Genomic DNA, 115,343 nt, shown 5'->3' on the forward strand with positions numbered 1-115,343 from the left:
TCAATTGTAGACAACAATGAGTTCCTTGAGATTCAAAGGTATTTCGCTCCTAACATTGTAATTGGGTTTGCGCGTTTTAATGGGATGCCAGTTGGTATCGTTGCCAACCAGCCGAATTATCTGGCAGGAGTTCTTGACATAAACGCTTCCAGAAAAGCCGGTCGCTTCGTCCGCTTCTGCGATGCTTTTAATATACCAATAGTAACTCTCGTAGACGTACCTGGATTTCTACCGGGAACTGCGCAGGAATACGGCGGAATTATTTTACATGGGGCAAAACTCTTATTTGCTTACGGCGAAGCAACAGTTCCAAAAATTACTATAATTCTCAGAAAAGCATACGGCGGTGCATACGATGTAATGGGTTCGAAACACCTTAGAGGCGACATTAACTACGCATGGCCTATTGCAGAAATTGCCGTAATGGGACCACGAGGCGCAATCGAGGTTTTACATAATAAAGAAATTTCCAGCATTGCCGACGACTCAGAACGGGCACAATTTATCCTTCAAAAAGAAAAAGAATATAAAGAAAAATTTGCAAATCCATACGTAGCCGCTAAATACGGTTACATAGACGATGTCATTGAGCCCCGAAATACGCGGTTCAGAATAATTAGGGCGCTTCAGTCTTTATCGACAAAAAAAGACACGAATCCGCCCAAAAAACATTCGAATATTCCCTTATAGGTGAAACATGTTCTTGCTTGCTTTTCAGAATTCGGCAATAGATACTTTGACACGCAGTAGAATCGAACAAAATGCGGAAAAATTCAGTCAACTCGACGCATTCGGAATCGGACTTACGTTTATCGGAATGTCCGTCGTCTTTGCCTCACTCTTATTGCTCTATATTGTGTTTTATAATCTGACTAAATTAATTAACAACAGGATCAAGAAAAAACAAACTCCGAGCACAGTTAAAACGGAGAGCTATGAATTGTCAGGTGAAGTAAACGCTGCAATTTCGACAGCAATTTTTCTGTACCTGAATGAACTTCACGACAAAGAAAACATGGTTTTGACGATTAATCGCGTTGCACGGATTTATTCGCCGTGGAGCTCCAAAATTTACGGCTTGCGCCATTATCCACGTTCAAGAGGTTAACATGAGAAAATTTAAGTTTACCATAAACGGTAACAACTACGACGTCGAAATCCTAAGTTTTGAAGATAATATAGCAGAACTGGAAGTTAATGGTACCCGTTACCACGTAGAACTCGAAAAGAAGTTACAGACACCCAAGACGCCGAAACTTGTACGGAGTACCGCTGCCCCGAGCACCGATATTGACGTCTCAACTAAAAAGACAAGTAAACCAACCGAAAAAAAAGGTACCGGATTTGTTAAATCGCCTTTACCGGGGGTAATTTTGTCTGTTCACGTAAAAGAAGGCGATTCTGTTAAGATAGGAGATAAACTTATAATACTCGAAGCCATGAAAATGGAGAATAATATCAACTCAGACAAAGAAGGTAAAGTTATTTCTATCAAAGTTAAACCGGGCGATTCTGTGCTTGAAGGGGATATTTTAGTAGAAATCGGGAGCTAAATATGATAGAGTTTTTCAAATTTATTGGTCATGGTTTTGATATTTTCATGCAATATACAGCATTTGCAAATGTTACTGTTGGTCATTTAATTATGATTACCGTTGGATTGATATTTCTTTACCTTGCTATCGCAAAAGAATATGAACCGCTGCTTCTCGTGCCCATTGGATTTGGAATTTTAATTGGGAACATACCATTTGCCGAAGCGGCAAATTTAAAAGTTGGAATTTATGAAGAAGGGAGTGTACTGAATTATTTGTATTACGGAGTTACTCAGGGGATTTATCCTCCATTAATTTTTTTGGGCATCGGTGCCATGACCGACTTTTCAACTCTCTTGTCTAATCCCAAACTAATTATACTTGGAGCTGCTGCACAGATTGGGATTTTTGGCGCATACACAATTGCACTTGCTTTAGGATATCTTCCTCAGCAGGCAGCTGCAATTGGTATTATAGGTGGAGCCGACGGCCCAACAGCTATATTTCTCTCTTCAAAACTTGCACCCGAACTTACCGGTGCAATCGCCATTTCTGCATATTCTTATATGGCGCTTGTGCCTGTGATACAACCGCCAATAATGAAGCTTTTAACCACACCGAAAGAAAGAATAATCCGTATGAAACCGCCGCGGCAGGTATCAAAACTGGAGAAAGTACTCTTTCCAATTGTTGGTTTATTGCTTACATGCTCAATAACACCATCAGCTATTCCGTTGCTGGGCATGTTATTCTTTGGCAATTTGTTGAAAGAAAGCGGCGTTACAAAAAGATTGGCTGAAACGGCACGCAATGCTTTGATCGACATTGTAACAATTTTAATAGGACTTACTGTAGGAGCTTCCACTCAAGCAACAACTTTTCTTACGGCTAAATCGATCGGAATTTTTGTACTCGGTGCGGCCTCTTTTGTTATTGCTACTATGGGTGGAGTATTGTTCGTAAAATTTATGAATCTTTTCTTGAGCGAAAATAACAAAATTAATCCACTTATCGGAAATGCAGGAGTATCTGCAGTGCCGGATAGCGCACGCGTTTCTCAAATTATCGGACTTCAATACGATCCCACAAATCATCTTTTGATGCATGCAATGGCACCAAATGTGGCTGGAGTAATTGGCTCGGCCGTGGCCGCAGGTATTTTGCTCTCGTTTTTCGTAGGCTAATTATCTATTTCTTTTTCTCACCTCCGATTTATATCTTTGCTGACATGATAATCAGAGTGCATTACTCTGTTTTATTTAATATTACAATAAAAAAATGATTTATTATCAATAAACTAATTGAGTTCAAGAATTCGATTTATTATTCGATAATTATACACGACACGTTATAATATTGTCTTGAAAGGAATTTTTAATGTTTGTAACAGAAAACAAGTCAATAGTAAAAGAAAGAAAGCTTTCAGAATTTCAAAAAAGATATCAGGAATTAGACCGTTACTTTTCTGAAAAAGAACTGGGCTCTATTGTTAAGGACAACAATACGATATTCAGACTGTTTGCACCATCAGCTATTCAGGTAAGGCTTTGTGTGTTTGATAAATTAGAATCTTCAATTTGCAGTGAATATTTCATGGAAAGGGACGACGATGGTGTATGGGAAATTTTGATCGACGAAGATTTGACAGGCAAATTTTACGGCCACAAAGTTTATCACACTGGCGAAGATATCTCCAATCCAAATAAACCAATCTGTGTTGATCCTTATTCAAAAGCAGTTGCCACGTTTACAACTTATCAAAACCCGAGACGTTCAATTGTAATTAAAAGAAAAGAGTTTGATTGGGAAGGGACGGAATATGTACGCCACGACTGGAGAGATTTGATTATTTATGAATGCCACGTACGCGACATGACCATCGACAAAAGTTCCGGTGCAAAAAGTGCAGGCACTTATAAAGGACTGATCGAATCAGATATAAAAGGTGGTCTGAATTATATTAAATCATTAGGCGTCAATGCAGTTGAACTTCTGCCTGTACACGAATATGGTTACTGCGAACTTCCTTACGGTGCACTAAAAAACAATTCTATCAACAACATCAATCCTTATGAAAGAAATTACTGGGGATATATGACTGCTGCTTATTTTGCCCCGGCAGCATACTATTCCGAAAAGATGCCCACTTTCCGCTGGAATAGATGGATTGGGAAAGATGGAAAACAGATTGAAGATTTCAAAGAAATGGTCAAAGCGTTTCATAAGGAAAATATTGCTGTAATACTCGACGTTGTTTATAATCATTTTTCAGAATATGAACTCGGTAATCTCAAACAAATCGATAAGGAATACTATTTCAGATTAGATGAAAACGGGAATTTTGAATCGAAAAGCTGGTGTGGCAACGACTTGAAAACCGAACGTCCAATGGTCCGTCGTTTAATAATAGAAAGTTTGATTTACTGGATGAAAGAATATCACATTGACGGTTTCAGATTCGATATTGCGACGTTAATCGACTGGGAAACAATTGAAAAATTTACTGCCGAGGCAAAAAAAATAAATCCGAACGTAATTTTAATAGCCGAGCCATGGGGCGGCGGTGGTTATAATCCAGGAGGATTTTCAGACAGAGACTGGGCTGCGTGGAATGACCAAATTAGAAATGGAATCAAAGGCGAAAATCCATTTAACGGGAAAGGATGGATATTCGGTAAATGGTTCGGTAACAATTCACCCAGAAGAATTAAAAGTTATGTCAACGGCACTTTAAGACGCGATGAATATGGAATATATCTCAAAAAAGAACACTCCGTAAATTACCTCGAATCGCACGACAATTATACTCTGGGAGATTTTATCAGAATTGCCAGCGGTGAAATAGACGCACATAAAATAATCAGAAATGTAGACGAGTTTGTAAAACTTTCACCTCGTCAATTAAAGCTGAATAAATTAGCCGCCCTCTTCCTTTTCACTTCACAAGGAATGGTAATGATTCACGAAGGACAGGAATTCGCACGCTCGAAAGTAATTCCTTACAATATCAAAACACCCGACCCAAGAAAAGGTACAATGGATACCGACTCATACAACAAGGATAATAAAACAAATTACATTAATTATGCTCACGCAGAAATAAATAAAGAACTGTTTGATTATTATAAAGGATTAATAGCCTTACGCAATAAATATGAAGCCTTCAGAAGAGCAAATTATAACGACATCGCTTTTTTCGACCATGTCAAAAGCGAATTTGGACTGGCATATTTACTAAAGTACCAAGGAGAGCATTTTACCGTATTGTTTAATGCCGAGCAGGAAAACGATCTTGAATTCCCACTCCCCCCCGGCAATTGGGAGATATTGGTCAATGATAAACAGGCTGGGATCGAAAAATTGGGCGAAGTATCCGGAAACATTGTAATACCAGCCATTTCTGGAAGTGTATTAAAAATGATTAAAGACCGAAATTGAATCCCGACATGACCATGTAATTCGTTAACGATTCTCCGTTTATTTTGAAAGCGTTTAGTTTGAATTCGACAACTAAAGATAGATTTTCATTCAAGTGATGAACGATACCAGCACCAAATCCCGCCAGGAACGAATATTCATTAACTTCTCCGGCTTTAATTGCAGCAAGATAAATCGGTTTTCCGTCGACTTCCTGTAAATAATTGTTGTACACATAATACGAGATATAAGAAACTCCGATCTCCATTTCTAAAAAAAACGAGAGGGTTTTTACTGTGTCCATAACTCTACGAAGTCCAAATCCGAGAAGATACATTCTATGGTCGCTTTCGTTATAGGAACTAAAAATTTTATTTTCAGCGAGGGCATTGACCACATTTCTGTCCCACCAGTAATTAGCTGCAACGGCATATAAATGATACCGCTGGCTCAGGTTGTGTTTAAGCTGGAGAGTTAAATTGTAGCCTTGAGTGCTGGCGCCTTTTGTATCGTGCAAACCACCTTTAAATTCAACTGAATTGATAAATTGCGCATGACAATTCAGCGTAAAGAAAAAGAAAGCAACTGCGATTAAGTATTTCATAGCTTGTCTTCTTTTTTGAACGGGGATATAGTAGCTATGACTACATTTAACTCCGGAATTAATTTAAGGCGGTAAAATTAGATTAAAATTCCCTCAAAAAATTTTATTCTTAAAATAGCGCTTGTAATTTATTAGATCAACCAAAAAATGCTTTTCGGAGGGATTTTTCGATAGCGTTTTTGAATGTAGTAAGATTGACCGGTTTACGAAAAACAAATTCGACTCCTAACTTTTTGTATTCCTCTTCGATGGCGGGATTAATATCGCTACTAAGAATAATAACCGGTGGCTTGAATTTCAAATCTGCCAACGTCAATTGTTTAACGAAATCGTAGCCATTCATAATCGGCATAAAATGATCGCTAATTATCAAAGCAGGCGATGTACTTTTAACTGCATCGAGAGCTTCTTTTCCGTTTTCGGCTTCGGCTATTGTATAGCCATCGATTAAGTTTTTAATCAATTTAGAATAGAGTATTCTGTCAGACTTAATATCATCCACAAGTAAAATTGTGGTGGAAGAGATAGGAATAGTAAAAATAAATTCAGAGCCTTTGCCGAACTGGCTCTTGACCTTTATATCTCCGCCGTGTTTAAGAATAATTTCCCGTACGAGAGATAAACCCAAACCGCTTCCTTTTTCACCGGCAGTTCCAGGTGTCGTAAATTTTGTATCAACTTTGAAAAGTTTTGGAATATCTTCCTCTTTAATTCCAGTACCAGTATCTTTAACTGAAAATGTCACGTTCTTGTTTTTTACATCGGGCACTGCACTGATTGTAATGGTACCTCCTGTGGGTGTAAATTTAATGGAGTTTGAAACGAGATTGTTAATTGCTTGAAGTAATAGATTTTCGTCTGCGTGAATAAGCAAATTATCGTCAACTTCAGATTTCAATTCGATTCCTTTTCTAAGAGCGGCGCCAGATAAAATTTGAATCGATTTATCGACCGCCTGCTTAGCTTTGATTTTCTTCGGTTCGAATTTGATTCTACCCGTTTGAAGACGTGTCCAATCAAGCAGTGAATTAACCAGCTCCAGCATATTCCTGGCTGATTCTTCGATAAAACGTATGTACTGAGTTCGTTTTTCTTCCGTGAGATCTTTTTCGTTCAGAAGGAAATCGGTAAAGCCCAAAATTGAACTGAAGGGTGTACGCAAGTCGTGAGAAATAATTGAAATAAAGCGGTCTTTGGTTTCGTTTAATTCTTTCAATTCACTTGCAGACCTCTTCAATTCGTCTTGAGCTCGTTTGGAAAGTGTAATATCGTTAACAATGCCGAAAATTTTAGTGATTTTTCCGCTACTGTCCCTCTGAACAGATATTTTATTCTCAATCCAGATTATATTACCAAGACTGTCGATTATACGGTATTCGAGTTTTTCAAAATTTTTGTCGGATAATTTATAAAGCCGTTTCAGGTTTTTAATAACATCAGAGAGGTCGTCGGGATGAATAATTTTTTTCCATAAAAAACGGTCGTTCAAAAATTGCTGGGGTTTATATCCAGTTATTTTTTCGATTGCCGGCGTATAAAATACCTGCACTAATTTCCCTCTTATTCTTTCTGCAGTCCAGAAACTCTCGTCAATATTTTCTGTAATGCTCCGATATCTTTCCTCCGAAAGTCGTAAAGCTTCGAGAGCTTTCTTTTGAGGCGTAATATCGCGTAATGACCAGACTATAAACTTTTCACCCTCAGCGTCGTAAGAAGAAACCGAACTTTCAAGTTCGATTGTCGATCCGTCTCCCTTCACCCCCTTGAATTCAAAACGTGAGGGCGACTCTTTTCCTTCTTCCAGACTCTGAATGTTTCTTCCCACCTTCATAATATCGTCAACGTCAACAAAATCGAGCGGGTCCTTACCGATAATTTCACTTGCGCTTTTATATCCGAACATTTTAACGAAAGCTTCGTTGACAAGGAACAGTTTTCTTCTATTGATAAGAGCAATGCCGTCGTGCGAAGCCTCGAAAATCGACCGTATAAGCATTAAATCTTTTTCAGCTTCTTTCAACATCGAAATGTCCGTTAAAAATACATTATAATAAATCGGCATTCCCCTATCGTCGTAAACAGTCGATATACTGGCATGAACGTAAATTTTCTGGTCGTGTTTCGTTATGAGAGGAAGTTCGATAGTTTCCTTTTTTATTTCCTCCAGTTCATGGAGATTAAATCCATTTGTCATTAAATAATATGGTTCAATTAAATCCACAAAGTAAAGCGAAGTAATTTCCTGTTCGGTATAACTGAACGATTGCAACATTGCAGGATTTGCATATTGAATTTTCCCATTCAGATCAAGAATGCAAATGAACTCCTGTGTGTGAGTCACTATTTTTCTGAATTGCTCTTCTGAATTTTTAAGTTCCAGTTCTTTACGAATCCTCAATGTGGAGTCGGTGCAGATAAACACGAAATATTCTTTTATTCCTTCTTTTAATTTTGCAATACGAATTGTATAATACTCGGCAGATTGATTATCGTCGCCCAGTTTTACAAGATCATCGACATACTTGTTATCGATCAATTTTTGAGATACAGTATGCAGATAATTCCTGTCGATTTTAGGAAATAATCTGGAAGCTTCATTGCCGTAGACTTCGCTCCTTTTTAAACCGAAGAGCCGCGCAGCCGATTCGTTCCAGTAAACGATACGGTTCATATCGTCGGTCAAAAAAACCGCATCGACCATATTGGAAATAATATACTCGTACTTTCTAAGTTCTTTTATTTCTTCCTGAAGTAATTCTTTTTCTTTCCTATCGATTTCTTTATTTCGAATAAGCAACAATAAATTGCCGTCTAATGGAATCAATGCCACAACAGCAATCTGTTGTCGGTCATCTTTAACATACGGAATTTCCATCCATATCGTTGAATTCGACTTTTCGATTTGTTCAAGAAGCTTTTTAAATAAAATGCCAGATAGACGTTTCGGCTTTTCTTCTTTTGATGTTGCTGCCTCGAAAAGAAAATTATACCGCCAGCACTCTTCAGAGGAATAATTGATCTTACCGTCCACGTCGCAAATCAAATAGCAATCGCAAATCGATTCGAAAATCTTTTTATAATTCAGTCCGCCGCTTTCGCCATAAGAATACTTATATTTAATGTCCTCAAGTACAACTACACCGCCTTCAAACTGGCGCTCTAAAATGACTGGCACATATTTAATAAGAACAGCCATCCTTTCGCCAGCAGCAGTTACTGACGAATAAATTTCCTTTTCGAAGGGCTGATTTTCTTTGAGAATAGAATAGATCTCTTTATCTTCAAATAGACCGATCTTTTCAATATTCTCGCCAGTTATATCAGCCGACTCAACGTGCTTAATACCTTTAAAACCAAAGAATGTCTGATTGACAAAACGTACTTTGAATTCATTTGAAAAGATCAAAATACCTACAGGTGCGGCTTCAAACATCGCTCTTAGTTTCAGCATCTTACCGCCAGAAGTATATTTATCTTCGCTGTATTCTGTCATAAAAGTGGTTCATTTGCTTACATCAATTTATAAATTTAAGCGGATATAATCATAGAGATTTTACTTAAGAATGAGCAGTTTGCGAATTTCGCTTCCGCTCTCTGTAATTAAAGCGTAGTAATAAATGCCACTTGCGAGCTTACCCTCAGGAGCAAAGTTAGTCTGGTATAAGCCTTTTGCGTGATATCTATCGACCAGACTTGCCACTTCCCTGCCGGTAAGATCATAAATTTTTAATTTCGCATTCCCATCATTTGCAAGGAAATAACTAATTACAGTAGAGCTGTTAAACGGATTTGGATAATTTTGATAAAGAATGTTTACGAGTGGAATTTGTCCCTCTTTAGATAAAATTTCAGCTCTTGAAGAAACCGATGCCAGTGCAAGCTGTGTCATTTTTTTATAAAAGTCGTAATTGATGCGCCACATCTGATCCATAGGTGAATGATAATAAGGGTTGAAATCGTTCGGTGTATCTTTGGGTGAATAAAAATCTTCAATAAGTAAAACCGCAGGATAGTTTTGCAACCAGAAAGAATAATGGTCGCTACGTGAAGTGCCAGGATAGATTAATTCAATATCGAGATTAATTAGATAATTTTTGTTAATCGATATAATTTCCTCTGCAAGCAGCGAAGTAAGCGGTTTGCCATCTGAATGGAGGTCGGCTTTAAAGTCGTTGTTGCCGTCCCATCCAATCATATCAAGATTAATAACGGCAATAATCGAGTCGCCTCTGAGTGCAGCATTTGTAGCATAAAAATTACTGCCGTGCAATCCCTGTTCTTCGTTGTCCCAGAACGCATAGACCACAGAATATTTAGTATCGTAACTCGAAATTATGCGCGCTGTCTCGATAACTGCAGCGGTGCCAGAACCATTGTCGTCGGCTCCAGGTGCGTCTCCTTTCGACGGCATGCTGTCATAATGCGCACAAATAATCACATAACGATTTGATGCAGCTCTCCCTTTTTGGACTACTATAATATTTTCAATATTTTCGCCGTCCTCTTCAAATTTTTCGACCTCGACTTTCAAACCGTAAGAACTTAATTTTGCGATCAAATATTCGCGTGCATAAACATTTCCCGGGCTTTCTTTGTGTCTGGATGTAATCTTTTTATATCCACCGTTGATATAAAACGAGTCGACTCCAGTCAGAATTCTCAGATTTGCTTTCAGACTGTCGACGTTTACCTTATTGATGGCATTGAATATCAGGTAATCCGTCTGACCATTAATGGAGACGGCGTAGTTTAAGAACAGGAGAAGTGTTCTAATATATTTTTTCAGCATACGATATTGTCTAAAATCGGTTTATAATTTACAAATAATCTATTAATTATTTCCATTATATTGCTTATTTAATATGTCTTTATGAATTTAAACGTAGCGAGTGGCAATGATAATTCAAAATAACATAACGAAATTATTCGGCATTCGATATCCGATAATTCAAGCTGGGATGGTATGGGTAAGTGGGTGGAAACTGGCATCTGCAGTATCGGAAGCGGGTTGTCTCGGCTTAATTGGCGCTGGCTCGATGAAACCCGAAATTTTAAGAGAACATATTGACAAATGCAGAAGTGCCACCGATAAACCGTTCGGGGTTAACATTCCTCTGTTGCGCGAGGACGCAGCCGATTTAATTGAAACGGTAATTGAGAACGACGTAAAGATTGTATTCACGTCAGCTGGCCATCCTGGTAAGTTTATTGACAAATTAAAAGCGAAAGAAATTACAGTGGTTCATGTTGTCCCTTCACTGAAATATGCTCTAAAAGCTCAATCCGCTGGGTGCGATGCCGTTGTGGGCGAAGGAATTGAAGCAGGCGGTCACAATGGGATTGACGAAATAACCACTTTCAGTCTTATTCCACAATTAAAAGATTCTATCGGCATACCAATTATAGCGGCGGGTGGAATTTCAAACGGCAGATCGATCGCCGCTGCTATGGCGCTCGGTGCCGAAGGAGTACAAATCGGGACACGCTTTGCCGCTACAATTGAATCCTCGGCACATATTGATTATAAAAAGAAATTGGTCGAATCCGAAAACGAAGATTCAGTATTGATCCTCAGAAAAATTGCACCTGTTAGAGTAATCAAAAACCGTTTTGCTCTGGAATTAAAAGAACTCGAAGAATCAGGCGCAGACAAAACCCTGCTTTTAAATAAATTAGGTCGTAAACGGGAACGACTCGGAATTTTTGAAGGCGATCTTGAAAACGGACTTTTAGAAGCAGGACAATCCCTCAATTCAATCAAAGAAATTCTTCCTGCAAAAATTGTAATTGAGAATCTATTGAAAGAAACAGTCGATGCAATAAAAAATCTAAGGGATATTTGCAATGAATAACGAACCGCAGACATTAGAATATATCTATACTTTTAAATTCGAAGACGGATCGGAAAAAGTTTTTACTATTCAGCTTGATGCCGAGACGCTCAATATTATTACCCGCGAGACGGAGGAAATTCCCGAATGGGCATACAATTCCGACTTTCCCTGTAATTCTGAAAAGTGCAATAACTCAAACACTCAATACTGCCCCATTGCGCTGCACCTCGATAAGATAATAAGATTCTTCAGCGACAGAGTTTCCTACGAAAAGGTCTTTATAACCGCCGATATAAACGGAAGACATTATTCAAAAGAGACTACTATCCAAAACGCAGTAAGCAGTTTAATCGGAATTATAATGCCTAGCAGCGGATGTCCCATACTCGGTAAATTAAAACCTCTGGTTAAATATCATTTACCTTTTTCATCAATTGAAGAAACCGAATATCGCGTTTATTCGATGTATTTGTTTGCTCAATATCTCAGACATTTAAAAGGATTGGATGCCGATTGGGAAATGAAGCACCTGCACGATTTATATGCACAAATTCTCGATATCAATCGCATAATATCACAAAAAATTGCACAACTCGAAAACCAGGATGCCAGTTGCAATGCAATTATAGCACTCGACAATTTTGCACAGTTCATCAGCTTTAACCTTGAGGAGAGCGACTTTTCCAGCTACGATAAAATATTCAGAGTCTGGTTCGATTAATACCAGAAGTGAAATTGAAGCACAAAGGCATTGTTCTTAATTCCCGCCGATTCGAGATTTATTCTGTACTGTGGCCTGACTTCAATAAAACTGTACGGAAAAAATTCAAATCCAAGAATTATATGCTCGAATTCATTGTCCGGCGTAGAATCGTCATAATCGAAGTAATCATATCGAACTATAGCATCGATGCCCACGTAAACTTTATAAGCGGCTTCCAGCATTACAGCTCTGCTGTAGATTCCTTCAGCCACATAATTCCGAGCAATATCGTATTCTCCCATAAGCGAGAAGTATTTTAATCCGAACCCAGCAAAACCACCATACATTTTAGATTGAAGTGATGAAGACAAAACTTTCCTTTCGAAGGCTACGTAAGAAGCGCCTACAAGTATGTTAGCATCTCCCATTTGTCGGGTAGTTTCGAATCGCAATGTAAAAGTCGGGTCGCTCGAAAATAATGAACTTGATTTTGGTTTCCCCATACTTGCTGTAATTAATGTATTGTCAGTTAAATACGCTCCCAATTCAATGCCAGTTTCAATATAAAATGGATTATAGAACATCCCCTGAATTCTTCCGAGTGAAAAAAGCAGACCGAAATCCCCGCCTTTTGAATACGCCGTATGATCGTCGATACGTATTCCGTAATAGGGAACGAAGGAACCCACTTTTATGTAGCTCTCGTTCGGTAAAATGCGCCCCACGGCATAGGCTTCCCAGATAGATTGTACAAAATCGTATCGTGTAATAACGTCGATCTTTTCGGATATTGAAGCGTTCATATAGAGACTCCCACTCATGTCCTGGAAGTCGGAACGATTCTTTTCCTGTGAATAAAGTATTTGTGTTCTGTAGTCGAATCCGATAATTAAATTATCCGTAATAGCTGGCGACAGGGGAAGATCTTTTTGATGCGGAGAAATCAAACTCAGCGTGTTCTTTCCAAAATAAAATCCGTCCTCGTTCCTTATAATGCCACCTGTTGGATTAACGTGACAATCGACACAACGGTCACCCTGTTTAATTGCAAAACGAGGTAAGGCTATTATTTCGGAAATCATAAAAAGTCCGAATAAAAGAGAAAAGATTTTCATATTTCTTCGCATAATTATTTAAGCAAAATCATTCGAGCTGATTTGTTAAAATGACCCGCTTGAATCGAATAAATATAAACTCCAGCTGCCACACTTATGTTATTGTTATCTTTACCGTTCCATTCAAATTGATATGTACCTGCAGGATAATTACCATTTACGAGCGTTCTGATTTCCTGCCCTTTTATATCATAAATTTTCAGCGTTACAAATTCACTGCGCGGAATGGTAAATGAAATATTAGTCGAAGGATTAAATGGATTTGGGAAATTGTTATGAAGTTCATACTTTGCCGACAAAATAATATCGTCGAGTGATGTAGGAGCTGGTTTACTATTTGGATCGCCAGGATTTGTAACAAGGTTTATGTCCCCTGGATTTGGCTGACCCGTACGCCACAATCCGGCAGGATCTTGCAATTCCTGACCGTTAGTAAAACCATCGCCATCTGAATCGATATTTGCCAGATTTTCATTCCAGAAATCCTCAAAACCGCCAGGTGAAACAAGCGCTTCGACTGCTTTTCCAAATGAATTTCTTACTCCGCCTCCAGAAGGATTTACATGACAATTTGCACAATCAAATTTATTTCCGTTCGGAATCTTCGAAGTACGAAACCCTCTTGAAATTAATATTGTTGTAGATACGAAAAACGACAGGACTATAGCCACTCTGATTAACTTAGACATAAAGCCTCCGTTTGATAAATTCAAAACAGAGGAGTGCTCATACAAGTTCATTGCCGATGGGCAAAGTTAAAATTCTTTTTATATATTAGATATTAACAATTAGTTTGAAAGGAAAAAAATGGAGTATTATCCGACATTATTAACATTCCATATAATATTTGCAGGCGGCTGGATTTTCAGCGCATTGATAGATCAACCTTTTAAGAATTATATTAATGAAGCAAACACGAAAGATAAACTGGTAGAGCTATATCTCGTGTTGACTAATAAACTGGGGATGGTAGCTTCAATAGGCATATTACTCACCGGTATTTTGATGGTCATCTTCAATCCGGTCTATGGCTTTTTTGAATTTACATCTAATCACTGGCTCTTATCAAAACAAATACTAATGGTTGTCATTCTTTTGATAATTTTTATATACGTTATACCCACCTCAAAGGTCCTCAGAAAGAGTATAAAAGAAAAGAGTGATGAACTGAATACTAATTTGAAAAAAATCTATAAATTAAATACGATTGTAAACGTTCTGGTATTAATTAATTTTCTTTTTGCAATAACGCATCGATTTTTCGGATAATCGGAAATAATGAAAAACATATTAGTATTAGGTTCAACTGGCTCCATCGGTAAAAACGCCCTGAGGCTGGTCAAGGAGTTTAGGGACGAGTTTAAAATTGCGGGATTAACAGCCCACAGTAACATCGATTTGCTGGAAAAGCAGATAGAAGAATTTAACCCTCCGGCAGTGGTGGTCGGTGACGAACAAAATGCAAAAATCTTAAAAGAAAGGATTAATGGGCGCTGTGAAATTCTTTACGGTGAAGATGGTCTTATAGAAATTGCCCAAAGAAACAATTACGACATTCTACTTTCTGCCATCGTTGGCTTTGCAGGTCTGAAACCAACTATTGAATCGATTAAACTCGGTAAGAGGATTGCACTTGCCAACAAAGAGACTCTGGTAGTAGCTGGCGAATTAATAATGGAACTTGCAAGGCAATTTAATTCAGAAATTATTCCGGTCGATTCCGAACATAGCGCAATTTTTCAATGCTTGCAGGGTGAATCGAAAAAAGAGATAGATAAAATCATTTTAACAGCTTCTGGGGGACCTTTCTTAAACAGAAACAAAGCTGATTTCGAAAGCGTTACAATTCAAGAAGCTCTCAGCCATCCTAATTGGAATATGGGTAATAAAATTACGATTGACTCCGCTACGATGATGAACAAAGGACTTGAAGTAATAGAAGCTTATTGGTTGTTCGGATTAAAAAAAGAACAAATCGAAGTTTTAATTCATCCGCAATCTGTCATTCATTCGATGGTTGCATTTCAAGACGGCTCAATCAAAGCGCAATTGAGTACGCCCGATATGAAACTGCCAATTCTCTATGCACTAACATATCCCAGCAGACTCAATTATGGCGGCGTTAAGACAGACTTCAAAAAAATTGCGCAACTGACGTTTTTTGAGCCAGATTTTGATAAATTTGTATGTCTTAAATTGGCATACAATGCTATCGAAAGTGGAGGCATTGCACCCTGCATATTAAATGCAGCAAACGAACTTGCGGTTGATAAATTTTTGTCGGGTAAAATCAAGTTTTCCCAAATTCCCGAATTAATTGAAGATGCGCTCGTCAATCTTTATGAAGATGTAGAATTGTCGTTAGAAATTATTGAAAAATACGACCAGAGAACGCGCAATTACATAAACAATAGATATAAATAAAAAAAGAATGTTATGGACTATATAATATACTTCGCAATAACCATTGGAATCCTTGTCTTTGTACACGAATTCGGTCATTTTGCGGCAGCTAAACTTTCAAAAATGAGAGTGGATATTTTTGCAATCGGATTTGGTAAACGGTTATTTGGCTGGAATAAAGTCACTGGTTTTACTTTCGGCAATTTACCCGAAGACTGGGACGGAAATGGACACACTGATTATCGTCTGTGTCTTTTTCCACTGGGCGGCTACGTTAAAATAGCTGGTATGGTAGACGAGAGTTTTGACACCAAATTTACCGAGAGCGAACCGCAGCCGTATGAATTCCGTTCAAAATCGACTTTGCAAAAATTGTTCGTCATTAGCGCCGGAGTAATTATGAATCTGGCGTTAACTTTGATGATTTTCTGGGGCATTAATTATTTCCAGGGCAAGCAGGTAATAAAATCTACCACTGTTGACAAAGTACTACCAGGAAGTGTAGCCGAAAAGGCAGGTTTTAAATCCTACGATAAAATTTTAAAAGTCAATGATACTCCGGTTAACAACTGGGAAGACGTAATTTCCCATATGCTCATTCAAAGTAAAAAGAATATCAACGTCACAATTTTAAGAGACAACAAGGAATATACACTTACCATTCCTCACAATGTTATTGCCGAAAGTTCACAGGAAGGATTTTTTATCTATCCATATCCGACAAGACCTTATATTCAGGATGTATTAGAAAATTCTCCCGCCCAAAAAGCTGGCATTAAACCTGGCGATATTTTCCTGACAATTAATAAAATCGAATTGACCGACAGGGAACGAGCAGTTGACTTAATTTCATCAAATCCTAACAATAAACTCGAAATTAAAATACTCAGGAATCAAGATACACTTTTAACTGAGGTAACGCCCACAGATGAAGGAAAAATCGGAATTGTCATATCCGACATTTACTCGGGAGATTATGATATAATTAAATATGGCGCATGGGAATCAATTACACACAGTATATCGAACATCGGTAATTATACTGTACTTACTTTTTCACTATTGAAAAAAGTAATTACAGGAAATATTGCTTTCAATCAAGCATTCGGAGGCCCTGTAAAAATAGCTCAGTATGCAGCTAAGTCTGCCGACAGTGGAATTATGTCATTCTTACTCTTTCTTGCAATGTTAAGTTTGAGTTTGGCTATCATCAATATCCTCCCATTCCCTGCTCTCGACGGAGGACACTTGCTTATAATTCTTATCGAAGGAATTTTAAGAAGAGAGTTACCGGTCAAAGTCAAAATTGCTATCCAGAATGCCGGCTTTATTATTCTTTTGATGTTGATGGCATTTATAATTTACAACGACCTTATAAGTTTATAATCGTTCTTTGAGTATTATTCAGTTCATCTAAATTAACGGGAACAATGCAAGCCCCAATTTGAGTTTGTATTGTTTCCGTTACATATTCCACACCTTTTTAATTTTCACATAAAGCAAGACATTATAAGCGGAGAGACGCCGATGAAATACTATATTAATTTCTTCTTCATACTTTTTGCAATATCGCTTGTAGCACAGGAAAAAGAATATAAGTTAGATGAAATATACGTAACTGCTGGTAGAGCGCCAATTACATTTAAGGAAATCGCCCGCAGTATCGTTGTAATTACTTCCGAAGAAATCAAGAACCTTCCAGCAGCGAGTCTGGAAGATTTAATTGGTGCGGTAAATTCCGTCGATATCCGCACCAGAGGTGCAAACGGCGTTCAGAGTGATGCCGGTATTCGTGGTGGCACCTTTGAACAGACATTAATCCTCATCGACGGAATAAAAGTTAACGACCCCCAAACGGGACATCATAATATGAACTTACCCGTTTCGGTTTCCAACATAGAACGTATCGAAATTCTAAAAGGACACGGCTCCAGAATTTTCGGCGCTAATGCCTTTAGTGGGGTAATAAATATAATTACAAAGAAGAAAAACGACCCGAGTGCTGATGCAACGGCTGAAACTGGAAGTTTCAATTCATATTCATATTCATTCTCCGCCTCGCTTCCCACTTCATTCATAAATAATACAGTTACATTCGGTAAGAAAAAATCGGACGGTTATATTGCAAATACGGATTATGACATAACCGATTTTTCAATTAGTCAAAATGCAGGTATTGCTTCCCGACCGATTAACTGGTATTACGGTTATACGAATAAAAAATTCGGAGCATATAATTTTTACAGCGACCGTTTTCCGAATCAAAGGGAAGAAACCACTACGCAATTATTTTATGTTTCATCCGAATTAAATCTGTCAGAAGTTTTTTATTTATCTCCCAAAGTTTATCTACGCAAAAATCACGACGATTATCTGCTCGACTATACAAGACCTGACTGGTATCACAATATTCATAAGTCAACTTCTTATGGATTTGAGTTACAATCGACGCTGGTCTCGGATTTCGGTAAACTCTCATTCGGAGGAGAATATAGCGGGGACGAAATTGAAAGTAATAATCTGGGCAATCACAGGAGAGAAAAAAAGGGATTTTATATCGAGCAAATGTTTTCTCCCACCGATAAAATAAATTCATCTTTCGGATTTTTTGTCTATAAATACGATCGAGCCGGATGGAAAATATGGCCTGGATTCGACTTTGCATACAATCTCAATCACACAACGAAAATCTACACAACGCTCGGTAAGTCGTTCAGAATTCCTACATTCACAGAATTATATTACGACAGCCCTGCCAATAAAGGCAATCCAGATTTAGCATACGAGGAAGTGACTAATTATGAAATCGGACTAAGCAGCCGCGCTATTAATTATACTTACGACCTGAATTTATTTTTAAGATCTGGTTACAATTTAATCGATTGGGTAAGAAAATCGGATTCCGATCCATGGCGCGTGGAGAATGTAACGGAATTGAATACAACGGGATTCGAGTTTAGCTTTGGAATTAATCCATCTTTTTATATTTCCGATTTTTTCATTAAAAACATTAATCTGAGTTACACATATTTATCGTACGATCGTAAAGCGGAAGGTTATCAATCGAAATACTTGATCGACAATTTGAAGCATCAGCTCGTATGCTCGCTTGCGTACGAACTACCGTTCAACGTAAATCAAACCTGGATTGTTAAATACGAAGATCGCTTAAACTACGGCACAAATTTTTTAACGGACACACAATTTAATTACAGCAATTCTTCCTACCAATTTTACATTCGAATAACAAATTTATTCAACGTAAAATACGAAGAGATACCGGGCGTACTTCTACCTGGCAGATGGCTGACGGCGGGATTCAGAATAAAATATGAACATCTCGATAAGCAATAAATATTTTTGAGCTTCTTTTCTTATATTTGCAGCTAAAAAAACAGTGAGGTGTGCCATCGAAAATAGTCGTAACGAAACAGTGGAAAAAATCGTATCGCTTGCAAAGCGACGCGGATTCGTATTTCAATCAAGTGAAATTTATGGCGGTTTGAACGGATGCTGGGATTATGGTCCGCTCGGAGTAGAACTACTCAGAAACATCAAGGATGAATGGTGGAAGGCAATGACCTATCGTGACGACATCGAAGGATTGGATGCTGCAATCCTTATGCATCCCCGTGTTTGGGAAGCCAGCGGACACGTCGAAAATTTTACTGACCCGATGATCGATTGCAAACAATGCAAGGCGCGTTTCCGTCTCGATACACTCGCCGAACTTATATCCGACAAAAACAAAGAAAAAGCTCTCAAAGAATTTAATGAGGTGGAAGGCGAAACACTCGACGATAAATTTACATCATTACTCGAAAAGCCTGAAACAGCGCCGCAGCTTTTGAACTTAATAAGTTGTCCCCAGTGCGGCAACAAAGGCACTTTTACACAACCCAGAAAATTTAACCTGATGTTCAAAACTTTTTTAGGCCCTGTCGAAGATACGAATAACGTAATATATCTTCGACCTGAGACAGCTCAGGGAATTTATGTCAACTTTTTGAACGTTGCTAATTCAAGCAGGCAAAAGTTGCCCTTTGGAATTGCTCAAATCGGAAAAGCATTTCGAAATGAAATTAACACGAAGAATTTTCTCTTTAGAACACGTGAATTCGAGCAGATGGAAATGCAATATTTCGTAAAGCCTGGAACCGACAAAGAATACTACGACTACTGGAAAGAAATACGCATACAGTGGTTCAAATCCCTCGGGATGACGCCATCCAAACTCCGCTTTCACGATCACCCTGCAAACAAGCTTGCTCATTATGCTAAAGAAGCAACCGATATCGAGTACGAATTTCCTTTTGGCTGGGGCGAAATCGAAGGCATTCACAACAGAACAGATTACGACCTTAGCCGCCATCAGGAATATTCGGGTAAATCACAACAATATTATGACGACGTTTTAAAAGAAAAATATATTCCTTATATCATCGAAACTTCAGCCGGTGCCAGCAGGTCATTTATGGCATTTTTAATCGATGCTTATTATGAAGAAGAAGTTAATGGCGAAATCAGAAGTGTTCTCCGTTTTCATCCGAAGCTGGCGCCAATTAAGGCAGCTATTTTGCCCCTCGTTAACAAGGACGGAATGCCGGAAATCGCACGTAAAATTGAATCGGAGCTGCGCCCGCATTTCAAAATATTTTATGACGACAAAGGTGCTATCGGTAGAAGATATAGAAGAATGGACGAAGCCGGCACTCCCTATTGCATTACAGTCGACACTCAAACACTCCAGGACAATACCGTAACAATACGAGAGCGCGACTCAATGGAACAGGTAAGAGTCTCGATCGATAAACTTATTGCCTACCTTAAAGAAAAATTAATGTAACCGATGCGGCTCGAATAGAGCCGCATTTTCATTTCTATAGAATTCCAGACCTTATTTTTTTATCTTGTGTTAATAACTCGGGAATATTTGTTATGAAACGTTATTTACCCATTCTACTATCGCTCATTTTTCTCTATTGCACTGATAGTCTGCAGGAAAAAGGATCGCCGGAATATATCAAACAAATTAAAGATTGGCACAAGAAAAGAATTGAGAATCTAAAAAAGGAAAATGGATGGTTGAATTTAGCTGGACTTTACTGGCTCAAAGAGGGAAAAAACAGTTTTGGTAGCGATCCTTCGAACGATATTATTTTCCCTCCCGAAGCACCTGCTCATATCGGTTATTTTATTTTAAAAGATTCAACGGTCACGGTTAAAATTGACGATAATATTGAAGTTTATGAAAACAACACACCAGTAAAAGAAAAAGTAATGCACAACGACATGGAAGATAGCACAACAGTTTTACAGTTAGAACGATTTAAATGGTTTGTGATTAAACGCGGCAATCTCTTTGGTATTCGACTCAGAGACCTCGAAAGTCCTCTCTTAAAAAACTTCGAAGGAATAGAAACGTTTCCTGTCAATAGCGATTGGAGAATTGAAGCCAGATTCGAACCCTATAATCCTCCAAAAAAAATTAACATCCCTACAATTATCGGGACAATCGAAGAAGAAATGTCCCCAGGAGCATTGATATTTGAAAAGGATGGAATAACTTATCGATTAGATGCAATTGACTCAGGCGATAAATTATTTATTGTTTTTGCAGACAAAACAAGCGGAACTGAAACATACGGAGCAGGCAGATTCCTCTATACCGATAAACCTGATTCAACTGGTACAGTAATCATCGATTTTAATATGGCATATAATCCGCCATGCGCTTTTTCCAGATATGCTACATGTCCATTGCCGCCAAAACAAAATTATTTGAATCTAAGAATTACAGCAGGTGAAAAAAATTACGGGAAGCTGCATCATTAAATGAAAAAGAGGGATTCTAAAAATAATTATATCGAGCTGATTACACATCAATTGAGAACTCCACTTTCTACAGTTCAAAGCTCGGTCGACCTGCTCGAGTTGTATATTCGAAAGGGAAACAAAGCTCGTCAATTGCAAATACTCAACAAAGTTAAAAAAGGTTTGAATGAACTTAGAAAGATTATCGATCAATCCACGTTAATTTATAAAGCAGAGACAAACAAACTCAGCCTTACAAAAAAGGAGTTTAATTTACGCGAATTAATTAATGATATAATCGAAATCGTAATTACAGATACATCCGATAAACATTTTATCAACGTTGACATAGAAAATTCAGCAGAGACAATTTTCTCCGATGAACTGATATTAAAAGAAATTTTATTGAATCTGGTTACAAACGCCATAAAATACTCGCCCGAAGGAGGACAGATAAAAATAACTGCTGCCAGAAGAGGTAACAGAACCATTCTATCGGTCAAAGATGAAGGGATGGGAATACCGGCATCAGACATCAACAAAGTATTCGAACCGTTTTTTAGAGGCTCAAATACCTCAGAAATAGAAGGAGCAGGTCTCGGACTTTCAATTGTTAAAAAATTATCCGCTCTGCTTCAAGCTGAGATCGAAGTTGAAAGCACAATCAGTAAAGGCACTGAATTTAAACTTGTTTTATAAATGAAGAGAGTTCTAATAATAGAAGACAACAAAGACCTGGCCGAAAACATTGTATTGTTACTGAAAGAATTCGGTTATGAAACCTATTGCGCATATAATGGTTCCGAGGGATTGAAAACTTTATTTAAGATTCATCCCGACATTGTTTTATGCGACATAATGTTGCCCGATTTAAGTGGATATAAAATCCTGTCGAGCATTAAAAAAATAGATGATATAGAACCGCCCATATTTATTTTTCTTACGGCTAAAGGTGAACGTATCGACATAAGAAAAGGGATGGAACTCGGAGCAGACGATTATATTCCCAAACCATTTACTTATGCAGAACTTCTAAATTCAATTAAAGCTCAACTGGAAAAGCGAAATAAATTTATTAAGACGCACGGAAGAATAATCGACAATAATGAAGGCGCAAAAGAATTATTGACAATGAATGATTACATCTTTATTAACGATAAAAAGCATCCTGGCTTTTATAAAGTTCAGGATATAACCTGCATAATAAGCATGAAGGATTACTCAAAAGTCAATATACGCGACGGCAGGATGTTCCTGTTGCGCAAATCGATGAAAGATTGGGAGAAGCAATTACCCGCAAATAAGTTTATAAGAATTCATCGTCAGACAATAATCAATATCGAATTTGTAGAATCGTTCAAAAAAAGCAGCAGCAATCGATACTTGATTAAATTAAAAGGATACGAGAAAGAATTCGATGTTAGCCAGCGATCGGTAAAAAAAATCAAGCAATTTGTCCTATAAAATTATCGCTTGTCTATTTATTTAATCGCTCGTCTAAAAACTATTATTTTCTCCCCTCATAAAATTTATTTTTGTTGTGCACCCTCTGAGAAGTGGAATCGAAAATGATTTAAGAAATATCAAATGTTTCGATTCCACTTAATTTTTTAGTCAGATGAATCCCAGCCGGAAGTTATAAATATGAAAGGATGTAAATTTTGGGATCAATTAAAAAAACTATTTATGACGAATCGGTTTTCCCTCACGACCATATTGAGCTCGAAAATCTTTACAGAATTATCACCGAATTTTCTATCGATTGGATCTACTGGTTAGACCCTCACAATAAATTAATTTATAACTCACCTTCCTGTCGTTACATTACAGGTTATTCGAAAGAGGACTTTTTTTCCGATCAGTCATTATTAATTAAAATTATTGCACCGGAAGATAGAAAGCGTTTTATTTCTCATACACGCGATGTTATTAGAGGAAAAGTTTTTTGCTCAGAAGAATTTAGAATAATTACTAAAGACGGACAAACTAAATGGATTGCTCATAACTGTCAGGCAGTATACGACGACAATAATAAATATATCGGTAGATACATTAACAACCGCGACATAACCGAAATAAAAAAGGCACAGGAAGAAGTACGTTCCAGGGACAATCAGCTGAGTAACATTTGCAATGAAATAAAGATCGGTTGCTGCAGAATATCTCCATCTGGGAAATTGATTTCGATAAACAAAACTCTGCGAAAGATGCTGGGTTACAAATCCGAAGAGGATATCGACAAAGAAAATTTCGAACAGAATACATTTTTGAATCTTGAAGAACATAACAAATACAAGCAAGAAGCCGCCGCCGGTAAAATCGTTAAAAATATTACTACAGCCTGCATCAGCAACAAAGGCAGGATATTGTATTTCAAAGAGACACTCATACCTGTTAAGGATGCGAAAGGGAATATCGTCTACTTCGATATTAGCTTCATTGATATTACAAAACAACAAGAAGCAGAGTTAAGCCTTTTAGAAACCGAGGCACAAAAAAAGAATCTTGAAAAATTGAAAACTGAATTCCTTGCTACAATTTCTCATGAAATACGCACGCCTATTAATGTTATTCTGAATCTTGTTCAAATTCTTAAATCAGATTTAGCCAGCATGGATGTTGACAGAGAGATAATTGAAAGTACAGCTATTATTGATACTGAAACGCGCAGGATACAGCGCACAATCGGATTAATTCTCGAAATGTCCCAACTTGCAGCCAACAATTTCGATATTAACCCTGAACCCGTTGATTTATACAAATTGATTAAGGAGGTAGAAGCAAAATATATCGACGAAGCCCGTAAAAAAAATATTAAATTATTGGTAGTTAACGAAACCGACTCACCCGTAATAAAAGCTGACAAATACAGCTGCCTTCAAATATTCACACAGTTAATAGACAATGCCATTAAATACACTCCCGAAGGCGAAGTTCTTATTTTGATTGCAGAGCATTCAGGAAAAATTAGTGTTGAAGTGAGAGATACTGGAGTTGGGATTAAAAAAGAATATATACCGTATCTTTTTTCGACCTTTTCGCAGGAGGATAACAGTTATTCACGAATGTTTGATGGCACTGGTTTGGGACTAGCAGTTGTAAAAAAACATTGTGATTTGAATGATGCCGTAATTGAGGTTGAAAGTCAAAAGAATGAAGGGAGCGTTTTCAGAGTAATCTTTGATAAAGTTTAGTTATTATCAGAATATGAATGAATTCAAACCGATAACAAAGTTGTTTCCGTCCAGTTGATTTAATTTCCATGTAAATTCCAGAACAAAAGGACTTATCAGGTGACCGATTCCGAAACCCGCTTCAATAAAAGGATGGATAAATAATTTTGGTTCATTGTTCATAATTTGCCTGCTTTTTTCCGATAGGTTAATTAATGCTGCATTCAAATGAAGAGTAAAGATTAACCTGGAATTTTTCATAAAAGGGATCAGGCTAAATAATTCATCTTTAAAATCATGTTCGGTAAAAATTGCCAGACATCTATCGCCATACACTTCGCCCGGTCTGATCGTTCTGAAAGAAAATGATTTACCGGCTGAGTTGATATTGCCTGAAAGAGAATGTAACATTTGTATAGGGACAGCTCCTTTTGAGTAAAAAAATTCTGCAATAAACTGAAATTCAGCTGCACCGAAAGTTCTAGTGCCTCCTTTCATGTCAACTTTGTAAGTACTGAATTCAATTGAACTGTTGAGCAAATCCTTATTGCTGCTAAATATTTCCCCGTTCAACAGGAGATATCCTTTGTCGTTGTTGATTCTTCTTCTGGTATATCCGTCCTCAATATATTTTCTGAAATCGAGATTAATTCCAAACTTAAAGCCGTTTATATTTCCGTCGAAGATTTGTTTGTTAGCACTGAATTTTCTATCCCGATAAAAAAATGAAAAATCAGAATTATTCACCGAACTTTTGTCGGTACGCAATACAATACCACCGCTAAGGTTCATAAACGGTAGTAAGTCGCCACCGAAATAAAGTTCGATTCCTTTTGAATAATAGTAATCCATAAAATCATATTTATAGAAGAGACTTGAAATAGTTGAAGTAAACTTATTATAAGAAATGGCATCGCCAAAGAGTTCGTATAATTTATCATAGGCTTTGAACCCAACAAAACCCGTTCTGTAAGTTCCGAATTGATATTCGGCAGAGAGTCCAACGTTTGTTTTTCTATCGTTAAAGCCGTATGAAATTTCAAATTCGGAATTAAGTCTTCTGTTCAAGGCTTTTTCCAGCATTACATTTAAACTTACCAGATGACCCGACACTTTATTAAAGCTATATAAAGTCAGAGGTCCGTTAACACTCAGGTTACGCCATATATTCAGGCGCGGCGAAAGTAAGGAAAAATTATCCCAGAATGTTTTTTCGATTCCACTTAAACTATCAATTCTTCTGTAAGCTTCGAGTTCCGTAATTGAATAGGGGATTGTCTGTACTGAAAACCAGTAGAGAGAATCCCTGCTATCAGCTTCGGGTAATACTTTAATTGTTGCATAATCAAAATTCAGATCGATTTTGTCGTTGATGCAATAATCGAAGAAAATGGTATTAACATCGAAAGCAAATTTTATAGCATTAAAAATGTTGCCCCCTACCGACAGTCGATAATCGATTGGCATATAGACATCTTCATAAGGATAGAATTGCTGCGATACCGATATACTGTCGAGGAATCCACCCGGAAACCCGTACTTGTTCACATGAACTTTAAGTCCTGCCAGTGCAAATGTTTTATCAGCAATTAACAATATTCCTTTAAAACCTTTGTCGGTAGTGTCCCTCGGCTCGAAAGTTACTTCGAATATTGCGGTGTTATCCCGTGTTAATGTATCGGATATGATGAAGTAATAATAATCGAGGGCATCGTCGGCTAAAGGACTTTTAAGCGGTCTATTAAAAAAATCAATCTCTTCCCTGTAAAAATCCTTTAGCAATCTCGCACCTGTGATAATATTAATTTCAGATGGAGTATTCGCAGTTTGTTTTCTGGCCAAAATTATTTCTTTAAAGTTATCGGGTTTACGGAAATATCCTTTGCTTTCGTTTTCAATAATTCCAGTAATCTTTAAGTCTTCGGAATTCTCGCTCGTGCTAATTCCCAAACTTTTATCAGTTGCTTCTAAATCTTGGTTTGTTTTAATCAGAATTTTAGTGAAAGCATGATATTCATAAGAATCAAGTATCTGTTTACGGATTTTCTTGTATTCGATGGCTTTTGTCATCAAAGCTAAGGCGGGATTTTCCACCGGCAAAACAGTTACCTGTTCTAAAACAATGGCAGAGCGTGTTAACCTGAAATTGACTGTCGTATCTCTGTTCAAATCTATCAAAGCTGTATCCGATTTATAACCAATAAAAGAAACAATAAATTTATATCTACCTTTATCGAGCTTTAAAAAATAGTTTCCATCTTCATTGGCCGAGGTTCCTCTCAAAGTACCTTCAATTCTCAAATTGGAATATGGCAGTGCATTGTTTTCTTCGTCTGTTATTTTACCGGTGATATTGTACTGCTGAGAAAATATAAGGAGTGGAAATATTAGCAGAGTAATAAAAAATAATTTTATCATACGTTTGCGTTTTTTATCTTAAGTAATAAAATAGTGTAGTTATTAAAATATACAAAGGGATGAACTTATGAAAGGTAAGATAGTCATTGCAGGTGGTACCGGATTAATTGGACAGGCCTTAACTTTGTTTCTAAGAAATAAAGGATATAAAGTAATCGTTTTAACAAGGAACATTCCAAAAGATATTCTTGAAGATATTGAGTACGTGACGTGGAATTATTATGAACAAAGCGAATGGATAAAATCGATCGAAGGCTCAGAAGTTATAATAAATCTGGCTGGAAAGAATCTGGCTTCGGGCAGATGGAATTCCGAGATCAAAAAGTCAATCCGAGAAAGTCGTGTGAAACTTACGCAAAATTTGGTAAAGTCATTTGCTTTAATGACGCACAAACCATCATATTTTATATCGGCTTCTGCTGTAGGATATTACGGCAATACTACAAATCCTGTTGACGAGAATTCGCCTCAGGGAAATGGATTTTTGTCTGAATTAACAGCTGAATGGGAAAAGTCCGCTTTAGAAGCTGAACAATTGGAAGTACGGACTGCATGTTTGAGATTCGGAGCAGTATTAAGTGCTAAAGGCGGAGCCTTGCCCAAAATAATCAAGCCAATTAAATATTTTGCAGGCGCCGTACCTGGTTCGGGTAAGCAATTTTTCCCCTGGATTCATATTGAAGACGCGGTGAGAATGATTGATTTTCTTATGGGAAAAAAATCAAGTGGCATTTATAATGCAGTAAATCCTGATACAATCACAATGGAAGAACTAATTAAAACCGCTGGAGAATTATTAAACAGACCCGTTCTTTTTAGAATTCCTGAATCATTAATTCGATTGGTGATGGGAGAAGCTTCCGAAATTTTATTAAGCGGCGCTCCAGTAAGACCGAAAAGAATTACTTCTGAAGGATTTAGTTTTACATTTCAGAATATAAGAGAGGCTTTGGAAAATTTGATTTCTTGATTATTCAAACCAGGAAACAATTTCGAAACCGCCCGTCCCAGGGAAAGCAGGGGGACTGAGCAGCATTAATCTATCATCATATCTATATCTTTTATTATATCCATGAATGATATATGTATTACCCCACCAGTCAGTAGTAAACTGTCCTACTGGCCCTCTGGTATATTGAGTAATGCCACCATAAAGTTTAATAGTGCCTCTTGGAGAACCGTGCTGATAATCTTGTACAGTGAACGAACCTCTTTCTGCATAGATTGCAGCCTGTATTATGATATCGTTACTGTTGGGAGTATTGTTTACAATGACTACATCACGTTTTGCAACCAATCCAATTACATCAGTCGAGTTTGGATTGGTTTCAGGATTATTATAACAAACTATATTGTCTTCAAGAAAGATTTTACCCCGATTGCTCCCAGTTCCTGAAACTCCAACCGTATATTGTCCTTTGACTGTACCGCTAACATGAAGTTCTGCGTTTTCCACATAGATAACGCCATTTGGTGCAAACGTAGAAGCGAGTTCATAATTCCATGGTGAGCCTGTGCTATAACGGTATCTCACACTGTCTCCTCTGAATTCGAGATAAACTTTGTTTTGTCCGCTTATAATTCTGCCGCCTGCAGCAGCCGCCGTTCCAACTCTTTCAACGCCGTCTTCAGGAATATCTTTATGTACACCTGTTTCAAGACCACCGTAGAAATGTGGATTTGCAGTGTTCGAATATTTTACTACTTTGCCATCAATTGTTACTTTTCCGTAAAATACCGGTTCGTCGGCTACTCTCAATTGTCCGTTCGTATGAAATGGGCCCCAAACCGTATCTCTTGTAGTCCACCAGATATTTGCTCCCTCTGTGTCAGAAAAATAGGCGTATTTTGAAAAGCTACTTGGCTTTAATAAAATTTTGACGGTTGAAGAAATTCCTTTATAATTAGCAATTGATGTAATCTCTCTTAAATCCTGCGAAGGATTAATTGTAACCAGACTTATACTAATAGTACCACCGTCAAAATTATAATTATAATTGCCGTCTGGTAGATCATTATTTAAGAAAACTTTATTTGCTATTAAGTTTACTCCTGCAGTAGCAATATGATGAGCTTTTGTTTCGTAGAAATAAGTAGCCATATTATCGACTGTCTCGGTCGACATACGATTGAAATTCATGCCGGCGACCATAAAAACAAGGCTGAATCCGAGCACTAACAATATTGCAGCTTTACCACCCATTAATATACCTTACTATCTATTACCCAAATTTCTTGCGGCCAGTCTGATTTGACGCCATATAACTCTTTTGTCAAACGAATAATCATTGCCGTATGCGTACGGATTTTCAACTGCGATATCAATTTGTATAGTCGAAATACCCAAAGGTGGAGCCTCAGGAAAATTCGTAATTTCATTTCCAAGTGCATCATAGTATGTAAGCTTGAATTTTGTAATTCCGAGGTTAGCTCCTTTGGGTGTTTCATTATTAACCACTCTGTAAAGTATTACATCATTCGGATTGGGAGTCTGAGATGTCAGGGTATCATTCGGGTCAATATAATAATAAATTTCGTCGGGAACTCCGTCCCCAAGAGGATCAGTAGTTGTGACTATATCTGTTAAAAATCTAATTCCATTTGAATCGGCATATAGAATTGCCTTTGTAGGATCGGGAATTTTTGACCAATCTTTACAATAACCGATTTTACGAAAATCGTATTCGAGCAGTCTAACCACTTCAGTTAAATTTTGCTGAACAATTTTTTCACCGCTGAAATTATAATTATTTTCAACGGCCGCGTCGTTCATCCTGAATAGGATCAAAAGGAGCATTCCACCGACTATTGTTGAACCCAATATGTCTAATAATGTACTGAATCCCATTTTTCACCTGAAATACCAATAGCTAAAAACAGTAGACATCGACACTGTATCGGACATGCTATCGCTGAATACTTTTACCACTATTCTCTTATGCCATGTTCTATTGGACGATACTTGTTCCGGATTGTCAGGGTCCACATAGTCGACCTGGCAGAGGGTATTGTAAACTAAAAGGCTGTCAGTTCCTTCCAATCTTATTGTGTCGGCTTTCGGTACGTAGCGGTAACAATTATAATCATCAAAATCATTGAAGGCCTCTGGATTGCTCGACGATTCCCCACTTTCAATGCCGAGATTCTCTGGTAAAGTCAGTTGCGATAGCGAGGTTAGATCCGTCGTATCGCTCTCGTTATCAAAAGCCAGTCCTGTCGCTCTTTCAATTGTTGATGTGGCTAATGAAATGCCCATAATATGATAACGACTGTCGTACATTGTAGTTGTCGTGGTCATCAAACCCCTATTGACATTCAATATTACCGTCGTCAGCAGAAAGATAGCCCCGATTGTTATTAACATCTGTCCTGTATTCATCTTCAACCCTTCTGAAGAGCTGATATTCTATTTACTAGCTTCAAAATGCGTGCTATTTATTAAATTATCGAAAACAGACAACATTTTATTTAATGGCTTTGCTCGAATGTAAATTTAACATGTAAAATTTGCAGAGGCAACTAATATTAGAGATTTATATCACAAAGTTATTATATTATCAACAAACTATTATCTGGATTACACAATGGATGCAATATCGATACTGGTACTAATTAATTTAATAGTATCAAGCAGTGCAAACTGGAGTGGCGCGCGCAAAGGACTAAAAACATCGATTACAAAAGTAGTAGAGCGACCGGCTACTTATCTTCAAAAAATTCCACCAAATATATCTGCTTTGATAATAGTATTGATTATTCTCTCATTCTTCGGTGTCGGCACTTTGAATAACCTTAGCGATGAAAAATTTCTCTACGTCAGGACAATCGGCTTATTACTTTACATTGTTTTTTCATGGTTGCAAATTAAGTCTTATAAAACGCTCGGGGATTATTATACACAGGACGTAGCTATATTGAAAAACCACAAATTAATTACGAATGGACCTTATCGATTCATTCGTCATCCACAATATCTGAGTCAGGTACTGAGCGATCTGGGTGCTGGCTTGGCTTTTGCGAGTTACTTAATCATACCAATTGTTCTGTTGGTTGAATTGCCCCTATTCGTACTTAGGGCAGTCCTGGAAGATAAATTGCTCGAAAAACACTTGGGCGAAGAGTACAGAAACTATAAAAAATCAACTTCTTTTATGATACCTTTTATTGGGTGACCTGTAATGAAATTTATTCATCTCCTTTTATTAATACTATCATTCACAATTACGGTTTCGGCTCAGCGTTTATACCAACTTTCGGTTGAATTACCTGATACTTCAGCTCATCTTTCTTTTGTAACAAAAAAAGGAAACATTTACATATCGGCAACCGAATTTGCATCGATTACTTCTGCCGGGGTTTATTATACCGACAAAACTCAAAAAGTCGAATTAAAATACGAATTATATAATATCAAGCTTACAGCCAAGAGCCAATTTATAGTTTTAACCGACAAAAATTCGGGCAAACAGGAAGTTTATCAATTACCCTTATCCACACTATTTATTAAAAACGACGTCTTTTTTCCCTTGTCGTATATGATCGGCTATCTCGAGAAAACTTCGGGCTACAACATTAAATTCATCCCATCCAGAAAACATTTAATTTTATCGAAGAAGCCTTTATCAGAAGAAAGTCTGCCTGCAGATAGAAATTTTTATGACGTTCAAAATATTAGCGTAGAAGAGAAAGCGAATGGCTCATTAATAAGATTAAAAATTTCCGAGCGCGTGATTACTCCGCGAATTTCGATAAAAGACAACAAACTATTTCTTTTTTTCTCTTCTGAAAAAATCAATCCAGAATTAGTAACTCAATTTAGTCCCAAAGGATTTATCAAATCAATTAGACTTATAAATATCTCACCGAATAGCAAACAGATAGAATTCGGATTATCAGGCGATTATTCCGACGCCGAAATAATACGCAATCCATCAAACGGAGAATTAATTGTAACCGTTCACAGCAAATTGTTTACTGCTGATAATAATCCCCCTCTGGAGAAATGGATTTTTGATACAATTGTAATTGATGCCGGGCACGGCGGCAAGGACCCTGGCGCCATCGGGACAACGGGCGTAAAAGAAAAAGATATCAATCTCAAAATTGCTCTCGAACTCGGAAAATTGATTGAGAAGTCAGTACCAGAAGTCAAAGTGGTTTATACACGCACCGACGACAGCTTTATTGAACTTTATAAAAGAGGTAAAATTGCTAACGAAGCAAACGGTAAATTGTTCATATCGATCCACTGCAATTCTATGCCAAAGAAAAAAAGCACTCAGAGAGGTTTCGAAGTTTATCTTTTGAGACCCGGCAGAACTCAAGAAGCCATAGCTATTGCAGAATTTGAAAATAGTGTAATTGCATACGAAGATAATCCAGATAGATACAAGGAACTGACGGATGAAAATTTTATACTCGTGAGCATGGCTCACTCACAATATATGCGCTATTCTGAAAAGTTTGCTGAAATTCTTAACGATGAATGGAAGAGAAAAGTTAATATCCCGACTAACGGCGTTAAACAGGCTGGATTTTATGTGCTGGTTGGCGCATCTATGCCGTCTGTATTAATTGAAACAGGGTATATTTCCAATCGACACGACGAGGAGTATCTTAAAAGTAGCAAAGGCCAAAAAGAAATAGCCGAATCGATTTTCAACGCAATTATTAAATACAGAGAATATTATCACAAAGAAATAATCTCAAATTAATTTGTTTTATAATCGTGGTAATAATAACTTTACATTCAAAATTCAGGAAAGGAATTTAAAAATGACAAATGCACAGAAATGGCTTACTGCATTTTTTGGTATTTTTTTGTTGCTCTTCATTCTGGGCAGAATTCTTCAAAAAGAAGAGACGTTGTCGCTGCCCGAAAATTATTCCGAAAAAACGATGCAGTCGAATCAGGAGTTGGACGCAATGACATTAATTCGACAGAATGGATGTGTATCGTGTCATGGTCAAAACCTCGAAGGCAGCACGATTGCTCCTGCACTGGTAAATATAAAGGAACACTGGACACGGGATAGATTAATTAACTACTTGCGTAATCCATCGTCTTACAGCAGCGACGAACGTTTTAAGGAATATAAATTAAAATATAAAAACATAGTAATGCCAGCCTACAACAATCTGGATGTAAAAGACCTCGGGAAAATTGCAGACTTCTTACTAGAAAAATAATTTTGAAGGGACTTTAATGTAAGTTTAGGAGGCTGTCAATTGACAGCCTCTTTTTTTTGTAATTAATTAAGCTTTGTCGTTACTGCCAAGCACGTTTACAATTTTGTGTTTGTAGAGTTCTTTCAACGCCTCGCGAGCAGGACCGAGATATTTACGCGGGTCGAATTCTTCCGGATGTTCGTTCAAGTATTTTCTGATTGCGGCAGTCATTGCAAGTCTTCCGTCGGAATCGATATTGATTTTGCAAACAGCCGAGCGGGCAGCTCTTCTAAGTTGTTCTTCTGGAATTCCTACTGCATCTTTCAGACGTCCACCATTATTGTTGATGATTTTTACCAGCTCTGGTGGCACTGAAGAAGCGCCGTGAAGCACAATCGGGAAGCCGGGTATTCTCTTTTCGATTTCTTCAAGAATGTCGAATCTCAACGGCGGAGGAATTAAAATTCCGTCTTCAGTACGTGTACACTGCTCTGGTTTGAATTTATTCGCTCCGTGCGACGTACCAATTGATATTGCAAGTGAATCAACACCTGTCTTTTTAACGAAGTCTTCAACTTCTTCGGGTTTTGTATAATGAGTAACTTCACTTTGCACTTCATCTTCAATACCGGCCAAAACACCGAGTTCACCTTCAACTGTAACATCGTATTTATGAGCGTATTTAACCACCTGAGCGGTCAATTCCACATTTTTTTCGTAAGGATGATGTGAACCATCAATCATTACAGAAGAAAAGCCCATTTCGATGCACGATTTGCATAATTCAAAAGTATCGCCATGATCCAGATGCAATACAATCGGAATTTTATATCCAAGTTCTTCAGCGTATTCTACGGCACCCTTTGCAAGATTTTTCAGTAAAGTTTGATTTGCATATTTACGTGCCCCGCTGGAAACCTGAAGAATGACGGGCGATTTAGTTTCAACACATGCACTTATAATTGCCTGCAACTGTTCGAGATTATTAAAATTGAATGCAGGTATTGCATAACCGCCATCGACTGCTTTTTTGAATAATTCCCTGGAATTAACCAGACCCAATTCCTTGTAGGATATCATAATTCCACCTTTTTATATTAGTTTGTAAATATTAACTAAACAATTATATAAAAATCTAAGTACTAAATAAAGAAACGACTAAAAATTTACGACAACACCGATTCCGAATGTCAGCAAGTCAGTTCGTGAGCGTCTTATATTGTAACGCACTTGCGTTGCAGAAATAATTTCAATGTCTTCTTCGGTGAGATATTCGGCTTCGGTGCCGTATAAGTATCTGATTTTAACATCAAGATGGAGCGACTTTATTCCTGGTATGTTGTCGGTAAGCAAAAACAGGCTTCCAAATCCGCCACCATAACTCCAGTTGAAATCGTCAAAATTAGTATCTTCTGCGAAAGGTTCATCTGAATGTCGACTTTTGACTTTTGATGTCGTGAAAAGATACGACCCACCAAACAAGCCTTCAAGATATGGCTTAAATACACCTTCGAATGGCGATAGATAAAAAAGGAGATGCGCATTGGCCATATTATTCATTCTTTCTACATCCAGAAAGACCTCTGGAAAGCCGGGAAATGGCCTTGATTCTGAAACCTCGCCATAGACCATATAACTAAAACTAAGTCCAAAAGTATATGGCATATCATGCGTTGTTTCCCACAATTGCCCCTGAAACTGGATACCATAGCCAAGACGGTCTACATTATTTTTAAATTCACCCTGCGGAATCCCAAGCATAAAAGCGCCTCCTACACTCTGACCGTAAACAATAAAAGCCATAAACAGAATTAGAATAATTATTCTTTTAACCATTGTAGTCTTGTTTTTGATGTTCAATATAAACAATTAGAATACAACATTCTTCTTGTAGGCGCGAATAAGAAGATTGTGATACTCTTCATAGTTAATTTGGACTGTACCAAACATTTTGAGATGCTCGTTTTCGTATTGAACATCGAGCAACACAAAGCCGCGGTCATTCAGTCGTTCGATTAACTTTATCAAAGCGCATTTTGAAGCCTGGGACACGGCGGAAAACATCGACTCGCCAAAGAAAGCGCCTTTGTAAGTTACACCGTAAAGTCCACCTACTAATTTATTTTTCTGCCATACTTCGACTGAATGCAGATGGCCCAAATCATAGAGTCCTTTGTAGGCTTCGATTAATCTTTCTGATATCCAAGTGGAAGGTCGATTAGCACACTGACGTACGACTTCCATGACGGCTGTATCGTAACGATATTCGAAATCGACCGATTCCATAAATTTTCTGAGGGATCGCGGTACATTATAGCCATCCAGTGGAATGATAGTGCGGATTTCAGGTAGGTACCAATTGATTTCACCTGTAGATTCAGCCATCGGGAAGGCGCCCCTTGCATAAAGTTGAATCATGTTGGTGGGAAGTAGCAGATCGTCAGGAAAATTATGATTATCAGTCATCTACATCGACTTCGAATTTAATAATATCGTATCCTTTCTTTGATTCAAAGCCGGCAAAACACGCTCCTGTAAGCACCAGAATCATTCCTATCAAAAAAGCAATGACGATCGGAATATTCAGGTAATCCAGTGAAAAGAGATAGCCGATTCCAAGGAGCATCGACGTGAAAACAAATAGAGCTACAGCGGCAACATAACTGAGCACAGAATTTCTGATCAAACGCACGCGATAAACGAGCAGTTCAATTTGTCTGGCTATACTTACAAGACGTAGATTTTCCGTTGTAGAAAGAGGCTTGTCGCCTACTTTGACAAAAAGTTTTCTTTTTTCTTCGTTGAGTAGACGAATACGATTAACTACAAGCGAATATCTATTGTTAATTCCCAATAGAAGCAAGCCGCAGGCGCTTATCATCACAGCAGGCGCCAGCATAAATTGAATCAGATTCTGTGCATTAATGTCGAACATAAAATTATTTTGCATAAATATAATTGTGTAATACTTCTATAGTTTCCTTTTGAACAGTAAGGTCGAATTCAAGCAGGTCCCGCATAGCCAGTATTCCCGCTAATTTTCCTTCTTCAATTACGAGGATATGACGTGTCCCTTTGTCCTTCATTTTTTTAAGACATTCCTGATGAGATTCATTTATGTCGGCAAGAATTAGTTCTCTGGTCATTACATCGTCAATTTTTGTTGTTTTGATATCAAGCCCTTTTGCAATTACTCTTTTCACAAGGTCTCTTTCAGAAAATACACCCACGAGCTTACCTTCGTCATCCAGAACCGGTACAAGTCCTATGTTATGCTCTGCCATAAATTTCACCGTATCTACAACGGAAGTTCCCGTTTTTACTGTAAATATATTTCTATTTTGAAGCAACTCTTTAATTGTCTTCATAATCCCTCCTATTAAGCCTTAACGTCCTATTTAAAGTACGTAATGAAACTCAATAAATGCAAGAGAAAAAATTTAAGCCGACGCCAGGGCTTCCAATTCTTCGACAGATTTGGGAATTTTTTTGCCTAGAACGCGTGCACCATTATCTGTTACTAATATATCGTCTTCTATTCTAATGCCTCCAAAGTCTTTATATTTTTCTAGCCTTTCATAATTAATAAATTCAGTGAACTTATTTTCCGCTTTCCACTTGTCTATCAATTGAGGAATGAAATAAATTCCGGGTTCAACTGTAATTACAATTCCCGGTGCAAGCGCTCTGGCATATCGGAGCGACTTCAGACCGAACTGAGAACTTCTTTTAATTCTATCGTCGTAACCGAAGTTGCCCTCCCCGAAATTTTCAAGGTCATGAACGTCGAGCCCGAGTAGATGCCCCAAACCGTGTGGGAAAAAGAGCGCGTGTGCTCCCTTCACAACTGCCTCTTTTATATCTCCCTGCATCAACCCGATTGTTTTTAGTCCCTCAGCAATTACAGATGCAGCTTTCAAATGGACCTGTTTATAACTTCTTCCTGGTTTAATAAAATTAATTGCTGCAAGCTGGGCCGATAGTACGATATTATAAATCTCTTTTTGCCGTTCCGAAAATTTTCCGCCGACGGGGAATGTTCTTGTGATATCGCTGGCGTAATGTTCCAGACTTTCGGCACCGCTATCGTGAACCACCAGGTCGCCTTTCTTTAAAATATTATTATGTGAATGGTTGTGGAGAGTTTCGCCGTGTTTCGACAGAATCACAGGGAAGGACAATCCTCGTCCCATTGAATAAGCAAGTCCCTCTACATAGCCTGCAATTTCTTTTTCGATAATGCCGGGTTTAGCCATTTTAATTGCACCGATATGCATTTCGTACGAAATATCGAGAGCTTTTTCAATTTGTTCGATTTCTTCTTTAGATTTAACCGCACGTTGTTCTGCAACTGCACGTATAAGGCTTTGCGATGCATATTCATTAATTCGAAGAGCATCGATGCCGAGCAGGATCTGGAGTTTAAGCATATTTTCGTGGCGGTATTGAGGAATAAAATGGATTCTTCTTCCTTTCTTAATATTGTCGGTTAAATATTGTTGCAAATTTGAAAGCGGCTCTGATTTTCCAACTCCGACGAGGTGTGCTTTTTGTTCGACAGATTTTTGCGGCCCCATCCATACAATGTCATCGATATCAAAATCATTACCAAAAAGAATTTCTTTATTTTCGTCGATATCTATCACTCCTGCAAAATTTGGTTCGTCAATGCCGAAATAGTAAAGGAATGTGCTATCCTGCCTGAAGCGGTATGTGTTATCTGTATAGTTCATCGGTGCTTCGCCGTTTCCAAGAAATAATATTATTCCCTCTTTAATCTTCTTTTTTATCAAATTTCTTCTTTTGATATAAATTTCTTTTTTAAACATACATTCACCTTTATGTTTTCGATCACTACTTTAAGATAATCGACATTTTTTTCATAACAAACTAAAAAAAATAAAATAAGTTTTTCTATTTTCAGAACCATAAAATAAAATAGATTGAAAAATGAGTAAGAGCGGATTAAAATACGCATTGAGTGCTGTATTTTTATGGTCTACGGTTGCAACTGCATTCAAGTTAACCCTTACAGGAATGAATTATGCTCAACTTTTATTTTACTCTTCGTTAACAAGTACATTGATTTTTGCATTTTTCATAATCCAGAGAAAAAAGTGCGTTGGCGAAATTCTGCTTTCGAAAAATCACATCAAAAACAATATACTGCTTGGCCTGCTCAATCCTTTTCTTTATTACCTCGTTTTGTTCAAGGCATATTCACTATTGCCCGCGCAGGAAGCTCAGCCTCTCAACTATACATGGCCAATTATAATTTCAATCTTTGCAGCAATTTTTCTGAAGAACAAAATTAATTTTAGAATTATTGCCGGATTAATTTTAGCTTTTCTGGGAGTGATCATAATTGCCACACGCGGATATATTTTTTCACTTCATTTTCATAACATACTTGGTGTGAGCCTCGCATTGGGCAGTTCATTGTTATGGGGTCTCTTCTGGACTTTTAATTTGCTCGATAGTCGTAAGGAAGACGAGAAATTATTCGGATCGTTTTTCTTCGGTACAATTTATACATTCATCTACATTTTAATATTCGATTCGTTTTCGATCATATCTTACAAGTATTTAATAGGAGCGATTTATGTTGGATTTTTCGAGATGGGTATAACCTTTGTTTTATGGCTTAGAGCTCTACGTCTTAGTGAAAATAAAGCTCGCACGGCAACTCTGGCATACCTTTCACCCTTCATCTCTCTTTTGTTTATCTGGTTAATATTGGGTGAAAAGATGATGCTTTCGTCTATTGCAGGATTAGTATTGATTGTAAGCGGGATAATAATACAGCGTCTTAACGATTCTCTCCCAAATTGAATTCTTTAAGAGAAAAAGTCTTTCCAATTTCGTCGAGTGCCACTTTGATTGGATATTTTGAGGCAGATTCTCGTAGCCATGCAATAGGCTCGTCGACCGGTTCGTTTCCCTGTCTGAATGTTTTAGTGTGTATCGGCACAAAATATTTTGCATTCATTCGAGCAGCCATTTGCAAAGCTTCCTCAGGATTGCAATGACTTCTACGCCAGGGGTTATAAGCTCCGATCGGCATTATTGCAACATCGACATTTTCATCCTTAAGTATATCGAATTCATCTGTCATCGCAGTATCGCCACCGAAAACTATTTTTTTATTTTGATATTCAATTAGATATGCATTATAGCTTCTTCCATCTTTGAAGAAACCACGTGAGCGGTCTTTCTCCCACGGGAAACGCCATCCAAAATGCTTTACCTTCAGGGCTCTGAAATTAATTCCGTCAATTTTAAGTTCGTCGCCCCAATCCATAATATTGAGAGACTTCCAGGGAAGGTCTTCGATAACATCGCCTGTTAAATAAGAGGTAATAACGTCTATTTTCGATGGATATTTTTGGGCAAAATATTTAAGCGTAGGATAATCCATGTGGTCCATATGTGCATGCGAAAGGAGGATAATATCCGGTTGTGGTATTTCATTTCGATTGAGTGCGGGCGGAGAAATTCTCGAAGGTCCAAAACTCGTTCCGAAAAGATACACACCAATTCGATCGAACAGAACCGGGTCTGTTAATATCCATTTCCCCATAATGTTGATTAAAACAGTCGAATGCCCGATCCAGGAAAGTGTTATGCTGTCGTTATCCCAGTTGGCCGGTTCAGGTCTGTATTTTAATTCAATACGTGGTTCGGCTTTGGTATTACTGCTACCGAATAAAAATGAAAAAACCGAACCGACTGTCAACAACGAAAGTTTATTTAAAAAATTTCTTCTGTTTACTGGCATAACACTCTTATCGAATTACGCGTATCCTGAAACAACAACACAAAATAAAAAATTCACTAAATCATGTAATAATCTGATTCGACAACTCGTTTGTATCGTCCGTTTTAATCGGAAAATTTTCGGAAAGAATTTTGCCCACGAGTTCGATTCCCTTTAGAATGCCGTCTGAATATTTTCCATTCATAAATTCGGACTGCATAATATCCCTTATTTCGTCCCAAGTAGATTGATTTACTTTTGAATTAATGCCTTCGTCAGCAAGAATATAGAACATTCTTCTGGGTAAAAGAAGATAGATTAAAATCCCGGTTCTGTCCCTCGTATTTTGCATATTAAGCTTTTTGAATTCTTCCTCTGCCAATAGTCGGATTTTTTTACGGGAAGCAAAAAAAGGGAGTTCTCCTTTAATAGCCAATCGAATTTCGCCAGAAGTAGATTTTTCTGCTTTTTCGATTGCCCTTGAAAAACGGAGAAAGTCGTCGTCTGTGAAATAATGATATATTAATTTTCTTTTCATATCTACTCGAAGTTTATGACAAAGATAAATGTTACGTTCATTAAAATAAACCCCGTAATTCCGAAAATTATTATATTTGCATCTGATTTTTTTCACAAAACGAGGTAATTATGCACAAGGTAGTTTTATTACGACATGGTGAAAGCGAGTGGAACAAATTAAATCTGTTCACCGGCTGGACTGATGTCGATTTATCAGAAAAAGGAATTGAAGAAGCACACCAGGCAGGCAAAATAATGAAAGAAGAAGGTTATACGTTCGATATCGCATTTACTTCTGTTCTAAAAAGAGCGATCAAAACTCTTTACATTGCACTGGAAGAAATGGATTTAATGTGGATTCCAGTAATAAAGTCTTGGCGTCTTAATGAACGTCATTATGGAGCGCTACAGGGTTTAAATAAAGCTGAGACTGCGGCCAAATACGGCGAAGAACAGGTAAAATTGTGGCGCAGAAGTTACGATGTACCTCCTCCAGCATTAGACGAAAACGATCCGCGGTATCCTGGTAAAGATCCACGTTACAAAGACCTCGACAAAAAAGACATCCCTTTGACCGAAAGTCTGAAATTGACAGTTGAACGTTTTCTGCCTTACTGGCATGAAACGATCGCTCCAACCATAAAAAGTGGTAAAAAAGTTATAATCGCAGCGCACGGAAACAGCTTACGCGCATTAGTTAAATATCTCGATAATATTTCCGAACAAGAAATTGTTAATCTAAATATACCGACTGGAGTTCCTCTTGTTTATGAACTCGACGATAATTTGAAACCAATTAAACATTATTATCTCGGCGACCAGGAAGCAATCAAAGCAGCAATCGATGCTGTTGCAAAACAAACCGAAAAGAAGTAATAAGGTTGCATTCTTATAAGATAAATTTTATAATTGTCTGAAAAATTCGGGTCTTTTTTAAGACCCGAATTTTTATATGAAAATTAAGGAGAAGATCGGCTTTCCAGTTGCTACGATAAAACCACAAAGGAGAATAATATGAAAAAAGTATTAATCGTTACGATCTTACTCCTGATTACTTCATCCCGCCTTATATCTCAAACAGTAATTGGAAAATACGGTGGAGAATTTCTCGCAATTGGAGTCGGCGGCAGAGCTTCAGGGATGGGTGGAGCTCAAACGAGCCTCGTAAACGATGTTACCTCCGGTTACTGGAATCCAGCAGCTCTGGCACATATCGACTATCCTCAAGTAGCATTGATGCACGAAGAACATTTTGGAAGCCTCGTAAACTATAATTATGCGGCTGTTGCCATCCCTTACGATAAAGACATGAGTTTAGGACTCAGTGTTATAAGACTAAGTATCGACGGCATTCCCGACACAAGAAACGCATTATACGATTCAAACGGAGATGGAGTTATTGATATCCATACAGACCGTCTCGACTACTCGAAGATAACCGAATTCAACAACACTGACTGGGCATTTTTTCTTACGTTTGCTAAGCGACAATTAGATAATTTTTATTGGGGAGCCAGTATTAAAATTATCCGTAGAGACATTGCAGAATACAGCGCAACGGGAATCGGTTTCGATATCGGTGCATTTTATCAGCCGTTTAATTCCTTGCTTCTGGGACTCAACTTTCAGGATATTACCACTACACTCGTTGCCTGGGACACCGGAAGGAACGAATTAATTACTCCAACATTAAAGTTGGGCGCTGCATATTTAATCAATTTCTGGGAAGGTGTTCTTTCACCTGCCATTGATATCGACACCCGATTCGAAAATAGAAAATTCGCTTCCAATCTTAATCTCGGTCCTGTAAGTTTTGATTTCCATACAGGAATCGAATACAAGTACAAAAATATTGCTGCACTACGCGTTGGATATTCAGACGTAAAACAATTGACAATCGGCGCAGGTATTAAATTACCTAAAATGGTGATCGATTATTCCTACTCCCGAGTTAGCGGCAATCAAGACGAAACTCTTCCTGCATCACATAGAATTTCGCTGCTTCTTACGCTTGAAGATGTTCAATTCAAGCGTAAAGAATAGTCCCGTTTATTTTAGCATTTTGTTAATCTTCGGCACTTTTTCGAATGCTTAGATTAATCACAATAATTTTATTTTTGTTTCTCGCCGGATGTGCCACTCATAACGTATCGGTAAAGTCAATTGAAATTGCACATGATAATTATTCGTTTCTACTGCCCGATGGCTGGCAGATATTGGACACAGCATTTGAGCAAAATAAATTTGTATTAATTGCAGATAAAAATAGGGAAGCATTCATCGAGATAAACAAGATTAATGTAAATGCCGATCTGCGGCTTGACGAAATTGCCGAGCTAAACAGATATTTTTTAAAACTAAAATTCGGGAAAAATTTTCATGGTTTTTCGGAAATCAAAATAGTGGAAGAAAAAACTTACACTTCCGCTCGTTATAGATTTATAACGCCCCGGGGTATTGAAGCAATGGTAATTATCAAAAAAGTGAATTCGGCTTATTATGAAATTACTGGTTATACACTTGCAAAAGATGGAATTGAATCATTCAGCGAGGCTCAAGAAATTATTGCCCGATCACTTAATTAGACTCTTCATTTTGATTTTCATAACTACGAAGAGTAAAAATAAATTTGCTGCCTTTGTCGAGTTCACTTTCAACCCAAATTTCCCCTTCGAGTTTTTCGATAAAATCTTTGCATAGTAAAAGACCTAATCCGCTTCCTTTTTCGCCCGATGTACCTGTTTTACTGATTCTTGTATTGCGGACGAAAAGTTTATCCATTGTTTCTTTATCCATACCGACGCCGTTATCTGCCACAGTAATTTTCACCATTTTATCTTCTTTAACCGCGTCAACAAAAATTTTCCCTCCTTTCTCGGAAAATTTGATCCCGTTGGATATCAGATTTCTAAAAATTGTGTTGAGAATATTTTCATCGGCCAACACTTCAATCCCGGGCTCAATTGAAGTTTCGAGTGAAATCTCTTTGCTTTTAGCTACTTCTTCGAGCAGGAAAAAGTTTGTTTTGACTACTTCGTAGAGGTCAATATTTACTATCTGCATTTCGAGTTTGCCCATCTGAGCCTGCGACCACATCAGCAGGTTTTCCAGCAATTGATAGTTGCTCTTAGCTGCTCTCTCTATACTTTCGATAAATTGTTTCCTTTCGCTGTCATCTATTTCGTCGTAGTGACTGATTAAAAAATTTGTGTAAACGAAAATGGTATTGAAGGGTGATTTAAGATCGTGCGCAAGAATTCTGAAAAAGGTATCCTTCATATTATTCAATTCGGCTAATTCATCGGCGACTACTTTTTTTGCTCTGTATCTATTGTAAATTACAACTGCGGTTAGCAAAATGAGCAGAGTAATAATTATAAGCAATTTGCGTTGTTTATCGGCAAATTCGATATCTTTAATTAATAATTCGTTTTCTTTCTTTTGTTTTTCGTTTTCATAAATCGATTCAAGAGCTTTAACAACTGCAAGACTTTTTCGATTGATAAGAGAATCCTTAACATTTGTCAGTTTTTTGTGATATTTCAGTGCAGTCTCAAAATCTCCTTTCATTTCGGAAAGTTTTGTTGCATTCTCATAACATTCAAGACTTACGTATGCAATATTATATTTTTCAACCAGTTTTATCGCCTCGTTCATTGCTTCATCTGCTCTGGTTTCATCTCCCAGTTTGTAATAGATAAGCGACATATTGCTCAGGTTGTTAGCAATTCCCTCGATGGAATTTACGTTGCGCAATAATACCAGCGCTTTCTCCCTCAAATCTAATGCACTTTTATATTGTCCTTTTTCAAAATAAATATCGCCAATACCTCCCCAAACGGAAGCCAGTCCTGTTTTATTACCAGTTGATTTATAGATTCGTTCTATCTTTCGGTAGTATCCAAGCGCTTCATTAAGTCTGTTTTGCTCTTTATAAATTTCTGCTATTAAATTCATCGCAAGTGCTTTGCCCTCTTCGTCTTTAATTTCTTCCCTTAACTCAATTGTTTTATTCAGATATTCAAGAGCTTTTTCATAATTCTTTTGATTTTTGTAGACCAACCCGATATTGATGTTGCAGAATGCCATTCCCCTTTTATCATCCAATTGTTCGAATATTTTCAAACCCTTTAGAACATATTCGAGAGCAAGCGGATTATTCCCCTGGATTCTGTAAATCCCACCAATATTATTATACGAATAGCCAATTTGAACAGAATCTTTTACCTGTTCGGCGAGAATTAATGCTTTTTTATAATAGTCGATTGCCCTGGCATAATTTCCTTTATTTCTATAGACTACTCCAAGTAGATTCAGTGCACGAGCATGCAGAGACTTGTTATTTATTTTTTCTGCAATTTGAATTGCCTCCTCGCCAGCTTCAATTGCCAGCTGCGGATTGCTTGTCCTCTCCTTCCAGCAAATATCCGTTAAGACCATAACTCTTAAAGAATCAGGTAAAGTGGATATACTTCTGCGAAGGCTATCAAGATTCGGCTGTGCCCACCCAATCGTGGTGTGAATTAGTAAAATTAACAATATCATAATCGCATATGCACCCTCTATAAAAGAACTTTCCCTCTTTTTTGGAACTTCGAAATATAAGAAGATTTTCTCTCTATTAAAATCTTTGGTTAATAAAATCAATGTGACTTTAAAGCTGTGCTTTCAAAGTAATCCTGTATAACTTTAATACTTTCTCTGGCAGCGCTACTAATATAAACGGAAGTCTCTCCGATCGATTTTCTGTTTGTCGAGTCCATTTCCATCAATCTTAAACCCACCTGTGTCTGATAACTGTTCAACGCAATTACAATCTGGCTCATATCGCCCATCAATTTGTGAATTCTTTCAATCGGTTTGAACAAGAAGAGAGCAGTTAAATCAGCCAGACCCAATCCGCCTGAAATCAGAGATTGAATTTCGTCAACGTTTTCCTTCAGCGGCACACTCAACAAAAGGACTCCAAGGATAAACATGATAATAGAGAGAATTACTATTACCCAGTAAGTTGCGCTTAATTTGAATCTGAGGTTATGGATTTCCATCTTTCCATCGAGCATTGTACTTTGTAAATGCTTTACGATAAATTCGTTTGCCTTTTTTCGCTGTTCAGCATCTAACAGCAATACTTCGTTTTCCTGTTCGTTCATACTTACCTCTCTTTTATACAAACAATTTTGCAAGCGAAGGAATTTTTTTAGAGAGCTCCACCGCCGCTTTACCAAGTTCTTCTATATTCTTTTTAAGTTCTGCCTGGCTTAAATTAATCCTGGAAGCTTCTCGAACTACAGCTATTAACTGTTCATAAATCTGCATGTCGGTAGTATCGGGTAGAATTTGCTTTATTTCGCTCTTGGACAATCCCAGTAATTCTTCGAGTTCTTCTTTATATTTTCCTTCGAAGGCTTCTCTGCTTTCGCGTATTTTTATTCTCACCCTTTTGCGAAAATCATCCAATTTTTTGCTCATTTATCCCTCACTTTAAATCAATCAATTCTTCGAACTCTTTTATTATGTTTTCTATGTTCTCTTCTTTGGATACAATTTTCTTCTTCAAATCTTTAATTCTTTCGGAGAGATCAGAAATTTTTTTACCTGCATCTGTACCCAGATCGCTCAATCCAGCTGTCGCAATTAATTCATTCTGTAAATCCTTTACTTTTACAATTGATTGGAGGTAACTGGTAACAACAGAATTGGCATAGATTATTTTTTGATACGCACTGTCGAGCTGGCTCAAAATGCTGTCTCTCTGAGCTCTTATCGGTTTTAATTTGGAACGTCGGTAGCTTTCCACTTCTCTGTAAATTTCTTCAATCATAACTTTTGTATGTTCATAATTAATCGTTGTTTCGCCTGTAATTGAATCATTTTCTAAAATTTCCGAGCCGAATTGATTTATCAAATTATTTACCGTGTACGGCAAATAAACTTCGTCAATAAATTCGTTTATTTCGTCTTCAATACGGCTGTAATAAAGTTTGACGGTTTCAAGATGCGCAAACCGCATGGCACTCAGATCTCTACCAATCGTTGAATTGAGTTCAACTGTTTCTTTAGGAACCGAGCTGCACGCAAGCAATAATATTACCATCAGTACTACAGAAGACGGTTTAATGATTTTAACCGCTTGCATCTCTACTCTCTATTTTTTGAACGAAGGAATAATGGAGGAAATTGCCCTAAAATATAACGCTTGACTTTAACTTAAAAACATAAGAAAAATTAATCAAGAAAAATTTACGCGTTTTTGAAAACTCTTAAATTTAACAGTAATTTTATTTTATAGTTTGTCCTAAAACCAATAACTTTGTTTTTTGAATAACGTAATTTAAGGAGAGCCATGTCATACAGAATAATCAAGAAAGAGGAATTCGACAAAGTAAGAACTCGTGAAGGCAGTTGGGAAATTAGAATGCAACTTTATGCAGAGATGTGCCGCTACAATACTCTTGTAGCAGTTAAAAAAGCAGGCTCGGGACATCTTGGTTCGTCTTTCAGTGCTATGGATATTGTTACGTATCTTTATTTAAATGAATTAAACGTAGAGAAAGTGGGTCTGGAGAACGATGGAAGAGACATCTATTTTTCTTCAAAGGGGCACGATGTACCAGGACTTTATTCATTTTTATATTCTATTGGAATAATATCGGAAGAAAAGTTATTAATGTTACGCCGTCTAAATGGACTCGACGGTCATCCTGAAGTACGTATTCCAGGAATCGAAGCAAGTACAGGCTCACTCGGTATGGGGATTTCTAAAGGTAAAGGGATGGCATGGGCAAAAAGATATAAGAAATGCGGTGGGAATGTTTATGTATTAACAGGCGACGGTGAATTTCAGGAAGGACAGGTTTGGGAAGCGCTCCAGGCAGCTGCGCATCAACGTATCGACAATCTAATTGCCATTATGGACCACAATAAATATCAAACCGATATGCTTGTATCGGAAGTCAACAATATCGAAGATATAACTGAAAAAGTTAAATCTTTCGGATGGCACGTGGTGCAAATAAACGGCCACAATTTTAATGAATTAAAAAAGACATTCGAAGATTTAAAAGGGATAACTGGCAAACCCAAGATGGTAATTGCAGATACGATTAAAGGTAAAGGCGTATCGTTTATGGAAAAACCTGTTACAGAAACGATATCGGGTAAAACGTATTATAAATGGCACAGTGGCGCTCCGGATAACGATAGCTATATAAAAGGATTAAAAGAATTAAGTGATTCGATCAGGAAATTAGCTGCATCTTTGAACATCGTCATTGAAATTCCGGAAAATATTCCCGAAGAAAAAGTTTCCTTCAAATCTACAAAAGAATTTGTTACAGATGCTTTCGGGGATGCACTGGTAGAGCTGGCAAAAGAGAATCCTAACATTATTGTACTCGACGGCGATTTAGCGGCGGACTGTAAACTCAGAAAATTCGAATATACTTTTCCTGATAGATTCATCGAAAACGGAATTGCCGAGCAAGATATGGTTTCGACTGCTGGCGGACTGGCCAGAATGGGTTTAATTCCAGTTGTAAATACATTTGCAAGTTTTCTGGCGGCAAGAGCAAATGAACAAATTTATAATAACGCTGGTGAGAAAACAAAAATTATTTATGTCTGCCACTTTGCCGGTCTGATTCCGGCTGGACCTGGCAAATCGCATCAAAGCGTACGCGACATAGCACTCCTCGGCAATCTCCCGAATATTACAATCATTCAGCCATGCAATTCACTCGAAACCCGTAAAGCCGTTGAATATTGCATTAACGAAGCAAAAGAAAATTGCGTGCTTCGACTTATAATTGGTCCCTCGCCGAGAAATATTGAGCTTCCTGACAATTATCAATTCAGAATTGGAATTGGAACAGAGCTGACCGAAGGAGAAAATGCTATAATTTTTGCTTACGGTCCTGTAATGCTACACGAAGCATTGACGGCTTACGAAATATTAAAAAAATCAGGATTCGGTCTTAAAGTTGTTAATATGCCGTGGCTCAATAAAATTGACCTCGACTGGATTGCAGAGATTACAAACAAATTCAAAAAAATCTATGTTCTCGAAGATCATTCCACAACTGGCGGACTGGGCGATAGAATACTCGATGCACTGGCTGCTGTACATCATTTTAAAGGGAAGGTGTTCGAAAAAATTGGATTGAACGACTATCCCGAATGCGGTACTCCTGAAGAGGTATTAAAATATCACGGGCTGGACGGTATGTCGCTTGCAGAAAGAATTTCGGGTTACGGAAATCTCGTCAACAATTCAGGCAAAAATTTCTATAGCGCCGACGCTCCGCAGTGATTTGAATTTCTTACATAACTTGAATAAGTTTAAACCGAACTAAATTCTTTCCATAAATTTCCGTCGTTACTATGCCATTGAGAAATCTTTTTCTGGATTTCAATTCATTTTTTGCCTCGTGCGAGCAGCAGCAATATCCACATCTGAGAGGTAAGCCGGTAGCGGTTGTCCCTGTTAAAGCAGAGACAACATGTTGCATTGCTGCAAGCTACGAAGCAAAAAAATATGGAATCAAAACCGGAACACCTGTTTATGAAGCAAAAAAAGTATGTCCCGACTTGCAAATTGTACCGGCTCGTCATAGGATTTACATAGAATACCACAATCGGCTAATCGAGGCTATCGAATCGTGTATCCCTATCGATAAAGTATATTCGATAGATGAAGTTTCGTGTACACTTGTTGGAAAGCAGCGGGAACCGGAAAATGCAATAGCTCTGGCAAAAAAAATCAAAGAGACCATATATAAAAATGTCGGTAAATTTCTCAAATGTTCTATTGGATTGGCGCCGAATCAATATCTTGCCAAAACTGCAACCGACATGCAAAAACCGGACGGCTTGGTTGTAATTCAAGAGAAAGACCTGCCGGATATTTTATTCTCTCTCAAATTAAACGACCTTGTAGGTATCGGCCGAAGGATGGAGCCTCGTCTCAGAAAATTTGGTATCGATTCGGTCGAAAAGTTATGCAAAGCCAGCAAATCAACTTTAAGAAAAGTATGGGGCGGAATCGAGGGAGAAAGAATCTACATGCAACTCAGAGGTGAAGTTGTCGAACGCCCTCCGACACATCGTACTACAGTGGGACATTCACATGTAATGTCGCCCGAATTCAGAAATAAAAACGGTGCTTATGCCGTACTACATCGTCTGCTCCAAAAAGCCGCTATACGTCTACGCTATATGCAGTATGTGGCAGGGACAATGTCGATTAAAGTGAAGTTTCTTAACGGTAAAAAATGGCGAAATGAAATTTCGTTTCCTCATACGCAAAATACAATGTCATTCATCGAAGCATTCGAAAAAATGTGGGACTTTTACCCGAACACCAGCGAAAAACCACTTGCCGTTGCAGTCACTCTTTACAACTTACTGCCCGAAAATCAATTCACCCTTTCATTTTTTGAGAATTACGAAAAGACCAGGTCTTTACACAACGCTCTCGACTTTCTGAATAAAAAATACGGTTATGGAGCCGCATACTTTGCTGGTTCGCATAATGCACTCAATTCTGCACCAATGAGAATTGCATTTACTCAAATTCCAGATGTAGAACTGGAAGACGACGATATCGAATCGAATCAATAAACAATTGCCGAAAGATATCCCACAACTTCGTTTGAATCACCTGTTATGTCGCCTGAATCAGTACGAGCCAGAACCTTCGCATTTTTTCGATTGAGCAGGTCGGCACTTTTCATTAAACTGACTATAGCACCTCCACCACAGGCTTCACATCGGTTCTCTTCAAGGTCATTTTGAAGACCATTGTAATCGAAATTATTAATATGATTGACAACTATCGAATCGAGTTGTTCGGCAACATTCTTGGAATAATAATGAGATAAATCTGAACTCGAAACAACGAGAGTATGTTCATCAGCTACTTTACTTAATTTTTCCGCAAGCTCATCTACAAACAATCGCCTCTGGTCGCCCATTACTATCGGCAGCAATTTGAAATCTTTGAGAACCACTTGAAGGAAAGGTAATTGAACTTCGAGAGCATGTTCACTTCGATGACCATTAATCCCTTTAAAAATAATTTTACTTCCTTCGGTAATTCTTTCCCTCATTTCCTGATCGATTTCAATTTCACCAAGTGGAGTAAGATATGCATCGCCGTCAAAGATAGAGATGCCAGGGAAATATTCACGGTGACTCGGAGAAATGACAACAACAGTTTTGTAATTTTTGTCTTTCAGTAGTTTATATGCCTTTGCCGCCGTTTGACCTGAATAAACATAACCTGCATGTGGTGCTATAATGCCGAATAGATTATCGGGCGTTTCTATTGTGCCGGCTTTTTCGAGCATTTCATTGATCTCGTCTGTAAGTTTCTTTGGTGAAGAAGGATAAAACATCCCGGCCACAGCGGGTTGTCTTACTTTTTTCATTTTTCCTCCAGCTCTGCTTCGCTAAACACATTAGCAGTAAAAGCATAGAGATTAAGCTGCTTTACTTTCCAGTAATCGGAAGGAAGTCCGGCCTTTTGACAAAGAGCATCGAGATATTGTTCTTTACTCAAATTATACTCGACAGGCACTTGCGGAAGTAACAAGCCTCGCCTTCCTTTCTCTTCTACAATTAAACCGTGTTTACCAATGACAATCTCGTCATAATTTTCAATCGGAAAAGGTTCTGACAAAACAGAGATTTCAATATTAATCAACGGCAATTCGGAACGCCGCACGGGTTCAAATCGTGGGTCGTCCTGAGCAGCATGAATTGCGGCTTCGCAGACAGTTTCGTAAAGTGGCTTGGTGGAAGTAATGTATCCAATACAGCCGCGCAATACACCATTCTCGGTCAATGTTACAAAAGCACCGGCCTCTTTTTTCAAGGACGGATATTTTTCATAATCGCAAGACGGCAATTTTTCTCCGCTATAAATCGTTTCGATTGACTTCCTTGCCGCATGCAATAAGACTCTTTTTTCCTCTTTGCTCAGTTCCATTTACATCTCCAGCTTGTAAATATTTAAACCGTCTTTTTCTTTCAATAAAATCAGGTAATCCTTGTAAATAAAGAAAGAGTCCGTAAAAAGTGAACTTGCTTTATTGTTTAACACTTCTTCAAAAATCAGATTAGAGTTATCCACATTTATTATTCTGAAATAGTTTGTATACAAATTTTCGCCTTCCTGTAGATGGTAGTTAAACATTAATAAATTATTATATGTAGCATATTCGATATTGCCATAAACTTCTAAGTTCGCAAGATTTTCTAAGATCAACGGTTTTATTTCGGAATAATCAAAATCGAGTTTTGGAAAAGAATAATCTTCATACTTGTTTTGTTGGTCAGCTTCCATACGTAACGCATTAATTTTCCTGTAGTCATTGCCCATATCTTCCAGCATTTTACCGGTTTTATAGTCGACAGTGTAAAAGTATCTTTCGTCAAATCCCTGTTTGAAACAATAGAGTTTTTCGTCGTGAGCAAAAAGGAATGAGTATTCATCGTTGTCCCATAGCATTTCAGAAGAGCTGATATCGAATGCCGTTATCCCTTTGTGATTTGGAAGATCTGGTTTGGGATATTTATGAAAATAGAGGATATCTTTATAAACCGTTTCGATGCCGACGTAATATTTTTCGTCCAGCTGAAAATTTTCAAAAATCGTGTTACCAGTCTTCAAATCATACGAGTGAAAAGAGACTTCTTTTGTATCTTTATCTCTCGATTCGATAACAAGGTAGTCGCTTTCGGAAATAAGTATTCTCCACACCTGCCAATTAGATTTGACTGTAAAATGTTTTTTGATATTCATAATTGTTCCATATTAAATAATTGGTTCGAATCGTGCAGTAAAATGCCTCAGTATTGGTGCCTCATAAATAATTTTATAGCCTTTTAGTTTATGGCGTTTATTAAAAGTTTCAACAACAACTTCAGCAACATAATCGATATGACTTTGAGTATAGACGCGTCTGGGAATTGCGAGCCGCACCAGTTCCATCATAGCTGGAATAAGTTTACCTGTTTTCCTGTCGTATTTGCCAAACATTACGGATCCTATTTCCACACTTCTAATGCCGCCTTCGAGGTAGAGTTCGCACACAATCGATTGTCCGGGGTATTGTTCTGGTGGTATATCGGGCAGAAATCTTTTAGCATCGATATAAATTGCGTGTCCACCTGGCGGTTCAATAATTGGCACACCTGCAGCCATTAATTTTTCTCCAAGATATTCCGTGCTACGAATGCGGTATCTAAGATAATTTTCGTCCAGAACTTCCTCAAGACCCTGGGCAATTGCTTCGAGGTCTCTGCCGGCAAGTCCACCGTACGTCGGGAATCCTTCGGTTACAATAAGGAGATTTCTGCATTGCATTGCCAGATTTTCGTCATTCATCGAAAGCCATCCGCCGATATTAACCAGGGCATCCTTCTTAGCACTCATTGTTGTGCCATCAGCATAAGAGAAGATTTCTTTAACGATTTCCCGAACAGATTTTTCTGAATACCCTTCTTCTCTTTTTTTAATGAAGTAAGCATTCTCTGCAAACCTGCAGGCATCAAAAAAGAGTGGAATGCCGTATCGGTCGCAAACTTTTCTGACTTGTTTAATATTTTCGAGCGATACTGGTTGCCCTCCACCGGAATTATTTGTAATGGTTATCATTACAAGCGGGATGTTTTCCTTCCCTTTTTCTTCAATAAAAGCAGCTAATTTTTCCACATCGAGATTGCCTTTAAAAGGAGCTGCCACTTCGGGTTTTTTCCCTTCCGGGCATAACAAATCGACTGCTTCGGCACCTGTAAATTCGATATTGGCACGCGTTGTATCGAAAAAAGTATTGCTGATGAAATATTTCCCTTGGCCGCCCAAAATTGAGAATAATATTTTTTCAGCAGCTCTTCCCTGATGTGTCGGAATTACGTATTTGTTGCCTGTAATTTCTTTTACAGCCGATTCAAAACGGAAAAAACTTCTGGCACCGGCATACGATTCGTCGCCTTTCATTATACCACTCCATTGCTCCGAACTCATAGCTGCAGTGCCGCTGTCGGTCAAAAGATCAATTATAACATCTTCTGCTTTAATTAAGAATGGATTGTAGCCCGCATTCTTCAATATTTCCTCTCGTTCCTCTCTCAAAGTAAATTTTATCGGTTCGACTGTCTTGATTTTGAATGGTTCGATTATTGTTTTCATAACATAAAAATCCTTCTGAATTTTTGATTCTACTGTTTATCACTAAATTACAAAGATTCCTGATTTAAAAGACCAAACGAATTAAAAAATATTCCTTGCTAATACTGCGATAAACTCTTATTTTTTTCGACAAATAATTCAAGGCCTAAAATTCCAGTTCTAAAATCCCTTTTGGAAAATAAGTAACTTTAATTAATCGATAAATTCACAACCAGAAGGAGCATTAAATGGATGAAAAACAAGACAATCAAATTCCCAAAATGAGTTCTGTACAAGAAGAAGAGGAAATGGAATTCAGTCACACAGACAAACTTGTAGGTGTATTTTCGGAACCGGCAGCTACATTCGAAAAATTAAAAAAAATCGGACCCAAGACAAGCGATTGGCTAATTCCAATTTTCATCGTTATCGTGGCAGCCATTTTTTCGAATGTAATTATGATGAGCAATCCGGCAATAAAACTTTCGATAGTCGAAAAACAGATGGCACAGATCGAAAAAAATTTTGACGAAGCAGTTCAAAGTGGCCAAATGACCGAAGTACAAAAAGAGGAACAATTGGAACAGATACGTGAAAGGATGGAAAAAGGTGGCTCGATGGCAATTGTATTTACTGCCATAAGCATTCTATTTATTACGTTTATTACATTTTTCATAGTCGCCGGAGTTTATTTCCTTGTGTGCAAATTACTTCTTAAAGGTGATGGTACCTTCAAGGATACAATGTCAGCATACGGACTTCCGTATTATATAATAGTGATTCAAATTATTGTGATGGTAATTATTGCACTGGTAACAAACAAATATATTACCTCCACAAGTGTTGCAGCAATTATGAATATTGATAAATCAAAATTTCTTTATTTCCTTTTATCGAGAGTGGACATCTTTTCGATCTGGTTTTATTCAGTAGTCAGCATAGCGCTGGCAAAGATGTTCAATTCGGAAAAGACCGGCAAATATTTTGCAACGATATTCGGTTTGTGGATCGGTGTAGGTTTTATATTCTGGTGGCTGGCAGCTAATATCCCATTCCTCGCATTCCTGCAGCAATAATTTTCATCGAGGCTGTATTAACAAGTACAGCCTCACTTTTTTACAATATACTCTGTGGATCGATATCTATAGATAAAATAACATTTTTATGGTGGGATAAGCGGTTAAATTCTGTAAGCGAATCGAATAAAGCAGTTCTAATTTTCTTGCCAGCCGGATCCTGACTTCTAAAACTTCTGACCAATATCTGATACCGGTAAAAACCCTTTATCTTAAAAATAATCGCTTCGTTCGGCGGAGAAATCTCGATAATATTTTTGTATCTCATCAGATATTTATGAAAGTCGTTTGCCGCCGCATGCGCTTTCTTTTCGTTTTCATCCTTAATCTCAACAAGGGCTATTCTTGTAAACGGAGGATATTCGCCTTTGCGCCGAAGTTTAAGTTCTTCATTATAAAATCCGAAATAATCATTTTCGATTACCTTCTGGAAAATAAAATTTTTCGAATTTTGTGTTTGAATTATAACTTCGCCTTTTTTATCGCTTCTACCGGCTCTGCCTGAAACCTGTGTCAAAAGTTGAAATGTCCTTTCGTCCGCACGAAAATCGGGTATCCATAAAGACGTTTCAGCCGATACAACTCCAACAAGTGTAACATTTGAAAAGTCGAGTCCCTTAGAAACCATTTGGGTTCCCACCAGAATATCGATTCTGCCATTGCGGAAATCATTCAAAATTTCGGAGAGGGCTCCTTTTTTCGAAATCGAATCGGAGTCGACCCTTTCGATTTTTGCATTCGGAAAATAAAAAGCCAGCTCGTCTTCAACACGCTGTGTGCCGGTACCAAAAAATTTCAACGCCACTGAACCACAAACCGGGCAAGATTTAGGCACGGGCATTGAATTGCCACAATAATGACACTGCAAAATATTCTTGCTAATATGGTGTACCATCGAAACCGAACAATCGGTACATGTAATAACATTTCCGCAATCGTCGCAATAAACCTGAGTGGCAAATCCCCTTCGGTTTTGAAGGATTATTACATTTTCCTTCTTTTCAAGTCGCCTTCCAATCTCATCCAGCAATATTTCTGAAAATATTCCTTCCAGTTTTTTCTTTTTCCTTTCAATAGTTACGTCTACTAACTTAATATCGGGCAATTTTGCATTGTCAATTCTTTCGGGTAGTTCAATTAATCGATATTTGCCGGTTTGAGCATTGTACATACTTTCGACTGAAGGGGTAGCCGAGCCGAGCACTACCGGAGAATCGATAAATTTACCATACATAACCGCAGCGTCCCGTGCATTATATTTAGGAATCATGTCTGATTGTTTGTAACTCTGGTCGTGTTCTTCGTCGACTACAATTAAACCGATATTTTTTAATGGAACAAAGAGAGCCGACCGTGGGCCGATAATTATATTATATTTCCCCGATAGAATTCCCCGCCATGTGTCATATCTTTCGCCAAGCGACATTCTGCTGTGAAAAACAGCAATTTTGTCTTTGAATTTATTGTAGAAACGTGTGGTTATTTGTGGCGTCAAGGAGATTTCCGGTACAAGAATAATTACATTTTTACCGCTTTTCACCACATCCTCCGCCGCTTCAATATAAACCTGAGTTTTGCCGCTGCCAGTAACTCCGTGAAGTAAAAAGACTTCGAATTTACCCTTAGAATTCTTAATCGTCTCTACTGCCTTCTGCTGATCAGCGCTCAATACTATTTGTTTCATCTCTTCGGCATAATTTTCTTTAAATGTTCTCTCAACTTCCTTTTCATAGATTTCTACAATTCCTTTGGAGGCAAGACTATTCAATGCTGATGAAGAAGAGCCTGTTTTTTTGAGAATTTCTGCAGCAGGTTTATCTTTTAGAGAAGAAAGAAGTTCGAGAAGAATTACCATTTGCTTTGGCGCTGTTCTTTCGATTTCTGGCATTAAATCGTAGATAGTATCTCTCGGTAGAGCAAGTTTTACATACCTCACTTTCTTTACTCTAACTTTTGCGTCCTCAATTTCATTTAAGATTGTAATTGCTCCTCTGTTTTCGAGTTCTCTCAAAACCGAATAGACGTTTTTATTCTTTATGATTTTTTGAAGATAAGAAATATTAATCAATTCCTTTTCTGAGAGAACTGCAAGAATTTTTGCGCGAAGAGAGTTCTTATTTTTTTCTTCGGATAGTAGAGAGCTGCAAATTTCCACGTCGGACACTATCTTTCGTTTCGATTCCACATCAGTGCCATAAGGCACAATTGTTTTTAAAGCTTCGCCGAGCGAGCAAAGATAGTAATCCGACATCCAGGCATAAAATTCGAGCATCCGGGAATCGAAAATTGGCTGACTGTCGAGTATATCTTTAACGACTTTTATCTTCGAGCTGTCGGTTATTCCCGCAGAATTTTCATCGAGTGAATCGTTCAATCCAATTACAAAACCGGTTAGTACTCGTCTGCCAAAAGGCACAACGACCCTCACCCCGACTTCTATATCTTTTTTCAAATTTGCAGGGACTGAATAAGTAAAACTATTTCTAAAAGGCAAAGGAAAAACTATTTGTACGTACATAGAACCAAAGTTTATTATGATAATACAAAATAAAAAAAAGACGGATTAAAAAGGATAAACCACTGCAGATAAAAAGCCACTTGTTGAATGTCGGCATCGGATAAAAATCATTTTCTCAATATTTATGTACGATCTGATAATTTTTATCAATAGTAATAAAATCAGGCAATAAAATGAATTGCAGGATTAAAAAACTAATGGCAAGATTTTTGATAATACTTAGTGTTTATTTTTCAATAAAGGAGAAATTATCATGGTAATTACAGACGAATGCATCAGTTGTGCAGCCTGTATTGATGAATGTGAAAACAATGCGATTTACAATGCAGGCGAAGAATATACAGTAAACGGAGAGACTAAAGCTCCCCTTTCCGAAGATCATACATTTATTGCTCCGGAATTGTGCAACAATTGTAAATCATGCGTTGAAGTTTGCGCAGTAGACGCTATTGTTGAAGGTTAATAGATATCAAATACTACCTCCTAAACAAAAAACCCGATTTTTCAATCGGGTTTTTTATTTATAAACGTGTAATTATGTGGATTAGTTAGCTGTTTCGAGATAAGGTTGGATTTTTGACATCAAATGGTATTTAGGGACGGCACCTATAACAGCATCGACCATTTTTCCATTTTTGAAAATTCCGAGTGTTGGAATACTCATAATTCCGTATTGAGAAGCCACACCATAATTTTCGTCGGTATTTACTTTAACAACCTTCAACTTACCGTTCAACTCATTTGCTATTTCCTCCACTACTGGCGCAACCATTCTGCAAGGTCCACACCACGGCGCCCAGAAATCAACCAGCACGGGCAAATCCGATTGCAATACTTCTGTATGAAAATTGAAGTCTGTGCCTTCAACAATATTTTTCATAGATATAACTCCATTTTTTATTTAGTTCGAAAAATTAGATGTTTGAATCACTCGAAGGATTCAGAATTTCGATAATTTTTTGGTGAAGTAATGGATTAGATGCTACAATGCTATTCCCTTTCATCGGGTCATTTCCATAGAAGTCGGATATTTTTCCGCCGGCACCCTTTATTACAGGAATTAACGCCGCAAGATCCCATTTACTCATCATCGGATCAATCATAATATCCGCATAGCCCTGGGCCAGCAGAGAATAACCGTAACAATCACCCCACGTACGGTATAGCTTAACCATCCTGGTTAATTTTTCAAATCCTGCTGCGTTCCTATATTTAGCAACATTATTGTGGTCGGTGGTCAATAAAATTGCTTCGGATATCGTATCGTTCAATTTCATTTTTATAGTTTTACCGTTGCATTCAGCGCTGAGATTATCACCAATAATTAATTCGTTCAGGATTGGATGATTGATAGCACCCAAAATTGGTTCCCCATTTTTCAATAGAGCTATCAATGTACCGAAAAGCGGAACTCCGCAAATAAAACTTTTAGTGCCGTCAATTGGATCTAATATCCATATATATTCAGCATTAGAATTAAATTCACCGAATTCTTCACCAAGGATGCCATGATCAGGAAATTCTTTCATAATAAGTTGTCGCATTTTTTCTTCACACTTTTTGTCTGCAATTGTTACGGGCGTTTCATCTTCTTTAGACTCAATTTTAATATCCGTTTTGTAATACTGTTTGATAATAGTAGCGGTTTCGTCGGCTAAAAGTTTCACAAATTTTTTTAGAAAAGAAAATCCTTCCATTTTATATCCTGTTTTTTTGTATCAAGAAAGTTATAAACTTGTTATTTTACGAGTTAAAATTTAATGAATTTATGCCCATCTACAAATACAACGATAAATCATTACATAAAGCGGCGGAACTGATTAAAAATGGTGAACTGGTCGCTTTCCCTACAGAAACAGTTTATGGACTTGGAGCCGATGGACTAAATCCAATAGCTGTTGCGAAAATTTTCGAAAAGAAAAACAGACCGTCATTTAATCCTCTCATACTCCATATAGCAGATAAAACCTCGTTAAAAAATTACGTTTACTATGACGAACCGATTATCGACAAATTAATTGATAAATTCTGGCCTGGACCACTAACGCTTGTTCTGCCTAAAAAAAAATCGGTGCCTGATATAGTCACTTCAGGAAACGATACAGTTGCAATCAGAATGCCTAATAATGAAATAGCGCTGAAACTGATACGACTGAGCCAGCGCCCAATAGCAGCTCCAAGTGCCAACAGGTTCGGGCATTTAAGTCCCACCGACGCCGAACACGTTAAAAAATCACTCGGAGATGACCTGTTCATACTCGACGGAGGGAAATGTGCCATCGGTCTTGAATCAACTATTATTGGTTACAAAAACGGAGCATTCTTACTTCTCAGACCCGGTGGAATACCAGTAGATGATATTGAAGAAATTACAGGACATCTTACCATCAACGATAAGAACGATTCGGCACCGGAATCGCCAGGTCAATTGCCTTTTCATTACTCACCCGAAATACCGCTTTTCATAATAAACAAATCTCTTTTATCCGATAAAGTTTTTCTTGATTCGCTTAAAAATAAAAAAGTCGGTTTGCTTCTGTTTAAAGACGATGAAATTGCAACTAAATTAATGTTATCAAATTACTCTAAAAAAATATTGAGTGCCTCTGGCAATATGGCAGAAGCTGCAGCAAATTTTTTTAAATTTCTCCATGACTTCGAAATAGAAAGAGTTGATCTTATACTGGCAGAGGCAGTCGAACCCGAAGGACTGGGACTGGCAATTATGGATAGACTAAAACGAGCAGCTAAACGTTATAAATCATAGATTTATTTTTACAACTTAATTTATTATATTTTATCAGACATTTGGCTATCCTAATGCATAAAAAAAAGTCATCGGAAGTGTCCATTCTTAATTACATCAGCGACGCAGATTTAATGCTGCATACAATCAATTCAGTTCAGGAGTCAATCACAATTACTGATTTAGAAGATCGTTTAGTTTTTGTGAACAAAGCTTTTACAAGGATTTACGGGTACGAGCCGGAAGAAGTTATAGGGAAGAGGACAGATTTCCTTCGTTCGAATAAAAATGACCCGGAACTGATTAATGCAATTCATCCCTACACACTTCAGGGAGGCTGGCGCGGAAGAATTGTCAATAAACGAAAAGATGGCTCTGAGTTTACGATTGAATTGAGTACCTCAATCGTCAAGGACGAAAATGGTAATCCTGTAGCTTATGTTGGTATTGCACGTGATTTGACTCAATTAATTGAGACTGAGGAGAAACTAAGAGACGCTGAAAGTAAATTCAGGGAACTCTTCCTGGAACTTCAAGATGTAGTTTACGAAAGCACAATCGACGGCAAATTCGTAGACTTAAATCCCGCAGGCTTTGAATTTTTCGGAATTAATTCATACGATATGCTCCATAAAATTGATATTCTTAAAGATATCTACATTGACCCTAATGAAAGATATGTATTCCAGAAAAAATTGGAAAAGTACGGATTTGTAAAAGATTTCAAACTACGAATTAGAAAACTTGATGGTAGAATTGCAACAGTTCTGGAGACATCAACTGCGGTCAAAGACAAAGAGGGAAAAATTATTGGTTATCGTGGAATACTTCGCGATATTACAGCATCTAAGGAGCAGGAAGCCAAACTAAAAGATATGGTATTACAACTTGAAGCCGTTAATAAACAATTAAAAAAATCAGAAGAAGAATTAAGAAATCAGATTACCACAAAAGATAAATTCTTTTCAATTATTGCTCACGATCTTCGAAGCCCATTTAGTGCGCTGCTCAGTTTCTCGGAATTTCTACGAGACGACATTAATGACTTAACGCGTGACGAGATTGTTATGTTTGCCGACAAAATAAACGAAGCGGCTCGAAACGTTTTTGCTCTTCTTGAAAATCTTTTACAATGGTCACGTATTCAAACCGGCAAAATCCAATTCGAACCACATGATTTTAAGCTACGGGAAAGAGCCGAACGGGTAATAACACTTTTATCAAATAATGCCGAGAATAAAGATCTCTTCATCATCAACGAAATTCCGAACGATGCAATTGTATTTGCCGACGAGGATATGATATCGTCGGTGCTTCAGAATCTTATATCAAACGCAATTAAATTCACTCGCCCTGGCGGAAAAATTACACTAAAAGCTGAAAAAGAAGATAGCTTCTATAAAGTTTCCGTAATCGATACAGGCGTTGGCATCAAAGAAGAAGACCTTCCAAAATTGTTCCGTGTTGATATTCAACACACCACATACGGTACAAACGAAGAAAAAGGGAGCGGGCTCGGTTTAGTTATATGCAAAGAGATGATCGAAAAAAACGGAGGTAAGATATCCGTCGAAAGCCGCGTGGGCGAAGGGACTACATTTACTTTCACATTACCCGCAACCAAGCAAGTTTAATTATGCAGAATAAATTTTGCCGACAATAACTCAATTCATAAATTTATATCGAACTATTTACAAAGAGAGAAACAAATGCAGAAAGAACTAATTTTAGAAAAGATTGATCAGGCGGCAAAAATTTTAAATGAAAAAAATATCGATATGTGGATGACTTACGTAAGAGAGACCGGCAACATGAAAGATCCAATGCTCGATATGATGGTCGGTACAAATGCCACCTGGCAGTCGGCATTTATCATTACAAAAAACGGCGACACCCATGCTATTATTGGTTCTCTTGAATTGGAAAATATGAAGAGCGTCGGTACGTATAAAAATATTCATCCCTATTTAAAAACCATTAAAGAAAAGTTCCTCGAAGTAATAGAATCGATAAAACCGAACAAGATAGCCTTAAATTATTCTGTTAATTCGAGTCTCGCTGACGGATTGACACACGGATTGTATCTTGATTTATTGGAACAATTCAAAGGGACGGACTATCCAGATAAATTCGTTTCTTCGGAAGATATTGTTGCAGCCTTACGCGGCAGGAAGTCGCCGTCGGAAATAAAATTGATTAAGCAAGCAATCTCCGAAACTCTTAAAATATTCGACGAAGTAACGAAATTTCTTAAACCCGGAATTACCGAAAAGCAAGTAGCAAAATTCGTACAGCAGCTTGTTAAAGAAAGAGGCTTCGATTTAGCATGGGACAGCGAATATTGCCCTTCTGTATTTACAGGTCCCGATACAGCTGGCGCTCACTCCGGTCCAACCGAAAGAGTTATTGAGCCCGGGCATATTATCAACATGGACTTCGGAATTAAAATTGACGGATTCTGTTCCGACCTTCAGCGTACGTGGTATGTTCTCAGACCTGGTGAAGATGCTCCACCAGACGAAGTAGTCAAAGGATTTAATGTAATTGTTGAGTCAATAACAAAAGCAGCTAAAGAATTAAAACCAGGGAAAGAAGGCTGGGAAATAGACCAGATTGCAAGAAATTATATCCAGATCAACGGATACGACGAATTCCCGCATGGACTTGGACATCAAGTAGGCAGAGCAGTTCACGACGGCGGTGCTTTACTTGGACCAAAATGGGAAAGATACGGAAACTTGCCAATGCTAAAAGTTGAAGAGGGTAATGTATTCACCATCGAGCCGAGATTAACCGTAGATAAATTTGGCATTGCCACTGTGGAAGAGATGGTATTAGTAAATTCTGAAGGATGTGAATTTTTGTCCGAACGCCAGAAAGAATTGTTGATAATAAGAAGCTAATAAGCTGCAAGGTACTCGTCTAATTTATTAAGACAGGAAATATATTTGATATCACTATATCCAGTTAAATTCTTAATATCTTTGCCGGCAAGTGCCTGCCCACCAACAATGATTTCCTGCTCGGGGAAATCGGCCTTAATCATTGAAATTAATTTTATCAGCCTCGGTATATTCATGTAAAAATTGACCGAAATACCGACAACGTCTGGCTTTTTGGTTTCAATTAGACCGATAATTTCGTTCAGTGGTGTTGACGAACCCAGGAATGTCGATTTCCATCCATTTATTTCGAAATACCCTGCAACCATTTTAGCTCCGAGTTCATGGTATTCTTTATCGATACACGCGATAATAACGCTCTTGTCTTTCTTGTTTTTACATTTCGACACTTCAATCGACCAATCGATCAGAGCTTCTGTAATTTTCGTAGCAATATGCTCGTCAGCTATTGAACATCTCTCTCTTTCCCACATCTGACCAATTCGATACATCGATCTTTGAAACAATCCAAGATAAATTTCTTTAATACTTTCACCTTCTGCAAGCAACTCTTCAACTATGCTTTTGCAAGTGTCTTTATCGCCCTCGAGTAAGGAGTTTAAATAATGAAAATAAATACCTTCAGTAATCATAGCACCATCATTGTTAGAATAACCATTAAACGACGTCGATGCTAAAAAAATTCAAAATGTGATTAACAATTTTTATCGCGGCTATTAATTAGAAATGCAAGTCTATAAGAAGTGTAAGCAAAAAAAGGTGCCGAAAAGACGTCCACTGTATAATGCACGTGCTGAATTAATACACAAACTGCTACAAGAATAGTAACCACAAAAAAGATTCTCTTTAATTTTTTATCTGTGGTAACCAGGAAAAAGAGGAACATCGTAGCTGTATGTCCCGAGAAAAAAAGATCTTTTAAGAATGTCCTCCCATCACCGAAGAATGCGACGAATGGATCCTTCAAGGGAATAATCGTATGAATTGCTTCCAGTGGCAGCAGATAAATGGAAATGAGGCGGAAAAGTGCCACAAAACTGTAGGATTGAATTGCAAGTAAAAAAATTTCTGGATGAAAACTCAGCCAGATAAGCATCACAAGCACTGAAATGTAGAGCAGGATGAATGTAATCCAGGTAACGTTTATCGGTGTAAATAATGTCAATATCGGATCGTAAATTTCAGCTCCGCGTCTCATTTCGTTATAAACGAGAAATTTTGCCAAACTTAAAAGAACAGTAATCAATATTGCCATCGAAAGAAAAAACCTGTTTCTAAAGCTTTTGTCGAGTAGCTTGGGTTGCCAGATGTTTTTTAATTCTCTCGATATCGACAATATTACCTCTCAAATATGCAGAGGCAAAAATAAGAAAAATTTCCCATATACCGATTACAATTTTCTCGCCGATACGAGCGGTTTCTTGAAAACAGTCTTATGTCCACCCTCGTCTATTATCTCGATTAATAAGATATATATTCCAGCTCGCAGTGGTTTTAAATTATCATCGAAACCGTCATAAACTATTATTGTTTCAGCACCGACGGGACGGCTTTCCTCGAGAGTTTTAACAGGTCTGCCTTTACTATCAAAAATGCGAATTCTTACCAATCCAATATTATTTTTCTGTTTGATCGTAATAGTAGTAAAATCTTCAAATCCGTCGTTATCCGGCGAGAATGGATTTGGATAAATTGTTATTGCTTCTTCGGTTGTGACTCCTGATGTATAAATTGAATTTCTACTACCGGGGGTTGCTCCACTGACATCCACCGAAGTGCTCCAATTTTTAGCATCGTTCGAAGAAATGGAAGGATTAATTCGTTCAATCGATTTATTTTTTGTGCTATTTATCAAAGGATTATGCCATCCAGGACTGTAAAACAGAGAGTCGATAGAATTACCATAGAAATCGACAATTTTGATTTCAGCGCCGCTGTTTGGCAAACTGAAAGATTTATCGACGAAAAGTTTTGCATCAGTATTATAGTAATCAGTTAAAGCAGAATCATTCCCTATCAGAAAATATTGGTGTGGTGAAATTAACGTAAGTTCATTAACGATGCGAAGATTATTATGCCCTCCGATTGATAAACCACCAACCTGAAGTGTATCATCTGAGTTATTATAAAGTTCAATGAACTCGGAATTAATTTCATCCGGCTCGTACATTATTTCGTTGATCACAATTTGTTGGTCACTTATATGTGGCAAATTAGATACTGAATTTTCACTAGAAGGCGTAGAACCCAATGGCGAAAGTGATAATGTCCAGTTAACAGAATCGCAAGCATTTAAATTCGGTGCTATCTTTTCGAGCGAAACACCCTTTTTATAGCCCCATCCAGACTTATAAAAAAGACTGTCTATTTGATTGTTGTATGAATCACAAATAACAATACCGTCTTCAGAATTATTTAACAACGGAAATTCCGACAGAAGAATTGCATCTCTGGAGTATTCATTTTTACCGGCTGCTCTGACAACTTTATATTGAAAAGGCGCAATGTATTGATCTTCATTAATTATAATCTTTTTGGCTGGTTCGGAAATTACATCCGATAAACTCCACCCTCTTAAATTAATTTCATCTTCAGTTGTGTTGAATATCTCGATCCATTCAGGTTCGTTCTCACTCGGATTATACATAATTTCGTTAACTACAATTGTGCCTTTTTTATATCCCAATTTTAATTTCGCACTTAGTTCATTATCAGTAGTGTCTTCGTCGTGTAAATAAATTATTTTTACAAGCAACTCAGAATTTTCTTTGGCGGGATATTTTTCATTTGTACAAACCGTCACAGTATCAAAAGGCGGCAATAAATTATAAACGAGCCTTTCAAGCAAATGTTGCACCCCGTTCTTCAGAGTAAATATTTCAATAATAAAATTGTTAGCACTCTCAGTTCCTTGATTAATTATATCGCAACAAATCCCCACAATATCATCAGACAATATATTGTCAGCTGCGAAGCTTATATCGGTAACAGCCAGGTCGTACCTGTGTAAAATGATGCTGTTTTTTCGACCTGGCGTAGAACCAGTTGAATCCTGCGAGTACTCCCAATTAAGCGTATCATTGCCAGATAAATAGATCGACATTCGTTCATACGAAACGCCCGCTTTTTTGCTGCTATATGGACGATAGTAGACTGAATCAATGGTGACATCTCTTTTATCTTTAATTACAACGGCGTCGCTATCGTTATTCAGTACTGGCAAGTTTGCAATTACAACTTGAATATCGGAATCATAATAATTGAAGAAGGTAGAGTCGGAAGCAATTACCAGATAGTCGTGCGCCTTAATTAATGAACTGTCTATTTTAGTTACTGTAGCATTAGTTAACCTGTCACTTATAGTAAATTCATTTAGATAAATTGGACCTTCTGAATTATTATATAATTCAATCCACTCGGGCATTTCATCGCGAGGATAAAACATAATTTCGTTGACCAGTAGAGAAGCCGGTAAATATCCTGGAATTATTTCCATGCATCGTTTATTGTTCGTTGTATCCTCGTCATTTTCCGACTTGAATAATATTTCCAGATTTACTGGACTCGAAATTCGAAATAAGGAATCGTAGCTCGCAATACTTTCCGATTCTATGGTCAGCGTTTCATTTTTTATTTCTTCTTTTAGACCATTCGACACCATATAAATTATCAGATTGCCGGTGAGTGGATGTATTCCTCTATTTTTAAAAGAAATGGACAAACTGATTTTTTCTCCTATGACAGGTTTGTCTGGAAAGTAATAAACACTGTCTATTATCACATCGTAGTTTTTCAGTGCATTAGAATTCTTTTTACCTGGGGTTGAACCACTTACCGAAAGCGATTCCAACCAATTCGACGAATCAGCACCGTTTCTATCAACATTTATTCTTTCAATCGATTTTCCGTTTTTACCTCCCCATTCAGAATGATAATAAACCGAATCAATTGTTCTTCCGAGTGAATCGTTAAGCACAAGCATTTCGCCGGTGTTCTTCAAGTTATAAAAGTCAATTAAAACTATTCTTAATTCTGGATAAATTTCCATTATCGATGAATCGTTACTGACGAGAAAATAATTTCCTGAATTGATAAAATAATCCTTCTCTGACAAGTTGAAATGCTTACTGCCTACAATCATTTTCATTTTTTTCAGATTAATTTTTTCTGATGAATTGTTATAAATCTCAATCCATTCAGGTACTGGCGGATCTGGGGCATACATAATTTCGTTAATTACAAGGTCGTTCCTGCCGATTAATTTATCAACGTAGTCGATGAAAAAGAAAAAAGTGTCATTATCGTTAAATTGATCTTTGTCGTTTGATGCAATGCAATAATATTTTTTCCTTCCGACTTTACTTTCTTCAATTCCAAAAGTGCAATATCTTGATTCATCGGTCTGTACAAATTCTTGAGTACAGAAATCAAGCATTTCATTTTCTTCGTCAAATATTTTTACGAAACACTTCTCTATCGTCGACAATCCGATGTTTTTAATTCGAACTTCTATTTCTGTAATTTCATTAATTAGCTGAAAAGGGTTTTTCAGAATAACAGTGTCGATTTCAACATCGTACATTTTAGTCGATAACGAATTAACCCTTCCCGGTGTACCGCGTGCCTTGCTCGTTGTTGCCCTCCAGTTGGTCAACTGATTTGTCGGTGTATCGACGCTTATTCTTTCAAGCGATTTTCCGTAAACTCCCCCAGATTCATTAGTATAAGTTACACTATCGATAACATTTTGATATTTGTCTCTGATAATGACATCATCGCCGCCATTATTCAAACTTGGGAGGTTTGTAGTCAAGAGATTGAATTCATGTTTATAATATCTTGTTAAAGACGAATCCCCTGTGATTACGATATACGACTCAGGATAAAGATAGCGATCGGCTTCGGTCAATAGTGCTGAAGATTTATTATCAGCAACATACCATCCCTTTATATTCAGGGTATCTTTGCTTCTATTAAAGATTTCTATCCATTCTGGCTCTTCGTCAGCAGGTGCATACATGATCTCATTGATTACAATATCGTTATAGTTTGCTTCCGGTTTGAATATTTTTATTTCGATATCAGCACTGTCATTTGAATTTATTTCATCTTTGTCACTTATAAGAAATGCAATTATTTTGTATATCCCCACTAAAGAAAACTCGTGGTAGAAATTAATATTTAATGTATCGCCCGGAAGAAGATTTGAGTAAGTATTGTCAAATATTTCAATTGTATCCGTGCCGTTTACTAATGAGAGTACTTTTACATTAAAATCATTCGACGCATTAATGCCATAATTGAAAATCTCTATTGAAAAACCAATACTTTTATTTATCAATTGTACTGTATCCGTTACAGAAAAGTGCACAATGGCAAGATCGTAATTCACAGGAGAGACAGAATTTTTTCTGCCAGGCGTGCCACCTGCCACCAATGAATTTTTCCATTCGAGATTTTCGTCGGCGTTTACCAATTCATCAGAATATCCGGCTTGATTATCTGCAGTATAAATATGACTGTCAATTACGTTTCCGTTTTTGTCTACAATAGAAACCTCTCTATCCGCAGAATTTGACATACCCGAACTACCAAAGGCATTGTCGTCGATTGTCATTACGATAACAGTATCCGGGATCAGATTCATGTACACGCCATTAACAAAATCATAATCACCTTCGAGAATGATGGCATAGCTACGTGGAGGAAGTAGACTTCCATTTTTTAACGGCAATAAATAATCCGCCGAGGATGTGTGATATTTTATTCCGAATTCGGTTAAATCAATTGAATCACTAAATGATTTATTGAACAACTCAATGAATTCTCCGTTGCTTTCTGAAGAACTGAACATTATTTCATTCAGTATCAGATTCTGAGCCATAATATTAGTAACAACGGGAAAAAGAAATGCGAATAAAATTTTCCATTGTTTCATTGCCCTGCTACTTGCTAATGCCCTGCCTGAAAAATAAACAATCCTCAATTTATTTTCATAACAAAACGATAAATAATTATATTGCAAGTAGTCATTATTTACAGGAACAAAAATATGAAAGGACTACTTCGGATTACCGTTTTATTTTATTTAATCTTTATTTCCACATTTAATAGTTTTTCACAAACCGACTCCACATTTTACAGAATCTACAAATTGGGCATCGAAGATAATCGTGTTATGGAGCATCAACATTATCTTTGCAATGTATTCGGAGGCAGAATAACAGGCTCCCACGCATACACAAACGCTGCATTGTGGGCACTGGATAAATTCAAAGAATGGGGACTCGAAGCCTATCTTGACGAAGTTGGAGAAGTATCTGTAGGATTCAACAGGGGTCCATGGTTCGGAAAAATGGTTGAACCCTTCAATAAAAATCTTACGTTTGGAACACCGTCGTATACAGCTTCAACACGAGGTGCTCAAGAAGGATATGCAATTTATTTATCCGATTCAATTATCATCAACAACTCAAATCTGAAAGAGATAGCCGAAGGGAAGTGGATATTGATTGACGGCGTGAATAATGGCTGGGCGCGCGATAAAGATTCTATTTCGATAATAACAAAAATTCTGACGAAGGCCGGCGCATTAGGAACAATACAAAAGTCGCCTTCACCACTGAGACTCCTTGAATCCCGCTGTGTCAATTCCTGGGAAAATCTACCTACTCTGCCCGACATCAAATTACTCGCCGAAGAATATGACGAAATATTTAATTTAATAAAAGAAAACAAATCTGTTAAACTTCAGTTCGACATAAGAAATCATTTTTATCGTGGGCCAATAAAATATCATAACGTTATTGGGATATTAAAAGGCACAGAAAAACCCGACGAATATGTAATCTTAGGAGCGCATCTCGATTCCTACGACGGTGCAACCGGTGCAATCGACAATGGCTCGGGTGTAGCAAGAATGATGGAAGCAATCAGATTATTGAGTGCTTCAGGTGCAAAGCCAAAACGTTCTATTATGATTCAATTATATGCAGCTGAGGAAAGAGGACTTGTTGGATCTCAGTCATGGATTAGCAGGAATAAATCCATTCACAATAAAATTTCTATAATGTTCAACAACGACGGCGGCACAAATCCTCTGGTTGCATTAGGATTGCCCGAATCGATAATAAAACAGGTAGAAGGTGTATTAAGTCCCATAAAACAACTTCAACTTGAATATCCATTTGAAATAGACACAATACCGAAATTCAGACGCGCTGGTAGAGGAGGCACAGACAGTCATTCATTTGTTATGAATAACATTCCTGCACCGTGGCTTATTCTCAAAGGACCTCACATTTACGGACGAACATGGCACTCAATTTTCGATACTTATAACGAAGTAATTCCATCGGCTCAAAAGCACTCGTCTTTAATTATTGCCCTCGCCGCCTATCAAATAGCAAATATGGATTCTTTAATTTCTCGCCAGGATGCATTTTTGCCTGACGGATTATACGCTGAATTAATTACCAACAAAGGAAGAATTTTAATAAACCTCGACTATAAACGAGTCCCTTTAACAGTTACTAATTTTGTGGGTCTGGCAGAAGGCACAATCAAAAATTCCGAATTGCCCGACGGTGTCCCATATTTTAATGGTTCTATATGGCATCGCGTTGTACCAGGTCATGTTATACAGGCAGGCAAACCTGTTACCGGAGCAGAAGGTCCCGGTTATGAATTCCCTAATGAAATTAGTTCTGAACTCCACCACAACAAAGCTGGTATGGTTGGTATGGCTAATGCCGGTCCTCATACAAACGGCAGCCAGTTTTATATAACACTCGCAGATAGATCATATCTCGACGGCAATTACACTTTATTCGGCGAAGTAGTTGAAGGTTTGAATGTTGTCTTCAAAATCACAGAAGGAGACACCATCAAACGCATCGAAATTATCAGAATTGGAGAAGAAGCCAAAAATTTCAGACCAACTACAGAATCCTTTCTCGAACTTGTCGATCAGGCACGAAAAAGAGTACAGGAGGAAAAGAAATTAAAAAAGAAACTTGAAGAAGAAAAAATCAATAAATTATTTCAGGGGATAGAAAGATATAAGGATGGTTCAGGACATTTGATAATTCAACAGGGAAGCAACGATAATATCAGTGCTCCGTCAAAAATAAAGGTAAAGTATTCAGGGTATCATCTTATTAACGAAACAAAATTTTTTTCTGATGCGCACGGACTTCCAGAAAATACTACTCGTGCAGAAGAATTTGATTTCGTACCAGGGAAAACGAACATTAATTCAGGACTTAAAAAATATATTCCGCAGATGAAAAAAGGAGAAAAGAGAATTATAATTTTACCTTCAGATCTGGCATACGGCATTTATGGATATTACGGGAAAAACATTGTTAATGGTAAAAAATTTGTAATTCCGCCTGAATCAACTTTGGTTTACGAAATTGAAGTCATCGAAAGGGAATAAAAAAAGCTGCCTCGATTGAGGCAGCCTGTAAATTTATTTCAAATAATTATCAACAGCTCGAGCAACTCTTCTACCTTGATTAAACGCTCGCACGACAAGTGAGGCACCCGAAACAGAATCTCCTGCTGCGAAAAATTTATTTTCGCTTGTCATTAAATTTTTATCTACAACCAGATTTCCGCGTTCGTCTGTTTTAATATTCAAATCATTTACCAGCTTACCGTGTTCAACGTGGAGGAATCCCATAGCAAGCAAAACAAGGTCGGCATCGAGTTCAAGAATTTCGCCCGGGATTTCCTCGAAAGAAGACCTGCCATACTTATCCGGCTCGCTCCATTTTAATTTGCTGAATTTGATTTTATTAACTCTTCCGTCTTTACCTAAAAATTCTTTTGCCGAAAGCGACCAGAGCCGTTCACAGCCTTCTTCGTGAGACGTGGAGGTATAAAGAATTCTTGGCCATGTTGGCCATGCATTATAGAGCGTCCTTTCTTTTGGAGGTTGAGGAAGAATTTCCACTTGTGTAATTGATTTTGCGCCCTGACGACGTGCCGTGCCAACACAATCAGAACCAGTATCGCCACCACCAATAACCACTACATTTTTATCTTTGGCAGTTATCAGTTTTTCCTCAGGTATATTATCACCTGCATTAATTTTATTCTGCAATGTCAAATATTCCATTGCAAAATGGATTCCTTTTAAATCTCTCCCGGGAATATTAAGGTCACGTGGTACTGTTGAACCCGCAGCAATAATTATTGCATCGAAAGTTCTCTTCAGATAATAAGCCGAAATATCAATCCCGACGTTTACTTCGGTTTCGAATACAACCCCTTCAGCTTTCATCTGCTCAATGCGTCTATCAATTACCCATTTCTCGAGCTTAAAGTCGGGAATTCCGTATCTCAGTAGTCCACCAATTCTATCGCTCTTTTCAAATACAATTACATTATGACCCGCGCGCACCAATTGCTGAGCCGCTGTAAGTCCTGCCGGTCCAGACCCGATGATGGCAACTTTTTTCCCAGTTTTATAAGGCGGTAGTTGAGGTTGTATCCAGCCTTCCTTCCAGCCCTTTTCGACTATTTCAAGCTCAATATGCTTTATGGTTACCGGTTCAATATTAATCGATAATGTACATGCCTTTTCGCAAGGAGCAGGACATACCCTGCCTGTAAATTCTGGGAAATTGATAGTCGAATGGAGTAAGTCCAATGCTTTTTTCCAGTGGCCTTTGTAAACCATGTCGTTCCAATCCGGAATACGATTATTTACCGGGCAACCGTAAGAGTGACAATATGGAATTCCGCAATCCATACAGCGTGCTGCCTGTTTAGTAATTTTATCATCAGGCAATAGGATTTCGAATTCTTTGAAATTTTTTATTCTCTCCTCAGGAGGTAATTTCTGAGGATTTTCTCTATCGTATTCCAGGAATCCTGTTGCTTTAGCCATCGTAGACCTCCTCGGTTGCTGCAACCGTTTCAACGTCTGCGTGTTCGCTCAATTTCATTCTTTCGAGTACTTTTCTATACTCAATTGGAATTACTTTAACAAAAAGTGGAAGACTCGATTCCCATCTTTCCAGTATCATTTTAGCCCTTGGACTGTTAGTAAAATAATAATGCTTTTCAATCAATGACCTCAGAAATACTATATCGTTTTTATCCCATACACTTTCCAGATCGACCATATCGAGATTACATTTGGTATCGAAGAGCTGGGTTTCGTCATAAACAAACGCAATACCTCCGCTCATACCGGCTGCAAAGTTTTTACCTGTCGAACCGATGCAAACAACTGTACCGCCTGTCATGTATTCACAACCGTGATCTCCAATACCTTCGACCACAGCAGTAGCGCCACTATTTCTAATTGCAAATCGTTCCCCGGCTTTACCGTTGATAAAGACTTCCCCGCCAGTTGCTCCATAGAGCGCAACATTTCCACAAATGACATTATCGTGAGGTGCAAATCCTGCATTCTCTGGTGGAACAACGATAATCCTTCCGCCTGCCATTCCTTTTCCTATATAATCGTTTACGTCGCCTTCGAGTCTGAATGTTATACCCGGAGATAAAAACGCACCGAAGCTCTGTCCTGCAGAACCTTTGAAATTAATTTTTATAGTATCTTCAGGTAATCCTTTTGCACCATGTTTTTTAACTACATAGCCGCTCAATCTGGCACCAACTGTTCGGTGTATATTTCTAATGGGCAGTTCCAATTCAACTGGTTTTTTATCTTCAATTGCCGATTTCAATTTATCAATAAACTCTTCGTCATAAACTTCAACTTGATTGGGCATATTCACCATACAGCACTTACCGCCTGTGTCAACCATCGAATTGAATAGAGGACTCAGGTCAAATTTTTGGGCTTTCCACAAATCTGGCGGAGGATTGAATTCGAGCAATTCTGAATGTCCTACCATTTCGTCGACGGTTCTGAATCCCAGTTCAGCCATGACTTCTCTGAAATCCTGAGCAAGGAATCTAAAGAATCGCTCGATATACTCGGGCTTACCTGAAAATCGAGCTCTTAGAACGGGATCCTGAGTAGCTACGCCAACCGAGCAGGTATTTAAATGGCACTTTCTCAGCATTACACAACCGATAGTAATCAACACAGAAGTTGCAAATCCGTATTCTTCTGCGCCCAGCAGTGTTGCAATAGCGAGATCTCTACCGGTTTTTAATTGACCGTCAACCTGAACTATTATTTTATCCCTGAGTTTATTATGAATTAGCGTCTGATGGGTTTCTGCCAGACCAATTTCCCACGGAATCCCTGTATGTTTAATTGAAGTCAAAGGTGAAGCGCCTGTGCCACCTTCGTAACCTGAAATTAGAACAATATCTGCCTTGGCTTTGGCAACGCCGGAAGCTACAGTTCCGACACCGGATTCCGAAACAAGTTTAACAGATACTTTTGCATCCGGATTGATACATTTTAAATCATATATCAATTGGGCTAAGTCCTCAATCGAATAGATATCGTGATGTGGGGGAGGAGAAATTAGAGTAACGCCAGGAGTTGTGTGGCGAACCCTGGCTATTTCTGGAGTAACTTTATGACCCGGCAATTGCCCTCCTTCGCCAGGTTTAGCACCCTGTGCGATTTTAATCTGTAATTCTTCGGCGCTTAGTAAATATTCGGGCGTAACGCCGAATCTTCCCGAAGCTACCTGTTTAACTTTTGAACGAGCCGTATCGCCGTTTGCATCGACTTTATTCCTGGCCATATCTTCGCCACCTTCACCCGAATTACTTCTGGCTCCTATACGATTAACCGCTATGGCAATTGTTTCGTGTGCTTCTTTACTGATAGAACCGAAGGACATTGCCGATACAACAAATCTTTTTATAATACTTTCGACAGGTTCAACTTCGTCTATCGGAATAGGATTTCTCTTTTTAAATCGCAACATTTTTCTAATTGCAACCGGGCTGTTTTCGCCTTCGTTGACAATTTTAGTAAACTCTTTGAACACTTCGTAGTCATTCGTTCTCGTTGCTAGCTGAAGTTTTGAAATTGTATCGTGATTCCAGAAATGTTTTTCGCCGTTAAGCCGAATCGAATATTCGCCTCCGGCCGAAAGGAGATTTTCAGGCATCCCTTTTTCTGGGAAGCCTGCGCTGTGTCTCATTAATGCTTCTTTTTGTATATCCTCAAGGTCTATACCACCAAGACGGTTGATAGTACCTGTAAAATATTTATCCACCAATTTTTGACTTAAGCCAATTGCCTCGAATGTCTGAGCCGCAAAGTAACTGTGGAGTGTAGATATTCCCAGACGACTCATTGTCTTAAGCAAACCTTTCTTAACAGCTATAATGTACGAGTCGATTGCCACTTCGGGCTTCAGTTTTTGTTCAAGGAAATTGTTCTCGGCAAGATACCGGACTGTATTTAATGCGAGATATGGACAGATGGCATCGACTCCGTAGCTAATCAAAAGTGCATAATTCATCACTTCTCTTACTTCGCCCGATTCGACAATAATACTGGTTTTAGTTCTTAAGCCGTTTTTAATCAAATAATGGTGTAAACCTGACGCAGCAAGAAGCGAGGGAATGGGGACTCTTTTTTCATCCACATTTTTATCGGTTAAAACAATAACCGTAGTGCCATTTTTAATATTTTCTGCAGCTGTTTCGAATATTTTGTTCAATGCATTCTCGAGAGCTTTATCGCCTCCGTCTTTATCGAAGAGGATGTCGAGATAACTTACTTTTATGCTTGGATGATTTGCATGCTCAATTTTCTTTAAATCATCTGGGGTCAGGACGGGATGAGAAAATTTAAATCCTCTGAAATTTTCCGGACTTTCCTCAAGGAGGTTGCCTTCTCCGCCGACGAAACTTTCGAGCGACATTACAAGCTCTTCCCTCAGCGGGTCGATAGCAGGATTTGTAACCTGAGCAAATCTTTGTTTGAAATAATAGAATAACAAGTTCGGTCTATTCGACAAAACAGCCAGAGGCGTATCGTTGCCCATTGAACCAACAGGTTCCTGGCTGCGTGAAGCCATTGGAGATATTATTAACTTCAATTCCTCTTCGGTGTAGCCGAATACGTGTTGCTTTCTTATAAGTGATTCTTCACTTTCAACTTCAGGAACGCTTGCTGGTGTAAAAAGTCCTCTTAAAGTAATTATATTGTCTTTAATCCATCTTCTGTACGGTTTTTGTCTCGAAATTTTTGCTTTAATTTCTTTATCGGGGACAACTCTGTTTTGCTTAAAGTCTGCCAGCAGCATTTTGCCGGGAGATAGCCTGCTTCTTTTAATTATTTTTTCGGGTGGAAATTCTATAACACCGCTTTCGGATGCCAGTACAACCATTCCATCATTTGTGACTGAATAACGCGCCGGCCGCAATCCATTTCTGTCCAGTATACCGCCAAGGAATCTCGAATCTGTAAATACAATTGCAGCAGGTCCGTCCCACGGTTCCATAATAGCCGAGTGAAAATCATAAAATGCTCTTTTATCCTCGCTCATCTGGATTTTTGGACCGTAGGCTTCGGGAACCATCATCATCATTGCGTGAGGTATCGATCGACCGCCCATTACGAGCAATTCAAGAACGTTATCGAAGATTGCCGAGTCACTTCCACTTTCAACTATGATCGGTTTTATTTTTTCAATATCGTCACCGAACAACTCGGACTTGAGAGTAAATTCTCTGGCTTTCATACGATTAATGTTGCCGCTCAATGTATTAATTTCGCCGTTATGAGCGATAAATCTAAACGGCTGAGCCAGATTCCAGGTCGGTTGTGTATTAGTACTGTATCTCTGATGAACTACCCCGAATTTCGACTTAAATCTTTCGTCCGACAAATCCGGGTAAAAGAGAGGCAATTGATTTGCAGTCAAAAGTCCTTTATAGACAATCCTGTTCGAAGAAAAACTTGCAACATAAAATTGAGACGTATCTTCGGGTAATGCTTCAATTTCTTTTTCTACCTGCCTTCTAATAACGTAAAGTTTCCTTTCGAATGCAAAGTGACTTATCTTTCCACGATGGACGAAAATCTGAGCAATACGTGGCTCTGTCGATTTTGCCAGTTCGCCAATAACTCCATCTTCAACCGGCACATCACGCCAGCCAAGAATATCGCATCCTTCCTCGAGAACATATTTCTCGAAAATCTTTTTGCATTTTTCAGCTAAAGCCTGATCTGTTGGTAAGAAGACCATACCGACAGCATAACTTTCATAGTTGGGCAGTTTAATTCCTATTGAAGAAGTTTCATCGCGGAAAAATTGATCGGGAATGTCAATCATAATACCTGCGCCGTCGCCAGTTGATTTATCGCCGCCAAGAGCACCGCGGTGTTCCAGATTAACCAGTATTTTAATCGCCTCTTCCACAACTTTATGCGTCGGAATTCCATCCAACTTCGCTAAAAAACCAACACCGCAACTGTCACTTTCGAATTTCGGATCGTATAAAGCGTTCTTTCTCAATCGTCCGTCTGCTCTATATAAATGATTATTCCCCATCTGTCTCTCCTTTATGTCTCTCTAACTTATTGGTAATTATTTTTTTAGAAAGGTTATATTTCTATTAAAAAATGTAGACTACGGCATTAACGCCGTAACATGCGTATGCTGCAAATAGCAGTAATAAAAAACAACGAGATGATTTCGTCTGCGTACCGGATTTTATCTCTGCCGTTTTGATTTAATTTGTTAAGTCTCTTTTTCATTTTAAATCTCTTTAAAAAAACTATAGTACACAGAACCGGGTAGGTTCTCTAAAGATTACGGCAGCTTTTGGCTTGCTTTTATAATTCTACGCAAATGTAATGAATGGAAATGGGAATTTCAATCCTTTTTTAAAAATTTCTGGTTCGATCCCTAAATTATTAAGTTCCATGTATATTTCTACATTATCTTAAGAAAGCTACATTGCAGTTTGAGCATAATAATAAAAAAAGAGAAGTAAAAAACATAAAATCGTGATTAATAAAAACATTGCTATATTTCAGAGTGAAAAATAAAGAAACTCTCTAATGACAGAGCCGGAAATAAATATCGGAATACTGACCGCAAAAGAAATTCGTTTCGACCTTTACGGAGAATTCAAAAGTAATTTTGACACAAGGAAATGCAGCGGAGATTATAGAGCCCTCATCGAAGGGGAAAAAATAGTGGTTTACAAAGGCAACAACAAAGTTGGCCAATCCAGAGAAATAATTTTCACTCCTAATGACATTGATATCGAATCGTTTGTTCTTTACGATGTAGTTATAGGAAAGAATTTCCACTGGCAAAAAAAAGAAAAGCAGCGCTTCCGTGGTACACTTCGATTGTTTATAGAAGATGGTAGTATCACTGCTGTCAATATTATTCCACTGGAGGAATATCTTACAAGTGTCATCGCCTCCGAAATGAACGCCAATAGCTCTCCCGAATTACTCAAGGCGCATGCGGTCATTTCGCGTAGCTGGATTTTATTCCAGTTAGAAAAGAAAAAAGATACCACTCACCACGTCAACGAATTGATTTCAGACGAAGAAATCATAAGATGGTACGACTCAACCAACCACAATAACTACGATTTTTGTTCAGACGACCATTGCCAGCGTTATCAGGGAATTACCAGAATTATCAACGAAAACGTCTATAGCGCCGTAGAAAGCACCAGAGGAATTGTATTGATGTACGACGACAAAGTGTGCGACACGCGTTATTCAAAATGTTGCGGTGGAATCACTGAGTCGTTCGAAAACGTGTGGGAACCGATAAGAGTTCGATATCTTGTATCAGTCACAGATTACAAATTCGAAATTGATGGGATCGAATACGATCTTACAAAAGAACAAAATGCGGAAAAGTGGATTAACATTTCGCCCCACGCTTTCTGCAATACGACTGATCCCAAAATACTTCAACAGATATTGAACGATTACGACAGGAAAACTGATTTTTTTAGATGGCGTGTTGAATATTCTCAGGACAAACTTTCTTCAATTATAAAAGAAAAAAGTGGAATCGACTTTGGCCATATAATTGATCTGGAACCAGTCAAGCGAGGATATTCCGGAAGAATTATTAAGTTGAAAATAAGAGGTACAAAAAAAACATTGACCGTCGGCAAAGAACTCGAAATAAGAAAATGGCTTTCACCGACTCATCTTTACAGTTCAGCATTTTCTGTCTATAAAGAAAACATTAAAGATAACATACCGGATAAATTTATTCTTAAAGGAGCAGGGTGGGGACATGGCGTGGGCTTATGCCAAATTGGCGCCGCCTCGATGTCGAATATCGGATACCAATTTGACGAAATCCTTTTGCATTATTTTAAGGGAGCTAAAATCAAAAAGATTTATTGATGAAAATACTTAAAACTTGCTTTTCAAATAGCTGGGGTGGACTCGAAATTTACTCATTGACTACAATTCTAAAACTTAATGAAAGAGGACTGAACACAACCCTTTTATCGCTCACCGAAGCACCAATCACCCAGGAAGCTAAGGCCTGTCATATTAATACTGAAACAATTGATAATGCAGCTTACTTAAATCCAGCTGGCATTAAAAAAATAGTCGCTTTACTCAAAAAAGAAAAGTTCGACCTAATTCACTGTGCAACTTCAAAAGATTTATGGTTGATTGTACCGGCACTGAAACTTGCGAAATTAAACACTCCCCTTTTAATGACAAAACATATGGGTTCGTATATAGTAAAAAAAGATATCCTCCATCGACTCATCTATAGACGAGTCAACATTGCTATTGCGATCAGCAATGTGATAGCAAAGAATCTGCTCGACACCACTCCATTAAGACCAGAAAAGATAAGATTACTCCACAACGGAATCGATACGAAATCTTTCGACCCCGCAAAGCACGACAGGAATAAAGTACGTTCTGAATTCGGAATAGATGACGATGAATTATTAATTGGCATGACAGCGCGTTTTAGCCCTGGCAAAGGGCATGAAGAATTTATTACAGCTGCAAAAATATTATGTAATGATTATAATAATCTCAAATTCATCATAGTTGGAAAAGCCAGTCGCGGCGAAGATGAATACGAAAATAAAATAAGAGAAGCAGCACATCAGGCGGGCATAATCGACAGAATAATTTTTACCGGATTCAGAAAAGATATTTCGGATATCCTCGCTGCAATGGATATTTTTGTATTTCCCTCTCATGCAGAGGCATTCGGTATTGCACTCATCGAAGCATTCAGTATGGCTAAACCAAATGTTTGTTCTGCTTCGGACGGCGTTCTCGATATTGCGATCGACTGTCAAACTTCATTACTCTTTAATAAACAGTCAGCCGAAGACCTTGCTACAAAATTGAAGAGATTAATTGACGACAGAGAATTGAGAGAAAAACTAGGCAAAAATGCACGGCTTAGAGCTGTGGAACATTTTGATATTGAAATTTTTACAGACAAGTTGATTTCAATTTATAAGGAAGCATTGAACGAAAAATGACTTTTCTTAATCCCGCAATATTGATTGGACTACTGGCTGCTGGAATACCAGTTATAATTCATTTTCTCAATTTAAAAAAACTGAAAAAAGTTGAATTCAGTACGCTAACTTTTTTGAAAGAACTTCAGAAAAGCAAAATTAGAAAAATCAAGTTCCGTCAATGGTTGCTGTTATTAATTAGAGTAATGATAATAATTTTTTTAGTCTTGGCATTTGCTCGTCCTACAATAAAGGGAACTGTAGCCGAATCGGGAACGACTTCGGCGATTTTTATATTCGACGATTCGTATAGTATGTCTCTTGTAACACCGCAGGGTTCACTCTTTAATATTTCCAAAAAATTCTCTAAGGAAATTTCTTCGTCATTTTCGTCGAAAGACCGAATTGCTGTAATGAAAGCTTCTGAGCATACCAATAGAATTAATTTCGTGCCGCCTTCCGAAGCGCTGAAATTAGTCGACGGACTGAATGTTTCTGTTAAATCAGTTAAACTCAACGACGCTCTGTCTGACGCTATTAATAAACTGAAAAGTGAAACTTCGGTAAATAAAGAAATATTCGTCTTTTCGGATTTTCAGAAGTCGGCCTTTAAACTTCCTGATAAATCACCCGACGAAAAAATTAAGATATATGCAATTACTCTCGGTGCAAAAAATTCAAATAATCTGTCAGTTGACACTATTTATACCGAAAATCAAATTTTCGAATTGAACAAATCCGTAAGTTTTCTTGCTGTAATTAAAAATCATTCAGAATCTCAAGCTGTTAACAGAATTGCTTCTTTATACATAAACGGAAGGAGAACAGCTCAAAAAGGTTTTTCAATTGCCCCGAAAGGAAGAACAATCCTTAATTTCGAGACGGTATTAATTGATACGGGAATAATAAACGTGCAGGTATCGCTTGAAGACGACGATATTCTTTTTGACAACTACAGATACCTCGCTATTTACGTTCCAGGTAAAATTAGAGTTCTGATTTTGTCCGAAAAAAAAGAAGACGGATATTACCTTAATGCCGCATTGTCGACATCTCTAACGAACAAAAATCAAACGGTAATTTTAGAGGAAATGCCGTACGCTGCTCTAACTTCCATCGACTTAAAGAAGTATAACACGATAATTTCAATCGGTGCACCCGAAGCGTCTCAATACGGATTATTCTCCGATTATGTTTATAAAGGCGGGAACCTTGTCCTTTTCCCTTCATCTTTTGAAAAGCTCGAGAACCACGAAAAGTTTTGTAATTCTCTGGGTATCAGAGGCAAAGGATTTCAAAAGATTTCTAATTCGATTCATTATACAGGTAATTTAAATTACGACCATCCGCTTATTACCGACTTGTTCGAAAACAAAAAAAATGTAGAGATCGAATCGCCAGAATTTTACAGGTATTTTAGATTGAACGGATTTTATGAAGGAGAGGTAATTATTGCAATGGATGACGGCTCGCCCTTCGTTGCTGAAATAAAAAAAGGCGCAGGGAAGATTTTTTTATTTAACATCGCACCAGTGACTAATTGGAGCAATTTCCCACTCAAATCGATTTTTGCACCGTTAATTAATAGAATCTCAAGATTTAAGTCTAACTTCAACACCGAGAAAGAATTTAGAACTGGCGAAAGAATCATCATCGATTTAGCAGGAATTGCCTCGCCCATCATAAAAGTAGATAAACCAGACAATACTGTAGCTTACTTGAATAGAAACGAAAGTCCCAATCAAAATATTATATCGTATACGGATACCGATCTGCCGGGTTTATATCAATTTTATGCTGATACTCGATTGATAAAATACGCAGTCGTCAATACCGATCCATTTGAATCGATACCTGATTACTATACCGACGAGGAATTAAAGGCTGGAGCAGGTTTTATTACAATAAACTCAACTTCATTCAAAAAGGAAAATATAATTCAACTAAGATACGGCAGCGAGCTATGGAAATATTTTGTTATTTTAGTAATATTACTGGCAACAATCGAAACATTTTTGTCGAAAAGTAATAAAAGAGAAGTAATTGATCTGGAGAAAGGAAGCTAAAAAGCATTTATGATTGAACTTAAGAATACGCCGCGTGAAAGAGCAATTCTAATCGCACTGCCAATTGGGGGTTATTCAAAAGATCAAGTTGAAGAGCATCTGGATGAACTGGAATTGCTTGCCTCGACGGCGGGAGCTGAAACGGTTTTTAAAATCCTCCAGGACAGAATTAAACCCGACCCGGCATATTTCATCGGTAGAGGGAAAGCAGAAGAGATCGCACAATTAATTGAGTTGAACGACATACAGGTAGTTATTTTCGACAACGACCTTAATCCCACACAGGTACGCAATCTTGAAAAACTATTCAATCGTAAGATACTCGATAGAAGCGGATTGATACTCGATATTTTTGCGCTTCATGCAAAAACTAGGGAAGCCAAAACGCAGGTTGAACTGGCTCAGCTCGAATATATGCTGCCGAGACTTACGAGAGCATGGACTCACCTATCGAAACAGTACGGTGGAATCGGGACAAAAGGACCGGGCGAAACACAGATCGAAACAGACCGGCGTTTAATTCGCAGACGGATATCAAAATTAAAAGAAAACCTTCGTAAAATCGAATCCCAACAAATTGTAAAAAGCTCAGCGCGCAAAAAATTAATTAATGCAACACTCGTGGGATATACAAACGCAGGGAAATCCACACTGCTAAATCTTTTGACAAATGCCAGCGTGCTGGCAGAAAACAAATTATTTGCCACGCTCGACTCAACAACGCGAATATTAAACTTAGACAAGAACAAACAAATCCTCTTAAGCGATACCGTTGGTTTTATAAGAAAACTTCCAGCACACCTTGTCGCTTCTTTCAAGAGTACTCTTAACGTTGTTAGTGAGGCCGACGTGATATTGCATGTAATCGACGCTTCTCACACTTTCTTTGAAGATCACATTAAAACTGTCGAAGATACTTTACGCCAGCTCAATTGCGATAAAAAACTACAGTTAAAAATATTCAATAAAATCGACGCTCTAAAAGAACGGGACATTATAAATTATATAATCGCAAATTATCCGGATAGTTATTTAATTTCAGCAGAACGCGGTATCGGTATACAAAAATTGAAATCGGCACTGATTAACATTTACGAACAAAACTTCGTCGAAGGTGAACTGAGAATTAGCCACAATCAATCGAAGAAAATATCGAAAGTTTACGAAATAGCAGAAGTACTCGACACACACTACGAAGACGAATTTGTTCTGATGAAATACAGAACTAATAAGATTAACGAAAGTCAAATTAAAAAACTAATCCAGCACAACTAATCATTTTTATGAAAATTATAATTGACGGCAAATCCCTCACTCTTAATCAAGTCGACTATTTTCTGCACAATAATTGTAATGTCGAACTATCAAAAGAAGCCATTGAAAGGATCACCCGCGGAAGCAAACTTGTTGACGAATGGGTTGAAAAAGGGGAAACGATTTATGGTGTTACAACAGGATTCGGTGGTTTTTCGAGTGTTAGAATTGATAAAAAAGACATCGGCAGACTTCAGGAAAATTTGATTCTGAGTCATACGGCGGGAGTGGGAAATTTATTGCCTTCATTTATCGTTAAACTGATGATGCTTTTAAGAATAAATGCTCTTGCTTCCGGTCATTCTGGAATCCGTTTGCAAACGTTACAGTTACTAATCGATATGTTGAATAACAACATTCTGCCTTTAATCCCTTCTCAGGGCTCTGTAGGCTCAAGTGGCGACCTGGCACCTCTGGCTCATATGGTTCTTGCTATGCTTGGCAAAGGAAAAGTTGAAATTAACGATTCACCGCTCGACGAAAATAAATACCATAAAAAAATTATGAGTGCTCGCTCCGCATTGAAAAAATTCGGATTAAACCCAGTTCAGCTTAATGCCAAAGAAGGGTTGGCTTTAATTAATGGTACTCAGATGATGACGGCATATGCTGCTTACATTTCAATCGAGGCAAACAAACTTGTTAAAATTGCCGATATTGCCGGGGCATTATCAAACGAGGCGTTGCGAGGTACGGATTCAGCGTACGATTTAAGGATACACAAACTCAGACCGTACAAAGGTCAAATAGATTCAGCAAGTAATCTGCAGAAATTGTTAAAAGGCAGTCAAATAAGAGCCTCACATAAATACAACGACCCACGTGTTCAGGACGCTTATTCACTAAGATGTATACCACAGGTACACGGTGCTTCGCGAGATGCAATTAATTTTATATCGCGTCAGGTCGAAACAGAATTAAATTCAGTTACGGATAATCCTTTGATTTTCCCTGATAAAAAAGATTACATAAGTGGCGGCAATTTTCATGGACAACCGATAGCACTTGCAATGGATTTTATGGCAATAGCTTTGTCTGAACTGGCAAGCATCTCCGAAAGACGCACTGACAGAATATTAAACGGATCGTCGGAAAAATTACCTAAATTTCTGGCGCATCATGGCGGGCTGAATTCCGGTTACATGCTCGTTCAATACACATCAGCAGCACTGGTTTCGGAAAATAAAGTTCTGGCTCATCCTGCAAGTGTCGATTCAATTCCTACTTCGGCTTTGAAGGAAGATCATAATTCGATGGGTTCAATTTCTTCTCGCAAATGTTACGATGTGCTTCAAAATACTATAACAGTGCTCGCATTAGAATTGCTTACTGCTGCCCAGGCAATTGAATACCATAGACCGTTAAAATGTGGTTTGGGCACTCAGGCAGCTTACGAAGCAATCAGAAAAGTAGTTCCACCACTCAAAAAAGACAGGCTTCTAAAAGATGATATCGACAGAGTAGTTAGACTTGTTAAAGAAGGAATAATTCTGAAGAGCGTAGAGAAAAAAATTAAACTCAATTAACTCATTTATTTTTCTGTTTTTCTTTATAAATACTTTCCCTGCCCAGCCGTTCCTTTTTGTCGATCCATTTGTCGAGTTTGACCACCAGAAGTCCGAAGATAGCAAGCCCACCAATAATTAAAATTGTTACAAGTATAAAAATAATCGTATAAAGACTCATCAATCCCTCGAAACAGTAAAACTTTTTTCGATGCTTGCCGATTTTTGCGTGTTGTTGTCCTGAACATTAAAAACAATTTTATATGTTCCTTCAGAAAAAGTTGAGTCGATTTGAAATTGAGACTCGACCTGTAAATATTCAATTTTTTCCTCGGAAGATTTATTAACAAGCCCTTCGTCAATATATTCTAATTTCTTATTATCAGGCGTTATCAAATCGACAGTATAAGAAAGTCGCGCAATGTAAGCGTTGCCTGAACTTTCCTGACCGAATCCTTTGGCTATGCATGTGGCATTTATTTCCCATCCATTATCGATTAAAAAAGCAAAAACTTCTGCATCAGTAAGCTTAAAATCTTCTGAGTTCTGGCAAGCAAATAAAGTAAGTGCGAGGGTAAGGATCGTCGATAACTTTTTCATAATCCATTATTAAATTTTAAGCAATCTAAATAATCGTTCGACTAAATTCAACTGCACAAAGATTTTGCTATGACTTATTGTATATTTCATTTCAAACAATCAGGACTGTGGATTATTGGACAGTAAAAGTAGATTCATTCCCGTCTTTGAAGCTCTATTCGTTACTTTTTTATGGTCTACTTCATACATTATAATTAAGTGGGGATTAGAAGAAATTTCACCGTTATTTTTTGCGGGACTAAGATATTCGCTGGCATTCATGATTTTTCTTCCGTTCATTTTAAGAAAAAATCATATCAGCGGCTTAAAGCAATTAACCATCAGAGACTTTACGAAGTTAATTCTTCTCGGATTTGTTTTCTACTTCGCAACACAGGGAACACAATTTATCGGGCTTTCTTTACTGCCGTCGGTTACTGTAAGTTTACTGTTGAACTTTACACCTCTGCTTGTCCTAGCTATGGGCATAATATTTTTGAACGAGAAACCGACTAAAAAGCAGATTGTGGGAATTGGGATATTTCTCGCAGGTACTTTGATTTATTTTCTTCCAGTGGATTTCACCAGCACACAGCTTGCAGGATTGGGAGTGATGACACTGGGAGTTGGTGCGAATGCTATGGCGGCAGTTCTCGGAAGGAACATAAATCGCGAACGTAAATTCGATCCATTGATAGTTACATTTGTTAGCCTGGGCTTTGGTTCGTTTCTACTTCTGATCACTGCAAATATATTCGAAAAATTTCCTGCAATGAGTCTCGAAAACTGGATTTATATTTTATGGCTTGCAGGAATCAATACAGCACTGGCATTTACACTCTGGAACAAAACATTACGCGAACTGACTGCTGTAGAATCGAGTATCATAAACAATACGATGTTAATTCAAATTGCCATACTGTCGTTTTTATTTCTGGATGAAAATTTGAGTGTAAAAGAAATTATCGGACTGATAATAGTTGTCTTGGGAGCCGTTTTGGTACAAAAGAGAGGTGGAATAAAGAAGGCTGCCCTTAAAAACCGCCAGGACAGCCATTGATAAAATTAATTTTTCTTCTTGAAATCATCCATGAACTGAACCAGTTCTTCAACGCCTTTTTTGGGAAATGCATTGTAGATGGATGCTCTAATACCACCAACACTACGATGCCCTTTCAATCCTTCAAAACCTTTTGTTTTTGCTTCTTCGATAAATTTCTTTTCGAGTTCTTCGCTTGGGAGACGGAAAGTTACGTTCATCAAAGATCTGTCTTCTTTAACAACCGTACCTTTGTAATATCCATCACTTGTGTCAATTGCGTCGTATAAAATTTGCGCTTTTTCTTTGTTGCGTTTATACATTTCGTCAAGTCCGCCCATATTCAATAACCATTTAAAGACAAGCCCGGCTACATAAATTCCGAAAGTAGGAGGTGTATTGTAGAGCGAATTGTTTTCTGCATGGATTCGGTAGTTCAGATAAGTGTGTAAATCGTCAGATGATCTTTCAAGGAGATCCTTCCGAATTATTACAACTACGACACCCGAAGGTCCGATATTTTTTTGTGCTCCTGCATAGATTAGGCCGTATTTATTTACGTCAATTTTTTTGTGAAGGATATCTGAGGAAGCGTCGCATACAAGCGGAACACCGTTAGTCTCAGGTTCTGTTTTCCATTGAGTACCGTAGATAGTATTATTAGAAGTAAAATGGACATAAGAAGCATCCGGGTCAAGTTTTAATTCGGACTGTTTCGGTATTCTGTTAAAGTTTTCGCTTTCAGTGCTAGCGGCAATATTTACTGAACCGACTCTTTTAGCTTCCTTCATAGCTTTCTTAGCCCACGAGCCAGTAATAATATAGTCAGCCTTGTTTTTCGGGGGCATCAAATTCAGCGGCACCATCGAAAATTGGAGTGTAGCTCCGCCCTGAAGAAACAAGACAGCATAGTTATCGTTAATATCAAGCAATTTTCTCAGATCGGCTTCTGCTTCTTTAATTACCTGATCAAAAATTTTACCACGATGGCTCATTTCCATTATACTCATACCGCTGCCTTTATAAGAATAGAGTTCCTTCTGAGCCTCGAGCAAAACTTCTTCCGGTAAGACGGCGGGACCAGCGCTGAAATTATAAATTCTCTTTTCCATACTTCACTCCTTTATATTAATGTCAGTTAGAATTAACGGCTAAATAAGGTGAACCAATAAACCGTCTCTTAGTTTTGGTTCGAACCAGGTCGATTTCGGGGGCATAATTTCGCCTGCGTCTGAAATATTGATCAAATCTTCTATTGATACTGGATATAACGAGAATGCGACTTCTGCAGTACCTGAATCAACCAGACGCACAAGTTCTTCCGTCCCTCTGATACCTCCAATAAAATCGATATTTGTATCAGTACGTGGGTCCTCAATACCCAGTACAGGATGCAATAAATAATTTTGAAGAATGCTTACGTCAAGATTATCACCTAATGTATTGCCTGGTTTAACATTTCCATTTGGTTTTAAGCTGTACCATTTTTTCTCTATATACATGCAATAACTTCTTTTTGTCTGCGGGACGGGATTGTCGATTTCTTCGATGTCAAAATAATTTTTCACTTTTTCTAAGAACTCGCTCTTGGGCATATTCAATTTGTGAACGACTCTATTATAAGGCAGTATTTTTAGTTGTTCTGCTGGAAATAAAACGGCAAGGAAAAAGTTGTATTCTTCATCACCTTTATGAGAAGGATTTCTTTCCATCAAATATTTACAAGCTCTCACAGCACTTGCAGCTCTGTGATGTCCATCAGCTATATAAAGCGAATCTACCTGTTTCATTGCATCTACAATAACATCAACCAGATTATCGGGTACAATCCAGACCGTATGCTGTACACCATCAACAGCTCTAAAGTCGTAAATTGGTTTTTCATTTTGTATTATTTGGTTTACTTTATCATTTATTACATCTACACCCTTATAGGTAAGAAATACAGGTCCTGTTTGAGCTCTTGTAGTAATTATATGATTCGTGCGGTCGTCTTCTTTAACTTTTCTCGTCTTTTCGTGTTTTTTTATTAAATTGTTTTCGTATTCTTCTACAGAGAAAGTGGCAGCCAGACCGATCTGTGAATTACCCTCCCTGATTAATCGATATACGTAAATATGAGGATTATTATCCAGCAAAAGAGGAGCTTCGTTTTTAAGACGTTCAAGGTTGTCTTTTGCTCTGGCATAAACTTCACTCGAATAAACATCAATATCAGCAGGCATTTCAATTTCTGCGCGTGTAACTCTTAAAAAACTCAACGGATTGCCTTTTGCAAGTTCGGCAGCTTCTTCCCTGCTTACAACGTCATACGGTAAACTTGCCACCAGATGCGCTACTTTTTCGTGCGGTCTTAGAGCTTTAAAAGGACGAATGAGAGCCATAGTCTCCTCTTCTTTATAAATCGAAAAAAATTACTAAAAGAAAAATAGTATATAATAGTATTATTTTAAAACTTAATGCCAACTAAACTTATTATTATTTAGCGCAGAACATGCCTGCATTTTTTAAGCAGTTAACCCGATTGTTTCTCTTTTCTCGATTCAGCAAGGAGGGCAATCAGTTAATATGTCCTGCTTGTAGATTGAATATTTTTGATTTCTTTATCGTTGTGAGATAAACATATAAAATTAGCTCTTCAGTTTTACTACCTGTCTCCCCATCTAACCAGCACCAACTTCAATTCAAAGCGACCTTCAAACTTCCGCCATGTGTAAGAATTTTTCACAAATATCAATCACCCTTTTCGATATTCTGTTAGGAAATGCTTCGATTTATGCATATTCAACTAAAGCAGATTCGTTCTTTTTTGAAATTTTTTTTATTAGAAAGATGAAATCAAGTATGAAACTGTAAGCTGTACTTATTGAAAAAATATGAGCTCGATTTTTCGATATATTTTTTATTGCTTCATTAAAGCCCTTAATAATGGACATGATTTAAAGTAATCTGCATAGTTTTTATTTTTTTTTATTCCAAATTTTCTTAACATTAAAGTGACGTTATTTGATAAAAGGCTACTTGAGAAAGGGATACCGAGTGGAAACACAAATTAAATATTTTACAGTAGCGGAAGCCAACAGGACATTGCCGCTTGTAAAAAGGATTGTACGGGATATCATCAACACAGCGTATGAAATTAGGTCAAAGTCGGACCTGTTAGGCGGTAACTATCATGGCAATCCAGATATTCTTAAAATGAGTTCTCAGATAAACGGATATATAAAAGAACTCGAAGAAATTGGTTGTTTATACAAAGATTGGAATTTTCAGATTGGACTGGTTGACTTTCCTGCAATTATAAACGACAGGGAAGTTTATCTCTGCTGGCGTAGTGACGAAGAGGAAATTAAATATTATCACGAATTAACAAACGGGTATTCGGACAGAAAGCCAATCCCGCCCGAATACCTTTGAGGTAATTATTTCTTTTCTTCTTCAATTCGATATGAATGCGTAATTTCAACTGACTTTTGCAACATTGCCGTTACACTACAATAAGTTTTTTGCGATAGTTCAATTGCTCTTTCGACCGCTTCTTTTGGTATCTCTTTCCCGTAAAAAACATATTCGAGATGAATTTTAGTAAAAACCTGAGGGTGAGTTTCCTGGACTTCTGCCTGTATATTAATTTCAAAAGCGTCGTATTTAACTTTTTTCTTGTTCAAAATTACAGCCACGTCGCTACCGGTACATCCACCGAGCGCTATTAAAACAAGTTCTTTTGGGCGTATTGCAGCATCGCTGCCCCCGAATTGCTCGGGTCCGTCCATTGCTACCCAGTGATTCGAGTCGGTTTTTCCTAAAAAAGTGACCCCTTTAACGTGTTTAACTAATGCTGTTTTGGTCGCCATTTATTCCTCTTTTCTATTGCAACAATTTTTTATTAGGTAAGATGAACACCACTCAGTTTGGTTTCATTTTCTGAAAAGATAAAGAATTAAGGAGATAATTATGCTCAGTATAATTGAAGTGGCTAAAGGAAAATAGACTACATAATTTTTTCCTTTGATTGTTATATCGCCTGGCAATTTGCCGAAATATGGAATTTTCCCGAAGAAAATTAAAAGAAGACCGACCGATAACAAAATGACACCGCCTATAACAAGGATTTTCCCGAGCGTATGAAACTCATTCATAAATTACCTCACTATTCAAATATTTCTTACACAAATTTAGCGTTAGCCGTTTTCACCGGCAAGTCGGGCAATCTGCAGAAGATAGAATTTAAGTTTATCCTGGTCTTTTGGGGAGAGAGCCTGTTCTTCAATTTTAATTATTCTTTCAACTTCTTTTAAGGCGCGAATAATATTGATCGGCACTTCGACCATTTCCTGCGAGATGGCGGCGAGGTATTCAACCGCAGCCGAAAGAAATTGCTGCATATTGTCGTCAAAGGACGACTTTGTAAATTGCGGTACCGCTCTTATTTTTTTGGGTGAAAAGAGATATTCTTTGTAAGAGGAACTCGACGATAGAGAGTAGAGTGCAATAGCAAGTTCGACAAAACTGGCAACGCGCTGATAAACCGGTTCTTCGAGTAAATCCCAGATTTTCTGACGCCACATTTTTATTTCTTCAGGAATTTTCAAAAGGTATTGTACTTCCTTCAACCACTTATCGTCAACATTTCCTTTGATGTCTTTCATTATTTCTTCGAGACTCGTATTGAACAGATTCTTTTGCAGTAGAACAGCGACATCGGGTCTGAGCGTGGGCAATAAATCCGGAATGAAATAATTGCCTTCAAAGAATTCCGAAACTTCCAGTCCGTGCCTTCTTAAGAGTTCTTTCTGGAAATAGCTTAAATAATTGTGCATCGAGTCGATGTCCTCACGCAATGCAATCAATGCCGAATTGCCAGCAGGAAAAGCCTTTTCCATTTTGCTCAAATACTTAAGGTCGACGTCGTGATAAATTCTGAGTGTTTGCAGCATTTCATAAACAGGAAGTTTGGGAAGAACCCGTTCCGTTATTAAATATATCGGTTCACCTTCAGTAAATTCGCGTTGAGAAAAATTGTTGAGCGCACGGAATAATCCTGTAGTCAATTGATTAATTCCAAGTATGACGCTTTGTGACTGATTATGAGAAATGGCACGTAATAGACTTCCGTATTTAGAGAATGGAATTGTGCCAGCAATTTTTTCAAGTATTTTTTGCCCTGCTCCTTCGCCAACTCCCTGTCCGGGACGCACAGTGGGACGGTCGCGCAACGGCGGTGTAGTTCTACCAATAAAATATGATATTAGATGAATACCAACAACGTCTTCATCCCGGCCGTATAAAATCTGACGAAAATTTTCACGGTGCAGATTCAGGAATTCATTGAAGATTTCGTCTTTCTTGCCGACTGTAAGTCTTTCAAGTTCCTGCAAGCCTCTTGTTTTAAATTGAAGTCTGGTTTCCGATAAAGGTTCGCCGGCTCTTTGAATTTCTTTTTCGTTGAATTCCTGAGCTTCTTTAACATGATAAAGTAGTTGCGCTCTCTGGAAAGTTGAAATATACCTGAGTTTTTCAGAAATATTGCTCTGAAAAGTTCTCAGGTCGCCTCCTGCAAAAACACCCAGTAAAGGAGTGATAGCATATTGGGTACTCTTTCGAGTCGATTCAGCCAGGTACTCATTAAATCGGCTCTGCGTTAAATATGAATCGATGAATAATTCCTTGCCAGCAACTTCCGAATAATACCCGCCCTGACGTTGCATTGGCTCACCGCTGCCCATTTTCATGCGCACTCGTCCAATTAAATTATTCGCTGCCAGCCAGGTCATTAATTCGTACTTCGCTTCCCTGTAAAGATTCATACCCATTGCCTGTCCAACCTGCTGACTTAAATCTGAGCCAGCGACAAATATTTCTGTAATAATTTCATTGAAACGTTCTGCAGTGTCCTGATTAATTCTTCTACTCTGGAAAGAATATTCCCAAATTTTGTCGAGATAATTCTTAATATTACTTACCGAGTCGAGATCTTCGAACAGAGGCACCAGCCATACTGCGGGCAGATCGAGGTTACTGTTTTCTCTTAAAATTTCTTCTCGCTTCGACCTCATTTTTCGATCAAGGGAGATTAAAGTCTCCGGCCTGGTGGTCATGCTCACCTGCAGCGCCAGAACCATTCCAGGATTTCCATACCTTGCGGCTATTTCATTAATTTCGTTTATGTTATGCACCGTCGTGTCGATGGCAAATTGATCCTGCGCAGTAATTAATTTTTGATGGATGCGAGGCGTTACAACAAACCTTCTTAGCAAGTCCCTGTACATCAGGATTTCAAGAAGCAACCGTTTATCCGAAAGGTTTTTCATTATCTCCGGAATGTGCCCGTGTAAAGTCTTCCGTAATCTCTTGTTCAAATCGAAATAATATTCTAAAGTATTTCTTCTTCTTATTCTAAGGTCGAGCATCTTCCTTTCAAGTCGATCGTTATGATGCCACAAACGTGTTACCGGGTCCTGAGCAATATGAAGTTTCATACCGAGTTTTCTCAATTTGCTCGGTTGTAAATTAAATGGAAGTGTGCCACGGTACCTTTTTTCGAGCTGATGCGTAAGTTGAGTAATCTGGTTTAAGAGGGCTGTAAATCTATCGTTCCGTTGAGGGAGTTTTTCCAATTCTTTTATAAGATATTCATCAAGCTCGAGTGAATGATTGTTTCCGATCAACATTTCTAATATTCTTGCCTGACGTACAATATTCTCAATCAATACAAAAGCCACCAAACTGTGTCCCTGTCCAGAAGGCCGATTGCTGCCGTCCCAATCGCCCCAAAAAGATAGAAAAGTTTCGAACTGATAGTCAGAATAAAGGGAAATAAAATTTTCGGCTGATATTATTGTTTTCAAATCGAGTATCAATTCCTGAGGTTCTTCGCTCGAGACGATGGCAACGTTCAGTCCTAAATATTCTTTGACAAGCTCCTCTTTCAATTTTTCCAGTTCATTTTTCGATGGTTGTATTCCTCTCAAAAGATTTTCGATTATCCGCTCGGCAATTATATCAGTTTTAATCGAATACATTTGAGTGGGATGAACAGTCCTGTCGAACATTCTGGTACGAAAAGCTTGCTTACGCCTTTCGAGTGAGTCTTTATAAAATTCGCGTTCTAAAATCAATTCGAGTTTTTTTTGATTGCCCGAAAGAATATATCCTGCATATTCGTTTATATACGATTGGAGCTCTTCAAATTTGTTTTGATAGACGGACAATTTATAAGGTATGAATTCACCGAGAAATTTCTTTTTATTAAACGAATAGTCTGCTCCACCGTTGACTTTATTGAAATAACCGGTAAATAGATGTTCAATGTTTTCGAGAATATGTTTTTCAAGGACTTTCCAGTAATTTGAATAATCTACAAGGATTATTTTTTTCTGCAAATTTAGTTTCTTAACTTTTAATTGATGCTTGTTATAATTTGCAGACTCTTCGGCAATCATTCTATTGAGATCGATCAGGACACGGCGTGTTTTCCTTCCAAGTACATCGGCGCCGTCCGAGCCACCGAGCGTTAGTCTGAAAGATTTTCTTCCTGTTTCAAAACCTTTTTCTGTACGAGCAAAAGTAGATAGCGGAATTAATCCGATTCCCTGTCGTGCCAGTCCCGAAGCAAGCCAATCGAGCGACAAACCAGTGGGTAGATTGTCAATAATCATTTGAGGGTACATGCTTCCGACAGGTGGTTTTATTTTTATATTGAATCTATTTCTTTCGGCAGGAAGACTTTCGGCGGCTTCCTCCAACGCTTTGCTTCTGTCGTAAAATATCCTGTTTCGTAATTTATGATATGCTCTGACGTCTTCAACTTTATTACGATAAAGTAGATACGAAATGTAAATTGCAGAAATGTTATCACGAAAAGTATCAACTACACTTTGAAATTTCTCTCGTAATTCGGGCAATCTTATTTCGACAACCGATAACCGCGCACCTGCAAAGGAATCGGTCTTCGACATCGAATGAATTGTAATTACATACTTTTCTTTTTCACTTGTAAGATAACCTTCTTCAACGAGTTCACTACATAACTGACGCAGTGTATCGATTTTTTCCAGACCCAAAGAAGGTTTAACATTTTGATACGACAAATCGTCGACGACCTTAATTTCCCTTTCGAGTAGCCACTTGAGCAATTCTTTCAAATCGTTTCGATCGAAAATTTGTCCTGTTGCGTTATGGGGATTGTTTAATACAACCGCTCCATATTTTTTCCAGCCAGCATCTTTCGACAACTTATTCTGTACAGCATCAATAATTGCTTTAATATCAATTTGAAAATCATCTTTTAATGGAACGGTAAAAACTTCGGGAAAACAATGTTCGTAAGTCCAGCTCAAATCGGGTATAATAGCTTCTCTGATACCACAGTGGAATCCGAGTATACTGAGCGCCGTTCTGGACGAGCCACTAACAACAAGAGTATCTTCAAGTTTATACTCCGGATGATGATTAATAAATGCGCTCAGATAAGAAGCCTTGAGATCATTTTTCCAATCGTCATTGTTGAAATTATCGATCATCTCGTCGTACAACTCGACAGCGTTGTACGAGGAAAATCTGTCGTAACTGATTTTTGAAGAAAACCTTTTCTGCTTGTCTGCATGCGAACTGAATTCTTCTATAATCCTGTTAATCTTATTTTCGATGTCTCGCCCTTTCGATTCGACAATATTACCGATAATTTTTTCGGCGGTTCTGGAAAAACGGGAAAGGGGCTCCAATCCAAGCTTTACAGACTCGCCTTCAATTTCTGCCTCGACATTTATGTCAAGCGGTTCCTTTTCTTCTTTGATACCGCTCTTCAGCAGATAATTCAACAATGTAATTTCCGTTGAAGAGGGAGTTCCCTTCAGCTGGAAATGTACATTTTCCAGAACTTTAATAAATTCATGGTTGCCCGCAATGAATACCAGAGAAAAACCTTTCAGCTTGTTTGAAAAAGCCGATGGAGTTATAAAACGAAGGACCCGGTTCATCATTTTGGCTTCGCGCGCCAGCGAAAGGTGATTCGGTGCATTATTTACTTCAACAAAAAAGAGAGGATATTCTAAACTAAGATTTCTTAAATGTCTTCTTGTCACTTCGTTAGTAACTTTGCCCAGTATAAGAAATTTTGGTACATTACTCTTATTCAACATATTGTTCAATTGAGGCAGTAATACTTCTTCTGCATTTCCAAGATTGTGAAATCGTATGCCTTCAAAATTTTTTAAATGTTCTGGAATTTCACAGTCAAACAAAAGAATATCTGCTGGTAGATTGACCATAAATTCGGAAACGGAATGAAAAAAAATGCGCAGAGTCTCGGAAATACCGTTTGAAGCCAGTATTATTTCCCTTTTACCCGATTTTGCGCCGGTATCGTAAGATAGAGGTTCCTGTTGTTTATGTGAGAGCCAATCATTAAAATATTCAATTATAAATTCAGGTTTCGATTTAATGTATCCGCCGCGTGGCGAGTATGGTGCTGCTCTTTTTATTAATTCGGCTATCAATTCAACTTTTGGGACGTCTTGAGTAGACAGGCCCAATTCATGGCAGAAAGCTTGAGGGTTATCTATCGAAAAATTTTCATCGAGCAGATCAATGCCCATTGCCAGGCGCATAAAAAGAGAGTAGAGCCTTTCATCCTGCACCGGATTTCCAATGTGGAAATTTACTCTTTCATGAGCAGGTACCGACGAAGCGGCTGTTGATTCACTAATTTCCGAAACTTTTGCCGCTTTTATTGGTTTGAGTTCAAAAAGTAACAGCGGATCTTTTGAAATCATTATAATAGCTATTCGGTTTTTCTTTCACTGTTTTTCTTTCTGCTTTCCGTTAAATTGTGGAGCAAATTCTGGAATAAAACGGCAAGCTCCGAGCCCTGTGGCAAATCGGTAGATGAAAGCGATACAACAGTACGTGCGTTTTTAAGAGTCTGGCTGGCTTCAGCAAGTCGCGCTGCCTGAGGTGTAAGCAACAAGAGTTCTGGATTGTTCTTGAGTAGTTCCAATTCTTTCGACTCGAATTCGAGCTGCATTTGTTTTCTTTTTAGTTCTTCTTTAACACGTTTTTCGGCTATTTCGGCTTCTTTCTCGATCTCCTTGTTTTTCAGTTCATATTTTTTCATTTCGAGTTGATTTTCCATCAATGCAATCTCTTCTTCTGCTTTGAACTTAGCCTTAGCAGCAGCAATACGAGCTTTCTGATTTAACTCTTCGGTTTGTTCCAAAATACGTGCGGATTCCTGCTGCTTGATGGCGTCGGCTATTTTAGAATCAAGGATTTCAATCAATTGAATAGATATTGATACGATCTCCAGACCAAATTTATCTTTGCTTATATCTGTATTTTTACTCAGATATTGATAAATCTTCTCTCCGCTTAATTCCTCTATCTCATACTTTTCGGTAAATTCTCGCACCCAGCTTTCAATCAGTATTTCGAGTTCTTCAGTGGCTTTCTCTACTGCTCTTGTATTCCAACCGCCAGATTTAATTAATTTATGAATATTCTCAAGCGATAGTGCTACGCTTAAGGTCATTCTAATTTTTATATTGAGATTTCCTTTTGCCGTCGAATCAATGTTTAATTGTACAGAATGAATCGTTCGAGGAAGCACCAGACAAAAATGGCGCGGATAGAACCTACCTTTTTTCAGTATGATTTTTCCATCCGACTCATACAAAACTAACTGGTCGGGTTTCCGCAATCGGTATTCGTAAAGCAGAAACAGGATTATCACTAATATTATTATTACTATTGCTGGCCACATATTTTACTCCCGATAATTCTAAATAGCTTTAGCTGTTTTGTTATTATCCTTTTCCGATTTTATAATACGTTATTTTATATACACAACTCAAAAATGGGATCAACAAGAAGGTAAACAGACATAAAATTGCTGCTTAATGTAATATTTTTTTTGAAATTATGTAAACTCTCTTGTAAAAAAATTTTGTATTAGCTGACTTTAAACTTAAAAATTAAGTTTAAATTCTCGTTTGACAATTTATTAGAAAATATTTTTTACAATTGACAAATAATTTATACTTTTCAATACCATAATTAATCGATGGAGACATGGAAGAGCACGAATTTCCAGATTTATTCGACGACGGGACTTACACTGAAAAACGACCTGCAAGGAAAAAATTGGAACGCTCGTCCTCAGATTATCTTATCACAGGTTTATGCGGTGGATTGGGCAGATATTTTAATATCGACCCGGCAAAAATACGAGTAGCTCTTATGTTTTCTCTATTGCTGGGAGGATGGATTATCCTTTTCTATTTTATTGCCTCAATTATGATTCCACTCGAGCGCTCCTCATCTTTAATCGTAGCAAATAAAAAAAACAATCTGGTATTCCTGAGCAGCATGATGATGACTGCCGGACTCTATCTTTATTTAACTGATTTCGACCTTACCCACAGAACTTATTTCCTCCTGGACAATCGCTCCACAATGATGGGAGGAATATTAATGATTACTGGAATTTATATCACTATTAAAAATATGCATATAGTTTCTGCACAGGAAAACAATCCAGCAAAATTTTACAGGTCACAAAAACACAAGATTGTCTCGGGTCTTTGCGGTGGTTTGGCCGAATATCTTTCTGCAGAAGTTACATTAATTAGGACCTTCTTTTTGATTAGTGTATTGTTGAGTGCCGGATTAATCTTAATTATTTATCTCCTGCTGTTATTCTTTATAGAAAAGAAAGCGGAGCCGTAAGTTATGAAATTAAATTTCAGAACAATCACGGGGATATTGTTATTAATATTAGGACTATTACAAATCATCGACATCTATTCAGGAGTAGATCATTACAAGCATGGATTCGTTCTTGTTCTTGCACTATATGGAATTTCAATAAATTATTTTTCTCTTAGAACAAGCAACAGAAGGATAATGCTTTTCTCCGTTTTCATATTTCTCACTTCAATTCTTATACTCTCCCTAAAGTTATATAATATTAGTCTGAGTTCAGAAGTAATAATTTTCTCGAGTATGTTTATGATCTCTGCATTCATGCTTACTCTTTATATCGACAATCCAGAAGAAAAGATATTTTTATTCGGATTCATCATCGGCATGTTGGTAACAATCGGATCGTTTTACCTTTTACAAATCCCCTACGTTCAAAGGCAGGCAGGAAAAGTAATCGGTTATTCAATGAAAATATTACCCGCGGTATTAATTGCTGGGGGCTTGAGTTTGTTTTTAAAGAGGAAACAATTCGATTAACGAACTCTCCCTTCCTGTGGAAAGGACGCCGACATATACTCGTTAACTGAAGGAGTAGGCGATCCCGTGTTTGATTCTATTGTGATTTTCAGAGATTCAATATTTTCCTTCGGAATAATCGGAAACGAAGTTATATGTATGAACTCATTTCCCGTCGGTTGATAAACTCCCATCGAATATGATATTCCCCTGCTAACAAGCCATAATTGATACCCTTGATTGGCAAGCAACGGTTTGACATTTCTGAATTGAATTAGTCCTTCTTTGGCATCGAATGATAAGAGCACTTTGGCTGAGGCATTTTCAGAAGGCACGGTAGATTTTAAATTAACGATTGTAATATCGCCGTAATTGAAAAATTCGATCAGTCCGATATAATTATTAACAAAATTATTTGTTCGGGCAAGTTCACTGCGATATATGTTTACATCCTGTTCTAAGTCCACTAATTTTTGATTTAATTCTTCAATAGATGTAAATGAATAGTAGCCAACCAAAGAAAACAGAACAAGCGACATAACAATAGCAAACCAACCGACAATGCTGCCGGATTTGCCTGCAGGACGCTGAGCCGTTTTGATTTGCGATTGCTGGCCGGTAAAATATCTGCCCGCATCTTCGGGTAATACCGAACGGTCAATTGTTCCAGATTTTTTAACTGTGGTAGTCTTTGAGGACTCTTCGGTTTTTTCTTTTTGTTCTGTCTTTTTAAGATTAGTAAGTTGAAAACTTGCTTTCGTTCCCACTTTGGTAATACGACTTGAAGACTTCAGGGCAGTTGCTTTTTTTTCTTCCCTGATGCGAGTTTTAATTTCGTCTTTCATGCTGATTAGCCGTCGCGCCACTTCGTCTTTTAAGGAAGGATCGGGTTTTTCAAGATCGAGTATGATGGGAATTAACGATACTATATTTTGCATCTCCTGCAGTTCTCCTTCGGGCAATTCACCACCAGCATCGATATAATCTTTGAACTGGATAAAATTATCCCGGTCCATACAACCAACCGCAAAGGCAGCTATCATCTCGTGAACAGCATTCTTTGCCATGTTATTCCTTTGCCAGGTTATCTCTGAAATTATAGAGAGATGTCATCACTTTATTCCGTACCGTCTCTATGGGAACGTTTAATTTATTTGCAATTTCGTCGATAGTATAACCCTCGTAATAAGCAAGATGTAAAACGTACTTCTGTGTATCGGTCAATTGCGAGAGAGCTTCTTCAACTTTGAGTTTAAGGCTACTTGCAGTTTCGAGATCGAGGCTATCCATTCCAGGTAAAAATGTGGGAAGTATAAAGTAATCTTCATACTCGTCGTCGTAAATTTGAGAAATCGATTCCGATTTGCGACTACGCCTTAGAAAATCGACGGCTTTATTTCTGGTTAATGTTACGAGCCAGGCATAAACATTACCATTTGTGAAATCGAATTTGTTGCTTTTCTTCCAGATGATCGAAAATATTTCTACCAGGAGTTCTCTAGCAGATTCTTCATCGGGTGCAATTTTTTTTACAATAGTGTATAGCAGCGGTGAATACCTGTCGTATAATTCTTCCAGGGCGCGAGATTCAAACTTCGCAATCTCCTGCATTAATTCAATATCGCTATAATTCTTGAATTGATTCAACTTAATCCGCTTCGATTGCCTCTTCAAAACTATGATATGCGGTACAAATTTACAACTTATTTAAATAAAATGCAGTTACACAGCTTCGACGATATAACAAACAACAGCCCATTAATAAGTAGACACGTAATGTTTTTATTATATTTACAACTAAAAAATCGGAATAATATGACATCAAATCAGATCAGGCAACAGTTTCTCGATTTCTTCGCGGAAAGAGGACATAAAATAGTTCCCAGTGCGCCGGTTATTCCACACGGCGACCCTACTCTATTATTTACAAACGCGGGAATGAATCAATTCAAGGATGTTTTTATCGGCACCGGCAGCAGAGAATATAAAAGAGCAGCCGATACACAAAAATGTATCCGGGTTTCAGGAAAACACAACGACCTTGAAGAAGTCGGACACGACACCTATCATCATACCTTTTTCGAAATGCTCGGCAACTGGTCATTTGGCGATTATTATAAAAAGGAAGCCATCGCCTGGGCATGGGAATTATTAACTGAGGTATGGAAGCTTCCAAAAGAAAGATTATGGGCTACAGTCTTTCGAACAGACGACGAAGCCTATCAATACTGGAAAACAGAGACAGACATTAATCCGAGCCATATCCTGAGATTCGACGAAAAAGACAATTTCTGGGAGATGGGTGAAACCGGTCCTTGCGGTCCCTGTTCAGAAATTCATATCAACTTAAGCGACGATTACGACAATCCTAAATTGGTTAATGCAGGCAGTCCTCTGTGCATCGAAATCTGGAATCTCGTTTTTATTCAGTATAACAGAGATGAGACAGGTAGATTAATCGAACTGCCTGCAAAGCATGTCGATACAGGAATGGGTTTCGAACGGATCACAGCAGTACTTCAAGGTAAAAAGTCAAATTATGATACAGATATTTTTACACCGATTATTTCTACAGTTGAAAATTTAAGTGGACACAAATACGACTACACACTACCAGCCGAAGATAAATCGGAGCAGGGGATAGCCAATGTAGCAATGCGCGTTATTGCAGACCACATACGCACACTTACTTTTGCAATTGCTGACGGAGCCATACCCGGTAACGACGGACGCGGCTATGTACTGAGAAGAATTTTGAGAAGAGCTTCTCGATATGGTAGAAAAATTAATTTAAAAGAACCCTTCCTCTTCAAAATTGTGGATACTGTCGTCAGAAACTTCTCTCATGTATTTCCAGAAATAAAAGAAAATCAAAATAACATCGAAAAAATAATTAAAGCTGAAGAAGAGAGCTTCAACACCACTTTAGACCGTGGACTGGAACTTTTCGATTCGCTTATCGAAAAACTTAAAGTCGAGAAACAAACTGTTATTCCCGGTAGCGAAGTCTTCAAGCTATATGATACTTACGGATTTCCGGTTGATCTAACAAATGTAATGGCACGCGAGCACGGTTTTACGATAGACGAGAATGGTTTCAATAAGCTGATGGCAGAACAAAAAGAACGAGCCAGAAAATCTGCACGTGAAAAATTGACAGCTAATAATTTTGTAAATAAGTCGAAAGACAATTTTCAATTTGTCAGGGAAACCGCCACTCAATTTACCGGTTATGACGAATTGATTACAGATGCTCAAATTATCGGATTGAAATACGACAACGACAATATTTTTATAATTTTCGATAAGTCTCCTTTTTATGTAGAATCCGGCGGACAGGTAAGTGATACGGGATTTATTATTATCGAGGACAAAAAATTGCCCGTTTTAAATGTAGCTAAACTCGATGACATGATAGTACATGTTGTTAGTAAATCGGAAGGAGTTAAACTCGAACCTGGAATAAATGCAACACTCCAGGTGGACGAAAAGAGACGATGGCACATAATGAGGAATCACTCGGCAACTCACTTTCTGCACAAAGCCCTCCGCGAAATTCTGGGTACTCATGTGCAGCAGTCCGGTTCGTATGTTGGTCCCGATCGACTCCGTTTTGATTTCAGTCACTTCGAAAAACCGAGCCCTCAACAACTGGAGCAGATTGAATCGCTCATAAATGAAAAGCTAAGAGAAAATTTGCCTCTTATTCATCATAGAGATATTCCATTCGAACAGGCAAAAGAGATGGGAGCTTTGATGTTCTTCGGTGACAAGTATGGTGAAAAAGTGAATGTGGTTCAATTCGGCAACTACACTATGGAATTTTGTGGTGGAACGCACGTAAAAAATAGCTCGCAAATTGGTTTATTCAAAATCATAAGCGAATCCTCTATCGCCAGTGGTATAAGAAGAATAGAAGCAGTTACAGGCGCAGGCGTCGAACAATTCATAAGAGAGCAAGAATTAAAATTAGCACGTCAGGAAGAGCTTTACAATTCTCTCCTCGAAGAGAAAAAGAAACTCGAAAAAGAGTTATCCGAACTAAAATTAAAAGATAAACTTGCAGCGCTTGATAGCATTATCGACAATCCCATTGAAGTTAACGGCATAAAACTTTTCAAAGGTAGAGTAAGCGTTGACAATATGGAACATTTGAAATCAATGGGCGATGAATTACGATTAAAAATGAAAAGTGGCGTCGGTCTATTGATATCTGAAATTGACGGTAAAGTTGGTATTGTATGCGTAGTTTCTGATGATTTGATTAAAGAGAGAAAATTGTCTGCCGGACAGCTGGTAGGTAGTGTTGCTAAAGTAGTAGGAGGGGGAGGCGGAGGAAGGTCTCACCTTGCTACAGCTGGAGGAAAGGATATTACCCGTATAGATGAAGCTCTTAAATCTGTCGACGATTTATTAAGAGAGATGCTCTAATGTTACAAATCAAACTTAATAATGCCGGCGCCATTTGAGCGCCGGTTTTATTTTATCCATATCGTTTTAATATTCACAAATTCTTTCATTCCATAGTGAGATAATTCTCTTCCATAACCCGATTTTTTTACGCCCCCGAATGGTAGACGAGGGTCGCTTTTAACCATTCCGTTTATAAAAACAGAACCGGATTCAATTTTATGTGCGAGATACTTGCCTCTGTTAATATCCTTTGTCCAGATGGCAGCACCGAGTCCAAAGGAAGTATCATTTGCAATTTCTACAGCTTCTTCTTCATTTTTAAACTTAATTACCGAAGCAACCGGCCCAAAAATCTCCTCTTCGTATGCGGGCATTCCCTTTTTGATGTCAGTAAGTATTGTCGGTTCCATAAAAAATCCTTCAACATTTGAACGCTTCCCGCCCGTAATTATTGTTGCTCCTTTTTCAACAGATTTTTTAATTTGCGCTTCGAGTTCCACAAGTAAATCTTCTCTTGCTATTGGTCCCAGGTCACAATCCCTTTCCATTGGATTGCATACTCTTAAACGATTCATATTATCGACAAATTTTTCCATAAATTCATCGTATACCTCGTCTGCTACAATAAACCTTTTAGCTGCGATACAACTCTGACCGTTATTAATTATCCTAGCTTTTACTGCTACCCGGGCGGCTTCTTCTACATCGGCATCTTTCAAGACGATAAAAGGGTCGCTGCCACCAAGTTCCAGTACAGTTTTCTTTAATTTACTCCCGCATTCCGAAGCAACCACACTGCCGGCGAATTCGCTACCTGTCAATGTTGCCGCTTTAATCAAGTTGTTGTCAATTACATTTTTAACTGAATTGGAAGTAATGAGCAAGGTTCTGAACAAATTTTCGGGAAACCCGGCTTTAAGAAAAACCTCTTCGATTGAAAGGGCACACATTGATACATTCGATGCATGTTTAAGAACTGCTCCATTACCCGCGGTCAATGCTGGCGCTGCGAACCTGAATACCTGCCAGAAAGGGAAATTCCACGGCATTACGGCAAGTATTACTCCGAGAGGTTCAAAAGAAACAAAACTTTCGGAAGCATCTGTTTCTATAATTTCGTTTGCTAAAATATTTTTTGCATTCTCTGCATAGTATTGACAAACCCATGCACATTTTTCGACTTCGGCTATCGATTGCGTAATTGGTTTTCCCATTTCGCTTGTTATTATTCTGGCATAATCTTCTTTTTCTTTTAACAACTGGTCGCCAGCATTTTTTATCAGTTCACAACGTTTTTCTAAACTGTATTCTCTCCATTGACGATACGCTTCGTTGGCAGCGATAATAATTTTTTCTACTTCTTCCGGGCTCATTTCCGGAAATTCTTTAATTAAATCTCCAGTTGCTGGATTTATCGACTTCAACGGCATATTCGCCTCCGGCAAATTATTTTTTCCTTTTGCATTAAAATTTTGTATGTTCGAAAAGAAATTACGCATAATATCGAAAACAAAAAATAATTTTGTTCTATTATGAAAAAGAAAAATCCCAAGACGTTTGTTCTCGACACAAACGTTATCTTACACGATCCCACCTGTATCAATCATTTTGAAGAAAATGACATAATTATTCCGCTGGTTGTAATCGAAGAGCTCGATCACTTCAAGCGGGGTAATCAGGTAATAAACCTCAATGCTCGTGAGTTCGCACGCACACTCGATTCAATAACGGGCAACGACATTTTCAACGGCGGAATTTCGCTGGGCAAAGGGAAAGGTAAAATTAGAATAGTAATTACGAAAGGGCTCGCAAAAGAAATTCAAGAAGTCTTCAAAGAAGACAATGTAGATCATCGCGTATTGAGTACTGCCTACGAAGCAAGACAAAAGTTTGACGGCAGACGCAAAGTAATTCTCGTCAGCAAAGATGTAAATTTAAGAATGAAAGCCAAGGCGCTTGGAATTCCCGCAGAAGATTACACAACCGACCGCATTCCAAACGTGGAAGAACTTTACAGCGGCAAGGAAACAATTGAAAACTTCGACGACGATATACTTCAAAAACTTTATCAGCCACCTTATGAAGTAGAAGCAAATAAAATCACAAAAAAATATAATATCGAAGTCGTACCTAACAAGTATTTTATTTTGAGAAACGCGAACCGTTCGATACTGGCGTACCTCGACGCAGAAATGGAAGCGTTTCACAGAATCGACAAGGAAACAGTTTACGGAATAAAACCGAGGAATGCTGAACAAACTTTTGCCGTTAATGCTCTAATCAATAAAAATATTCCGCTTGTGACTTTAACGGGCAAAGCTGGCACTGGTAAAACATTGCTTGCACTCGCCAGTGCTTTGCAGGTAAGAAAAGATTACAGACAAATTTATGTGGCGCGCCCTGTTGTACCTCTGAGTAATAAAGATATTGGATTTTTACCAGGAGACGTTGAAAGCAAACTTGCGCCATATATGCAGCCGCTGTGGGACAACTTAAAAGTTGTACAGGACCAGTTCAACGAAACCGACAAGAACTATCAAATGATTAACAACATGCTCAAAGATGAAAAGCTGGTTATAGAACCCTTGAGTTATATACGAGGTCGCAGTCTACAACGCATTTATTTTATAGTTGACGAAGCTCAAAACCTTACTCCCCATGAAGTCAAAACAATTATTACTCGAGCGGGCGAAGGCGCTAAGATTGTTCTGACCGGCGATATATATCAAATTGATCATCCATATCTCGACTCACAATCAAACGGACTTTCCTATTTGATAGAACATTTCAAAGGTCAAAAATTATACGCTCACGTTAATCTGGAAAAAGGAGAGCGTTCTTTACTTGCCGAATTAGCAAGCAATCTGCTCTAATAAATTTCTTGCGGAGGATCTATGAAAAGAATAATCTTTCTGTTTATTCTCTCTTACTCTTTTTTAAATGCCCAGAACAAACTTATACGCTTTCCATCTTTAAATCACGACGGTTCGTTAATAGCATTTTCTTATCAGGGTGATATCTGGACTGTTCCATCACACGGTGGACAGGCAATACGACTGACTGTACACGAAGGTTACGAGAGTAATCCGATTTTCAGTCCAGACGGTAACCAGATTTCATTTTCAGGAGAGCGATTCGGTAATTATGATATTTTTATAATACCAGCAAACGGAGGCGTACCAAAACGTTTAACTTATCATTCTGCAAATGATAATATTTCATCATTTACGAAAGATGGAAATATTTTGTTCAATACATATCGTGAATTTAGAAAAATTGAGCGTCCTCCTGAAATTTATGTTATATCGGAAGAAGGTGGCACAGAGAAAAGATTATTGGGTACACAGGGTTACGAACCCTCGTTATCCCCGAACGGAAAATTTCTTGCGTTTGTAAGAGCAGACATTAATCCTGTCGAAAGACTTGAATATGACGGACCATCTAACCGTGAAATCTGGATTTACAATTTCGAAAGCGGCAAATATACCAAACTGGATCTCTTCCGAACTAACGACATTCAACCCAGATGGAAAGACGACAACACTCTCTATTTCTTAAGTTCAGAATCGGGACAATATAACATCTACAGGCTCCAGCTTGACGTAAACGGCAATCAAGCATCCCGACCGGAGAAGATAACAAACTTCAAGGATCATTCTGTAAGACACTTCAATATTTCCGGAGATGGCAATTTAATTGTATTTGAGCAGCATCAGTCGATTTATTTACTTGATACTCGAACAAATGATTACCGTACAGTAGACATAAATATAGGTACCGACTACCGCTATGATCCTGTTGAGTACAAAACTTTTTCCAAATCTGCAACCGAATACGCTGTGTCACCAAACGGTAAATTAATGGCCTATGTTGTACGGGGAGAAATCTTTTTAAAAGAGAACAACAAAGAGGAGAGCAAATCGATCAATTTATCGGATTCTCCCTTTAACGACAGAGGAATTGCATGGCTAAGCGATACAACATTAATATTTACCTCTGACAGAACGGACAATAATTTCGAAATCTATTTAATAAGGTCATCTGACGTTAAAGAACCCGACCTATTCAAAACCCTTAAGCGGGAAATCATCCGTTTAACAAACTCAAAAGAAGACGAAGTTGCACCGGTAATTTCTAACAAAATGGATAAGATAGCTTACCTCCTGGAAGGTGAAAAGAAAAAATTAATTACAGCTTCAATTGCTAGCAATGGGAAAATGAGCAATGCTATTATCTTACAAGAAAGTTGGGCTGAACCGCACGGCGTATGCTGGAGTCCCGACGATAAATGGCTGGCTTATTCGATGGACGATTTGTATTTCAATGAAGAAGTATTTATTCAAGCTGCCGACAATTCTTCTCCGGCTATAAATGTAAGTATGCATCCCCGCTCCGATTTTAGTCCACACTGGAGTAAAGACGGTACAAAACTGGCATTCATATCGGAACGCCACAACAGGAACAACGATGTTTGGTTCGTATGGCTTAAAAAATCGGATTGGGAAAAAACGGAAGAAGATTGGAAAGAAACCGAAGACACGAGTAAGAACAAAAAGAATAACCTTGAAATTAAAATCGACTTCGAAAATATACATGAACGTTTGGTACATGTAACCGACTTCTCAGGAAATGAAAACGACGTGGTTATTTCAGCCGACGGCAAAACATTTTTTTACACGGCTGAGAATACTTCTGCCAAAGGCAGGGATATCTTTTCAATTAAATGGAACGGAAAAGATCTAAAGGCATTAACCAACTCGGGTATTAATCCCTCTAACCTTTACATTACTAAAGACGATCAACTTTATTACATGAAAGAAGGGGGGAATATTGCCCGTATCGACACAAAGAAAGATAAAAGCGAGGACCTTAAGTTTATTGCAGAAATGTTTCTCGACCATTTACGTGAAAGAGAACAGATTTTTGAAGAAGCATGGCGTGCTTTGAGAGATAATTTTTATGACCCAAACTTTCACGGAAAAAATTGGCACGCTCTAAAAGATAAATACAAAGAACTCTGTCTTGCCGCTTCAACCAATTACGATTTCAGGGATATGTTCAACTTGATGCTCGGAGAACTAAATTCGAGCCACATGGGATTCCGCAATCAGGATCTTATTGAAACCCAGAAAGACGAGACAGGTTTACTCGGAGTTGAATTATTTCCAGTTGACGAAGGAATGCTTGTAAATCACGTGGTGACTGGTTCGCCTGCCGATAAAAATGAAAGTAAACTTTATAAAGGCGATATAATTACTTCGGTTAATGGAATTGCTCTAAATGGTAATTCCAACTTTTATCAATTCCTCAATAAAACGGCCGACGAAAAAATATTACTCACCGTAAAAGGTACTGACGGAAGGAAGAGAGAAGTAGCAATTCGCCCTGTTAAATCATTGGGAGATTTGTTATACAAAGAATGGGTCGACAGCAGAAAAAAATTAACAGAGGAATATTCAAAGGGTCGATTAGGATATATTCATATTCAAGGAATGAACATTCCAAGTCTGGAAGAATTTGAAAGAGAACTGACTGCAGCAGGATATGGGAAGGAAGGTTTAGTAATCGACGTACGCTATAACGGAGGTGGTTTTACTACAGATTTACTTATGACGATACTGAATTACAAACAACACGCATACACAATTCCACGCGGTGCCGCAGAAAATCTGGAAAAAGAAAAGAAAAAATTCAGAGATTATTACCCGACCGGAGAACGCCTTGTATTTGCTGCCTGGCTCAAGCCTTCGATTGCTCTATGTAACGAAGGAAGTTACTCGAACGCTGAAATATTTTCACATGCTTATAAAAATTTAGGAATCGGTACCCTCGTCGGCTATCCAACGAATGGTTCGGTCATCTCTACAGACGCAAGGACTTTAATTGATGGTTCTTACGTCAGACTACCTATTAGAGGCTGGTTCGTGAAGGCAACCGATAAAAACCAGGAATTGGGTCCAGCTATCCCCGATATAATTGTCGATAATCCACCCGACTGGCTTGAAAAAGGAATTGACCCTCAGCTCAAAAAAGCAGTAGAAATTTTACTTGAACAAATTGACAATAAGAAGTAAATACGATTAATTCAGATTGAAGGGGCTGTCAAAAAATTAAAAGGCTCAACTAATTATTCGTCAAATTAGTGAACGTTATTCTAAAAAAATATTAGACAGCCCCTCATTTTTTATCAATCGAGAACCTTCACATATAAGTCTTTTATCATTTCTAAATATTTTAGCTGAACATCGACCGGTGGCAAAATCTCTTTGCTTTCTATTGCTGGCTTTATTCCATAGAATTCAAACAACTTATCTACCGCCTGAAAAAGATTAATATTCGGGAAATAATTATCCCTGAGAAAATGAATTAGTTTCATAATTCTAAAAGCATCCATCCAGAGAAATTTTTGTTTTTTTATCTGTTCAGGAATTACAGAATTTTTTACGATTCTCTTCCATGCTTGCGGAAAATTTTGTTCAATAAGAAATTTTTCAATACCTTCATGAACAGAAGCTGCCGACCTTAACATCTCGTCGATGTTTATTATATCATCACGATAGTACGCATCATTCCAATCTTTTAGCAATTCAAATATCATGGGATTATAGACGGACAAAATCGTGTCAACTTTACCTTGTTCCTTTACGCTTCTGCAAAATTCATTAATACTTCTACCGGTGCCGAATGGAACACGCCACGATATTCTTCCTGCAGGCCTAACCTTCGTATCGGAAATTAATTTTATTTCAGTCAGTTTTCTTAATTTTTCCAAAAAGTAAAAATCTTCACCTGCTTTCTTTTTATTCATTCCCCCCGCCTTACAATAATATTCAGCTGTGCAGGCAATTGTCGAGCCGATCGTCTGATATGCATACGGCGAACCCGAATATTTTAGCATCAGGACGTAATACCTGAGAAATATTTCGTATGTTATTGTCGCACTCTTCTCTATTTCGTCTTCGGGCAGGTTGTGCTCGTAGTCGATATAAGCTGCATTAAGATCTCTTTTCTCAAAGTTTTCCACTACAGCCGTCAGATAATTTTTATCAACTGTGCAATCGGCATCTAGACAAATGATTAATTTCTTTTTGTCATTTGAATAGTCAAATTTTGTGAGTGCCAGATCCATTCCTATTTTACGTGCATAGCCAACACCAGCAAATTTATCCGGCAATTCATTACCAGGAGAGCATGCATCAACGATTCCTAAGTTCAAACCGGCTTCAATAATTGATTGATTTAAATGCAAATCGGGGACTTTATTATCAATAATGCCCTTCAGAATTTCAATACTGCGACGATTATTTTCTTTAATTCCTTCGTTTGCTGATCTGGAATTGTTTATAACAAAGAGGAATAACGTTTCGGCTAAATATTTTTTTTCGAGTGCGGCAAGTGAGTTCAAAAGAGTTATAAGATTTTCGTATTCGTCGATTGCTGGAATTACAACTATGTTATTGTACAATTTTTTGTTATCTGGAAATATAGACCTCTCTAATTCCAGATATTTATATTTTTTAATGAAGTTAGGTAAATTATCCATTGAAGTAATATTTCATTATAATGTCTGTTGCCTTTTCGATGTCGGCTCCTTCGAGCCAGTGGATGTTAATTCCCTCTCTTTCCATTTTACGGTACCAGGTCATTTGTCTCTTTGCGAAGGAATGGATGGCGCTGTTGAGTTTTTGAAACATGTCGTTATAATTCAATTCTCCTTTTAGATAAAGAGCGAGGTATTTGTATTCAAGACCAAAGAATTCGAGTTTTTTATACGTCAATCCGGATTTAACCAAACTCTCTGCTTCTTCGATCATCCCTTCTTTTAGCCTTCTTTTCAGGCGTTCTGTAATACGTTTTTTAATTTCACTTCTTTCATATCTTATTCCGAGCACGAGGGAATTAATTTTAACTTTAGCAGGTTCTTCACGACTGCTTTTGACAATTATAGCTTTTATCATTCTATCGCGGTCAGACAGATCCGTTGTGTTATGAAGTTTAGGGCTAATTTCCAGCAGCATCTTTTTCAATTCATCGTCTGTAAGCTTTTGCAGCTCGTCGTATCTTGAAAAATCAGCCCTGCCAAGTTTATAACCTTTTAATATCGAATGGATATAGAGTGGAGTTCCACCGACGAGAAAAGGAGTTTTATTGCATCGAACAATTTCTTCGTACTCTCGATAAAACAATTGATTGAAAGTGTAGAGATTAAATTCTTCGGTCGCTTCAGCCACATCAATAAGATGATACTTGATTTGTCTTCCATTTACGATATAATCATCAAGGTCTTTGCCTGTACCGATATTCAATCTACGGTAGACCTGTCGGGAATCTGCAGAAATAATTTCACCATTGAATCGATCTGCCAAATGCGCCGCCAGTTTTGTTTTGCCGGCGGCTGTAGGCCCAAGAATGGTTATTAAATTATATTTCATACCGGCTACATACCGGAAACATACGGTATGGTTATAATAACTGTAGTGCCTTCGCCAAGCGAACTTTCTACTTCTATCTTGCCGTTATGTGCTTCGACTATCTGCTTGGTAATCGAAAGTCCAAGACCAGTACCTTCTTTTTTACCCTGTGTAAAGAAAGGTTCGAATATTTTTTCTTTCAGGCTATCTGCGATGCCCAGTCCGTAGTCACGAATTAATATCTTAACGACTCCTTTTTTTTCATCTTTCTTTGTAATTACTTCGATCGTGCCACCATCGGGCATGGCATCGCATGCGTTTTTAATAATATGAGTATAACACTGATAAAATTCTTTAACGTCAATTTTTACGGTTACATCTTTATCGAATTCATTTTTAATGCTGCAATTCCTCGACTCTACATAAGTGCCGATACGCGAAGCATAGTCGTCTAATGTTTTGTTAAGACTTATATTCATTGTACGCAGAATCGATTTTCCTTCAGAATAGCTCGATGTAGTTTGAACCAGATCGGCAACGTGGTTTAACTGTTCGAGCAACATATCGATAATTTGAATGTTATCCTGCGATAAATCTTTATTTCTCAAATGCTCGGCATAACGTTTACTTACCAATATCGGCTTTTTAATATCCTGGATAAGGAAGTTAGCCATTTTGCCGAGCGATTGAACTCGTTCTACCTTAAGAAGCCGTTCTACCATTTCTGCGTTTTGCAGTGCAATGGCAGCGTGTATCGACATAGCATTTAAAACTTCCTCGTCATCTTTTGAAAATTCGCCGTGTTTACTGTTGAGTAATTGAAGCACACCGATTATTTCACCTTCTCTGTTTTTGATCGGAAAAGTAAGAGCGTTTCTGGTTTCGTATCCGCTGGCTTTGTCGAAATCCGACCTGTAGCGAATATCTTTCGATACGTCTTTTATATTAAGAACCTCTCCCGTCTTTGCTACATATCCAGCCATTCCTTCACCGATTTTTAATCTGATCTCTTTAATTTCTTTTCCCATCGCAATCAACGACCAGAGTTCGTTTTTTTCTTTATCGATCAGATAGAGTGTGCCTCGGTCGGCTTCGGCAATTTCTGTGGCTGCTTCAACAATATTTTTCAATACTTCGTCTATCTTAACTGTGGAGTTAACCAGCTCGGCTGCTTTGATTATTTTCTTCAGTTGAGCAATATCCATTTTATTTCCCTCTTCTTTTTTACTTTCTTTTTGTTCATTCTTATCGCCCTCGTTTATATTTTCCTGAACAATCTCCTCAAAATTGTTTTGTTCTTCGTTAGTAATTTCTGGCATATTTTCATCGCGCTTTTCAAAAGTTTGCTCAACTCTTGTTTCTTTGATTTCTTCAGTGGCATTTATGGAATTGTCTATTAAGTCAGGAGTAAATTTATCTTCGTCGTGTTCTGTATTGGCTTCCTCAGTTTCTTCCTGTCCAGCAAGCAAATCAAAAATTGCCTCGTCGAGTTCTTCTTTCACTGTTTCCTCTTTTGATCCAATTATATCTTGCAACTCAGATTCTGGTTTCGGAATTCCATCTTCATCTAACAGCAGGTCAAAATTGAAATCATCTACCTGGTTTTGATTCTCCTTGCTTTCGGTTTTTTCTTCAGGAAAATCAATCGAAGTCAGGTCGCTTAAATCTTTATTTTCTGGCAATTGTTTATCGTCAATCGGCTTAAAAAATTCCTGCGTTTTTGAATGTTCTTCGCCTCCGAGAATCTCATTTTCAGAAGTAGAATCTTTTACTTTTTCTATGGGCTGTTGGGTCAAATTTATTTTAATATTCTCGTCGATCTGAAGCAAATAATCGATTTCCTCTTTTGAAAGCGCAATCAAGTATGAATCTGATAATGCAATAGCTACTGCAGTTCTCGAAGTGCCTTCGAGTATTTCATCCTGTCCGAAGAATTCGTTTTCCTCGAAAATGTATGCTTTCGATTTACCGAGTAGTTTCTTTTTTATCAAATTAACTTTACCCGAAATAATTAGATAAACAGCGTCGGCAGGTTCCCCTTCCCTGTAAATCGATTCGCCTTCGTTGACAGTGAAAAGCTTACCTCTTATTTTATCCGCTTCAATTTTAGATATATCGACATTTTTAAGTAACTTATTCCTGCTTAATCTGCTTATTAATTGATTTTCCATAAAATTGCTTTGATGTTATGAAAAAATTTGAAATTGAAAGAGCACTTTTGCATCTCAGCAGAAACGACAAGGTGCTATCAACGTTAATAAAAAACAATGGTATTTGCAATTTACCGACACACAAAAAATACTTTATTGCTCTCTTAAGAGCAATAATTGGCCAACAATTATCGATTAAAGCTGCAGATTCAATAAACAGGAAATTCTTGTCATATTTTGACAATTCCCCCACACCAGATTTAATTCTTTTCACAAAAGACGAAACACTCCGTTCCCTCGGTCTTTCGAATGCAAAAGTGAAATACGTTAAGGATCTGGCCTTAAAGGTAAAAAACGGTGAAGTCAGACTTCAAAAATTGTTGAACAAATCCGACGAAGAAATTATTGTCGAACTTACAAAAGTCAAAGGCATTGGTGTTTGGACTGCACAGATGTTCTTAATTTTCACACTCGGAAGACCGGATGTCTTGCCAGTCGATGATCTTGGCATTAGAAAGGCTATAATGTTAAATTACGGCTTTAAAAATTTACCTTCTGGCGAAGAAATAGTCAGATTAGCAAAAAATAATGGATGGTCGCCCTTTTCCACTATAGCTTCACTTTATCTGTGGAAAAGTCTCGACACTAATTTTGAAACTATTTTAAGGTAACGGCATCATACCAGATGAATGAACAACAATTAATCGAGGCGGCTCAAAAAGGCGACAGAAAAGCTCTGGCAGAACTGGTCAAAATGTATGAGCAGACAGTCTATAATTTTTCGTTCAAGCTGTGCCGAAATCGAGAAAGAGCCGAGCACACAATGCAAGAAACATTTTTAAGTATGGTTAAGAACTTGAACCAGTTCTCGGGACAGTCGAAGCTATCCACATGGCTCTACCGAGTTGTTGCAAATCACTGCTTGATGCTGGCTCGTTCTGAAAACAGGTATGGATTTTCATCATTCGACGATGACGAGTCATACATCGACGAAAAAGAAATTGCCGAATGGAAGGTGACACCCGACAGGATTACCGAGAACAACGAGCTGAAAATGATCCTTGACGAGTCGATTCAAAAACTTGCGCCCGAATACAGAGTGGTTTTTATGCTCAGGGACGTCGAAGGCCTTTCGACTGAAGAAACAGCCAAGCTGCTCGATTTAACAGTGCCTGCTGTCAAATCGAGACTCCATCGTGCACGCGCTTTTTTAAGGAATGAATTAAACGAGAGATTTGCACATGAACTCAAATAAAATATCGTGCAAAGAAGTGATGTATCACATTTGTGATAATCTCGGTGAAGATTTAGATTCTCCGCGTTGTATCGAGATCAAAACTCATCTGGAAAATTGCGAGAACTGCCAGCACTATTTCCAGAAT

Annotated in this window: 94 protein-coding genes (2 of these 94 cut by a window edge); 47 read left to right on the plus strand and 47 right to left on the minus strand. The window is 37.9% G+C overall.

What is annotated here, in order from left to right; translation table 11 throughout:
* The 5 genes from ACSSV9_RS01515 to ACSSV9_RS01535 all read left to right on the plus strand — a co-directional run.
* Positions 1 to 690 carry the 3' portion of an acyl-CoA carboxylase subunit beta gene (locus ACSSV9_RS01515; RefSeq protein ID WP_437345442.1) on the plus strand. It extends 870 nt beyond the left edge of the window, so only the last 690 of its 1,560 coding nucleotides appear in the window; its start codon lies beyond the left edge, outside the window; it ends in the stop codon at positions 688 to 690.
* A 7-nt stretch (positions 691 to 697) separates the two neighbouring features.
* Positions 698 to 1,108, plus strand: a complete 411-nt coding sequence (locus ACSSV9_RS01520; protein ID WP_437345443.1) for an OadG family protein — start codon at positions 698 to 700, stop codon at positions 1,106 to 1,108.
* A gap of 1 nt (position 1,109) precedes the next feature.
* Positions 1,110 to 1,553 carry an acetyl-CoA carboxylase biotin carboxyl carrier protein gene (locus ACSSV9_RS01525; RefSeq protein WP_437345444.1) on the plus strand — a complete coding sequence of 148 codons (444 nt, stop codon included), beginning with the start codon at positions 1,110 to 1,112 and terminating at the stop codon, positions 1,551 to 1,553.
* 2 nt (positions 1,554 to 1,555) lie between these two features.
* Positions 1,556 to 2,719: a sodium ion-translocating decarboxylase subunit beta gene (locus ACSSV9_RS01530; RefSeq protein WP_437345445.1), complete on the plus strand. Its 1,164-nt coding sequence runs from the start codon at positions 1,556 to 1,558 to the stop codon at positions 2,717 to 2,719.
* 193 nt (positions 2,720 to 2,912) lie between these two features.
* Complete coding sequence (locus ACSSV9_RS01535) at positions 2,913 to 4,973, plus strand: alpha-amylase family glycosyl hydrolase (RefSeq protein ID WP_437345446.1); 2,061 nt, start codon at positions 2,913 to 2,915, stop codon at positions 4,971 to 4,973.
* On the opposite strand, the gene ACSSV9_RS01540 is transcribed toward ACSSV9_RS01535, so the two are convergent.
* The 3 genes from ACSSV9_RS01540 to ACSSV9_RS01550 all read right to left on the minus strand — a co-directional run bounded on the left by ACSSV9_RS01540 (position 4,957) and on the right by ACSSV9_RS01550 (position 10,345).
* Positions 4,957 to 5,556: a hypothetical protein gene (locus tag ACSSV9_RS01540; protein ID WP_437345447.1), complete on the minus strand. Its 600-nt coding sequence runs from the start codon at positions 5,554 to 5,556 to the stop codon at positions 4,957 to 4,959. The genes ACSSV9_RS01535 and ACSSV9_RS01540 overlap by 17 nt on opposite strands.
* A gap of 136 nt (positions 5,557 to 5,692) precedes the next feature.
* Complete coding sequence (locus ACSSV9_RS01545; RefSeq protein WP_437345448.1) at positions 5,693 to 9,049, minus strand: hybrid sensor histidine kinase/response regulator; 3,357 nt, start codon at positions 9,047 to 9,049, stop codon at positions 5,693 to 5,695.
* Between the two features lie 60 nt (positions 9,050 to 9,109).
* Positions 9,110 to 10,345, minus strand: coding sequence for a M28 family peptidase (locus tag ACSSV9_RS01550; RefSeq protein ID WP_437345449.1), 1,236 nt, complete (start codon positions 10,343 to 10,345; stop codon positions 9,110 to 9,112).
* 106 nt (positions 10,346 to 10,451) lie between these two features.
* Here ACSSV9_RS01550 and ACSSV9_RS01555 point away from each other — a divergent pair, with 106 nt between their 5' ends.
* Both ACSSV9_RS01555 and ACSSV9_RS01560 read left to right on the plus strand, forming a co-directional pair.
* Positions 10,452 to 11,408: an NAD(P)H-dependent flavin oxidoreductase gene (locus ACSSV9_RS01555; protein ID WP_437345450.1), complete on the plus strand. Its 957-nt coding sequence runs from the start codon at positions 10,452 to 10,454 to the stop codon at positions 11,406 to 11,408.
* Positions 11,401 to 12,111: a DUF6901 family protein gene (locus tag ACSSV9_RS01560; RefSeq protein WP_437345451.1), complete on the plus strand. Its 711-nt coding sequence runs from the start codon at positions 11,401 to 11,403 to the stop codon at positions 12,109 to 12,111. Before ACSSV9_RS01555 ends, ACSSV9_RS01560 begins: the two co-directional genes overlap by 8 nt.
* Here ACSSV9_RS01560 and ACSSV9_RS01565 read toward each other — a convergent pair.
* Together ACSSV9_RS01565 and ACSSV9_RS01570 are read right to left on the minus strand one after the other, a co-directional pair.
* Positions 12,108 to 13,175, minus strand: coding sequence for a hypothetical protein (locus ACSSV9_RS01565; protein WP_437345452.1), 1,068 nt, complete (start codon positions 13,173 to 13,175; stop codon positions 12,108 to 12,110). The two genes, ACSSV9_RS01560 and ACSSV9_RS01565, sit on opposite strands and share 4 nt — an antisense overlap.
* Positions 13,176 to 13,222: 47 nt before the next feature.
* On the minus strand, positions 13,223 to 13,897 hold the full coding sequence (locus tag ACSSV9_RS01570; RefSeq protein WP_437345453.1) for a FlgD immunoglobulin-like domain containing protein: 675 nt from the start codon (positions 13,895 to 13,897) through the stop codon (positions 13,223 to 13,225).
* Between the two features lie 118 nt (positions 13,898 to 14,015).
* Between ACSSV9_RS01570 and ACSSV9_RS01575 the strand changes: the two genes are divergently transcribed.
* The 9 genes from ACSSV9_RS01575 (at position 14,016) to ACSSV9_RS01615 (ending at position 24,619) form a co-directional block, all read left to right on the plus strand.
* The gene (locus ACSSV9_RS01575; RefSeq protein ID WP_437345454.1) at positions 14,016 to 14,477 is read left to right on the plus strand and encodes a hypothetical protein; all 462 of its coding nucleotides are present in this window, start codon (positions 14,016 to 14,018) and stop codon (positions 14,475 to 14,477) included.
* Between the two features lie 9 nt (positions 14,478 to 14,486).
* Positions 14,487 to 15,632 (plus strand): 1-deoxy-D-xylulose-5-phosphate reductoisomerase, encoded by a 1,146-nt coding sequence (locus ACSSV9_RS01580; RefSeq protein WP_437345455.1) that lies wholly within the window; start codon positions 14,487 to 14,489, stop codon positions 15,630 to 15,632.
* A gap of 12 nt (positions 15,633 to 15,644) precedes the next feature.
* Positions 15,645 to 16,997 carry an RIP metalloprotease RseP gene (gene rseP, locus ACSSV9_RS01585; RefSeq protein WP_437345456.1) on the plus strand — a complete coding sequence of 451 codons (1,353 nt, stop codon included), beginning with the start codon at positions 15,645 to 15,647 and terminating at the stop codon, positions 16,995 to 16,997.
* Between the two features lie 141 nt (positions 16,998 to 17,138).
* Positions 17,139 to 18,965, plus strand: a complete 1,827-nt coding sequence (locus ACSSV9_RS01590) for a TonB-dependent receptor plug domain-containing protein (protein ID WP_437345457.1) — start codon at positions 17,139 to 17,141, stop codon at positions 18,963 to 18,965.
* 88 nt (positions 18,966 to 19,053) lie between these two features.
* The gene (locus ACSSV9_RS01595; protein WP_437345787.1) at positions 19,054 to 20,457 is read left to right on the plus strand and encodes a glycine--tRNA ligase; all 1,404 of its coding nucleotides are present in this window, start codon (positions 19,054 to 19,056) and stop codon (positions 20,455 to 20,457) included.
* Positions 20,458 to 20,549: 92 nt separating this feature from the next.
* Entirely contained in the window at positions 20,550 to 21,446 is an 897-nt protein-coding gene (locus ACSSV9_RS01600; protein WP_437345458.1) for a DUF1684 domain-containing protein, read from the plus strand.
* Entirely contained in the window at positions 21,447 to 22,124 is a 678-nt protein-coding gene (locus ACSSV9_RS01605) for a sensor histidine kinase (RefSeq protein WP_437345459.1), read from the plus strand.
* A complete protein-coding gene (locus tag ACSSV9_RS01610; RefSeq protein ID WP_437345460.1) occupies positions 22,125 to 22,889 on the plus strand; it encodes a LytR/AlgR family response regulator transcription factor in 765 nt (254 codons plus the stop codon).
* 197 nt (positions 22,890 to 23,086) lie between these two features.
* Entirely contained in the window at positions 23,087 to 24,619 is a 1,533-nt protein-coding gene (locus tag ACSSV9_RS01615) for a sensor histidine kinase (RefSeq protein ID WP_437345461.1), read from the plus strand.
* A gap of 6 nt (positions 24,620 to 24,625) precedes the next feature.
* On the opposite strand, the gene ACSSV9_RS01620 is transcribed toward ACSSV9_RS01615, so the two are convergent.
* Positions 24,626 to 27,016 carry a DUF5686 and carboxypeptidase-like regulatory domain-containing protein gene (locus ACSSV9_RS01620; protein ID WP_437345462.1) on the minus strand — a complete coding sequence of 797 codons (2,391 nt, stop codon included), beginning with the start codon at positions 27,014 to 27,016 and terminating at the stop codon, positions 24,626 to 24,628.
* Between the two features lie 67 nt (positions 27,017 to 27,083).
* Here ACSSV9_RS01620 and ACSSV9_RS01625 point away from each other — a divergent pair, with 67 nt between their 5' ends.
* Positions 27,084 to 27,986: a TIGR01777 family oxidoreductase gene (locus tag ACSSV9_RS01625; RefSeq protein ID WP_437345463.1), complete on the plus strand. Its 903-nt coding sequence runs from the start codon at positions 27,084 to 27,086 to the stop codon at positions 27,984 to 27,986.
* Here ACSSV9_RS01625 and ACSSV9_RS01630 read toward each other — a convergent pair whose 3' ends face one another.
* From ACSSV9_RS01630 to ACSSV9_RS01640, 3 genes are read right to left on the minus strand one after another with little or no spacing between them, the layout of a single operon-like run.
* Positions 27,987 to 29,219 (minus strand): DUF4900 domain-containing protein, encoded by a 1,233-nt coding sequence (locus ACSSV9_RS01630; RefSeq protein ID WP_437345464.1) that lies wholly within the window; start codon positions 29,217 to 29,219, stop codon positions 27,987 to 27,989.
* A 12-nt stretch (positions 29,220 to 29,231) separates the two neighbouring features.
* The gene (locus ACSSV9_RS01635; protein ID WP_437345465.1) at positions 29,232 to 29,864 is read right to left on the minus strand and encodes a hypothetical protein; all 633 of its coding nucleotides are present in this window, start codon (positions 29,862 to 29,864) and stop codon (positions 29,232 to 29,234) included.
* 3 nt (positions 29,865 to 29,867) lie between these two features.
* Positions 29,868 to 30,395: a hypothetical protein gene (locus tag ACSSV9_RS01640; protein ID WP_437345466.1), complete on the minus strand. Its 528-nt coding sequence runs from the start codon at positions 30,393 to 30,395 to the stop codon at positions 29,868 to 29,870.
* 205 nt (positions 30,396 to 30,600) lie between these two features.
* Here ACSSV9_RS01640 and ACSSV9_RS01645 point away from each other — a divergent pair, with 205 nt between their 5' ends.
* The 3 genes from ACSSV9_RS01645 to ACSSV9_RS01655 all read left to right on the plus strand — a co-directional run bounded on the left by ACSSV9_RS01645 (position 30,601) and on the right by ACSSV9_RS01655 (position 33,205).
* The gene (locus tag ACSSV9_RS01645; protein WP_437345467.1) at positions 30,601 to 31,188 is read left to right on the plus strand and encodes a methyltransferase family protein; all 588 of its coding nucleotides are present in this window, start codon (positions 30,601 to 30,603) and stop codon (positions 31,186 to 31,188) included.
* 6 nt (positions 31,189 to 31,194) lie between these two features.
* Positions 31,195 to 32,730, plus strand: coding sequence for an N-acetylmuramoyl-L-alanine amidase family protein (locus tag ACSSV9_RS01650; RefSeq protein ID WP_437345468.1), 1,536 nt, complete (start codon positions 31,195 to 31,197; stop codon positions 32,728 to 32,730).
* 61 nt (positions 32,731 to 32,791) lie between these two features.
* Entirely contained in the window at positions 32,792 to 33,205 is a 414-nt protein-coding gene (locus ACSSV9_RS01655; RefSeq protein ID WP_437345469.1) for a c-type cytochrome, read from the plus strand.
* Between the two features lie 66 nt (positions 33,206 to 33,271).
* Here the strand turns inward: ACSSV9_RS01655 and ACSSV9_RS01660 are convergent, their stop codons facing one another.
* From ACSSV9_RS01660 to ACSSV9_RS01685, 6 genes are all read right to left on the minus strand, one after another.
* Positions 33,272 to 34,264: a class II fructose-bisphosphate aldolase gene (locus ACSSV9_RS01660; protein WP_437345470.1), complete on the minus strand. Its 993-nt coding sequence runs from the start codon at positions 34,262 to 34,264 to the stop codon at positions 33,272 to 33,274.
* Between the two features lie 78 nt (positions 34,265 to 34,342).
* On the minus strand, positions 34,343 to 35,020 hold the full coding sequence (locus ACSSV9_RS01665; RefSeq protein WP_437345471.1) for a hypothetical protein: 678 nt from the start codon (positions 35,018 to 35,020) through the stop codon (positions 34,343 to 34,345).
* A gap of 33 nt (positions 35,021 to 35,053) precedes the next feature.
* Positions 35,054 to 35,650, minus strand: coding sequence for a leucyl/phenylalanyl-tRNA--protein transferase (gene aat, locus ACSSV9_RS01670; protein ID WP_437345472.1), 597 nt, complete (start codon positions 35,648 to 35,650; stop codon positions 35,054 to 35,056).
* Positions 35,643 to 36,134 carry a DUF2721 domain-containing protein gene (locus ACSSV9_RS01675; RefSeq protein WP_437345473.1) on the minus strand — a complete coding sequence of 164 codons (492 nt, stop codon included), beginning with the start codon at positions 36,132 to 36,134 and terminating at the stop codon, positions 35,643 to 35,645. The genes aat and ACSSV9_RS01675 overlap by 8 nt, the downstream gene beginning before the upstream one ends.
* Entirely contained in the window at positions 36,124 to 36,552 is a 429-nt protein-coding gene (locus tag ACSSV9_RS01680) for a CBS domain-containing protein (protein ID WP_437345474.1), read from the minus strand. The genes ACSSV9_RS01675 and ACSSV9_RS01680 overlap by 11 nt, the downstream gene beginning before the upstream one ends.
* Positions 36,553 to 36,624: 72 nt before the next feature.
* On the minus strand, positions 36,625 to 38,013 hold the full coding sequence (locus tag ACSSV9_RS01685) for an aminopeptidase P family protein (RefSeq protein ID WP_437345475.1): 1,389 nt from the start codon (positions 38,011 to 38,013) through the stop codon (positions 36,625 to 36,627).
* A gap of 121 nt (positions 38,014 to 38,134) precedes the next feature.
* Here ACSSV9_RS01685 and ACSSV9_RS01690 point away from each other — a divergent pair, with 121 nt between their 5' ends.
* Complete coding sequence (locus ACSSV9_RS01690) at positions 38,135 to 39,016, plus strand: DMT family transporter (RefSeq protein WP_437345476.1); 882 nt, start codon at positions 38,135 to 38,137, stop codon at positions 39,014 to 39,016.
* Here the strand turns inward: ACSSV9_RS01690 and ACSSV9_RS01695 are convergent.
* Together ACSSV9_RS01695 and ACSSV9_RS01700 are read right to left on the minus strand one after the other, a co-directional pair.
* Positions 38,994 to 39,962, minus strand: a complete 969-nt coding sequence (locus ACSSV9_RS01695; RefSeq protein ID WP_437345477.1) for an MBL fold metallo-hydrolase — start codon at positions 39,960 to 39,962, stop codon at positions 38,994 to 38,996. The genes ACSSV9_RS01690 and ACSSV9_RS01695 overlap by 23 nt on opposite strands.
* A gap of 61 nt (positions 39,963 to 40,023) precedes the next feature.
* The gene (locus ACSSV9_RS01700) at positions 40,024 to 40,479 is read right to left on the minus strand and encodes a TPM domain-containing protein (protein WP_437345478.1); all 456 of its coding nucleotides are present in this window, start codon (positions 40,477 to 40,479) and stop codon (positions 40,024 to 40,026) included.
* A 110-nt stretch (positions 40,480 to 40,589) separates the two neighbouring features.
* On the opposite strand from ACSSV9_RS01700, the gene gpmA reads away from it, so the two are divergent.
* From gpmA to ACSSV9_RS01715, 3 genes are all read left to right on the plus strand, one after another.
* A complete protein-coding gene (gpmA, locus tag ACSSV9_RS01705; RefSeq protein WP_437345479.1) occupies positions 40,590 to 41,336 on the plus strand; it encodes a 2,3-diphosphoglycerate-dependent phosphoglycerate mutase in 747 nt (248 codons plus the stop codon).
* 138 nt (positions 41,337 to 41,474) lie between these two features.
* The gene (locus ACSSV9_RS01710; RefSeq protein WP_437345480.1) at positions 41,475 to 42,503 is read left to right on the plus strand and encodes a PorV/PorQ family protein; all 1,029 of its coding nucleotides are present in this window, start codon (positions 41,475 to 41,477) and stop codon (positions 42,501 to 42,503) included.
* A 44-nt stretch (positions 42,504 to 42,547) separates the two neighbouring features.
* Positions 42,548 to 43,045 carry a hypothetical protein gene (locus ACSSV9_RS01715; protein WP_437345481.1) on the plus strand — a complete coding sequence of 166 codons (498 nt, stop codon included), beginning with the start codon at positions 42,548 to 42,550 and terminating at the stop codon, positions 43,043 to 43,045.
* On the opposite strand, the gene ACSSV9_RS01720 is transcribed toward ACSSV9_RS01715, so the two are convergent.
* From ACSSV9_RS01720 to ACSSV9_RS01735, 4 genes are all read right to left on the minus strand, one after another.
* The gene (locus ACSSV9_RS01720; protein WP_437345482.1) at positions 43,038 to 45,005 is read right to left on the minus strand and encodes a tetratricopeptide repeat protein; all 1,968 of its coding nucleotides are present in this window, start codon (positions 45,003 to 45,005) and stop codon (positions 43,038 to 43,040) included. The genes ACSSV9_RS01715 and ACSSV9_RS01720 overlap by 8 nt on opposite strands.
* Before the next feature lie 98 nt (positions 45,006 to 45,103).
* On the minus strand, positions 45,104 to 45,613 hold the full coding sequence (locus tag ACSSV9_RS01725; protein ID WP_437345483.1) for a hypothetical protein: 510 nt from the start codon (positions 45,611 to 45,613) through the stop codon (positions 45,104 to 45,106).
* A 13-nt stretch (positions 45,614 to 45,626) separates the two neighbouring features.
* Positions 45,627 to 45,932: a hypothetical protein gene (locus tag ACSSV9_RS01730; RefSeq protein WP_437345484.1), complete on the minus strand. Its 306-nt coding sequence runs from the start codon at positions 45,930 to 45,932 to the stop codon at positions 45,627 to 45,629.
* Positions 45,933 to 45,939: 7 nt separating this feature from the next.
* Positions 45,940 to 46,599 carry a hypothetical protein gene (locus ACSSV9_RS01735; protein WP_437345485.1) on the minus strand — a complete coding sequence of 220 codons (660 nt, stop codon included), beginning with the start codon at positions 46,597 to 46,599 and terminating at the stop codon, positions 45,940 to 45,942.
* Positions 46,600 to 46,806: 207 nt separating this feature from the next.
* Here ACSSV9_RS01735 and ACSSV9_RS01740 point away from each other — a divergent pair, with 207 nt between their 5' ends.
* Both ACSSV9_RS01740 and ACSSV9_RS01745 read left to right on the plus strand, forming a co-directional pair.
* Entirely contained in the window at positions 46,807 to 48,771 is a 1,965-nt protein-coding gene (locus tag ACSSV9_RS01740) for a thiamine pyrophosphate-binding protein (RefSeq protein ID WP_437345486.1), read from the plus strand.
* A gap of 71 nt (positions 48,772 to 48,842) precedes the next feature.
* Positions 48,843 to 50,081, plus strand: a complete 1,239-nt coding sequence (locus tag ACSSV9_RS01745) for a DNA polymerase Y family protein (RefSeq protein WP_437345487.1) — start codon at positions 48,843 to 48,845, stop codon at positions 50,079 to 50,081.
* Here the strand turns inward: ACSSV9_RS01745 and amrB are convergent.
* From amrB to ACSSV9_RS01765, 4 genes are read right to left on the minus strand one after another with little or no spacing between them, the layout of a single operon-like run.
* Positions 50,075 to 50,890, minus strand: a complete 816-nt coding sequence (amrB, locus tag ACSSV9_RS01750; RefSeq protein WP_437345488.1) for an AmmeMemoRadiSam system protein B — start codon at positions 50,888 to 50,890, stop codon at positions 50,075 to 50,077. The two genes, ACSSV9_RS01745 and amrB, sit on opposite strands and share 7 nt — an antisense overlap.
* Complete coding sequence (gene amrA / locus ACSSV9_RS01755; RefSeq protein WP_437345489.1) at positions 50,887 to 51,450, minus strand: AmmeMemoRadiSam system protein A; 564 nt, start codon at positions 51,448 to 51,450, stop codon at positions 50,887 to 50,889. Before amrA ends, amrB begins: the two co-directional genes overlap by 4 nt.
* A complete protein-coding gene (locus tag ACSSV9_RS01760) occupies positions 51,451 to 52,266 on the minus strand; it encodes a DUF4905 domain-containing protein (RefSeq protein ID WP_437345490.1) in 816 nt (271 codons plus the stop codon). It abuts the gene before it with no gap.
* Positions 52,267 to 52,278: 12 nt separating this feature from the next.
* A complete protein-coding gene (locus ACSSV9_RS01765; RefSeq protein ID WP_437345491.1) occupies positions 52,279 to 53,655 on the minus strand; it encodes a tryptophanase in 1,377 nt (458 codons plus the stop codon).
* Between the two features lie 227 nt (positions 53,656 to 53,882).
* On the opposite strand from ACSSV9_RS01765, the gene ACSSV9_RS01770 reads away from it, so the two are divergent.
* On the plus strand, positions 53,883 to 54,710 hold the full coding sequence (locus ACSSV9_RS01770; RefSeq protein ID WP_437345492.1) for a Yip1 family protein: 828 nt from the start codon (positions 53,883 to 53,885) through the stop codon (positions 54,708 to 54,710).
* A gap of 40 nt (positions 54,711 to 54,750) precedes the next feature.
* On the opposite strand, the gene priA is transcribed toward ACSSV9_RS01770, so the two are convergent.
* Positions 54,751 to 57,228 carry a primosomal protein N' gene (gene priA / locus ACSSV9_RS01775; protein WP_437345493.1) on the minus strand — a complete coding sequence of 826 codons (2,478 nt, stop codon included), beginning with the start codon at positions 57,226 to 57,228 and terminating at the stop codon, positions 54,751 to 54,753.
* 253 nt (positions 57,229 to 57,481) lie between these two features.
* On the opposite strand from priA, the gene ACSSV9_RS01780 reads away from it, so the two are divergent.
* The gene (locus ACSSV9_RS01780; RefSeq protein WP_437345494.1) at positions 57,482 to 57,691 is read left to right on the plus strand and encodes a 4Fe-4S binding protein; all 210 of its coding nucleotides are present in this window, start codon (positions 57,482 to 57,484) and stop codon (positions 57,689 to 57,691) included.
* An 81-nt stretch (positions 57,692 to 57,772) separates the two neighbouring features.
* Here the strand turns inward: ACSSV9_RS01780 and trxA are convergent, their stop codons facing one another.
* A complete protein-coding gene (gene trxA / locus ACSSV9_RS01785; protein WP_437345495.1) occupies positions 57,773 to 58,108 on the minus strand; it encodes a thioredoxin in 336 nt (111 codons plus the stop codon).
* A gap of 34 nt (positions 58,109 to 58,142) precedes the next feature.
* Positions 58,143 to 58,925, minus strand: a complete 783-nt coding sequence (gene hisN, locus ACSSV9_RS01790; protein ID WP_437345496.1) for a histidinol-phosphatase — start codon at positions 58,923 to 58,925, stop codon at positions 58,143 to 58,145.
* A 71-nt stretch (positions 58,926 to 58,996) separates the two neighbouring features.
* On the opposite strand from hisN, the gene ACSSV9_RS01795 reads away from it, so the two are divergent.
* From ACSSV9_RS01795 to ACSSV9_RS01805, 3 genes are all read left to right on the plus strand, one after another.
* Entirely contained in the window at positions 58,997 to 59,995 is a 999-nt protein-coding gene (locus ACSSV9_RS01795) for an L-threonylcarbamoyladenylate synthase (RefSeq protein WP_437345497.1), read from the plus strand.
* Positions 59,996 to 60,048: 53 nt separating this feature from the next.
* Complete coding sequence (locus ACSSV9_RS01800) at positions 60,049 to 61,608, plus strand: sensor histidine kinase (protein WP_437345498.1); 1,560 nt, start codon at positions 60,049 to 60,051, stop codon at positions 61,606 to 61,608.
* A 75-nt stretch (positions 61,609 to 61,683) separates the two neighbouring features.
* Entirely contained in the window at positions 61,684 to 62,877 is a 1,194-nt protein-coding gene (locus ACSSV9_RS01805) for a M24 family metallopeptidase (protein ID WP_437345499.1), read from the plus strand.
* Here ACSSV9_RS01805 and ACSSV9_RS01810 read toward each other — a convergent pair.
* The 3 genes from ACSSV9_RS01810 to ACSSV9_RS01820 form a co-directional block, all read right to left on the minus strand.
* A complete protein-coding gene (locus tag ACSSV9_RS01810) occupies positions 62,874 to 63,509 on the minus strand; it encodes a cobalamin B12-binding domain-containing protein (protein ID WP_437345500.1) in 636 nt (211 codons plus the stop codon). The two genes, ACSSV9_RS01805 and ACSSV9_RS01810, sit on opposite strands and share 4 nt — an antisense overlap.
* A 62-nt stretch (positions 63,510 to 63,571) precedes the next feature.
* On the minus strand, positions 63,572 to 64,213 hold the full coding sequence (locus tag ACSSV9_RS01815; RefSeq protein WP_437345501.1) for a phosphatase PAP2-related protein: 642 nt from the start codon (positions 64,211 to 64,213) through the stop codon (positions 63,572 to 63,574).
* Positions 64,214 to 64,267: 54 nt separating this feature from the next.
* Positions 64,268 to 68,815 (minus strand): lamin tail domain-containing protein, encoded by a 4,548-nt coding sequence (locus tag ACSSV9_RS01820; protein WP_437345502.1) that lies wholly within the window; start codon positions 68,813 to 68,815, stop codon positions 64,268 to 64,270.
* Between the two features lie 114 nt (positions 68,816 to 68,929).
* On the opposite strand from ACSSV9_RS01820, the gene ACSSV9_RS01825 reads away from it, so the two are divergent.
* The gene (locus tag ACSSV9_RS01825) at positions 68,930 to 71,317 is read left to right on the plus strand and encodes a peptidylprolyl isomerase (RefSeq protein WP_437345503.1); all 2,388 of its coding nucleotides are present in this window, start codon (positions 68,930 to 68,932) and stop codon (positions 71,315 to 71,317) included.
* A gap of 33 nt (positions 71,318 to 71,350) precedes the next feature.
* On the opposite strand, the gene ACSSV9_RS01830 is transcribed toward ACSSV9_RS01825, so the two are convergent.
* On the minus strand, positions 71,351 to 72,775 hold the full coding sequence (locus ACSSV9_RS01830) for a glutamate synthase subunit beta (RefSeq protein ID WP_437345504.1): 1,425 nt from the start codon (positions 72,773 to 72,775) through the stop codon (positions 71,351 to 71,353).
* The gene (gene gltB, locus ACSSV9_RS01835; RefSeq protein ID WP_437345505.1) at positions 72,768 to 77,333 is read right to left on the minus strand and encodes a glutamate synthase large subunit; all 4,566 of its coding nucleotides are present in this window, start codon (positions 77,331 to 77,333) and stop codon (positions 72,768 to 72,770) included. Before gltB ends, ACSSV9_RS01830 begins: the two co-directional genes overlap by 8 nt.
* Positions 77,334 to 77,845: 512 nt before the next feature.
* Between gltB and ACSSV9_RS01840 the strand changes: the two genes are divergently transcribed.
* From ACSSV9_RS01840 to hutH, 5 genes are read left to right on the plus strand one after another with little or no spacing between them, the layout of a single operon-like run.
* Positions 77,846 to 79,171, plus strand: coding sequence for a SpoIID/LytB domain-containing protein (locus ACSSV9_RS01840; protein ID WP_437345506.1), 1,326 nt, complete (start codon positions 77,846 to 77,848; stop codon positions 79,169 to 79,171).
* Positions 79,171 to 80,289 (plus strand): glycosyltransferase family 4 protein, encoded by a 1,119-nt coding sequence (locus ACSSV9_RS01845; protein WP_437345507.1) that lies wholly within the window; start codon positions 79,171 to 79,173, stop codon positions 80,287 to 80,289. Before ACSSV9_RS01840 ends, ACSSV9_RS01845 begins: the two co-directional genes overlap by 1 nt.
* Positions 80,286 to 82,334 carry a BatA domain-containing protein gene (locus ACSSV9_RS01850; protein WP_437345508.1) on the plus strand — a complete coding sequence of 683 codons (2,049 nt, stop codon included), beginning with the start codon at positions 80,286 to 80,288 and terminating at the stop codon, positions 82,332 to 82,334. The genes ACSSV9_RS01845 and ACSSV9_RS01850 overlap by 4 nt, the downstream gene beginning before the upstream one ends.
* A gap of 9 nt (positions 82,335 to 82,343) precedes the next feature.
* Positions 82,344 to 83,609, plus strand: coding sequence for a GTPase HflX (gene hflX, locus ACSSV9_RS01855; protein ID WP_437345509.1), 1,266 nt, complete (start codon positions 82,344 to 82,346; stop codon positions 83,607 to 83,609).
* A gap of 8 nt (positions 83,610 to 83,617) precedes the next feature.
* Positions 83,618 to 85,174, plus strand: coding sequence for a histidine ammonia-lyase (gene hutH, locus ACSSV9_RS01860; RefSeq protein WP_437345510.1), 1,557 nt, complete (start codon positions 83,618 to 83,620; stop codon positions 85,172 to 85,174).
* Between the two features lies 1 nt (position 85,175).
* On the opposite strand, the gene ACSSV9_RS01865 is transcribed toward hutH, so the two are convergent.
* Together ACSSV9_RS01865 and ACSSV9_RS01870 are read right to left on the minus strand one after the other, a co-directional pair.
* Entirely contained in the window at positions 85,176 to 85,334 is a 159-nt protein-coding gene (locus tag ACSSV9_RS01865) for a hypothetical protein (RefSeq protein ID WP_437345511.1), read from the minus strand.
* The gene (locus ACSSV9_RS01870; protein ID WP_437345512.1) at positions 85,334 to 85,753 is read right to left on the minus strand and encodes a hypothetical protein; all 420 of its coding nucleotides are present in this window, start codon (positions 85,751 to 85,753) and stop codon (positions 85,334 to 85,336) included. Before ACSSV9_RS01870 ends, ACSSV9_RS01865 begins: the two co-directional genes overlap by 1 nt.
* A gap of 115 nt (positions 85,754 to 85,868) precedes the next feature.
* On the opposite strand from ACSSV9_RS01870, the gene ACSSV9_RS01875 reads away from it, so the two are divergent.
* Positions 85,869 to 86,792: a DMT family transporter gene (locus ACSSV9_RS01875; RefSeq protein WP_437345513.1), complete on the plus strand. Its 924-nt coding sequence runs from the start codon at positions 85,869 to 85,871 to the stop codon at positions 86,790 to 86,792.
* 5 nt (positions 86,793 to 86,797) lie between these two features.
* Here ACSSV9_RS01875 and serC read toward each other — a convergent pair whose 3' ends face one another.
* Both serC and ACSSV9_RS01885 read right to left on the minus strand, forming a co-directional pair.
* Positions 86,798 to 87,883: a 3-phosphoserine/phosphohydroxythreonine transaminase gene (gene serC / locus ACSSV9_RS01880; RefSeq protein WP_437345514.1), complete on the minus strand. Its 1,086-nt coding sequence runs from the start codon at positions 87,881 to 87,883 to the stop codon at positions 86,798 to 86,800.
* A gap of 39 nt (positions 87,884 to 87,922) precedes the next feature.
* A complete protein-coding gene (locus ACSSV9_RS01885; protein ID WP_437345515.1) occupies positions 87,923 to 89,155 on the minus strand; it encodes a DUF1015 domain-containing protein in 1,233 nt (410 codons plus the stop codon).
* 655 nt (positions 89,156 to 89,810) lie between these two features.
* On the opposite strand from ACSSV9_RS01885, the gene ACSSV9_RS01890 reads away from it, so the two are divergent.
* Complete coding sequence (locus ACSSV9_RS01890; protein ID WP_437345516.1) at positions 89,811 to 90,188, plus strand: DUF2203 domain-containing protein; 378 nt, start codon at positions 89,811 to 89,813, stop codon at positions 90,186 to 90,188.
* 5 nt (positions 90,189 to 90,193) lie between these two features.
* Here ACSSV9_RS01890 and ACSSV9_RS01895 read toward each other — a convergent pair whose 3' ends face one another.
* From ACSSV9_RS01895 to ACSSV9_RS01910, 4 genes are all read right to left on the minus strand, one after another.
* On the minus strand, positions 90,194 to 90,625 hold the full coding sequence (locus ACSSV9_RS01895) for an OsmC family protein (RefSeq protein ID WP_437345517.1): 432 nt from the start codon (positions 90,623 to 90,625) through the stop codon (positions 90,194 to 90,196).
* A gap of 63 nt (positions 90,626 to 90,688) precedes the next feature.
* Positions 90,689 to 90,910 (minus strand): DUF2905 domain-containing protein, encoded by a 222-nt coding sequence (locus ACSSV9_RS01900; protein ID WP_437345518.1) that lies wholly within the window; start codon positions 90,908 to 90,910, stop codon positions 90,689 to 90,691.
* 42 nt (positions 90,911 to 90,952) lie between these two features.
* On the minus strand, positions 90,953 to 96,544 hold the full coding sequence (locus tag ACSSV9_RS01905; protein ID WP_437345519.1) for an aminotransferase class I/II-fold pyridoxal phosphate-dependent enzyme: 5,592 nt from the start codon (positions 96,542 to 96,544) through the stop codon (positions 90,953 to 90,955).
* A gap of 8 nt (positions 96,545 to 96,552) precedes the next feature.
* On the minus strand, positions 96,553 to 97,530 hold the full coding sequence (locus ACSSV9_RS01910; protein ID WP_437345520.1) for an SPFH domain-containing protein: 978 nt from the start codon (positions 97,528 to 97,530) through the stop codon (positions 96,553 to 96,555).
* A 308-nt stretch (positions 97,531 to 97,838) separates the two neighbouring features.
* On the opposite strand from ACSSV9_RS01910, the gene ACSSV9_RS01915 reads away from it, so the two are divergent.
* Positions 97,839 to 98,495, plus strand: coding sequence for a PspC domain-containing protein (locus ACSSV9_RS01915; protein WP_437345521.1), 657 nt, complete (start codon positions 97,839 to 97,841; stop codon positions 98,493 to 98,495).
* A 3-nt stretch (positions 98,496 to 98,498) separates the two neighbouring features.
* On the plus strand, positions 98,499 to 99,008 hold the full coding sequence (locus ACSSV9_RS01920; protein WP_437345522.1) for a hypothetical protein: 510 nt from the start codon (positions 98,499 to 98,501) through the stop codon (positions 99,006 to 99,008).
* Here the strand turns inward: ACSSV9_RS01920 and ACSSV9_RS01925 are convergent.
* Entirely contained in the window at positions 99,005 to 100,054 is a 1,050-nt protein-coding gene (locus ACSSV9_RS01925; RefSeq protein WP_437345523.1) for an anti-sigma factor, read from the minus strand. The genes ACSSV9_RS01920 and ACSSV9_RS01925 overlap by 4 nt on opposite strands.
* A 1-nt stretch (position 100,055) precedes the next feature.
* Positions 100,056 to 100,634, minus strand: coding sequence for an RNA polymerase sigma factor (locus tag ACSSV9_RS01930; RefSeq protein WP_437345524.1), 579 nt, complete (start codon positions 100,632 to 100,634; stop codon positions 100,056 to 100,058).
* A gap of 168 nt (positions 100,635 to 100,802) precedes the next feature.
* Between ACSSV9_RS01930 and alaS the strand changes: the two genes are divergently transcribed.
* Positions 100,803 to 103,418 (plus strand): alanine--tRNA ligase, encoded by a 2,616-nt coding sequence (gene alaS, locus ACSSV9_RS01935; protein ID WP_437345525.1) that lies wholly within the window; start codon positions 100,803 to 100,805, stop codon positions 103,416 to 103,418.
* A 47-nt stretch (positions 103,419 to 103,465) separates the two neighbouring features.
* On the opposite strand, the gene ACSSV9_RS01940 is transcribed toward alaS, so the two are convergent.
* Complete coding sequence (locus ACSSV9_RS01940; protein WP_437345526.1) at positions 103,466 to 104,830, minus strand: NAD-dependent succinate-semialdehyde dehydrogenase; 1,365 nt, start codon at positions 104,828 to 104,830, stop codon at positions 103,466 to 103,468.
* 102 nt (positions 104,831 to 104,932) lie between these two features.
* Between ACSSV9_RS01940 and ACSSV9_RS01945 the strand changes: the two genes are divergently transcribed.
* Positions 104,933 to 106,273, plus strand: coding sequence for a PhoH family protein (locus ACSSV9_RS01945; protein WP_437345527.1), 1,341 nt, complete (start codon positions 104,933 to 104,935; stop codon positions 106,271 to 106,273).
* Between the two features lie 21 nt (positions 106,274 to 106,294).
* Complete coding sequence (locus ACSSV9_RS01950) at positions 106,295 to 109,474, plus strand: S41 family peptidase (protein WP_437345528.1); 3,180 nt, start codon at positions 106,295 to 106,297, stop codon at positions 109,472 to 109,474.
* 113 nt (positions 109,475 to 109,587) lie between these two features.
* Here ACSSV9_RS01950 and ACSSV9_RS01955 read toward each other — a convergent pair whose 3' ends face one another.
* Genes ACSSV9_RS01955 through ACSSV9_RS01965 form a run of 3 tightly spaced genes read right to left on the minus strand, consistent with a single transcriptional unit; the run spans position 109,588 to position 113,982 of the window.
* Positions 109,588 to 110,943 carry a glycosyltransferase family 2 protein gene (locus ACSSV9_RS01955; RefSeq protein ID WP_437345529.1) on the minus strand — a complete coding sequence of 452 codons (1,356 nt, stop codon included), beginning with the start codon at positions 110,941 to 110,943 and terminating at the stop codon, positions 109,588 to 109,590.
* Positions 110,936 to 111,832 carry a tRNA (adenosine(37)-N6)-dimethylallyltransferase MiaA gene (gene miaA / locus ACSSV9_RS01960; protein WP_437345530.1) on the minus strand — a complete coding sequence of 299 codons (897 nt, stop codon included), beginning with the start codon at positions 111,830 to 111,832 and terminating at the stop codon, positions 110,936 to 110,938. The genes ACSSV9_RS01955 and miaA overlap by 8 nt, the downstream gene beginning before the upstream one ends.
* A gap of 5 nt (positions 111,833 to 111,837) precedes the next feature.
* A complete protein-coding gene (locus tag ACSSV9_RS01965) occupies positions 111,838 to 113,982 on the minus strand; it encodes an ATP-binding protein (RefSeq protein WP_437345531.1) in 2,145 nt (714 codons plus the stop codon).
* 17 nt (positions 113,983 to 113,999) lie between these two features.
* On the opposite strand from ACSSV9_RS01965, the gene ACSSV9_RS01970 reads away from it, so the two are divergent.
* The 3 genes in view from ACSSV9_RS01970 to ACSSV9_RS01980 are tightly spaced (at most 14 nt apart) and all read left to right on the plus strand, a layout consistent with a single transcriptional unit that may run on beyond the window.
* A complete protein-coding gene (locus ACSSV9_RS01970) occupies positions 114,000 to 114,632 on the plus strand; it encodes a DNA-3-methyladenine glycosylase family protein (RefSeq protein WP_437345532.1) in 633 nt (210 codons plus the stop codon).
* Between the two features lie 14 nt (positions 114,633 to 114,646).
* The gene (locus tag ACSSV9_RS01975) at positions 114,647 to 115,216 is read left to right on the plus strand and encodes an RNA polymerase sigma factor (RefSeq protein ID WP_437345533.1); all 570 of its coding nucleotides are present in this window, start codon (positions 114,647 to 114,649) and stop codon (positions 115,214 to 115,216) included.
* On the plus strand, positions 115,203 to 115,343 hold the 5' portion of the coding sequence (locus ACSSV9_RS01980) for a zf-HC2 domain-containing protein (RefSeq protein ID WP_437345534.1). The gene runs 111 nt beyond the window's last position; 141 of the gene's 252 nt are visible here — the first part of the coding sequence; it begins with the start codon at positions 115,203 to 115,205; its stop codon lies off the right edge, out of view. Before ACSSV9_RS01975 ends, ACSSV9_RS01980 begins: the two co-directional genes overlap by 14 nt.

It is taken from the genome of Melioribacter sulfuriphilus, from assembly GCF_051488685.1.
Taxonomy (GTDB): Bacteria; Bacteroidota; Ignavibacteria; order Ignavibacteriales; family Melioribacteraceae; genus Melioribacter.

Coding starts and splice junctions, on each gene's coding strand:
- ACSSV9_RS01570 (WP_437345453.1), bottom strand. CDS start 13,897: ATGTCTAAGTTAATCAGAGTGGCTATAGTCCTGTCGTTTTTCGTATCT.
- ACSSV9_RS01640 (WP_437345466.1), bottom strand. CDS start 30,395: ATGAATACAGGACAGATGTTAATAACAATCGGGGCTATCTTTCTGCTG.
- ACSSV9_RS01810 (WP_437345500.1), bottom strand. CDS start 63,509: ATGATTACTGAAGGTATTTATTTTCATTATTTAAACTCCTTACTCGAG.
- ACSSV9_RS01590 (WP_437345457.1), top strand. CDS start 17,139: ATGAAATACTATATTAATTTCTTCTTCATACTTTTTGCAATATCGCTT.
- ACSSV9_RS01970 (WP_437345532.1), top strand. CDS start 114,000: ATGAAAAAATTTGAAATTGAAAGAGCACTTTTGCATCTCAGCAGAAAC.
- ACSSV9_RS01805 (WP_437345499.1), top strand. CDS start 61,684: ATGCAGAAAGAACTAATTTTAGAAAAGATTGATCAGGCGGCAAAAATT.
- ACSSV9_RS01650 (WP_437345468.1), top strand. CDS start 31,195: ATGAAATTTATTCATCTCCTTTTATTAATACTATCATTCACAATTACG.
- ACSSV9_RS01940 (WP_437345526.1), bottom strand. CDS start 104,830: ATGCCGTTGAAGTCGATAAATCCAGCAACTGGAGATTTAATTAAAGAA.
- ACSSV9_RS01605 (WP_437345459.1), top strand. CDS start 21,447: ATGAAAAAGAGGGATTCTAAAAATAATTATATCGAGCTGATTACACAT.
- ACSSV9_RS01780 (WP_437345494.1), top strand. CDS start 57,482: ATGGTAATTACAGACGAATGCATCAGTTGTGCAGCCTGTATTGATGAA.
- rseP (WP_437345456.1), top strand. CDS start 15,645: ATGGACTATATAATATACTTCGCAATAACCATTGGAATCCTTGTCTTT.
- ACSSV9_RS01770 (WP_437345492.1), top strand. CDS start 53,883: ATGGATGAAAAACAAGACAATCAAATTCCCAAAATGAGTTCTGTACAA.
- ACSSV9_RS01910 (WP_437345520.1), bottom strand. CDS start 97,530: ATGTGGCCAGCAATAGTAATAATAATATTAGTGATAATCCTGTTTCTG.
- ACSSV9_RS01600 (WP_437345458.1), top strand. CDS start 20,550: ATGAAACGTTATTTACCCATTCTACTATCGCTCATTTTTCTCTATTGC.
- serC (WP_437345514.1), bottom strand. CDS start 87,883: ATGGAAAAGAGAATTTATAATTTCAGCGCTGGTCCCGCCGTCTTACCG.
- ACSSV9_RS01730 (WP_437345484.1), bottom strand. CDS start 45,932: ATGAGCAAAAAATTGGATGATTTTCGCAAAAGGGTGAGAATAAAAATA.
- gltB (WP_437345505.1), bottom strand. CDS start 77,333: ATGGGGAATAATCATTTATATAGAGCAGACGGACGATTGAGAAAGAAC.
- ACSSV9_RS01905 (WP_437345519.1), bottom strand. CDS start 96,544: ATGATTTCAAAAGATCCGCTGTTACTTTTTGAACTCAAACCAATAAAA.
- ACSSV9_RS01865 (WP_437345511.1), bottom strand. CDS start 85,334: ATGAGTCTTTATACGATTATTTTTATACTTGTAACAATTTTAATTATT.
- amrB (WP_437345488.1), bottom strand. CDS start 50,890: ATGAAAAAAGTAAGACAACCCGCTGTGGCCGGGATGTTTTATCCTTCT.
- ACSSV9_RS01695 (WP_437345477.1), bottom strand. CDS start 39,962: ATGCCAGTAAACAGAAGAAATTTTTTAAATAAACTTTCGTTGTTGACA.
- ACSSV9_RS01665 (WP_437345471.1), bottom strand. CDS start 35,020: ATGGTTAAAAGAATAATTATTCTAATTCTGTTTATGGCTTTTATTGTT.
- ACSSV9_RS01720 (WP_437345482.1), bottom strand. CDS start 45,005: ATGATATTGTTAATTTTACTAATTCACACCACGATTGGGTGGGCACAG.
- ACSSV9_RS01625 (WP_437345463.1), top strand. CDS start 27,084: ATGAAAGGTAAGATAGTCATTGCAGGTGGTACCGGATTAATTGGACAG.
- ACSSV9_RS01955 (WP_437345529.1), bottom strand. CDS start 110,943: ATGGATAATTTACCTAACTTCATTAAAAAATATAAATATCTGGAATTA.
- ACSSV9_RS01675 (WP_437345473.1), bottom strand. CDS start 36,134: ATGCAAAATAATTTTATGTTCGACATTAATGCACAGAATCTGATTCAA.
- hisN (WP_437345496.1), bottom strand. CDS start 58,925: ATGGAAGGATTTTCTTTTCTAAAAAAATTTGTGAAACTTTTAGCCGAC.
- trxA (WP_437345495.1), bottom strand. CDS start 58,108: ATGAAAAATATTGTTGAAGGCACAGACTTCAATTTTCATACAGAAGTA.
- ACSSV9_RS01655 (WP_437345469.1), top strand. CDS start 32,792: ATGACAAATGCACAGAAATGGCTTACTGCATTTTTTGGTATTTTTTTG.
- ACSSV9_RS01635 (WP_437345465.1), bottom strand. CDS start 29,864: ATGGGATTCAGTACATTATTAGACATATTGGGTTCAACAATAGTCGGT.
- ACSSV9_RS01685 (WP_437345475.1), bottom strand. CDS start 38,013: ATGTTTAAAAAAGAAATTTATATCAAAAGAAGAAATTTGATAAAAAAG.
- ACSSV9_RS01530 (WP_437345445.1), top strand. CDS start 1,556: ATGATAGAGTTTTTCAAATTTATTGGTCATGGTTTTGATATTTTCATG.
- ACSSV9_RS01540 (WP_437345447.1), bottom strand. CDS start 5,556: ATGAAATACTTAATCGCAGTTGCTTTCTTTTTCTTTACGCTGAATTGT.
- aat (WP_437345472.1), bottom strand. CDS start 35,650: ATGACTGATAATCATAATTTTCCTGACGATCTGCTACTTCCCACCAAC.
- ACSSV9_RS01520 (WP_437345443.1), top strand. CDS start 698: ATGTTCTTGCTTGCTTTTCAGAATTCGGCAATAGATACTTTGACACGC.
- ACSSV9_RS01965 (WP_437345531.1), bottom strand. CDS start 113,982: ATGGAAAATCAATTAATAAGCAGATTAAGCAGGAATAAGTTACTTAAA.
- ACSSV9_RS01830 (WP_437345504.1), bottom strand. CDS start 72,775: ATGGCTAAAGCAACAGGATTCCTGGAATACGATAGAGAAAATCCTCAG.
- ACSSV9_RS01575 (WP_437345454.1), top strand. CDS start 14,016: ATGGAGTATTATCCGACATTATTAACATTCCATATAATATTTGCAGGC.
- ACSSV9_RS01565 (WP_437345452.1), bottom strand. CDS start 13,175: ATGATTTCCGAAATAATAGCCTTACCTCGTTTTGCAATTAAACAGGGT.
- ACSSV9_RS01535 (WP_437345446.1), top strand. CDS start 2,913: ATGTTTGTAACAGAAAACAAGTCAATAGTAAAAGAAAGAAAGCTTTCA.
- ACSSV9_RS01715 (WP_437345481.1), top strand. CDS start 42,548: ATGCTTAGATTAATCACAATAATTTTATTTTTGTTTCTCGCCGGATGT.
- ACSSV9_RS01920 (WP_437345522.1), top strand. CDS start 98,499: ATGAAATTAAATTTCAGAACAATCACGGGGATATTGTTATTAATATTA.
- ACSSV9_RS01525 (WP_437345444.1), top strand. CDS start 1,110: ATGAGAAAATTTAAGTTTACCATAAACGGTAACAACTACGACGTCGAA.
- ACSSV9_RS01850 (WP_437345508.1), top strand. CDS start 80,286: ATGACTTTTCTTAATCCCGCAATATTGATTGGACTACTGGCTGCTGGA.
- ACSSV9_RS01620 (WP_437345462.1), bottom strand. CDS start 27,016: ATGATAAAATTATTTTTTATTACTCTGCTAATATTTCCACTCCTTATA.
- ACSSV9_RS01645 (WP_437345467.1), top strand. CDS start 30,601: ATGGATGCAATATCGATACTGGTACTAATTAATTTAATAGTATCAAGC.
- ACSSV9_RS01760 (WP_437345490.1), bottom strand. CDS start 52,266: ATGAATATCAAAAAACATTTTACAGTCAAATCTAATTGGCAGGTGTGG.
- ACSSV9_RS01845 (WP_437345507.1), top strand. CDS start 79,171: ATGAAAATACTTAAAACTTGCTTTTCAAATAGCTGGGGTGGACTCGAA.
- gpmA (WP_437345479.1), top strand. CDS start 40,590: ATGCACAAGGTAGTTTTATTACGACATGGTGAAAGCGAGTGGAACAAA.
- ACSSV9_RS01610 (WP_437345460.1), top strand. CDS start 22,125: ATGAAGAGAGTTCTAATAATAGAAGACAACAAAGACCTGGCCGAAAAC.
- alaS (WP_437345525.1), top strand. CDS start 100,803: ATGACATCAAATCAGATCAGGCAACAGTTTCTCGATTTCTTCGCGGAA.
- ACSSV9_RS01950 (WP_437345528.1), top strand. CDS start 106,295: ATGAAAAGAATAATCTTTCTGTTTATTCTCTCTTACTCTTTTTTAAAT.
- ACSSV9_RS01725 (WP_437345483.1), bottom strand. CDS start 45,613: ATGAACGAACAGGAAAACGAAGTATTGCTGTTAGATGCTGAACAGCGA.
- ACSSV9_RS01735 (WP_437345485.1), bottom strand. CDS start 46,599: ATGCAAGCGGTTAAAATCATTAAACCGTCTTCTGTAGTACTGATGGTA.
- hflX (WP_437345509.1), top strand. CDS start 82,344: ATGATTGAACTTAAGAATACGCCGCGTGAAAGAGCAATTCTAATCGCA.
- ACSSV9_RS01945 (WP_437345527.1), top strand. CDS start 104,933: ATGAAAAAGAAAAATCCCAAGACGTTTGTTCTCGACACAAACGTTATC.
- ACSSV9_RS01680 (WP_437345474.1), bottom strand. CDS start 36,552: ATGAAGACAATTAAAGAGTTGCTTCAAAATAGAAATATATTTACAGTA.
- ACSSV9_RS01915 (WP_437345521.1), top strand. CDS start 97,839: ATGGAAGAGCACGAATTTCCAGATTTATTCGACGACGGGACTTACACT.
- priA (WP_437345493.1), bottom strand. CDS start 57,228: ATGTACGTACAAATAGTTTTTCCTTTGCCTTTTAGAAATAGTTTTACT.
- ACSSV9_RS01800 (WP_437345498.1), top strand. CDS start 60,049: ATGCATAAAAAAAAGTCATCGGAAGTGTCCATTCTTAATTACATCAGC.
- ACSSV9_RS01820 (WP_437345502.1), bottom strand. CDS start 68,815: ATGAAACAATGGAAAATTTTATTCGCATTTCTTTTTCCCGTTGTTACT.
- ACSSV9_RS01545 (WP_437345448.1), bottom strand. CDS start 9,049: ATGACAGAATACAGCGAAGATAAATATACTTCTGGCGGTAAGATGCTG.
- ACSSV9_RS01900 (WP_437345518.1), bottom strand. CDS start 90,910: ATGAATGAGTTTCATACGCTCGGGAAAATCCTTGTTATAGGCGGTGTC.
- ACSSV9_RS01555 (WP_437345450.1), top strand. CDS start 10,452: ATGATAATTCAAAATAACATAACGAAATTATTCGGCATTCGATATCCG.
- ACSSV9_RS01925 (WP_437345523.1), bottom strand. CDS start 100,054: ATGGCAAAGAATGCTGTTCACGAGATGATAGCTGCCTTTGCGGTTGGT.
- ACSSV9_RS01550 (WP_437345449.1), bottom strand. CDS start 10,345: ATGCTGAAAAAATATATTAGAACACTTCTCCTGTTCTTAAACTACGCC.
- ACSSV9_RS01710 (WP_437345480.1), top strand. CDS start 41,475: ATGAAAAAAGTATTAATCGTTACGATCTTACTCCTGATTACTTCATCC.
- amrA (WP_437345489.1), bottom strand. CDS start 51,450: ATGGAACTGAGCAAAGAGGAAAAAAGAGTCTTATTGCATGCGGCAAGG.
- ACSSV9_RS01660 (WP_437345470.1), bottom strand. CDS start 34,264: ATGATATCCTACAAGGAATTGGGTCTGGTTAATTCCAGGGAATTATTC.
- ACSSV9_RS01895 (WP_437345517.1), bottom strand. CDS start 90,625: ATGGCGACCAAAACAGCATTAGTTAAACACGTTAAAGGGGTCACTTTT.
- hutH (WP_437345510.1), top strand. CDS start 83,618: ATGAAAATTATAATTGACGGCAAATCCCTCACTCTTAATCAAGTCGAC.
- ACSSV9_RS01765 (WP_437345491.1), bottom strand. CDS start 53,655: ATGAAAACAATAATCGAACCATTCAAAATCAAGACAGTCGAACCGATA.
- ACSSV9_RS01700 (WP_437345478.1), bottom strand. CDS start 40,479: ATGAAAAGAAAATTAATATATCATTATTTCACAGACGACGACTTTCTC.
- ACSSV9_RS01560 (WP_437345451.1), top strand. CDS start 11,401: ATGAATAACGAACCGCAGACATTAGAATATATCTATACTTTTAAATTC.
- ACSSV9_RS01825 (WP_437345503.1), top strand. CDS start 68,930: ATGAAAGGACTACTTCGGATTACCGTTTTATTTTATTTAATCTTTATT.
- ACSSV9_RS01740 (WP_437345486.1), top strand. CDS start 46,807: ATGTCATACAGAATAATCAAGAAAGAGGAATTCGACAAAGTAAGAACT.
- ACSSV9_RS01795 (WP_437345497.1), top strand. CDS start 58,997: ATGCCCATCTACAAATACAACGATAAATCATTACATAAAGCGGCGGAA.
- ACSSV9_RS01690 (WP_437345476.1), top strand. CDS start 38,135: ATGAGTAAGAGCGGATTAAAATACGCATTGAGTGCTGTATTTTTATGG.
- ACSSV9_RS01630 (WP_437345464.1), bottom strand. CDS start 29,219: ATGGGTGGTAAAGCTGCAATATTGTTAGTGCTCGGATTCAGCCTTGTT.
- ACSSV9_RS01975 (WP_437345533.1), top strand. CDS start 114,647: ATGAATGAACAACAATTAATCGAGGCGGCTCAAAAAGGCGACAGAAAA.
- ACSSV9_RS01840 (WP_437345506.1), top strand. CDS start 77,846: ATGACAGAGCCGGAAATAAATATCGGAATACTGACCGCAAAAGAAATT.
- ACSSV9_RS01745 (WP_437345487.1), top strand. CDS start 48,843: ATGCCATTGAGAAATCTTTTTCTGGATTTCAATTCATTTTTTGCCTCG.
- miaA (WP_437345530.1), bottom strand. CDS start 111,832: ATGAAATATAATTTAATAACCATTCTTGGGCCTACAGCCGCCGGCAAA.
- ACSSV9_RS01885 (WP_437345515.1), bottom strand. CDS start 89,155: ATGGCTCTCATTCGTCCTTTTAAAGCTCTAAGACCGCACGAAAAAGTA.
- ACSSV9_RS01870 (WP_437345512.1), bottom strand. CDS start 85,753: ATGAAAAAGTTATCGACGATCCTTACCCTCGCACTTACTTTATTTGCT.
- ACSSV9_RS01580 (WP_437345455.1), top strand. CDS start 14,487: ATGAAAAACATATTAGTATTAGGTTCAACTGGCTCCATCGGTAAAAAC.